Source organism: Nonomuraea sp. NPDC001699 (assembly GCF_053596455.1).
Window position 1 is genome coordinate 328,543 of record NZ_JBSFGF010000008.1, and the last position, 113,470, is coordinate 442,012.

Sequence of the window (113,470 nt, forward strand, 5' to 3'; positions counted from 1 at the left end):
GGAGCAGAAGGCTTGCGAAGGGCTCGGGGACCGGTGTCGGCGGGTCTCCGAGTCGAACGTGGAGCTCGCCGTCGAGCGAGATTAGGTCGTCGAGCGTGATGCGAACGATCCGTGTGATCGGCTGAGCGAAGAGGAGCATAAGGCAGGCCGAGACCCGGGTGGGGAGGGCCAGTCTCTCGTCGTTGAGCGCGCGTCGGAGAAGTTCCAGGCGGCGGCGCTGAGACAAGGGCGGAGCCTTAGTGGTGGCCGGAGTCGGGATCCGGAGCTTGGGCATGCGACCATCGCTGATGGCCCAGCGCAGAAAGACCCGCAAGGTGTTGTGGTGATGCTGGGGGTTTGTGGCGTGCCAGGCGTCGAGGAGGCCCTGCGTGCAGGATCCGAGATTGTGAGCGGAGTCATCGAGCCAGGTCAGAAAGCCGTGGGCGGCCTTGAACTGTTCGCCGGCGGAACTGCGGGAGCCTGAGGTCAGAGGACTGGCCGCAGCCCGGGCGCGCATGCGTGGCAGTTGATGCCGGGTGGCGAAGGCGCGCAGGACCCGCAGGTGGGGGTCGTCGGCGAGCTCGGCGTAGCGGTGGGCGAGCCAGGTCTCGTGGTGAAGGATCTGCTTATCGACCAAGGGCGGGGCCCCGCTGGCCATGAGCAGGTCGCGCAGGTGGGCGACGGTTCTCCAGTTCGGAAGCGGGTGGAGGGCTTCGTGAGTGAGGGGAAGGGTGCCGTCCGCGAGATCACTGACGAGGTCCCGGATGTAGGGGCGCCGCAACCACATCCAGGTGGACTTGGGGTTGGGTGAGGCGATCAGCCGATCGGCGAGTGGGCGCAAGGCTGGGCTGATGGAGCCCGTGCCGTCGTCGAAGACGGTGTGGATCAGGTCGGTCAGGGTGCATCTGGTGCAGAGACGACCTGTATAGAGCTGGCCTTCATGTCCGCAGCGGGAGCAGGAGAACGAGCGGGTGATACCAGCGCAATCCCGGCAGATCGCCTCGCCGTTATCGCTGCGGCCGGGCAGGAGACGGTCGGTCCCGCAGGCGGGGCAGGTGCCGTGGGTGTTCTCGGCCTTGTGCAGGCAGGTCCGGCAAATCGTCCCGTCGGACCAGTTCGCGGCCTTGGCGGCGCGGCGGCCGCAGCGGGCGCAGTCGCGCAGATGCCAGCGTTCGTAGTGCTCTGGGGAGAGGGGGCTCATTGGTCGGGGAGGATCCGGGCGCGCTTGGGCCTGATCGGCGCGATCTGGGCCGCCGGGCCGGTGTCGCCGGTGGCGCGGCGGGGTGCGGCATTTTCGGCTTTGGTGGCGATGAGGTCGGCGGGGGTGCAGTCGAAGATGTCGCAGAGCGCGGCGAGGACCGGCATGGAGAGCCGTTCGGGGATGTGGGTGACCAGCCGCCAGATCTGAACCGAGGACAGGGTGATGCCGCGGTCGGCGAGAGGCTGGGCGAGGGCGGTGGCGGTGAACATGCCATGCGCGGCCATGGTCTCGCGGAGCCGCCACTGGTAGCTGACCTGGCGTTTCATCGGTTCTTCCTTCCGGTGCCCAGAGCGGCGTTCAGGGTCGATTCCATCGCCTGGGGCAGGGTGCGGGTGCGGAAGTCGGAGGAGACACAGGTATAGATCGAGGTGGTGGAGGCGTGCTCGTGACCGACTTGCTCCTGGACGAACCGGGGATCCCAGCCGTCCTCGATGAGGTGGGTGACGTAGGAGCGGCGGAAGGAGTGGGAGTCCAGGCCTGGGTCGAGGCCGAGCGCGTCGCGGTAGGTGGCGAAGCGGGTGTTGATCTGGGAGAACCCGATCCGCGAGCTGCGCTCTGAAGGCCAGAACGCCGGCGAGACGGCCGCCTGGGCGAACCCAGGCCGGACTTCGGTGACCCACTGGTCGAGGATGTCGACGATCCAGTCCATCCCGCCGACACCGTCGCGTGGGCCAACTGTCAGGACACCGCGGCGCTTGGGCGGTGAACCCTTCATCGCCTTGCCCCAGCGGACGTAGCAGACGCCGAAGTCTCCGAAGATCGGCGCGTGCGGGTTGGGGCCGAAGTCGACCAGGTCCAGCATCCGATCCTCACGGCGGCGCAGCCCGTAGGCATAGGCGGTCTTGAACAACGTCGCGTCGCGGAATGCCGGCAGCCAGCCCTTGCGACCCGCGCCACTGACCCGGTGGACCTGGTCGTCGGCGTAGTCGAAGAACGCCTGGAGCTCATCGCGGGTGAACGCCTGCTTGGCGGGGTCGGCCTCGTTGTCCTGGAGGTGAACCGCGGTGTTCCACTCGTGGCAGACCTGGATCGGATGCGACCCGAAGCGCCGCTCGCACTCCGCCGCCCACCCATAGGCCGGATCGGTGAGGAACGCGCAGAACGACCGGACCGCCTCGGCGTAGTTCCGCAGCGTCGACTGCCTTAGATGCCGGATCGCCCGCAGGTCGCCCAGCCACTCGTCCACCATCTGTGGCATCCACTGCTACGGGAACGCATCAGCGTGGCGGGAGAACGCCTTCACCGCGTTCTCGCGGCCCTCGATCGCGGAAAACGCCAGATTCCGGGCCAGCTGCTGATTCCGCCACCCCGCCAGCATCGCCTCGGCCACCTGTTCCTCAGGCCGGAGCAACACCGTTCCACCGACCAGATGCAGGCCCGCAGCACCCGGCGCCATCCCGTCCCGGCTCACTCTCCGCCACCCTCCAACCGATTACATCAAACGAAGGGATCTTTCATCAGAAGTAATCGACTTGGCAAGCGTGCAGGTGAAAGCATGATCCGGTGACCAAGAGCCTGGCCGATATGAGTGAGCGTGAGTACTTCGCGAACGTCAGACGCCGGCTACCGATGTATGTGATCGGTGGCCGACTTGATCGACTGGAAGCGTTCCTCGACGGCTATGACCAGCACGCCCTGCGCCATGGCGGCCCAGGCCTGCGCGACTGGACGGACTGGCTCATCGCCAAGCGCGGCCAAACCTGCAATCACGGCTGGTCAGGACATGTTCGCCACATCGCCCTTCCTGACGGTTGGGATCACTGGGACCTACCCCAAGAACAAGAACGACTCGTCATCGACGTACTCTTCGACCTGCTCGACGAATACCTTGCCGAACGTGAGGCGGGCTTGGCTCGCTGACCGGCCTTGTGGCTCTGCCACGCGCCCGCGTGTCGAACGATCTGAGATCTCATCAGATGCAATAGCGATCAGTTGGAACCCAGGAACAGCCATTGGCGCTGAGAATGATCTTGCTCGAAGTGTGACGTCCGGCTTCGGTGTGTGATCGGGCCAGCTTCGAGATCCGGGCATCTGGCGCGATCGTCGCTTTGACGGTGATCAGTGACATGTCTACCGTTGTCGCCCATGCCGGTGGGGTTTTGTCTGATGACCAGGTCAGGGCGTATACGGCGCTCGATGAGCTGCCGTCACTGTCGGACCTGGAGAAGTTCTTCTTCCTGGACGCGTTCGATCGGGACGTGATCGCGAAGTCACGCCAGGACTCGCATCGCCTGGGCGTGGCCGTTCAGATCGGGACGGTCCGGTACAAGGGGCTGTTCCTAGAGGATCCGCTGGCGGTGCCGTGGCCGGTGGTGGACTATCTAGCCGCGCAGTTGGGAATCGGCGATCCGTCGCAGGTGAAGAGGTACGGGGAGCGGCTGAAGACGGCGTATGAGCACGCGTGGATGATCCGGGACGCTTACGGTTACCGCGACTTTGATGATCACGAGCCGTGGGAGGGGCGGGTGCTGGCGAGGCGGTTCCGGACGTTCCTGCATGGTCGGGTGTGGACGCATGCCGAGGGGCCGACGGCGTTGTTCGATCAGTCGGTGGCGTGGCTGCGCAGGCACCGGGTGTTGCTGCCGGGGGGTGACGGTGCTGGAACGCCTGGTAGCCAGCGTCCGTGAGCAGGCCGATGAGCGTTTGTATGCCACGGTGGCGCGTCAGGTAGACCGCGCTGATGCGGCGTTGCGGCGGGAGCTGTCAGGGCTGCTGGTGGTTCCTCCCGGGGCGCGGATGTCGGAGCTGGAGCGGCTGCGGCAGGCGCCCAAGAGGCAGTCGGGCACGGAGATGGCGCGGGCGCTGCAGCGGGTGGACGACATCGCCCGGTTCCGGCTGGGGCGGGTGCGCATCGACAAGGTGCCGGTCCGGCGACTGAAGACGCTCGCCAAGTACGGGGCAGGCAGCAAAGCGCCGCTGCTGGCCCGTCTGCATGAGCCGAGGAAGACCGCGACGATGCTGGCGGTGACCCGGTCACTGGAGGCCGAGGCGATCGACGACGCCCTCGATCTGTTCGCGCTGCTGATAGCCTCGCGGCTGATCTCGCCGGCGCGCCGCAAGTCCTCGGGCGACCGGCTGGCGATGCTGCCGAAGCTGGAGAAAGCCTCCAGGCTCCTGTCCCGGGCGGGCCGGGTGCTGGTTGAGCAGCTCGACCCGGTCGCCGAGGCGGGCGCCGACCTGGACCCAGCGGCGCTGTGGACGGCCGTCATCGCCGAAGCCGGGGCGAGCAAGGAGCAGGTCCTGGCCGCGCTGGAACAGGTCGACCAGCTCGTCCCCGACGACGACGGCGCGGTCGAGGCGGCCCTGCGCGCGGCGCTGGTCGACAAGTACAACACCGTCCGGCCGTTCTTGAAGCTGCTGGGCGAGTCCAAGGCCCTGGGCGCGGCGGCCGGAGGCCGGCAAGGTCCTGGCCGCGGTGCGCGCTCTGCCGGAGCTGACGCGCGGGCGCGTCTCCCGCAAGCCCCTCATCCCGAAGGAGATCGACGCGTCCCTGGTGACCGCGGCCTGGAAGCGGCCGGTGTTCGCCAACCCCGACCTGCCCGAAGGCGCGGTGGATCGCGACGCCTATGTGGTCTGTGTCCTCGAGGGGCTGTTTCGGGCACTCCAGGTGCGCGACGTGTTCGCCGCGCCGTCGCTGCGGTGGGCCGACCCGCGCGCCCACCTGCTGGACGGCAAGGCATGGGAGGCGATCAGCGAGGACGTGCTCGCCTCCCTGTCGCTCACCGACCCCGTCGAGACCCACCTCGATGCCAAGCTGCTGGCGCTGGACGCGGCGTGGCGGCAGATGGCCGGCCGACTCGAAGAAGCCGGCGACGACGCCCTGGTCCGTGTGGTCACCCCGTCTGACGGACACGCCCGCTTGTCGGTGGAGAAGCTCGGCGCGCTGGGCGAGAGCCCGTCGTTGAAGTGGCTACGTGCGGCCTGCCAGGCGATGCTGCCCCGCATCGACCTGCCCGAACTGCTGCTGGAGGTGCACTCCTGGACGCCTATGTGCACCTGGCCGACATCTCCACGCGCAGGCACGACCTGCCCCGATCCCTGGTCGCTCTGCTGATCAGCGAGGCCTGCAACGTCGGCCTCACCCCGGTGATCAAGGACGGGGACGAGGCGCTGACCCGCGGCCGGGCTCTCGCACGTCGACCAGAACTACGTGCGGGCCGAGACGCACGCCGCGGCGAACGCGATCCTGATCGAGGCCCAGCGCGGCGTGCCGATCGTGGCGCTGTGGGGCGGCGGGCTGCTGGCCTCGGTCGACGGGCTGCGGTTCGTCGTCCCGGTCCAGACGATCAACGCCGCCCCCTCGCCGAAGTACTTCGGCTACAAACGCGGCCTGATGCTCTTGAACGCAGTCAATGATCAAGTGATGGGGATCGGGCAGATGGTCGTGCCCGGGACGCCGCGCGATTCGCTGTACATCCTCGACACCCTGATCAACATCGACGCCGGTCCGCAGCCCGAGGTCGTCACGACCGACCAGGCGCCCGATTCGGACACAGTATTCGGCATCTTCTCCATGCTCGGCTACCGGTTCGCGCCCCGCTTCGCCGACCTGGGCGATCAGCGGTTCTGGCGCTCGGAGGTGCCCGGCAGCAACACCCCGGGCGACTACGGGCCGTTGGAGGCGATCGCCCGTAACAAGATCAACCGGCAGAAGATCTGCACCCAGTGGTCGGATATGACCCGGGTTGCCGGGTCGCTGGTGACCAACCAGGTCCGCGCCTACGACCTGCTGCGCATGTTCGCCCGCAGCGGGCGTCCGACGCCGCTGGGCAGGCGTTCGCCGAGTACGGCCGGATCGACAAGACGTTGCACCTGCTTTCCATCTTGGACCCGATCGACGACACCTACCGCCGCAAGCTGAACAAGCAGCTCACCGTCCAGGAGTCCCGGCACCGGCTCGCCCGTAAGATCTGCCACGGCAGCAACGGGCAGATCCGCAAGGCGTACCGTGAAGGACAAGAAGACCAACTAGCCGCGTTGGGGCTGGTCGTCAACGCGGTCGCGCTGTGGAACTCGAAGTATCTGTCGGCCGCGGTGGACCGGCTGCACGCCGAAGGCGTCCCGGTCAAGGATGAGGACGCTGCCCGGCTGTCCCCGCTGGGCCACGCCCACCTCAACGTCCTGGGCCGCTACTCCATCTCCTCCTCCGCCCTGGCCGAAGGACTGCGGCAGCTCGGCGAGATCCCGGACCTCCCCGATGGTGGCGGCGTGAACGAGGAGGGGGTGTAGATGCCCGGGCTCGCGGGCCACGACATGCGTCCTGGTCCCGATGCCTTCCTCGCATGCCCGGTGTGCGGGCCGGCGTGGTGGAGCGCTGACGCCGCCGGCGGTCACGGCGCGCGGTCGGCTAACGCGGCGTGACCAGGCGGGCCTCGTAGGCGGCGATGACGAGCTGGGCGCGGTCGCGGGCGTTGAGCTTGGCCAGCAGACGGCCGATATGCGTCTTGACGGTCCCGGGACTCATCTGGAGCTGCACGCTGAGCTCGGCATTGGACAGTCCGTGGGCCACGAGGGTGAGCACTTCGCGCTCCCGGTCCGTCAATGTGTCGAGCCCGTGAAAGGGCTGCTGGGGCGGCCGCTGTACGAACTCCGTGATCAGTCGGGTGGTGACGGTCGGCGCGAGCAGCGTCTCACCCGAGGCCACCACTCGGATCCCCTTCAGGAGGTCGTCCGGAGGCGCGTCCTTGAGCAGGAACCCGCTGGCGCCCGCGCGCAGCGCCGAATAGACGTATTCATCGAGGTCGAACGTGGTCAGGATGAGGACCCGAGTGTCCGCGGCGATCTGCCCGGTCGCGGTGATGCCGTCCATCTCGGGCATTCTGACGTCCATGAGCACCACGTCGGGTGACTCTGTACGCGCGAGCGCCACCGCCTCCCGCCCGTCGGCCGCCTCTCCGACCACGGTGAGATCGTCCTCCGAGTCGATCAGCAGGCGGAAACTGCCGCGCAGGAGCGCCTGATCGTCGGCGATGAGCACCCGAATCACGAGCCTCCCCCTGCCGCACCCACCCGGAGCAGGCCCGGCCCGGTCCGCGGACGTCCTGTCCGGACCCGCCGACTCCGCTTCCTCCGGCTCATGCTCGTGATCCTCGTCATCACGTCCATCATGACCGATCCGCGCCTACCGCTCGCACCACGTCGATGCTTTCTCGGAACGCCGGCCGTACGTACATCCATCATCCATGCGCCACTGCGGCGCTCTGTCGAATGGACCTGCCGTTCGCGCACGCACGCGCTCGCCGGAAGGTGTCCGGCGCCGCACCCCCTCCCTCCGTCGAGAGAGTGGAACTCCCAGGCGGGTCACGGGATCTCCCATGACGCGTGCACGCCGAACCCCCGTCCCGGGAGCGGGCAGGCCTCGAAGGTGCCGCCGTACAGCAGCGCCCGTTCGCGCATTCCGGCCAGCCCGTGCCCACCCGGCCGCCCCGGCAGCACCCTCTGCCCAGGCCCATCGTCGAGCACGGAGATCCGCAACCTCCCATCGGCGACCGACACGCTGGCCTGGCAGTGGGCGGGAGCGGCGTGCTTGACGACGTTGGTGATCGCCTCCTGGACGATGCGGTAAACGGCCAGCGCCATGCTGTCGGGCACGGCTCCGTCCACCGACAGATCGACTTGCACGCCGGCCTCCGCCGCCTGGCGCGCCAGGGACGGCAGGTCGGCGAGCCGGGGGAGCGGTGTGCTGTCGGGCGCGCTGCCGGGTGCGCGCAGCACGCCGAGAAAATGGCGCATCTCCGCGAGCGAGCTACGCCCGATCTCCTCGATGGCCCGCAACGCCTTGCGCCCTTCCTCTGGGTGCTTGTCCAGGACCTTGGCCGCCACCCCCGCCTTGACGGTGATCATGCTCATCGAATGGGCGACGACGTCGTGCAGCTCGCGCGCGATCCGCAGGCGTTCGTCGGCCGCCGCCTTCTCGGCCTGCATCCTGGCCTCGCGGGCGGCGAACTCGCGGCGGGTGCGCGCCGCCGTGCCAAGACTCCAGCTCGCTGCGAGGAGCAGCCAGGCCGTACCGAGGATGAAGACGGGGTCGGGCCAGCCGTTCGAATATCGTGCTGGGCCCGGCATCGAGACCAGCAGCGACCCTCCGTTGACGAGCAGGCCCGACACCAGGGCGATCGCCGATCGCCACACCGGCCGGCCGGCCGCCACCGGGTAGATGGCCAGGGCCACCACGGCCGTCGCCATCAGCCGGTTGCTCTGCAGCGCCAGCACGGCAAGGCCGATCAGGAGCGCACCGTAGTAGGCGGGCTCCGGCCATACCCGCCGCACCGCCACGGGCACCGCGAGCAGCCAGCAGAGCACGGTGGTCACGGCGTTCGTGGTCAGTTCCGGCGGACTCGCCGTGGACGCCAGCGCGAGCAGCACCGCGACCACGGTGTCGGCCAGGATGAGCAGCCAGGGCGGAGGCCGTCGGGCGAGCAGATTCACAGCCCGACGTTATCGAGGAACGGCCGGGGGCGAATCGGAGCACGGTCCGTCAGACCAGGGTCATACTCCGCCCACATACGCCCGCACCGTATGACCCTGGTCCAATCCCAAAGATCGGATCTGGCTCCGATGTGCGACCCACCGCCGTACAGCATCGTTGCTGCCATGAACCGACGCAGACTCATCGCCCTGTGCCTGGCGGCCTGTCTCGCCGTGCCGCTCGGTGGTATCGCGCTGGCCTCGGCGCAGGCCCACGGCCTCGTGTGGAAAGACTGTGGTGACGGCCTGCGATGCGCCGAATTGGTCGTTCCCGTGGACTGGGCCGATCCTGGCGGGCCCAGAACCTCGGTGCACGTGGCCAAACTGCCCGCGACGGGCAAGAGCATCGGGCCGCTGATCGTCAACTTCGGAGGGCCCGGCACCAGCACGTCGATGCTCAGGCGGAAAAGCCAGCCCGATGCTCCGGCGGAGCTGCCGAACCTGCTTGATGAGTTGCAGAGGAGCTTCGACGTCATCGCCATCGATCCGCGCGGGATGTCGGAGCCCGCGGGCGGCAAGAGAGTGAGCTGCGCGGAGCCCGGGGCCTCCATCTTCGGACTGCTCCTGGCCAGGACGAAGCAGGACTGGGACGCCCACGCCGCCAAGAACGCGGCCCACCAGGCAAGTTGCCGCAAAATGGCCAAATCGGCCTGGCGCGGGATAACGGCATGGAACGTGGCGCACGACATCGACGCCCTGCGCGCCGCACTCGGCCAGGACAAGGTCATCTACGCGGGCAACTCCTACGGGACCGTCTACGCCCAAGCCTACCTGGAGCTGTTCCCGCAGCGGGTCGGCCGGATGTACTTCGACGGCACCGCCGATCACACCCAGCAGGACTTCGAGCCCTGGATCCGCAACTACGCGCTCACGCAGGAGCGCCATCTCACTCGCTTCCGCGACTGGTGCGCCCTCCGCACCGACTGCGCCCTGCACGGCAGGGACGCGGGCAAGGCATGGGACGAGCTCGTCGCCAGGGTGCAGCGCGCGCCACTGCCGGCGTCGGCCGGACGGACGGTGACCGAGGGGCAGCTGTACGCCGGCGCGGTCAAAGGCATGAATCCGGCGCTCTGGCCCCAGCTCGCCACTGCCATCCGCAAGGCCCTCGACAGCGACGCCGGCGGCTTCCTGGAGGGGGAACTGCTCCCGGATGAGGGCGGCATGTCCGTGAGCCAAGACTCCTTGTGCAACGACTTCATGCCGAAGCCGCCGACGTACGAAGAGTTCCAGGGCATCGAGGCCAGACTCCATGAGATCGCGCCGAGGTTCGGCTGGCTCGAGGGACGCTTCGAGCTCGGGCGGTGCTGGGGCCGCAGCGGGGGCGCGTCCTGGGCGCCGCACCCGTTGCGTGTGAAGGACGCCCCGCCGATCCTCTTCGCGATCGGGGAGCTCGACAACAACACCAACTATCGCGGGCAGGCGCACGTGGCCGAGCAGATCCCGTCCGCGCGCGTCCTGTGGCACGGCGACGGCCACGCGTCGTGGGCAGCCAACATCTGCCTGCGGCGGCACGTCAATGCTTACCTGACCACGGGGGGGCTGCCCGCGCCGGGCACGCGTTGCCCGGCCGAGCGGATTCAGAAGGTGGGCAAATGATCGAGGTCACAGACCTGACGAAGCTGTACGGCTCCACCCGCGCGGTGTCCGGGCTCACGTTCGACGTCAAACCCGGACAGGTCACCGGCTTCCTCGGGCACAACGGCGCCGGCAAGTCCACCACCATGCGCATGATCCTCGGCCTCCACACGCCCACCTCGGGCAAGGCGTTGATCAACGGCGTCCGCAAACACGACCTGCGCGACCCCATGCGCGAGGTCGGCGCCATGCTCGACGCGGCCGAGGTGCAGGGCGGGCGCAGCGCGTTCGCTCACCTCCAGGCGCTGGCGCATGCCGGCGGGATCGGGCGCCGCAGGGTCGTGGAGGTGCTGGAGGAGGTCGGCCTGGCCGGGGCGGCGCGCAAGCGGATCGCCGGGTTCTCTCAGGGGATGCGCCAGCGCCTTGGTATTGCGGCGGCGCTGCTCGGTGACCCGGGCGTGCTCATTCTCGACGAGCCGGTCAACGGTCTCGACCCCGACGGCATTCGCTGGCTCAGGACACTGCTCAGATCCCTGGCCGCCGAGGGGCGCACCGTCCTGCTGTCGAGCCACCTCATGACCGAGATGTCCCTTACCGCCGACCGGCTCATCATCATCGGCCAGGGCCGGCTGATCGAGGACACCTCAACGGCGGACCTGCTGGCCCGTTTCCAGAGCGGCGTACTGGTCCGATCCCCCCACGCGGCCCGCCTGTCCAGGGCACTCGAAGCGGCCGGCGCAACCATACACCCCGCTCAGGACACCGACACCGATGAGGAGCCGGTGCCTGGCCGGCCCGCAGCGGCTGGAGTCGATACGCGCCCCGTGCGGGACGCCCGGGCCGGAGAGGAATTGCTGGTGACCGGCCTGACCGCAGCCGCCATCGGCGACATCGCCCTGGCGAACGGCTGCGCCGTTCACGAGTTGGTGTCGCGCCGGACATCACTAGAGGAAGCCTTCATGGAGATCACCCAATGATCAACGTCGTCGCATCGGAATGGCTCAAGCTACGCTCGCTCCGAGCCACCTACTACGTCCTGGCCTCCACGCTCTCGGCCCTTGCGCTCACCGGCTTCGCCGCCTACTCGATCTCGCGCAACTTCGACACCAACGGCCCCGGCGGCGATCCCGTCGGCACGGGTATCAGCCTCAGCGCCGACATTCCGCCTGTGCTGTTCGGCATGCTGGGCGTGTTCACCATCTCCGGCGAGTACGCCACCGGCATGATCAGACTCACGCTGACCACGATCCGGAGCCGGTGGACGCTCCTTGTGGCCAAGGCCGTTGTGGTGGCCGCCGTGGCCGCTGTCGCGGGCCAGGTGCTGGCGTTCGCCACCTACTTCACCGCACAGGCCGTGGTGGCCGGGCGTCCGATCGGTGCCTCGTTCGCCGAACATGCGGCCCTGGCCGAGGTTCTGACTACCGGCGCCGGCTCCGCCGTCGCCGGAGTGATGGGGCTGGGCCTGGCCACGGTCCTGCGGTCGACACCGGGAGCGCTCATCGTGCTGGTCGTCCTCCCGCTGTCCCCGACCGTGCTCGAGCGCTTCCTCCCGGCTCCGTGGAACGACTGGATCAGCTCCTTGACCATTCCGTCGCTGGCCAGGCAACTGGCCACCGTACCCGACGCAGGAGCCTTCGATCCCTCAACGGCCGCCGTCATCCTGGTGGGTTACGTCGTGGTGTCCCTCCTGCTGGCAACCCTGGCGATCAACCACCGCGACGCCTGACCGGACACTTATGGGCGGCCATGTACGTGGAAGGACAGCTATCACGTACATGGCCGCCCGCCGCTTCGCTACGGGTCGGGGCCGCGCCCGAGGTATGTGGGGTGAGTGCCACCACAGCCGCGCACAAGGGAGATCCAGAACGTGGCCGGGATGAATTGACGTTCCGTAAGGGGATCCTCAACCGGAACACCCACCAGCCGAGACAGACACCCAGGTCGAGGTGTTCCGTATAGGTGTTCCACACACTGCTCCGGTGAAGGCCCCCCATCCGGGACACTTGGGCACGTGAACGGAACCCGCGTCGGCTACGCCCGCTGCTCCACCGACGAACAAGACGTCATCATCCAGACCGAGCAGCTCCTGGCCCTCGGCGTCCCCGAGGATCGCATCTACATCGACCGCGGCTTCTCCGGAACCACCCGACGCAACCGCGCCGGCCTCGACCAGGCCCTCGCCGCCGTCTGGGACGGGACGGTCTTCACCGTCACCAAGTTCGACCGGTTCGCCCGCAACATGGCCGAGGCCAACGAGACCCTGACCGGCCTGTCCGGCCGTGGCGTCCTGTTCGGACTGGGCGCCTCCGTCTACGACTGGAACGACCCGTTCGGCCGGCTGTTCCTGCAAACCCTCGCCATGGTCGCCGAGTTCGAAGCCAACCTCGGGCACCTGCGTACCCGCGAGGGCATGGCCCTGGCCAAGAAGAACTGCAAGCTCAAGGGCAAGCAACCCAAACTGCCTCAACCAGCCCGGCGCTCCATCCGCCGGCGCTGCGCCGAGGGCGAGGTGTCCCTGGCCGTCCTTGCCACCGAGTACAGCGTCGGCCGCTCCACCATCCACCGCATCATCCACGGGCCAGAGACCTCCAGGTAGAGCGATCACGCACCGAAGCTGGACGTCACACTTCAGCCAAGATCATTCTCAGCGCCAACGGCTGCTCCTGGGTTCCCCGACCCCAGACGTCGCCGACGCCCAGCACGTCGTCGGTGATCGGCCCCTCTCTACCTGTCTGCGCCACTCCGCGCAGACCCGCCCGCCGCAGGGCGTCCACGACCAGTTCCGTGTACGGCTCGGCCCGCGTGCCCGCCAGGCCGCCGAAGCCGACGAACACCGGCGCGGGACCCGCGCCCAGGAAGTCCGTCAGCACGGGTTCCGGCTGCCAGCCCCTCGGACGGACCGGTCACCAGTAGCCGGTGACCTCCAGCCCGGGACGCCAGCCGGTCGGCCGGGGCACGACGAGCGGGCTGAAGCCGTGGAAGTCCGGCCGTCCGGGAGCCCCCGGTTACTCACAGCTACTTTGCGTCTGGTGGCACGGACCCGAGCGGAGGGCCATGTTGGCGAAGCGGGCGAGCGCCTCCGCCGTACGGCCGCCGCAGTGCAGCGCCTCGATCAGCGGCGCCAGCGCTGCCACGGCCGCGCCCGGATCGGTCACGGCGCGCGCCCAGCGCAGCGAGACCTCCTTGCGCTCCTCGCCCAGCGCCCTTCGGGCCCGTTCCACCCACTCGCCGGGCACCCCCGCCAGCGGTTCGCCGCGCCACAGCGTGAGCACCTCCTCCAGCAGTGGCCCCGGATCGGGTGCGGTGACCGCGCGCTCGGCCAGCGTGCGGAAGCGGGTGACGTCGACTGCTGACTCGTCCACGTCGAGCAGGTAGCCGCCCAGCCTGCCTAACACGTCGCCGTCGTCGCCGAGCACCTCGCGGTGGATCTGGGTAATGATCGTGTACAGGGTCTTCCTGGCGCCGTTCGGCACCTGCTCTCCCCAGATCCTGTTCTCCAGCGTCTCCTCCGATACGACGTGCCCGACCTTCCAGGCCGGCGCGGCCAGTGCGAGCGCCACCTGCGGAGGACGTATCGGGATGATCTTGCCCGCGCGTTCCAGTTCGACCGGCCCAAGCAACGGAATCAGCACGATCTCGAGCGTAGTCATTGAGATGGCGTTGAGAAATCGCTGAGAACGACGGGCCATACTGCGTGCAGTGTCGTCGTGGACGGAGACGGTGATCATGCTTTACGTCGCTGTTGGATGTCGTGTGCTGCTGGTCATCGTGTTCGCGGTGGCGCTGGCGAGCAAGGTCTCCGGGCGCGAGGCGTGGCGGCGTTTCGCCACGTCGGTGACGGACATGACGACCTGGCGCTCGCCGGCCGTCCCGTTCGCCGTGGCGGCGGGCGAGGCCGCGGTGATCGTGCTGACCGCGGTGCCGTTGGGGTGGGCGGGCGCGGCCGGGTTCACGCTGGCGGCCGTGCTGCTGGGCGGGTTCACCGTCGCTACCCTGCTGGTCATGCGGCGGGGCGCCGCGGTGCCCTGCCGGTGCTTCGGCGCTTCGGAGACACCGCTCGGGGTGCCGCACGTCGTCCGTAACCTGGTGCTCGTTTCGCTGGCCGTACTGGGACTGGTGGCTACGGCGGGATCGGGTGCCGCGGACGTGGGGATCGCGGTGCTGGCCGGTCTGCTCGGCGCGGCGCTCGGGGTGCTCTTCACCCGCTGGGACGACCTGGTGTCACTGGTCTAGGTTGGCCGGGTTCTCGCAGTCCGGAGCCTGCGTGGCCGGGATGATCGGGGCGAGGGCGGAGGCGGGGCTGCCCGCGAGCGCGGCGCTCCCACGCTGCGCAGGATCGTGCCCGCGCGGCGGACCGCCTCGGCCTGCGGGGCGGGCAGGTGGCGGCGCATGGTCCGCTCCTTGCGCCACCGCTCGCGTGCCCTGGCCCTGCGCTCGGCGCGCAGGTACCCGACCAGGCGGTCGCGGTCCTGGGTGGCGCGGCGCAGCAGCCGTTTCAGCTCGCGCTCCTGCTCCTCGACGTGCGAGCAGAAGCGTAAAGGCTGCGCGCGATGGTCGACGCTCTGCCGGACGGCACCCCCGCAGGACGGCGTGACCGCGCCGTCCTGGTGCTCGGCTTCGCGTTGATGGGCCCGCCGCTCGCAGATCGCCGACATCGACATCGGCGACCTCACCTTTACCGCCGACGGCCTGGAGCTGTACGTCCCCTTCAGCAAGACTGACCAGGACGCCCATGGCGAGATCGTCGCCATCCCCTACGGCCAGCATCCGCAGACCTGCCCCGTCCGGGTGACCCGCGCATGGCTCGCCGACCTGGCGGGCGCCGGCATGACGACCGGGCCGCTGTTTCGCCCGATCGACCGGCACGGCCGCATCGCCGCCCGCGGCCATCCGGCTGCCGGTCGCGGCCGCCGCGAACGGCTGACCCCGCAGACCGTCAACCTGATCGTCAAACGCGCCGCCGCAGCCGCCGGCCTCGACCACGCCGAGGCCTACACCGCCCACGGCCTGCGCGCCGGCGGCGCCACCTCCGCTGCCAAGGCCGGCGCGCCCATGTCCGCGATCACCCGCCATGGACGCTGGGCCGACAGAGTGGGCGACGGCGGTGACCAGGTCGCGTGGCCTGCGGCTGGTCCCAAAACGCGGCCGAGGCGATGGTGGCTCGCCGGGTAGGGTCTGGAGGAGCCGGTGGTAGGAGTCGGAGCCGAGCCGAAGAGGTACGGCTCGATCTTCCGGGCGTGGCATCTGCTCGTGTCCGTGCTGCTCAGATCTCGCCAAGCGCCGCTGCCGACGGAGAACCCGGTTCCACGGTGTAGAGGCCGAGCGTCTGGCCTGGGGCCCCGGCCGAGGTGAAGGCCTCGAAGCCGAGGGTGAGTTCGCCGGCGCGACAACCTGCAGGACGTCCGCTCATCCTGTCCCGATGCCGTGCGTCACGGTTCAGGATCCGAAGTCGTTCGAGGCGTCAGCCGATGGCCTGTCGCCACGCCGGGGCGAGCGCGATCCGCCGGAGTTGCTCAAGAGTCAGCGCCGGTACGCTGCGGTCGGCGGGAAGACGGTAGGCGCCCGCGTTGAGTGCCGAGATCACCACCCTCAGGCCGTCCGCGCCGAGGGTGTCGACGGTCCATTCGATCGCGCCCGCTCCCCCGCGCGGCGCCGGCCCCTGGCGCACCCCGACGCGAGTGCCGTCAGGCAGTGTGGCGGCGTTCCGGAACACCTGTGCCATGGCAGCGTCACCCGGCTTCCACTGCTGGACGTTCACGGCGACCAGGCTCTTGCCGTGGCCGTCGTCGGCCGTGACGTGCCCGAAGCCGTCGGCACCGCCCGGTCGCCCGGCGCGCACGCCTGCCGGAAGCAGTCGCTCGATGACGCGACTGATCTGCGGCGCGGTCAGCCGGGGTACCGATCCGGTACGGGGAGCGGCAGGCGGCGCGGGCATGGCCACGAGAACCGGGTGCCACACGGGAGAGGTCGCCACGGCGGCGAGTTGCTGATGAGTCAGAGGAAGAGTGGACCGACCGGCCGCCGACACGAAGACCTGCCTGCCGTCCCCGTAAGTGAGCAGAGCACTGAGGAGTTCGCCCCCTGATGGGTTGTTCTCATCGCTCGGGGAGCGGTCCAGCACGAGCCTGGCCCCGCTGGGCAGGACGGTCAGGATGCAGCGGCTGTAGGGGTGATAGGCGGAGTCCGGGCACTGGGCGTACTGGACCGGAACGGGGACGGGCCATCTGTTGAGCTTCACCACTACTTTCGCCGAGCTCCCGCCCGCCTCGAAGAGCACTTGAGCGGAGGGCGCCGGACCGGGCTCGGCGCTCAGTCCCCGTCCCTGCTGCCCTGAGAGTCTTCCCGGCGGAAGCTGGGTCTGGAGCAGATGAACCATCTGCTGGGCGGATACACCCGCTGCGGCGGATTCCGCGGGCCGAGCGGCAGCGCAGCCGGCGACGGCGACGGCGACGGCGACGGCGACGGCGACGGCGACGGCGAGGACGGACGTTGCGATCGAGGCGAGCAAGCGGACTGTTCTGCGCGGCCTGACTGGCATGGCGGGCCTCCGTTCATTCGATTCACCGGGCCTGCCCGGGGGGCGTCCGCCCCCCGGGCGGGGACAGGTCAGGCTCCGGGGTAGGAGATCGAGCTGATGGAGTTGTCGTAGGGGTAGTCCAGCGCGTTCCAGACGGAGTTCGGCGCGAAGTAGCCGTAGGTGCCCTGGAAGTTGACGTTCGTCCAGGCCTCGATGGCGACCGAGTTGGTCTTGATGGAGGAGATGGCGTCGTTGTAGGCCCAGGCGCGCAGGTCGGGCACCCTGGGCGGGTTGGTGTTGGTGCCGGTCAGGCAGGCGCGGGTGATCTCCCACATGTTCCAGTCGTCGCACAGCTTCCACGTGCCGGTGGCGGCGGCAGCGGGGCCGGCCGCGACGCCAATGATCCCGATGCCCAGGACCAGGCTCGTAGCGGTCGCGATCAGGGCCTTACGGAAACCTTGCATGAGAACTCCTCCTCGGTTCTTTCCTCCGCCCCTTGACGGAGGCTGTTCGGGCGTGGTCGAGGACGGGCTTGTCATCGAACCCTGAGTGGATCGGGCCTCTATGCACCATCCGCCGACACCTGCATCACTTCCAGTGAATGATTGGATACTCTGGGCAACCTCGAAAGGGAGGGCTTAGAGCCGATCCGGAGCGTTCCTTCGCGCCGGATCCGAGCGGAACAGTGCCGGAACGTCATGGGAGCGCCGCTTCGGGCGCCTACGCTGCAGAGCTGAAGTGGTCAGGTCTCCGGCGTGGACTCAGCGGGACTCGACGCCGTCGGTCGGCTGCGCTTCGAAGTGGTCACCGTCTGGTGGTAGTTGCCCTGCGCGCCGGTGCCGGTGGCGGTGCGGATGGGCCGGGAAGCGGTCGTGACAGTCGCGGCCTGCTTGTCCCCGGTGGAGGTGGCCTGGTCGGACATCTCTGCTCCTTTCCGTAGCCACCGGGCTCGCTCGTCCGGGTCGCTGGGGGCTGATGTCTTCACGATCGCGCGCGGTCGGCTCGCTTCGCGCCCGTGGTAGTCCCTGGCCCTACCCTGGCCGCCCCGAGGCCGGTCGGTCGGGCGACTGTCGTACCGTCGCGGGCCCGATGGCCCGCAGCGCTCGCGCCGGTTCCTTGCGCAAGGTGATGGCCAGCTTGATGAACACCACGCGCAGGTCCCATTCGACCGTGCGGCGGCCATCGCGGGTTCCTGCAGGCGTCCGATACGGCGGACTGCGTCACGAGGTCGTGCTGCGCGGCTCCCTGGACCCCGGTTCCCGGCTGAGTGCTGTCGGACGCCACCCTGTGACCACCGTTCGTCGGCAGCGGGCTCGTCGATCGGCCCGGATCAGGGCGTCGTCGACGGCCGCTGCGCGATGACGTTCGCGAAGTCCTGAGCCGCCGGCGATATCAGGCTCGCGCCCAGGCCGTGGCCTTCTCCACGGGTGAGACGCCGTACTCGGCCTCGACCGCTGCCGCGATCAGGTGGCAGAACAGGTAGCGCTGGAGTGGTGCGAGCCCGAGTCTGGCCAGGTGGCCGTAGAGCATGTTGATGGCCAGCCGGTGACCGAGGAACCAGTCGGAGCCGAGCACCTCGTTCTTGTACCGTCCGGTGGCCAGCAGGATCTCGTGGAAGTCGATGGTGTGGAGCTGGCGCATCTCGGGTTCGGGCGCGGCGGCGTCGAGGTCGATCTTCCTTTCGCGGATGAGGGGTGCGGCGATCGCCTTCCTGCGCTCGACGTAGTCGAGCCATTCACGGACGTGCGCAGGGGTGCGGCCCTCGTCCACCTCGGCCACCCGGCGGCGCACCAGGGCGCGGAGCTGCCGCTCCTGCTCGCGGTACTTGGCCTCGAAGCCGGCGCGCACGCCGTCGCGGTCCACGCAGTAGGAGGCGAAGGCGTCGGCGTGGGAGCGGAAGGACATGTACCCGCGCGAGATCGGCGGCACGCTGGTGTGCGCGAAGGCGATCATCAGGTCGAGGCTGAGCTGGAAGAGTGACAGCTCTCCCCGGCGGATGGCGGCCAGCGTCCCGAACGCCATCCGGCTGCTCTCGGCATGGTAGGAGTCGAGCAGGTCCCGCAGGGTACGGCTGCCGAGCACGTGCAGGCGGTCCTCGTACGGTTCGGTCTGGAGCGTGTTATCCGGATGCCACGGCCGCAGCGGTCCGTGGTCGCTCTCCCGGACGGCGAGCGCCCGGTGGGCCTGCTCCAGCGCGGCCTCGTCCAGAACCGCCCGAGAAGGGTGTTCGCGCAGGTAGCGGCCGAGCCGGTCGGTGGCCAGCGGCAGGATGTCCGAGTGCCAGGCGTCGGCGGGGGCCTGGAGGTTGAGTCGCAGGTGCGGCCCGCGCCGCCAATGACGTACGAAGTGCGGTCGCCGCACCCGCTCCCCCAGTTCCTCCAGCAGCGGTCGCACGGCGTCGAGGATCAGCCCGTCCTGGTCGGCCTGGTAGTAGCGGACCTGGATGCTGTGCCAGGGGGTCGTGAGGTCGTTCACCGGTGCTCCAGTTCGCGGTAGGTGGTGCCGACGAGGTGACGCAGGTGCGACTCGTGCCCGCCCGGCAGGCCGAGCCGGTTGCACAGCAGGTGGACGCAGCGCAGGAGGAGGACCAGCAGGTCGCCGCGCGGCCGGGTGACACCGGAGGGGACGAAGGTGGATTGTGCGGGTTCCGGATTGAATCGGCCGGTGGCCTGGAGGTCCAGGACGCGATGACGAAGGGTGTCGATCGAGCGCCACCAGGCGCCGAGCGGATCGCCGGCGCGGGGGTGTTCCTCGCCGCCGGCGATGCGGTGGCTGCGCAGGAGCTGCGCGGCGAGCGCGGCCCGCTGCCCATCGGAAGGCCCCGGCTGGTCGGACGGTTCTCCAGGGGCGCAGCGGCGGTCGCGGGTGGTGGAAAGCGTACGGGCGAGGCGGGCGGGGTCCGGTTCCCAGGCGGCCAGGGCGAGCATCAGGGCGAAGGCGGCGAACCCGGCCCGGCGTCCGGGCCCGATCTCGCCCTCCAGCAGGGCGAGCGCGATGCGGCTGGAATCGTGGAAGTGCCGCTCGGCGGCCTCGACCGCCTCCGGCCCGCCGTACGTGCCGTACTCGGGGCGGTACGCGATGGCCTCCACGCCGTCGCGGGCGCGTACCCGCCGGTCGTAGTGGAGGAGGTGCTCGGCTCTGGCGTACCGTTCGGCCGTGGCGGCGTACCGGCCGGGGTCCCAGGAGGCCGGCGAGGGGTGGGCGGCGAGGTGCCGTTCCAGCGCAGCCGTGGCACGCTCGGCCACCTCCTGCGGGCGGGCGGACGGCAGGAGCCGCAGCCGCAGATGCGGCCCGCCCTCCCAGTAGCGCAGGAAGAAGTAGCCCGTCAGCAGGCCGTCGGCGGCGAGCTCGCGAACCAGCCCGCCGACCGCCTGGACGATCAGCCGGTCGGTGCCGCCCTGATGGAAGGCGTGCAGTGAGATCCACGGCTCAGCCATCGCCCACCTCCACCACGTACTCCGTGACGTGGCCGTCGCCCGGCTCGGGCAGCACCTCCTGGAATGCCGTACAGGTGCCGCTGTCGCCGAGCTGCCGGTCGAAGGCGGCGACCAGGGAGGGGTCGGCCAAGTCCAGGAAGGTCGGTTTGGCCAGCCGTGCCGTACGCATGGGGTCCTGTCCCCACGTGCCCGGGTCCAGGGAGAAGACGAAGCAGCGGGGCGGGATGCCGGACGCGGCGAACCAGCGGGCCAGCGCCAGCAGGTGCTCGGTCTCGGGCTCGCCGGGCCGGCGTCGAGGGACGTCGGTCGTGGCCGCGTACCAGGTGGCGCGGGCCACGACGACCTGGCCCAGCCACACCCTGGACCTGCTCACGACCGCTTCAGGCGGCTGACGTGGCGGCTCGGCGAACAACGCCCAGGTCGGCACCGCGACGTTGGGCTGGTCGCCGAACAGGTGCAGCAGCAGCCGGGCCGTACGCGGCAGGAACGGCGTGGCGATCAGGCCCGTGTGGCGGGGCAGGACGCGGCGGCCGTCGGCGGCGCGTACCAGCTCCAGCTCCCCTGCGGCGGGATCGTGGCGGACGGCCAGCTCGCCCAGCGTGAGGCGCGCGCCGGGCGGCCGGTCGGAGACCGCGCCCGGATAGCTCAGCTCGTGGACGGTCGTGGCCGAGCGCAGGTTGACGTTGTGACCGAACAACCCGGTCATCTCGACCGGAAGCCCGCCGTTCTCGGGTTCGGCGGGATTCGGCTCGTCCGTGAGACCCGCGACCGTCAGGAGCCGGTGGACCCGGCTGCGCGCGGCGCCATGACCGGCTGCCACGCTGTTGAGCACCAGCCGCACGGGCCCGTCCCCCGGTAGAACCTGCACGTAGCACGCCAGCGAGCGCACCGGCCGGGCGCTGCCCGGCCGCCCGGACAGCCAGTCGGCCAGCATCTCCGGCTGCTCGTGCAACACGCTCAGCGTACGGTCGCGGAACCGCCGCAACTCGACCGCCGCGGGCAGTGTGCTCACACTCTCCGCCGCCGCGCCGCCGCGATGGAGCAGACTGTGCAGCGCCTGGCCCTCGGGGGTGGCGAGCTGCGCGGCCAGCGTCCGGTGGAACCGGACGAACGGGACCTGCGCCCCGGCGCCGGACGCCCGTACGAAGAGGTCGGCGGCCAGCAGCCGGATCTCGTTGTCGCGCTGGAAGACCCCCAGCAGCTCGCGGAGCAGGTGAAGGTCGTCCAGCACCGCCCGCCAGGCCCCCTCCCCCAGGCGCACGGCGGGTGCGACGAAGACGGCGTTGTCGCGGAAGAGGTTCTTGTCCGGGAGGCGCGTGCCGGGCGGGGCCAGGCGGCGCAGCGCGGTGCGGGCCTCGTCCTGGAGGGCCAGCTGCCCGGACAGCCCCGCCGCGCCGGGAGCGCGGGCCACCACCCGCGCGAACGCGGTGAGCGCGTCGGCGGCGGGACGCGGCGCCAGCCCGCGGGCCAGGTCGGCGAGATGGGCGGCGGACTGATCGGCGACCGGCGCGAACCTCTCCAGCACCTCCAGCTCGATCAGCCGGGCGAGCGTGTCGGGCGGGACGAGCCGCCGCGCCTCGCCGAGCGTGGTCCCGTCGGTCAGCGAGTTCAGGAGCCTGCGCAGCGGCGGCGTGGCCCGGACGCTCCGGTAGGCGTCCTCGGTACGGCTGAGGTACCACAGGCGGTCGTCTTCCCCGGTCAGGCTGGCGTTGGGCCTGACCAGGAAGCGGGCCACGAGGTCGTCGTCGGTCGCGGCAAGGTCGCCGAGCAGCCTGCGCAGCAGCCACAGGTCGGGCTCGGCCGCGACGCGCCAGTTCCCCTCGCCGGTCGCGGTGACCGGTTCCGGCCCGGGATCCCAGCGTCCGAGCCCCATCATGGTGAACGTCGAGTACGGGCTCGTCTTGGCCGCCACCCGCGAGAGGTACCGGCTCAGCCGCAGGTCCAGCCGCCGGGACGGCGTGGCGATGGGCGAGTCGAGCCAGCGCCGCAGCGCCTCGGCCAGCGACGGGCTGGCCTGGACCAGGCCGTGGGTGAAGACGTCGGCCGAGGCCCATTTACGAAGGTTGCGGTGCCTGTCCTGGCGTTCCTCCTTCAGGAGTGCGGGCAGCGCGGCCCGCAGCCGCTCGTTCTCTCGCGACGTCTCCAGCCACCGCCGGACCCGCCGGTCCAGCTCGGCCGGAAGCTCGGCCGAGCCGGCGAACGCCGCAGGACGGCGTCCGTTGTACAGCGCCCGGCGGAGGGCGACCAGGCGGGACCTCGCCCGCCCCGAAGGGACGTCCGCGATGCACGGCTCCAGGGCGAGCGCCAGCTCGCGCCCTTCCGCCGCCAGCCCGGCCTGCTCCTTGAGAATCTCCTGGACGGTCTGCCAGGTACGGCCGCACCGCAGATCGTCAAGAACGGCCGCGGGCAGGGCGGCGACCCTGACCACCACGATGTCCGGGCGCCGACGCCGGATCGCCATGCGGATTCCGCTGCTCTTCTAGATCAGCCAGCTCTTGCCCGAGGTGCATCCCGACGCACCGATCTCGGTGTTGCCCAGGCCCATGGCCACGGCCTCGACGAGCACCTCGGAGCCGGGAAGCTCCACAGTGGCGACGTCCAGCGCGTCCAGGTCAAGGGCTTCTTCGTGCAGATCCATGCTGCCTCCGTTTCCGAACGGGCGCCGTTCGCGCCCCGACACTCTGTCAAGAGATCACGGAAAACGGCACACGTCCACGTTTCGCCATATATCGGACGGCCTGGAAATTGCGGATAAATGTCGCTGTAGTCGCCTGCTCAACGATGAAATCGAACGACGCAGCCGTGGCGACGGCGGCCCACTCTGGAACGAGAAACACCGCAGTCCTGCCCGCTACCGAGCCGCAGCCGCTCGATACGACGTGCGGAACGGCTCGAACGCCAAGGGCGTGGGCCTTGTAGGTCACGCACTCCCCCAGGTAGCCCGGTCACCCGATGCACCGAGATCGAGTCCAGCACGGCCACCGGGCCGATGCGGCCCGGCCGACCCCGCCGACGGGACGCTGCCGTCAGACGTACCGGACGCCGGCACGTTCCGTGTCTGGGGCCGCGCCATTACTGCGACCACCTCCGACGGCTTGTTGGCATGCATTCCGGTACCGGACGTGGACCGGCTGGAACATCATCCCCCGCCGCAGCATGGCGCCGGGCGCGACTCCCGGTCACCTGCAACCTGGCGCCGGCCAGGCACGAGGCGAGAACACGCACAGGATTCGCCAACTACGACAACGTCACCGCGACCGGCACGACCGACGGCTCCGACCTAGGGATGTTGGGCCGCCCCGTGACCGCCAGGCCCGCCTGACCTCGCAGATGGCAGCGACACCACAGGCAGGCAAGAGCAAGGGCCCTGCCATCCGCCGCCCGGCTACTCTTCGCGAGCCTGCCGGCCGATCATGGACACCAGGGTGGAGATGAGCTCCTCGGCGGTGGTCTGCCACTTGTCAGCGGCCAGGTGCCCGCTGACTTCCAGGTCGGCGATCCCATGTGCGCTGGTCAGCAGCAGTGCGGCAAAGTGACGGGCGTGCTGTGCGCCGGTCAGGTCGCCGACGATGGCGAGGAACTCGTTCATGACTCGATCGGCCGCGCGGGTTGCCGCGTGGATTGCGGCCGGGTCGCCGGTCGGGGTGGCGAACATCAGCCGGTACAGGTGGGGGTGACGGCGGCCGATCGTCATCAGCGTGGACAGGGCGTGGTGAGCTTGCCGGCCGGGGGCAGGCTTGGATCGGCGCGCACGTCCTGCACCTGGTTCGCGAGGCGGTCCAGGGCCTCAGCCGCGATGGTGGTCAGCAGGCTGTCCTTGTCGGGGAAAATGCCGGTACGGCGCCCCGCGGCTGATCACGCCGATCACTCTACCGTTGACGCTGTCATCTGACCGATGGGACTGCGTCGTTGCGACCGAGGCCTCCGTCGGCCATCGAGCCGAGGACTGTCCGCCTCCGCCCGCCCCCCGAAGGCGCGCGGCACCGCCAGTCGGCTTGGCGGCAAGATGACCAGCCGCATCCGAAGGCTTGATCACGAGATCGTGCGCCCGGATCCGACCAGTTCGTAGCCTTGTGCCATGGCAAGGCTGACACGGCCTGAGCACCGCGCTCGTTCACAATGCCGCAGGGCAGTACCTCCCCCTGTCACCGGACAGCGCCGGCAAAGCCCTCCAAGGCGCCACGGTCGCGGGCCGCGAAGGCGATCTGGTACTGACATTCGACCACCTGCGACCGGTACCCGGCGCCTACCCGATCGTCCAAGTCACCTACGAGATCATCTGCGCGGGGAGCCGGGACTCGCTGATACGCACCTTCTCGACTACACCTCGAGCGACGCCGGCCAGTCCTACCTGGCCCTGTACGGCTACGCCCCCTTCCCCACGACCTGCTCGTCCAGGTCCGCCTGCGCCTGGGAGCGACGAGCTGAACCGCCCACCGCCAGCGGATGCACCACTAGAGACTGCGAACCTGGGACAGCGCGCGCCGGCTCGGGGAGCTGGAGTTGGGTGCGGCCGAGGCGAGCTCGACGAAGGTGGTCTCGCACAGGGATTCTGCGCACGGCGAGACAGGGCCGCCGCGGGAGCGCGCCGCCTCTCCGCCCTCCTGGCTCATCCGACTCAAGCGGGGTACACCTGCCGTGGAATCACGTTGCGCGATTCCGTCACACCCATATGCCGCGCGATCGCACCTTCGCGGAGATGGTCACCTACCAGAAAGAGATCGACCGATGGCCGTCAGCAACCTTGTTCTCATCGCCGGGGCCGGCGGCGTGGGCCGCACGGTCCTGGACCAGTTGCGCGCGCAGGACGTGCCGGTGCGCGTAATGGTTCGCCGGGACGGTGATCGTGCCGCGGACCTGCGTGCGCGGGGCGCGGAGGTGGTCGTGGGCGATCTGACCCGGCCGGAGACCGTCGCCGCCGCGCTGGAAGGAGCCGGGCGGATGTACTTCGCGATGCCCGTGTCGCCGGACCACCTGCTGGCGGCGACCGTGGTGGCCACCGTGGCGAAGGAGTACGGGGGGTTGGCGGGCTTGGTCGACATGTCGCAGATGACGGTGTCGCAGATGACCGCCACCAGCACTGCCGAGTCGCACCAGCAGCGGCTGCACTGGCTGGCGGAGCAGGTGTTCGACTGGTCCGGCCTGCCGGTGGTACACATCCGGCCGACGGCGTTCCTGGACAATCCGCTGTTCACCACCCTGGCGGCACGATCGATCCGGGCGAACGGCACGATCGAGCTGCCGTTCGGCACCGGGCGCACGTCACCGATCGCCGTGGACGACGTCGCCCGGGTGGTCGCCACCGTGCTTCGCGATCCGGTTCCGCACGTGGGGCAGGCCTACGAGCTGACCGGGCCGCGCACGGTCGACATGACGGAGATGGCCGAGGAGTTCTCGCGGGCCTTGGGCCGTACCGTGTCCTACCTGGACGTGCCCCTGGACCGATGGCGGGCCGGGGTGCTTGCCGAGGCGGGCCTGCCGCCGCACACCGAGGAGCACATCGCCACCATGGCCCGGCTGCACCGCGAGAACCGCTACGATCGCGCCTCCGACGACGTCGAACGGGTGACCAGCGTGCCGGCCGGGACGATCGAGGCCTTCGTGGCCGCTCACCGGGACTTCTACCTGGGCTGAACCGTCTCAGTCACATCCCGACCCGTGCTTGTCTGGGACGCCGTCGACTACTGGCATGTCCTCACGTTCAGGCTCCTGGAAATTCCACACGAGGCTTGTCACCCATCGCCAAGGGGGCGGGCGAAGGCAGATGCGGTCGAGCATGCGGTCCGGCAGCACCCGCGACAGGATGGTGAGCAGGGCAGCGTCGCGACCGATGGTGTAGCGCGTGCGAAGCTTCCCGGCGATGACGGCTTTGGCGATCACTCGGGCGGCATCGGCGGCGGACTTGCCGCTGGTGGTGAACGCGGCAGTCTGGGCGGTGACCGCCTGGACCAGCGAGCCGTAGCGATCCCGCTGGTCCGGCGACATGGCCTGGGCCAGCCGACGTGTGGTGGCGATGCCCCGGTCGGCCATCTCCGTACGGATCCCGCCGGGCTCGACGACCACCACCCGCACGCCCAGCGGCGCTAGCTCTCGGCGCAGAGCGTCGCTGACCGTCTCCAGGGCGAACTTCGTGCCCGCGTAGGGCCCGTAAGTGGCCATGGCGATCTTCCCGCCGACCGAGCTGACGTTGACCACCCGGCCGGAGTGACGCAGCAGAGCGGACAGCAGGGCCTGGGTGACGGCGACCTGCCCGAACAGGTTGACCTCGAACAGCCGGCGCCACTCCTCCAACGGCAGGGTCTCGACCGGGGCGTTGACCGAGATGCCGGCGTTGTTGACCAACGCCCGCAGCACGCCCGGCCGTGAATCGACACGCGAGGCCAAGTCGGCGATGTGCTCGGGCTGGGTGATGTCAAGGATGACCGGCTCGACGCCAGGGGCCGCGGAGCGTGTCGGCGTCCTGCTCTCGGCGGACGCCGGCCAGGACGTGGAATCCTCGGCGGGCCGGCTCGCGGGCGGACGCCGCGCCGATCCCTGTCGAGGCCCCGGTTGTCGGCCCCCACCCGCCCGGAAAAACCCGGGGCGTCCCGCGCGGTTGCAGGCCAGGGCCAGCAGGCCCGCCGTGAGCGCGGCGATCCCCGTGGCTGCCGCCGTCCAGTCGTGGCCGCCGTTCAGTCGTGGCTGCCGTTCAGCAGAGCCCGGGACGCGTCGGTCAGGGCGCTCGGCAGCCATGCCCTCAGCGGTCCGATCAGTGCCAGGACGGGCAGGTCGAGCAGCACAGCGAGTGAGAGACCCACCGTCGCCGGCACGCCGCGGACGTCCGCCATGACGGAGACGACGCCGCCCCCGACGCCCTGGTCAGCGGCATCAGCTGACCACCGTGACGTGACCATTTGTGAGAACAGAATCAGCCCAACGCATCGCCCGGCCCGCAACACGGCTCTCGTCCGCATTCCTCAGCCCCGTCGCGCCCCGCAGAGGCGAGGCGGTCGACCGAGTAGGCAGCACCAGTGGGTTACACGGGCGCGAGCCGGCGACCCGGCGCGTCAGGCTGAATGAATGATCAATGAACTGCCCGGCCCGGCTCTCACGCAGGTGCTTCGCCTGTACCTCGTGCTTGGCGCCGCACTCGATCTCGGCGATGCCGGACGCGGCAGGCGCTTGATCGTGCCGCTGACCGGCGGCCGGTTCACCGGTCCCGAGCTCAACGGCAACCTGTTGCCCGAGGCCGGCGTCGACCGGCAGATCATGCTCGCGGACGGCACGATCCTGGGCGAGCTGCGATGCACGCTGCGCACCGACCTCGGGCACCTGCTTCAGATGCGCTCGCGCACCGTCAGCTACGGCGACCCGGCCGGCGAATCCCTGATCCGCGCCACCACGCTGCTGGAAGCCGCCGCCCCGCATCTGCGCTGGGTCAACCGGAGCGTGTTCGTCACCGTCGCGGCCCGCCGCGGCGAACGTATGACCGCTGAGACTTATCTGGTGTCATAAGCCGCTCCACCGCGCTAGATCGCCGCCGCGGCCACAAGCTCATACTGCTGTCATGACCGACCGCGCTGTGACCGGACCGCAACTGCTCGGCCGCCAAGACGAGTGCGCCGCCATCGACGAGCTGCTCGATCGCGCTCGCGACGGACACGGATCGGTGCTGGTCGTGCGTGGCGCGACGGGCGTGGGCAAGACGGCATTGCTGGACTACGGAGCCGCCCGTGCCCCGGCCTTCCGCCTGGCCCGGGTGGCCGGAGTGGAGTCGGAATCGGAGCTGATGGGCGCCGGCCTGCAGCAGCTCCTCGGATCGTCGCTTATCGAGGGGGCCCGGCGCCTGCCGAGCCCGCAACGAGACGCGCTCCAGATAACGCTGGGACTGCGAGGCGGGCCCGCCGCCGACCGGTTCCTGGTCGGCCTGGCCGTCCTCGGCATACTGAGCGAGCTGGCCGACCAGCGTCCTTTGCTGGTCATGGTCGACGACGCTCAGTGGCTGGATTCGATCTCGACCCAGGTCCTCGCCTTCGTCGCCAGACGCCTGGCGGCCGAGCGCATGGCGATGTTGTTCTCCATACGTGAGCCGGGCGATGACACCGAGCTCGACGGGCTCCCCACCCTGCCCGTGAGCGGCCTTGGCGATGACGACGCCCGCCGGTTACTGAGCTCGGTCGTCCCGGGCGGGCTGGACGGGCAGGTGCGCGACCGGATCGTGGCCGAGACGCGCGGCAACCCCCTGGCCCTGCTGGAACTGCCTGCCGCGATGACACCGGCCGAACTGGCCGGCGGGTTCGGGCTGCCCGATGACCGCATGCTGTCCGGGCGCATCGAGCACGGCTTCGTACGGCGCATCGAGGCGCTGCCCGGCGACACCCGCCTGCTGCTGTTCACCGCCGCCGCCGAGCCGGTCGGCGACATGCTGCTGCTGATGCGTGCGCTGGAACACCTGGGCATCGCCCTCGACGCCGCCGAGCCCGCCGAGACGCGGGGCCTGATCCATGTCGGCCCACGGGTCGTCTTCCGCCACCCCCTGGTCAGGACCGCCGCCTACCGGGCCGCGCCGCCGGAGGTACGACGCCGCGGGCACGCGGCGCTGGCCAGGGCCACCGACCCCGAAGCCGACCCGGACCGCCGCGCCTGGCATCGCGCCCACGCCACAGCGGCACCGGACGAGGACGTCGCCGCCGAACTGGAGGAGCGCGCCACCCGCGCGCACGCCAGGGCGGGCGCCGAGGCGGCGGCAGCGTTCCTGCAGCGAGCGGCCGAGCTGACACCCGACCCGGCACGGCGCGGCACGCGGGCTCTGGCCGCGGCCCAGGCCCAACTCGACTCCGGCGCTCTCGGCGCGGCCGAAGCCCTGCTCGCCCTGGCCGCGCTGGCCCCGCTCGACGCCGCCGACCAGGCGCGGCTGGAGCGCGTGCGCGCCCACATCGCCTTCGCCCGCACCCGGGGCAGCGACACCCCTGCCCTGCTCAGCACGGCGGCCAGGCAGCTCGAAGGAGTCGATCCCGAGCTGGCCCGCGAGACGCATCTTGAGGCCATGTGGGCGCTGATGCGCAGCGGCAGGTTCGCCAAGCCTGAGGGCGTGCTGACGGCCGCGGCCGCCGCGCTGGCGCCGGTCGCTGATCATCCCGTACGGGCCGTCGACCAGTTCCTCGACGTGCTCGTCACCCGGGCCACCCGCGAGTACGTCCAGGTGCTGCCGTCGGTCAGGCGGGCGATCGCGACCTTCCAGCGCGAGGGCTTTCACCGCGACAACATCGCCTGGTGCTGGCTGGCCTGCCAGCTGGCCATGGACGTGTGGGACGACGACGCCTGCGCCGCGATGGCCGGCGGCCTGGCCGAGGCGGCCCGTGCGAGCGGCATGCTCACGGTCCTGCCGTTCGCGCTGAACTACTCCGCCGCCCACCAATTGTTCGCAGGCCGCTTCGACCTGGCCCAGCAACTGATCCAGGAAGCCGACTCGATCACCCAGGCGACGCGCAACGTCGCCGTCGCCGACTTCTCCATCCTGCTCGCCGCCTGGCGAGGGGACCGGGAACGAACCCTCGGCATGCGCGATCAGATCATCGCCGAGGCGACCGACCGCGGCGAGGGTTTCGTCGTGGAGGCGGTGGAGTGGGCCGCCGCGACTCTGCATCTGGGCCATGGCGAGTACGGCGCGGCCGCCGACGCCGCGCACCGGGCCGCCGAACCGGACGGGATCGGCTTCACCGTGTGGGTGCTCCCCGAACTGATCGAGGCCGCCGTCCGCTCCGGCGACGCGGCCACGGCACACGAGGCCTTCCAGCGCCTGGAGGAACGTTCGGCGACCAGCGACACGCCCTGGGCGCGCGGCATCGAAACCCGTTCCCGAGCACTGCTGAGCGAGGACGGCGAGGCTGAGGAGCTGTACCGGGAGGCCATCGAGCACCTGGCCCGATCCCGCGTCGCCGTCCACCACGCCAGAGCGCAGCTGATCTACGGGGAGTGGCTGCGCAGACAGAACCGCAGGGTCGACGCACGAGCCCAGCTCAAAGCCGCTTTCCACGCCTTCGACGCCATGGGCGCGCAGGCCTTCGCCAGCCGTGCTGAACGCGAACTGCTGGCGACCGGCGAAACGGTGCACAAGCGATCCACGGGCCCGAGCGTCCGGCTCACCCCTCAGGAGGCGCAGATCGCGCGGCTGGCCGGCGACGGGCACACCAACCCGGAGATCGCCGCCCGCCTGTTCGTCAGTCACCGCACCGTCGAATGGCACCTGCGCAAGGTTTTCACCAAGCTCGACATCACCTCACGCAAGGAACTCACGCGAGCGCTTCAGACCAACGGGAATCCCTCAGCGGTCTGACCACCCCGGGGGGACCAGGGTAAGGCCAGGGACTGTTACGGGCGCGAGGCGTCACGATCGCAGGCGATCGTGAACATGTCACCCCCGGGGTCGCCTGAACGAGCGGCCCCCACAGGCCACCGCGGGAGAAGACATGACCGCCAAGCGCAGAAGCATCACCATCCTGTTCGCCGCCCTGGCCACCGGCGCCGCGCTCGTCGCCACGTCGCCCAGCGCCCTGGCGCAGGGCAACTGCTACCACTACGGCTACGCCGGCTACGCGCAGCTCTTCACCGGGTACAACTTCGACGGCGACTGCTTCGAGGTCCAGGTGGGCACCGGATGGCAGCCCCTTCCGGCCTACGCCAGCAGGAAGATCTCCTCGGTCAGAAGCTGGGGCTGGTACGGAAGCGAGCATGTCCAACTGGCCGACTCGATCTACAACGGCGGCCTGAGCATCCCCGCCGGCAGCTGGGTCACCAACCTCGACTACATGGACGACAAGACCGACCACGTCAAATTCGACTGAACACGAAGACGCCGTGGAGTACGGCCCTGCTGTACTCCACGGCGACGTTGATGCCCTCGAGAGGGGGAACAAGCATGACGTATCGGACTCTGCACCTCACGCGGGCGGACGAGGGCGTACTGGGTGTGGTGATGGACGCGCCGCCGATGAACCTGATCGGACCTGAGCTGGTGCGCGACCTGGTGAACCTGGTTGGCCGGCTGGCAACGGCGCAGGATGTCCGGGTCGTGATCCTGGAGAGCGCCGACCCCGAGTACTTCGTCCCCCACGTCGACCTGACCAAGGTCGCCGACTACACCTCCGAGGCGGCCAAGGCGGGCGGCCCCGGCGACGCCTCCCTGGCGATGCTGTGGCATCGGCTCAGCGAGCTGCCGGTCGCGACCATCGCGAAGATCCGCGGCCGGGCCCGCGGGGCAGGCAGCGAACTGGCGCTGGCCTGCGACATGCGCTTCGCCGCCCTGGAGAACGCCGTCCTCGGGCAGATCGAGGTCGGCACCGGCGCCCCTCCCGGCGCAGGCGGCATGCAGCACCTCACCCGGCTGCTGGGAAGAGGGCGGGCCATGGAGGTGATCCTCGGATCCGAGGACTTCGACGCCCGTACGGCAGAGCGGTACGGCTGGATCAACCGGGCGGTTCCCGACGCCGAACTGGACGCCTTCGTGGCCCGCCTCGCCCGGCGGATCGCGTCGTTCCCCGCCGAGGGGGTCCGTACGGCCAAGCGGGTCCTCAACGAGCTGACCCTGCCCGCAGCCGACGCCTTCCGCGCGGACGCGATCCGCTTCCGAGACTTGGTCACGGCAGAAGCCACCCAAACCAGGGTGAAGACCCTCTTCGCCCAGGGACTGCAGACGCGGGGGCCACTCGAACTCAACCTGGGCGACCGCCTCGGCGACCTGTGAAGATCAACGCAACGTGAGCCCGCTTCCTCTGTGGACGACCCCGAGAGCACGCTCGACCGTCTCGTCGTTCTCTCCGACCGGCGCGACATAGTCGAGCACGGCACGGGCCGCCGACTCACCGAGTGTGCGGGTGATCACCCACGTGGCAAGGTACTGCGACGCAAGGCACCCACCAGCCGTCGCGATGTTTCCCTGGGCATGGAAGGGCACATCCAGGACCGTGACATTCTCCGCTTCGACGAACGGCCGACTCGTCCGGTCAGTGCAGACCGGCATACCGCCCAGCAACCCCAGGCGCGCCAGCACCAGCGCCCCGGAACACTGCGATCCGATGAGCTGCCTTCCGGGATCGAGCGGCAGCATGGACAGCAGCCGATCGTCGGCGACCACGTCGCGGGTCTTCACCCCGCTCCCGATGAGCACGACCTCGGCCTCGGTCACGAACTCGATCGGCCGCTGCCCGGTCACCGGAACGCCGTTCATCGACGTGACGACGGGCGTCGGCGTGGTGATGAACGCTTCCAGCCCGTCGGGCCGGCACCGGTTGATCAGCGCCGAGGCGATGAAACTGTCCAGCTCGTTGAACCCGTCGAAGGTGACCACCGCTACCCGCATGACGACTCCCCGAAATCAGACCCGACAGCTGCGGCCAGGTTGGCGCGCGCCATCCTGACATCATCACCCATCTATGGCCTTTGCTCTATCGGGGCAGATGTTGGATCGAGCTGGAGTCCTTGAGCCCCGCAGGTGACGACCGCGACTTCGCCGTCCGTGACCACACCGGCTTCGGAACCGCCCCGCTGGGCAGATGGTCCACCTCCAGAAGGATCACGGTGCCCTCGATCGTCGGCAGCTCAGCCGAATCGACCCAGGCCGCACGGCGGGTCAACCGCGGGTGCAGCCGATCCCAAGACCAGGCGGTGGCGCGCCCATACAGGCGGGTTTCAGCTTCGGTGGCCACGTCAGGCTCGTCCCAACTGCCCAGGTCACCGAAGACGAACTCGCCCCCATGACGCGGCAGCCGGCCGTTGGTCCCCGGCACCCGCGCTGGGGCCGACCAGCGCAGCACCCGATCCGAACGCATCCTGGCCGGGATCTGGATGGGCAGATCACGCAACAACCATGCCAAGCGCGGTCCGTCATGACCCGCATCGGCCACGATCAGGAGGTCGGGGTCACCGCACTGCCAATGCCCGGCAGCCATGAGCCGCTCGAGCACCTCGCGCAGCTGGGCGGCGATCACTGCGGCCAGATCATCTCCCGGCGCCAGCCGGAGCGCATCCAGCGGTGCCGTCCACGAGCCGTGGCCCGTCTCCAACGCCACCACGAACGAGTACGGCCAGCCAGGGATCATGATGTGCTGGTCCTTACCCCGCCCATGGGTGTGGCACAAGATCCGCTCCGGCGAGGTGTGCGCGTCCGGCCGCAGCCGGCATGCCAAGCCCACGGGTACGAGACCACCGCCTCTCACGTCCCCGATGATCAGTCAGTCATCCTTGGGCACCCGCATCATCCAGAACGCCGCCCGCTCTCTCAGCTGATCTCAGATCGCCACGTTCGGCGAGGGAGGCCGGATACGGGCAGGCATTCATGTTGCCTGCGAACGTCCGGCGGAGCTCCGGTCACTCGGCCGACCTGGAGATCCACCGTTCATCGAGCTCTCTCACAGCAGGGCGCGCAACACCGGCTGGAGGGCGCGGTGGAAGGTCGGGTACGCGAAGTGCATCTCCGCCAGCGTCGCGATCGGGACCTGCGCGTGGATCACGGCAACGAGGGCGGATAACACCTCGCCACCCATGCTGCCGACGACGGTCCCGCCGATCAGCACACCCCGCTCCACGTCGGCCACGAGTTTGACCGGGCCGCTCTCGCCGGCGATCCAGCCGCGCGTGCCCAGGTCGCCGGTCGCCGTCCTGACGTCGACGCCGCGTTCGCGGGCCGCCGCCTCGGTGAGGCCGACGGAGCCGACCTCGGGCGCGGTGAAGGTGACACGGCCGACGGCCCGGTAGTCCGCCCAAGGGCCGGCGGCACCGGTCAAGTCGCGGATGACGAGGTCGGCCTGGTACATCGACATGTGCGTGAAGGCGCCCTTGCCGGTGATGTCGCCGATGGCCCAGACGCCGTCGGCGACGCGCATCCGCTCGTCGGGGTCCAGGACGCGGGCCTGCGGGTCCAGCCCGACGTGCTCCAGGCCGAGATCGCTCAGATTGTTGCGTCGGCCGGCGGCGACCAGCAGGCGTTCCGCGATGACCACGTCATCGTCGAGGTGGATGCTGAAGCGGTCGCCGTCGTGCTCGACGCGTTCGGCTCGCGCCGACGTACGCACGGTGATGCGGTCGGCGGCGAAGGCCGCCGCGACCACGGCGGACGCCTCGGGCTCCTCCACGGCGAGCAGCCGATCGGAGGCCTCGATCACCGTCACCTCGACTCCGAAGGCGGCCAGGGCCTGGGCGAGTTCGCTGCCGATCGCGCCGCCGCCGAGAACGGCCAGGGAGGCGGGCAGTTCGGTGAGCCGGACGACGTCCCTGTTGGTCCAGTACGGGGTGCCGGCCAGGCCCGGGATCGGCGGCGCGGACGGCGAGGTGCCGGTGTTGAGCACGATGCCGCGCCGGGCCGTGTAGGACGTCGTCGACCCGTCGGCCGCGGTGACGGTGACCGTACGGGGCCCGGTGATACGGCCACGGCCGCGCGCGAAGACGGCCCCGGCGGCGACCAGCCGGTCGACGGCGACCTGGTCGTTCCAGTCGTCGGTGGCCTCGTCGCGGATGCGGTCGGCGACCGGTCTCCAGTCGGGGTGGACGCTCGCCGTCTTGGCGTGCCGGGCCGTGCGGAGCTTGTCGGCCGCGGCGATCATCATCTTGCTGGGAACGCACCCGAAGTACGGGCATTCGCCACCCACTAAGCGCTCGTCCACGCCGACGACCGACAGACCGGCCTTGGCCAGGCTCCCGGCCACGTGCTCGCCGCCGGGGCCCAAGCCGATCACTACGACATCGCACTCCATGACCTTGTCCCTTTCCTGTGGGTCCGTCTTGTCCTATGACCATGCAGTACCTCCCCGTCGCGTCGCACCCGTGTTCGCCCCTGGGCCGTAGGCCAGGGCTCGTCCCTGGTGCGACGGGAGCGCCGCCCGGACGAAGCTGAGGGCGTTCATGAAGGAGGAAGACATGATCACCACCAAGACCATCGCCGTGGACGGGCTCACCGTCCGCTACGCCGAGACTGAGCCGGGCGGTCCCCACGCGCTGCTCCTCAGCCCATGGCCTGAGAGCCTGTACGCCTTCGAGCCGATGTGGGAGGAACTGGCGGGCGGCGTCCACCTGGTCGCCGTCGACCTGCCCGGGTTCGGCCGTTCGCAGGGTCGCCCGGACGTCCTTACCCCACGCGCCACCGGCGCCTTCATGCTCCGGCTCATGGACGCCCTCGGGCTCGACCAGACTCACGTCGTCGGGCCGGACGTGGGCACCAGCGCCTCGCTGTTCGCGGCGGCCAGCCGGCCCGAGCGCTTCCACAGCCTCGTCATCGGCGGCGGAGCCGCCTCCGCAAGCCTGGAGATCGGCGAACCGCTCGCCGCCTGGGTCCGTGACCCCGACCTGACCTGGTACGAGCGCAACGCCCCCGAGATCATGCGAATGACCCTGGACAACATCTACCCGGCCACGCCGCTGCCCGAGCACGTGCGCGAGGACTACACCGCCTCCTACGCCGGGCTCCGCTTCGCCGAATCGATGCAGTACGTCCGCACCTACCCGACCGAGCTCGACGCCCTCGAACCGCTGCTCCCGGCCATCCGCACCCCGGTCCGGATCATCGCCCCCTCGAAGGACCCGGTCGTCCCGCGCGCCCACGGCGAGTTTCTCGCCACCCGGCTGCCCAACAGCACGCTCGACGTCGTCGACGCCGGGCACTTCGCCTGGGAGGAAGCCCCGAAGGCCTACGCCTCCCTCGTCCTGGACTGGTGGGACCGCCACCAGCCCACGGAAACCGGAAGGTGAACATCATGAAGCAGACGGACCTCAAGGTCGAAGCCGTCGTCATCCCCGTATCCGACGTCGACCGTTCCAAGAAGTTCTACCAGGACCTGGGCTGGCGGCTGGACGCCGACTTCGCCTTCGACAACGGCTTCCGCGTCGTCCAGGTCACCCCGCCGGGATCGCCCGCCTCCATCCAGTTCGGCACTCTGATCACCGGCCAGAAGCCCGGCACCGCCGAAGGCGTCTACCTGGTCGTCTCCGACATCGCCGCCGCCCGCGAACAGCTCGTGGCCCTCGGCGCCGACGTCAGCGAGGTCTTCCACCCGGACGCGCCCGGCGCCCAGTTCGGCCAGGTCCCCGGCGGCCAGGCCGACGGACCGGCGCCAGAGCAGGCCAGCTACGGCTCCTTCGCGACCTTCCACGATCTGGACGGCAACGCCTACCTGATCCAGGAAGTCACCACCCGCCTGCCCGGACGGATGGAGGGCGACGCCACCACCTACACGACGGAGCATGACCTGGCCGGCGCGCTCGGGAGGGCCGCGACCGCACACGGCGAGCATGAGGCGCGCAACGGCGGCGCCTTCGACGAGAACTGGCCGGACTGGTACGCGGCCTACCTCGTCGCCGAGCAGCACGGCGGCCCGCTGCCTCGATGAGGACAGGCCCATGCCAGCCGGGCGAAATGATCCCTAGACTCGGGGTGTGGCAGCAGCGCCGATCCTTCACGGACGCCGAACCGAACGCGAACAGCTGGATCAGGCGCTGCGCCGGGTCAGACAGGGCCAGAGCGCCGCGCTGGTCCTGCGCGGCGAGGCGGGCACGGGCAAGACCACGCTGCTGCACCACCTCGAAAGCCAGGCCGACCACTGCAGGATCGTCCGGCTCACCGGCGTCGAGTCCGAGCTTGAGCTGCCATTCGCCGCACTCCACCAGCTCTGCGCCCCGATGCTCGCCGCCTCCTCCACCCTTCCGGAGCCGCAGCGGCAGGCGCTGAAGGTGACCTTCGGATACGCGGCCGGAGCAGTCCCCGACCGGATGGTTCTCGGTCTCGCGGTGCTGGGGCTGCTCGCCGAGGCGGCCACCGAGCAGCCGCTCGTCTGCCTCGTCGACGACGCCCAGTGGCTCGACGCCGCCTCCAGGCAGGTGCTCGGCTTCGTCGCCAGGCGACTGCTCGGCGAGGCGGTGCTTCTGGTCTTCGCCGTCAGAGAGCCGAACCAGGACACGCTGCTGGCCGGGCTGCCTTCCCTGACCGTGGACGGCCTGGCTGAAGCCGACGCGCGTGAGCTACTGGCCGCGGCCACTCCTGGACGGCTGGACAGCCGCGTGCTCGACCGCATCGTGGCCGAGACCCGCGGCAACCCCCTGGCCCTGCTGGAACTGTCCCGCAGCGGCCGGGCAGAACTCCTCGGCGGCTTCGCCCTCCCGGCCACCGGCGCCGACGCCCTCCAGGACCGCTACGAGCGCCGCATCCATGCGCTGCCGGAACCGGCCCGCCTCCTGCTCCTGCTCGCCGCCGCCGACCCGACCGGCGACGCCACCCTGCTCTGGCGCGTCGCCCACGAACTCGGCCTCGGACCACACGCGGTGGCCCCGGCGCAGGAGGCTCAGCTCGTCGAGATCGGAAGCGGCGTCCTGTTCCGGCACCCGCTGATCCGCTCGGCCGCCTACGCCGCCGGCACCGCAGGGGAACGACGGGCCGCGCACCAGGCGCTCGCCGCCGCCCTGGACCGTGAGACCGACCGGCAGCGACGGCTGTGGCACTTGGCGGCGGCGGCTGAAGCCCCCGACGACCCGCTCGCCACCGACCTCGCCGAAGCCGCGCAGGACGCCCGCACTCGCGGCGGGATGGCCGCCGCAGCTGCCCTGCTGCGCTGCGCGGCAGAACTCACCACCGCCCCCTGGCTCCAGGTCGAGCGCACGCTGGCCGCCGCACAGGCCAGCCTTGACGCGGGAGCCTTCTCCGCCGCGCTCGGCCTGCTCGCCCGAGCCGAAGGCCTGCCCGCCGACGACCTGCAAAGCGCCAGGATCGACCTGATCCGCGGCCGCACCGACCGAGCCGCCCATTCCGGCAGGCAAGCGCCCGCCGTACTGCTTCGGGCCGCCAGGCGGCTCGAACCCCTGGACGCCCGGCTCGCCCGGCGCACCTACCTCGACGCGTGGAGCGCGGCCCTCGTCGCGGGTGGCCTCGCCCACCCCGGCAGCGACCTGGCCGCCGTCTGCGCCGCCGCCCGCCAGGCGCCGCCTGGAGCCGAGAGCGCGGCCGATCACTTGCTGGACGGCCTGGCGGCCCTCATCACCGACGGGCCTTCGGCGAGTCGTCCGCCGTTGCGCGAAGCGGTCATGGGCTTCCTCGACCACGACGTACCGGCCACCCTGTGGCTGGACTGCGGCGTGCTGGTCGCCAACGCGGCCCTGACGCTCTGGGACTACGAGCGCTGGGAGGCGGCCAACGCCCGGCACATCGAACTCGCCCGCGCCGACGGCGCGCTCGCGCCGCTCGCCAACGCGCTCAACGTACGGCGGGTCATCGCGCTGTGGCGCGGCGACCTGCGGCAGGCCCGGGAGCTGGGCTTGGAGGAGTCGACCGTCAAGCACGTCACCGGCACGCGCCGGGCTTCCTACGGTGAGTTGTTCCTGCTCGCCTACCAGGGGCACGCGGACCAGGCACTGCCGCTCATCGTGGAGGCGGCCAGAGAGGCCACCGAACGCGGTGAAGGGCTCGGTCTCTACTTCACCGACCGGGCCACCGCTCTGCTGCACCTGGGACTCGGGCACTACGCCGAGGCGATGGCCGCCGCCGTACGAGCCGCGAGCGGCAACCTCGGCCCCTTCACCGCCCAAGCCCTTCCCGACCTGGTCGAAGCCGCCGCGCGCAGCGGCGAGGCCGCGCTCGCGCACACCGCGCTCGCCCGCCTCACGGCCTTCACGGAGAACGCCGACCAGAACTGGGCGCGTGGCCTGGAGGTCCGTTCACGAGCCCTCGTCAGCCACGCGGACGAGGCCGACCGGTACTACGCCGAGGCCGTCGAACGGCTCAGCCGTACCCGGCTCTCCTTCGAGCTGGCCAGGACACAGCTGCTGTACGGCGAGTGGCTGCGCCGCGAGCGCCGCCGCATCGACGCCCGCCACCACCTGAAGCCGGCGTTCGAGGCGTTCGTCGACATGCGCGCCGACGGCTTCGCCGAACGCGCCCGCCACGAACTCCTGGCCACCGGCGAGAAGGTCCGCAAACGCACCGCCGACACCGTGGACGACCTGACACCGCAGGAGGAGCACATCGCCCGCCTCGCCCAGGACGGCCGTACGAACGCGGAGATCGGCGCCGAGCTCTATCTCAGCGCCCGCACCGTCGAGTGGCACCTGCGCAAGGTTTTCGCCAAACTGGGCGTCACCTCCCGCAAGGAGCTTCGCGACACCCCGATCCACCCGCCCAGACGCTGACACAGTGACCAGCCCAGAGCCGCACCCCAACCGCTCGGAGGAACTGGGTGTGGAGGCCGGCACAGACTCTATGTTCGGCGGTCTCGCACCCCTGGACGGCCCAGATCCGCGGCCAGTGTGCGGCGGACCCGGCGCAGTCCATCCGGCGAGCTGGAGGTCAGGCAACTGCGCCTGACCTCCGCATGCGCTTGCCAAGCAGGAGTCGGCGACCTGGACGACCTCGCGCCGACCCGGCCGGACCGGCACGCAGACCTTCCAGAAGATCGTCACATTGCGCTCCAGGACGGCCCGGACGCCGATGGGCGGCGGCCGCGGGCCCGCGTTCTTCGCTCATGGCAGGGGTCTTCCATCGAGCCTGGCCGAGGCCTCGCCGAACACCGCCTGGTCGGTCTGGGCGAGGAAGTCGCCGGGAAAGCCGAGGGTGAAGTCGGTGGCCGCCTCCAGGCGTCGTACGGCGTGGTCGGGCAGGGTGAGGTCCAGGGCGCCGAGGGTGTCTTGGAGTTGCGCTGCGCTTCTGGCGCCCAGGATCGGGTGCACGGCGGCTGATCGCGCCCGGGTCCAGGCGATGGCCACCTGCGCGGAGGTGGCGCCGATCTCGTCTGCGACCTCTCGCACCGCCTGGGCGACGGCGTGCTCGCGGGCTCCGAGGGAGCGCGGGCTGACCCGGGTGCCGGCTTGCGGCCCGCCGGCGGAGGTGAACTTGCCCGACAGGACGCCGTGGGCAAGCGGTCCCCAGGCGGCGACCGTCAGGTCGAGCGTCTGGGCCATGGGCAGCAGTTCGCGTTCGATGTCCCGGTTGAGCAGGCTGTAAGGAGCCTGCAGGGCCGCGAACGGGGTCCAGCCGCGCCACTCGGCCAGGGTGTTGGCCTGCGCGATAACCCAGGCAGGCGCGTCGGACATGCCGATATGGAGGATCTTCCCGGCGCGGACGGCGTCGTCCAGCGCCCGCATGGTCTCCTGGATCGGGGTGTGCCGGTCCCACAGATGGACCCAGTACAGGTCGAGATAGTCGTTACGCAGCCGCCGCAGGCTGGCTTCCAGGGACAGGGTGAGGTTCTTGCGGTGACTGCCCGCGGCGTTGGGATCACTGCCGTCGCGTGAGACGGTGTACTTGCTGGCCAGGACGAACCGGTCGCGGCGGCCGGTCAGCAGTTCGCCGAGGATGGTCTCGCTGCGCCCGCCCGAGTAGAAGTTCGCGGTGTCGATGAGGTTGCCGCCGGCCTCGCCGTACAGGTCCAGGATGCGGCGGGCCTCCTGGGGCGAGGCGCCGAGCTCTTCCTCGCCGAAGGTCATCGCGCCGAGGAAGACCTCCGAGACCCGCAGTCCGGTACGGCCAAGCAGCCGGTATCGCATGCTCATGCGCCCACCGCCTTTTCCTGGCGCAGCGGCTGCAGCGCTCGGGACCAGGCGATGACCTCGTCGAGCAACTCGTTCAGGGTCGGCTCCTGGTGCGGGCCGGGGGCGATGGTGCCGGGCTCGGCCGCATCGGTGATCTCGAAATCAGTGAAGGCCGACAGCGCGACCTGGGTGCGCACGTTGGCGACCTGGAGTTCGGTCATGATCTGCCGCAGATGTTCCACGGCGCGCACGCCGCCGTGGACGCCGTGGCTGACGAACCCGGCGGCCTTGTTGTTCCACTCGGCGAACAGGAAGTCGATGGCGTTCTTCAGCGCGGCCGGGGCCGAGTGGTTGTACTCGGGGGTGACGAACACGAACCCGTCGAAGGAGGCGATGGTCTCGGCCCACCGGTTGGTGTGCGGATGGTGGTAGTCGCCGAACAGGGCGGGCAGCGGCTCATCCAGTAGCGACAGGCCGTATTCGGCCAGGTCGACGACCTCGAAGGCGGCCTCTCCCGCGGTGACGGCGGGGCGATGGGCGGCGACATCGGCGACCCAGCGGGCCGCTACGGCGGTCCGGCGGCGCGGACGGGTGCTGCCGATGACAATGGCGATCTTGATCATGCGTGGGTCTCCTCACAAGGTGCCGCCTGGATGCGACGTCAGGTAAAGTACAACGTGCATGGCAAAAAGTAAAACGATCAATGCAAAATTGTTGGAGGGCCCCAGATGACCACGGACGACAGCACGACACCCCGCCCTCGCCGAGGGCCGACCGGCAAGCGGCAGGCGATCCTGGACGGAGCCCTGACGGTGTTCGCCCGCGACGGCTACACCCGTTCCAGCGTGGACGCGATCTCGTCCGAAGCGGGGGTGTCGACCCGGACCATTTACAACCACTTCACCGACAAAGCCGAGCTGTTCGGCGTCGTGATTCAGGAAAGCGCCAAACAGGCCGCCGACATCCAGATCGCGATCATCGACCGCCACCTGCGCAAGGTCACCGACGTGGAGAGCGACCTCATCGAGTTCGGGCGGGACTGGGTGACACCGAGGCCCGACAGCGCCGCCCATTTCTCCCTGGTCAGACAGATCAACGCCGAAGCGGACCACATCCCTCAGGAAGCCATCGACACCTGGCAGGAGACCGGACCACGGCGGGTCCGCCGCGAACTGGCCGCCCACCTGCGGCAGTTGGCAAACCAAGGGATGCTCCGCATCGACGACCCCGACCGCGCGGCGCTACACCTGCTCCTGCTGATCTCAGCCGGGTTGCCGGCGCCGCACACCACCCTGTCCGCCGAGAAGATCACCGAGACGGTCACCGCGGGCGTCCATGCCTTCCTGCACGGTCACCTGTAACACAGCAGCACGCCCGGACACGAGTGACACCTGACGCAGATGGCGCGAAGACAGTGTGCAGCCGCTGACGCGAGCTGAAGAGGGCCCCTTGAGCAGAACTCCGAGCCGGGATCGGGGTCCTCTGGCTGCCGACCTCAGACTCCACGTCCCAAGGCTTGGTCGTTGTCGGCCAGCATCTCGGCCAGGTCGTCGCGGGCCCGCATCCGGGCGGTGTGCGTCAGGCACGCCAGCAACGCCACCGGCCTTCGGGGAGGATCGGACCGAATTCTGGCGCCATGCCACAAGGGTGTCGCAGCATCTGAGCGAGTAGTCCGCGTTAGCGGCTATCGCGGAACCAAGATTCCGACGCCGTGGACACCACCACCGCAGGCGGTTGACCCCCGGCAAGACACGCGGAGAGCTCGGTGCCTGGAAACATACATGCCTGGTTAGGCGGGTGGGTCAGGGAAACGGACTGATCGCAAGACCAGCACCGCGCCCTGCCCCGACCCGACTGAGCTCCGAACAGCGTTGATCTAGCTGTGACTTGCCTGGTCGATGTCGGATCGGCCGGCCGGGCGATGCGGCTCTTCGGTCGGTCCCGGCCGCCGCCCGCCAGAAAGCGCACACGATCCTCCAGCAGCCGCCGGTCCTCGGCGGTCACCTCGGTGCCTCTGGAGTCCCTAGAAGCGGTAGTGCTGGATGGCGGTGCCCTTGCGCGAGATGGAGGTGCTCCAGGCGGTCAGGAAGCTGGCCAGGCGGGTCGTCCACGGGTAGTCGGCGACTTCGGGCTCGCGGCCCAGCAGGATCTCGCGCACCAGCTTCAGGCGGGATTCCAGGCGCTCGATGTCCTGCGGGGTGTCGAAGCCGGGAGATCTCAGGAAGGGGACGACGGACTGGGTGCCGGCGTACTTCTTGGCCGCCCAGACGTGGAACCTCGTGTAGCCGTTGAAGCAGATCTCGCCTGCGGGGAAGTGGCGGATGAGGCGGTCGAGGAGCGTGGCCAGTTCCTCCTTGGACAGGAACCCGATCAGGCCGTCGGCAACGATCACGGCGGGGCGGTCGGCGGGGATATCGCTGAGCCATCGGGGGTCGTTGAGGTCGGAGCCGATGGTGTGGAGGTGGGGGCGCTCGGGGAGTAGTAGTTGCCTGGTCTTGGCCACGCCGGGCAGGTCGACGTCGTACCACTCGACGGTGGCGGGCGGGTCGACGCGGTAGACGCGGGTGTCGAGTCCGGCGCCCAGGTCGAGCCCGACGGCGTCGGGATTTTTGGCGATGAACTGGCGCACGATGTTGTCCATGACCAGGGAGCGGTGCGCGATGCCCACGACGGGGCTGGCGGAGAGCTTGAACTGCCCGGCGTCGTAGTCGAGCTTCCTGACGATGTCGTATGCGGTCTTGTCGTGCAGGATCGAGTGTTTGGCCTGGTAGTCGAGCGCCTTGCCGGCCAGGGTCAGCCAGAGCGTGTTCTCCAGCGGCGTGAGGTCGGGGAGGGTGATGGCCATCGTGTCAGTCCCTTTTCTGTGGTGACTCGTCCAGCGCGGTCCGGGCTGCCTTCAGCGCGGTGTCGTTGGTGAACAGCCCGTGGGTGTAGAGCTCCAGCGTGGGCAGGGCGAGGCGGCGCAGCAGGTCGGGGCCGAACCGCTCGTAGCCCAGCGCCCGTGCCAGGGGTGGCGGCATGGTCAGCGTGGCCACGCTGTTGAGCACGGTCAGCACCGCCAGCGCCCGCACGTCCGAGGACGGTCGCATCGAGCCGTCGGCGATACCGGCCCGCAGGATCTCCTCGGACTCCGCCACCAGCGTGTCGACGAACGTGGCCGCGGCGGGGGTGTCCTCCTCGATCGCGCGCAGCATGTACTGCACCTGGAGGCGGTATTCCTCCGGGTTGGACAGGTATTCGCGAAAGAGGTCCTGCATGCCGCTCGGGCGGGCGTTGTCGGCCCGCTGGATCAAGATGCGCAGAACGTGGTCGTCACAGGCGCTCCGGAGCTTTTCCTTGCTGCCGAAGTGATGGATGACCAGGCCGGGGCTCACTCCCGCGGTCGCGGCGATGGCACGCACGTTGGCCTTCTGGAAGCCGTCCCGGGCGAAGTGTGCGATGGCCGCGTTGCGGATCTTGGCCTGGGCGGTCAGGTCCGACGATGCTGAACACATGTTTAGTAGCTTAAACGTATGTTTAACGGCTGGCAAGTGGAGAGCGGTACCCAACGAGCGCCGCGCGGATGCGGCTTGGCGTGATGTTCCGTTCCGAACCCACCTGGACGAGAACGACGCCGCGATCCTCCGCGCCAGGCTGATCTCGTTCTCAGAAATGAGGAGTTCTGACAAACCCCGCCCGCCTCCCCGACGATGTCCGGTTTGTCCCTGGCCGTCGTTCTCATAACCTCTCGCAAAACCGTGTTCTCACAACACGGCTCGCGGTGGGTTTTGCGACATGAGTGATCTTGCCGATCCGGCTGCCGCGGTCGAGGCCTTCGACTGTCCCATGTGCCAGGCGCCAGCGGGCAGCGCCTGCCGGACGCGGGGTGGGAAGGTCGCGCCGAAGTACCACACACCGCGGTTCATGCTGGTGCCGCAGCTGCGGGCCGAGTTGGAGGTGCGCACGCCCGCCGATCGTGGCCCGGGCCAGGCGTGGGTGGTGGGCCCGGCGCGCGAGGCGGCCGTCGCCGATGCCGGGGCCAGGCCGCCCCGGGTCGGCTATGCCCGGTGCTCCACTGAGCAGCAGGAGCTGCAGAGCCAGCTGGACGCCCTGGAAGCGGCGGGTTGCGAGCCGATCTTCTCGGAGAAGATCAGCACCCGGGTCAAGGTGCGGCCGGAATTCACCAAGGCGCTGGGCTTCGCCCGCACGATCAAGTCTGCGGTCCCGCATCAGCGGGTGATCTTCACGGTGCATGAGATGAAGCGCCTGGGGCGTGGCGCGGCCGAGCTGCTGACCATCGCCGAGGAACAGCGCCGGGCCGATATCCAGCTGGAGTTGCTGACCGGTCCGCTGCAGGGGGTCTATGACCCGTCCGGGCACGGGGCCGCGCTGTTCGCGTTCTTCGCCGGGATGGCAGAATCCGAGCGCGAGTACATCCGGGAAAAGTCGCTGGAGGGCCAGGCCTCCGCGCGTGAGCGCGGCCGCCACGGCGGACGTGCCAAGGTGTTCGACGACGACATGGCGGCCTACGCCCGAAGCCTGCGCGCCCGGGGCATGCCGGTTCCGGTGATGTCGGCGAGGGTGACCGCGGCGCCGGACTCGGCGAAGGCGCGGGCGGCTCGATCAAGGCCGTGTGAAGCTTGTCCATCGTGGGCGTAGGGTGGCCCGATGCCCGGATCCTTGCGTGCGGCCGTGCTGGCAGTAGTGTCGATCCTCCTCTGCGGCTGCTCGGCCACGCCGGCGGCGGTCCCACCGTCCCCGACCGCCCTGGCAAGGCCGACATCCACCCCCATCTGTGACGGCCAGCTGCCGCCCACGGGGCCGGAGAAGACCGCCTACACCGATCACATCGATGACTGGCAGCTCGCCAAGGCCGTCAAGGACGGGTTTCCCGACGACCTGGCGGTCAAGCGGGACGGGACGGTATGGGTGGTCGGCACGGCCGAGGTGCCGGTAAAGCCCCATCTGGACAAGGAGCAGGGGTGCCTGATCACGACCGACACCGAGCGCCGGGGGAAGGTGTGGCGGTACGACGCGGGTACGTGGCATGTGGTCGCTCCGCCGCGGAGGTGCTCGGACCACCTGTCCAAGGTCGACGTGACCGAGGACGGCAGCCTGTGGGTGTACGGCAAGCGACTGGAGAAGGATGACCAGGTGTCCTGCGTGGCTCGATGGAACGGCAGCGGATGGGAGGCGCGGACTGTCCGAACGGAGGACCCGGCGGAGGAGACCAGGGCGCTGACCGTCAGCGGCACCGATCCGTGGTTCATCGACTCCCGGGGGAGAACCGTTCGGCTGACCAAGGGGAAGCTCTCCGCTCACACACCGGTGGCGGAGGCTGACGTGCTCGCGCGAGGGCAGGGAGGCGCGCTCTGGGCGGCGGGAGTCCAGGGTGCACATCGCATCCAGCTCGCACGATGGGATCGCGGGCGGTGGCAGCGCGTTCCCGACCTGGCGCTGCCACATCCGAAGGGGGAGCCGAGGGCCTGGCTCGCCTGCGACAGCATGGTCGCGACCGGGCCTGATGACGTCTGGGTGGCCGCCTCCTGGACCTGGTACGCGAGCGACGAGTCGGAGCCCGGGCGGCAGGTCCTGGCCCATTGGAACGGCTCGGCCTGGTCATGGCACATGGGCAAGGTGGCACTGCCGGACAGAGAGGCCGACCTCGCCCCGGATGGGCAGGGTGGCGTCTGGCTCACCTCCCTCGACGACACCGCCCTCGAACACGTCACCGGCCGGCGTCACGAGCCGATCAAGCTACCCGATACGGAGGAGGATTTCGGGCTGGGCATGCGGCTGTCCCAGCGTCCCGGCACCCACGAGGTCTGGGTGCTGAGCCAGGGGAACCTCTGGGTCACTCGAAGGGACGCCGGCTAGCGAACGGCCTACTTGGCGGCCGAGGTTGCCCAGCGCCTGACCTTCGCCGTGCCGGTCGTCCAGCTCCGGGCGGCGTTCAGCGCGATGCCCGTGACAGTGAGCATGTCGCCGAGGTGTCGACGCCAGGCCCCATACACCTGGAAGCACTCCACCAGGGTGTGATGACGGCGCGGAGACGACCAGTCTGGTGGGCGTGTGGCGGCGACCAGGTCTGAGGCGTTCAGTGTCGAACCAAGCCGGCGCGGCAGCGCGGTCGACGAACACCTCGGGCGTCTCCTGGCCGGGAAGCGCCCGTAGCCAAGCGGGAGCCGCGTACGCCGCGGGTAGTACGCGAAAAGCCGGTCCAGCACCACCTCCCGCCCATCGTCAAGGGGTCCCGGTAGCAATGGAGCAGAATCCAACGGTGTTGCTGCTGACCTGCGGGAACTCCTTGAGAAACACCATCGCGGGACGGCTGCCCCGGAGCCCGTCGATGCAGGCCAGGCGCATATCTGTTGGATCTTCCGCTCAGCGGGGCACGTGCTGACCACGGGCTTGTCAGCAGCCCTCCAGGACTCTCCCCGCCGGAGTAGGTGCGTCCTGCACCCCGGCCCATGCCGTAGGCGTTCTGCGGCACGAACTTGACCGGGTCGGGCAGATGGAGGGCCCCGTGTTCGGGGTGAGACAGCAGGGGCCCAGTGGTGGTTGTCGGGCAGGTCGCCCTTGCCGTCATGCGGGGCGGTGGTCGCGATCGCGTACACCTCGCCGCCCAGGAGTCGGCCAGGACGGAATGCGGCCACCCTCGTCGCGGCGGCCGAGCCCAATGGGGGTGGCCGCCAGGTAAGACAGACGTGACATTTCATGCGGGCGGCGCTTCAATGGCTCGATTATGGACGATGCCGAAATGGCGGTGGAGCGGGTGGTCTCGCCCGTCCTCGTCGGCCGGGACGCGGAGCTGCGGCGGCTGCGGGCGGCGGTGCGGCGTCCCCCGGCCGTCGTCATGATCGAGGGCGAAGCCGGCATCGGCAAGACGCGGCTGGTCAGCGAACTGGCTGCCGAGCTGCGTGACCGGCCGCCGCCCGTCGCCGAGCCGCCTGATCGGCCGCCGCTCGTCGGTGGGTGCCCGCAGATTCGGGAGCCGTTCCCGCTCGGGCCCGTCATCGAGGCGTTGCGCGGCGCGGCCGGGAGGTTGCCCGAGGGCGGCCTGTCGCCGGTGACCGGCGCGCTGCGCCCGCTGCTGCCCGAGCTCGCCGCCGTCCTCCCGGCCGAGCCCGGCCCGCTGGACGACCCCGCCGGGCTGCGGCATCGCGTGTTCCGCGGGCTCGCGGAGCTGCTCGCCGCGCTCGGCCGGGCCGTCCTGGTGCTGGAGGATCTGCACTGGGCCGACGAGCAGACGGTCGAGTTCCTCGGCTACCTGCTCGCCGACCCGCCGCACGGGCTCGTCCTCGTGCTCACGTTCCGCGGTGAGGAGGCTGGTCCCGGGCTGCGGGCGCTCACCGCGCGGTTACGTCCTGAGCTCGCCCATGCCCACCTCGTGCTGGCCCCGCTGGACGCCGCCCGGACGAACGAGCTGACGGCCTCGATCCTGGGCACCGCGCAGGTGTCGGACGAGTTCGCCGCCTACCTGTGCGAGCGTACGTCGGGCCTGCCGTACGCCATCCAGGAGCTGGTCGCGCTGCTGCGGGCCCGCGGCGTCCTGGTCCAGCGCGGTACCAGGTGGGCGCGCAAGACGCTCGACGAGCTGGGCGTACCGGCCGGGGTGCGCGACTCCGTACTGGAACGGGTGCGCGGCCTGAGCGCGAACGCGCAGGCGGTGGCGGAGGCCGCGGCGGTGCTGCGGGTGGCCGTGCCGGTGCCCGATCTCGTGGCCACCTGCCGCGTACCGGAGCAGGACGCCCACGAGGGCCTGGACGAGCTCCTCGACCGCGGCCTGTTCGCCGAGCACGCCGGCACGGCGGGCTTCAGGCACGCGCTGGCCGTCCAGGCGGTGTACGGGAGCATCCCGTTGCCCAGACGCCAGGACCTGCACGTCCGCGCGGCCAAGGCGGTGGCGCGGCAGAATCCCACGCCGCTCGGCCAGATCGCCCACCACCACCGTCACGCCGGTCAGCACGACGCGTGGGTGGACGCCGCGGAGGAGGCCGCCGACCGGGCCGTGGCCCTCGCCAACGACGCGGAGGCCGAACGCCTGCTGGAGGCGGTCCTGCGGCACGCGCCCCTCGCCCCGGAACGCGAGGGCAGGCTGGCGGCGAAACTGGGCTGGGCAGGCGGTTACGCGCTGGGCGCCGACGAGCTCATCGGCCTGCTGCGCGCCGCCGCCGCCCGCCAACCGCCCGGACCGGTGCGCGGCGAGCTGAACTACCTCATCGGGCTGAAGCTGGAGGCCGGGGGCGCCGCGCCGGAGCTCATCCGCGGGGCCATGATCGAGGCGGTCGCCGATCTCGCCGACCGCCCGGTGCTGGCCGCGTACGCGATGGTGGGCCTGGGCCTGCCGAGAACGCCCGGTGTCCCGCTCGCCGAGCACCTGCGCTGGCTCGACCTGGCGCTCGAACGGCTGCCCGTGATCGCGGAGCCCGAGCGGCGCATCTCCGTGCTCGGCAAGGTCGCCATGGTGCTGACCCTCGTCGGCGACCCGCGCGGGGCGAGCCTGACCGGGCAGGTCGTGGCGCGGACCGGCGGCCGCCCGACGAACCGGTGGGAGGTGGTGGCCTACGACTCGATCGGCGAGGTCGCCTGCCTGGCCGGACATCACGACACCGCGTACCGCCTGCTGCACGCCGCGCTGGCCGAGGCGGCCGAGCACGACGTCACCGGCCTGATCGAGTCCAGGTGCCGGTTGAACCTGGCGACTCTGGCGTACTGCCGGGGTTCCTGGGACGGCGTGGCGGACGAGCTCGAAGCGTTGCGGGTGCGTTTCGCCGACCTGCCCAGTTTCCGCCTCACCGCGGACACCGTGTCCGGCTGCCTGGCCCTCGCGCGCGGGCGGGCCGACGCCGCGCGGCTCGACGACCTGGTGCGCGCGAACCTGGAGACGGGCGCGGCCGACGTGCTCGCGCTGCCGGTGAGCGCGCTGCTGCGGCTGGCCGTCGCACAGGACCGGGCCGGGGAGGCCGTGGCGCGTACCGGCGAGGCGTTCTCGTTGTGGGCGGCCAAGGGGTTGTGGCCGGTGGGTGTTCGGGCGGTTCCCGCGCTGGTCGAAGCCCTGGTGGGGCTCGGCAGGGTCGAGGAGGCCGGGGAGCTGGTGTCACGTCTCGAAGGCGAGCTCGCCGCGCTGGACGCGCCGCTCGCGCGGGCGGCGCTCGGCCATGCGCGGGGCTTCCTGTCCGCCGACGCCGTGCGCTTCATGGACGCGGCGGCGTCGTACGAACGGCTGGGGGCGCCGTACGAGGCGGCGCAGGCGCGCGAGCACGCGGCCGGGCTGCTGCTCACCGCCGGTGACGAGCGGGGGGCGTCGATGCTGGAGGCCGCCCTGCACGCGTACGGCGGGCTCGGCGCCGCCTGGGACCTCGACCGGGCGGGCCGGCTGAGCAGGCGCTGGGGCCTGCCCGTACCGGCCCGGCATCGCGGCGGCCCGCGCGGTTACGGGTCCGCGCTCTCCCCCAGGGAGGACGCGGTGGCCAGGCTGGCCGCCACCGGCCTGACCAACAAGGAGATCGCCAAGGAGCTGTTCCTGTCGGCCAAGACCGTGGACAAGCACCTGGGGTCGGCCATGCGCAAGCTGGGCCTGCGCTCCCGCGCGGGGCTGGCGCACCGCCTCGACGCCTGACTATTGGGGTGTTTGCCCCATAGGTAGCCATCTGTCGCTCCTGTGACGCTAGGCGCATGCCCGAAGAGCCCGATCCGAAGGACGAGCAGGACACACCCGAGCCCGAGGCCGAACCCGAGGCCGAACTCGAAGAGGGCTGGGTCGACGCATGAGGAGAGAGGCAGAACCCCCGATGCCAACCACCAGCAGGCGGCCGTGGCCGCGCGTGTTAGCGGGCGCGGCCGTCACGGCACTGGCCGCGGGCCTGCTCACCCCGGCGACGGCCCTCGCCGCGCCCGACGAGGGCGACACCGGCGTCGTCACGCTCCCCGGCGCCGCCGGCGGCGAATGGAACCTCACCCTGATCACCGGCGACACTGTCCGCCTCGCCAGGGACGGCGACGGACGCTACACCGCGACCCCCGAGGCCGTCCGCCGCCCCGACGGTCACACCCCGTTGTTCCGCAGCGAGGCCGGCCCGGAGGGGATCTTCGTGATCCCGGACGACGCCCAGCCCGCCCTCGACGCGGGCGTCCTGGACCTCAAGCTGTTCGACGTCCGCTATTTGGCCGAGAACGGCTACGCCGACGGCACGGCCGACCGCCTACCGCTGATCGTCCAGTACCAGGGCACCCAGAAGAGCACCGCCCGCGCCCTGCCCGACAGCACCACCACCCGGTCGCTGCCGAGCATCCACGGCGCCGCGCTCACGGTCGACAAGGCGAAGGCGGACGAGTTCTGGGCCACCCTGCGCGACTCGGCCAATGGCAGGACGAAGCTGGCCGGCGGCGTCGGCAAGGTCTGGCTGGACGCCAAGGTCAAGGCGGACCTGGCCGAGAGCGTGCCGCTGATCGGCGCCCCCGAGGCGTGGAAGGCCGGCTTCGACGGCTCCGGCACGACGGTCGCCGTGCTGGACACCGGCGTCGACGCCACCCACCCCGACCTGGCCGGCCGGATCGCCGACAGCCGCAGCTTCGTCGAGGGCCAGGAGGTGACCGACCACCACGGCCACGGCACCCACGTCGCCGCGACCGTGGGGGGCTCGGGCGCGGGCGCCGACGGCACGCGCAAGGGCGTCGCCCCCGGCGCCAGGCTCGTCATCGGCAAGGTGCTGGGCGACTCGGGCTCGGGCGACACCTCCGACATCATCGCCGGCATGGAGTGGGCCGTCACCGAGGAGAAGGCGAAGATCGTCTCGATGAGCCTCGGCGGCAACCCCACCGACGGCACCGACCCGCTGTCCCAGTCCGTCAACGACCTGAGCGCCTCGACGGGCGCGCTGTTCGTGGTCGCCGCGGGCAACGACGGCCCCGGCAAGGAGACGATCGGCGCGCCCGGCGCCGCCGCGTCCGCGCTGACGGTCGCCGCCACCGACAAGTCCGACCGGCTCGCGAGCTTCTCCAGCCGCGGGCCGAGGGCCGTGGACGGCGCGCTCAAGCCGGACATCGCCGCCCCGGGAGTGGGCATCGTCGCCGCCCGCGCCGCCGGAACCTCGCTGGGCAGCCCGGTCGACACCCTCTACACCAGCCTGAACGGCACCTCGATGGCGACCCCGCACGTCGCGGGCGCGGCCGCGCTGCTGGCCCAGGAACATCCGTCCTGGGACGGCCGGCGGCTCAAGGCGGCGCTGATGTCGACCGCCAAGGACGCCGGATACTCCGCCTACGAGCAGGGCGCCGGCCGCGTCGACGTGGCCAGGGCCGTCTCCCAGGCCGTCGTCTCCACCACGCCGAACCTGGACTACGGCGTCATCCCCGTAGACGTGAACGACACGGTGGACAAGACCGTCACCTACGCCAACGACGGCGCCGCCGAGGTGACGCTGACCCTCGCCGCCACCCTGGGCGAGGCCAAGGACGCGCTGACGTTCAGCGCCCCGTCGGTCACCGTCCCGGCGGGCGGCACCGCGTCCGTCACCGTCACCCTGCGCCCGGACGGCCTGCCCAAGGGCGGCTACACCGGCGCCGTGGTCGCCACAGGCCCGTCCGGTACGCACGTCACGACCCCGGTGGGGCTGCGCCGAGGGCCCAAGAAGGTGCCGCTGACCGTGCACCTCATCGACAGGTACGGCAACCCGCCCTCGCCGGTGGTGACCTGGGTGGACGCCAGCGCGGTCGACGTCCCCGACACCTACGGCGTCAGCTCGGGCGAGTTCGTCAGCGACGGCGTCTACCGCTACATGGTCGAGCCGGGCACCTACAGCGTCCAGGCCGGCGTCCAGCACAACACGACCGACAGCGGGCCCGGCCCGGTCGCCCAGCTGTACGACCCCGAGGTGGTCGTGCCGGAGGGCGGAGCCGAGATCACCCTCGACGCTCGCAAGGCCGTGCTGCTGCGCGTCCAGACGCCCAAGCCGATCGACTGGCGGCACGCCAGAGGCACCCTCTCCTTCGTGCGCACGGCCTGGGACGGCACCTCGCTGTCGTCCGGGAACATGGGCGCCCTCGGCATGAACGACTGGTACATCAGCCCCACCAAGAAGGTCACCAAGGGGAAGCTGCTGTTCTCGGTGCAGGCCACGGCCGCCAACCCGCAACTGGCCGTGCGCGCCGTGTCCCCGCGGAAGTACGCGATCGACGCCAGAACCTATGAGTACTTCGACCGTGGGCTGAGCTTCGACCTCGGCTGGGACATCCCGTTCCCGGCCGGTACCCGCCGCTACGACCTCGCGTACGTCGGCGGCGGCGCGAACCCGAAGGGCGGCCTGCGCGGCAAGCTCGCGCTGATGACGATCGACCCCGAGGACACCTGCGTCATCGAGCTCAAGCGCCTCCAGGCGCTGAAGGCCGCGGGCGCCGCCGGGGTCGTGCTCTTCGCCAACCGCGTGTACCCCGGCTGCTCGATCCCCGCCTGGCCCAGCGGGGACGAAAAGCCGGAACTGCCGGTGATTCAGATCTTCAAGGCCGTCGGCGACCAGCTTCGCGCCCAGCTCGCGAACGGCCCGGTCACGCTGGAGATCACCAGCCACCCGATCATCGACTACACCTACCAGCTCCTGAAGTACGGGGACGGCAGAGTCCCCGACCCCGTCTACCGCTTCACCGACAGCGGCCTGCGGGCCGTGGACACTGCCTACCACACGCCGTTGAGCCTCGACAACCAGATGGAGATCTGGCACAGCCGCAAGCCGCTGGAGCGGGTCACGTTCTCGACGGCCTTCCACTTCGCCGCCCCCTCCAGGCGGATCGAGTACGTCAGCCTGTCCGGCGCGGACACGCTGCGCGAGGGGACCGTCAGCGGCACCGACACGAAGACCTGGGGACTGGAGACGACGATCGAGAAGCCCGGCAGGGAGACCAGGCGCTGGGGCACCGGCCCGGCCACCCCGGGCGGCATGGTGATCCCGCAGGTCCCCGGCGTCGAGGAGAAGGTGTTGTGCGCGATGTGCCGGCGCGGCGACACGTTCCTGCCCGCCTACACCTTCGTGACCGGCGACGGGCGGCTGGCCATGACCGGCGGCAGCGTCAACACCAACGCGAAGCTGTTCAGGGACGGCAAGGAGATCCCGCGCGTCGCCGGCGCCGCGTTCCCGATGTTCACGCTGACCAAGGAGGAGGGCGTCTACCGGCTCGAACAGAGCGGCTCGGGCTCCGTCAACGCCTGGACCTTCCACTCCAGGGCCCGCGACGAGGACACCATCCCGCCCACGACCGCCTGCCACCCGACCATGGGCTCGTCCGGTTCGTGCAACCCGCAGCCGCTGGTGTTCGTCGGCTACGACCTGCGTGACACCCAGGCCCTGGACACCTCCGTACGGGCCGGTGGCCGGCACACGTTCCAGATCGACGTGACCCATTCCCCGTCGGCCGAGCGGATGCCGGCCGTCGCGGGGCTGAAGCTGGCCTACAGCACCGACGATGGCCAGACCTGGAAGGACGCCAAGGTCCGCCGGGTGGGTACCGGCATCTACACCACCACACTCACCTACCCCGCCCTCGCGGACACGAAGGGCGCCGTAACCCTCAAGGCCGAAGCCTGGGACACCGAAGGCAACAAGGTCGAACAGACCACCACCCGCGCCTTCCCCCTGCGCTGACCCCTGGACCCGAATCCGTGCCCGCCACCCACCCAGGGCGGCGGGCACCTGCCTGACCGCCGCCGACACGATCTGTAGTCATACGCCGCAGGACATCGCATCTCGTACCGGAGCGGCGAGTGACGCGGGTGGGGGGTTGGGATGCCGGCGTCGGCCGGTCCTGCGGATCAGCGACGCCACACCCTCTCCACCCTGGCGATATGCGCATATACCACGACAAGCTTCTCGGTAGTAGTCCGTTACAGTCTTTCCATGCTGCGGGGGCGGGATGACGATCAGCGTGCTGTCGACGAGGTACTTGAGGGCGCGCGGGCTGGGCGAAGCGGCGCTCTCGTCATCTATGGAGACCCGGGGATCGGTAAGACCGCGCTGCTCTCCTATGTGACGGGCCGGGCCGCCGACGCGCGGGTCCTGCGTTGCGCCGGGGTGGAGACCGAGGCCGAGTTGCCGTTCGCTGCACTGCATCAGCTCCTGCGTCCCGCTCTGGCGCGGGTGGACTCCCTGCCCGAGCCGCAGGCGGCGGCCCTGCGCGGGGCGCTGGGTCTTGGCGCGGGCGGGGGTGAGGACCGCTTCGTGATCGGCCTGGCGACGCTCTCCCTGCTGTCGGAGCTCGCCGAGGAGGGCCCGCTGGTCTGCCTGGTGGACGACGCCCACTGGCTGGATCGGGCGTCCGCCGACGCGTTGCTGTTCGCGGCCAGGCGGCTGGACGCCGAGGGCATCGCGTTCATCTTCGCTTCGCGCGACGGCTTCCGCGCGCCCGGCCTGCCGGAACGGCGCCTGCGGCCGTTGGCCCCTGAGGCTGCCGCCGCGCTTCTGCGCGACTGCGACCCTGACCTGGCCGACGCGGTGAGGGCCAGGGTTCTCGCGGAGAGCGGCGGCAACCCGCTCGCGTTGATCGAGCTGCCCCGCACCGGGGACCGGCTCGCGCCCGCGCCTCTGCCGCGCCGCATCCAGGAAACCTACGGGGCCCGTATCGACGCGCTGCCGCGCCAGACGCGGCTGATGATCCTGGTCGCCGCGGTCGAGGGCACAGGGGACCTGGGTGTCGTCCTGCGCGGAGCCGAGTCGCTGGGCATCGGCCCGGAGGCGTTCGGCGCCGCCGAAGGTCTGGTCGCGGTCGATGGCGGCACGGTGACCTTCGCGCACCCGCTGATGCGGGCCGCCGCCCTCCACGTGGGCCTCCTGGACGAGCGCCTCGCCGTGCATCGCGCGCTGGCCGAGGTGCTGCATGACCAGGAGGACCGGCGGGCCTGGCATCTGGCCGCGGCGGCGCTCGGCCCCGACGAGCACGCGGCGGCCGCGCTGGAACGTACCGCGGAACGGGCCAGGGAACGGCAGGGGCACGCGGCCGCCGCCGCCGCGCTCGAACGGGCCGCGGAGCTGACCGCCGACCGCGTTCAGCTCGCCAGGCGGCTCACCGAGGCCGCCGTGGCCGCGGCGGACGCCGGTTCGCCCGAGCGGGCCCAGGAGCTGGCCGAACGCGCCGCTCCCCTGATCGACGCCCCTCGTCCCGCCGCTCGGCTGGCCGGGCTGCGCGCCAGGATCGCCTTCGAGCGCGGAGCCGTCCACACCGCGCACGACCAGCTCCTGGCGGGGGCCGTGCGCATCGCCGAACTGGACCCGGGCGCGGCCGGGCTCATGCTGGTGGACGCGGCACGCAACGCCTCGCAGCTCGGCGACCCCGCGCTGCTCGTAGAGGCGTCGAACCGGTTGCACGAGCTCCGTCTGGGCCCGGAGCACGGGCTGGACTCCGCCGTGGCGGCCGTCGCCGCCCGCGCGGAGTCGCTCATCGCGGGCCCGGCCAGGGCCCTGCCCGCCATGCGGCCGCTGGTGACCGACGCGCGCCGCATCGAACGCGGCTCGTACGGCCTGCGTCTCAACGCCGCGTTCGTCGCGGGGCTCGTCGGCGACTTCCCCGCGCAGCAGGAGATCTGCGCCGCCCTCGTCGAGGAGTGCCGCTCGCTGGGGACGACCGGGTGGTTGCCGATCGCGTACGCGACGCTGGCCTCCGCCGAGCTGCACCTGAACAGGTTTCGCAGCGCCATGTCCGATGCTGAGGAGGGGTTGCGGATCGCGCTGGACAGCGGCCAGCCCCACCGGACCGGCTATCTGGAGGGTGTCCTGGCCTGGCTGGCCGCCGTGCAGGGCGACGACGCGCGGTGTGCGGAGTTGGCCGTCCGGTGCCGGAATCAGTTCGCGCTGACCGGGATCGTGCACGGAATGGCCTGGGGTGAGTGGGCGCTGGCCATGCTCGACCTGAGCCGCGGCCGGCACGCGCTGGTGCTCGACCGGCTGGAGGAGGCTCAGGCCGGGCCGGTACGCCACCAGAACCAGGCCGTCTACTTCGCCGCCGACCAGGTGGAGGCCGCTGTGCGGGCCGGTGAGCCCGGACGGGCGGCGGAACCGCTGGCCCGGTTCGCCGAGTGGGCGGCCGCCGCCAGGATGGATTGGGCCGATGCCGTGCTGGCGCGCTGCAGGGCCCTGATGTCGGGGCAGGAGCAGCATTTCGTGACGGCCCTACGGCTGCACGGGCCGCGCGAACGTCCTATGGAGCGGGCCAGGACGGAGCTGCTCTACGGCGAGTGGCTGCGCCGCGAGCGCCGCAACAGGGATGCCCGCACGCACCTGCGGGCCGCGGTGGAGATCTTCCAGCGGCTGGGCGCGCAGCCGTGGGCCGGGCGGGCGGCCGGGGAGCTGCGCGCGGCCGGCGACAGCGGCGCCGTGTCCGTTCCCGCCGACAGGCGCGGCGACCTGTCGCCCCAGGAGCTGCAGATCGTCCGGCTGGCCGTGACGGGGCTGACCAACAGGGAGATCGGTGCTCGCCTGTTCATCAGCCCCAAGACCGTCAGCTACCACCTCTATCGCGCCTTTCCCAAGCTGGGCGTCTCCTCCAGGGTGGAGCTGGCCCGACTCGACCTCGGTGAGAACTAGCGAGGGCGTCGCAGGGCGGGCACAATCGAGGCGAGTACGCCGAGGAACGCGCATCCTCCAGCCACAGCGGCGACCGAGGACCACGGCAGGCTGATCGAGATCGGCCCCGCGAGCTGCACCAGGGAAGCCCACAGTCCGGCGAGGCTGACCGCCGCCACACCCGCGGCCAGGACGACGCCGATGGCGACGACCAGCAGAGCCTCGCCCGCGGCGTAGCGCAGCACCTGGTCGTGGGTCGCGCCGAACAGGCGCAGCGTGCCACGCTCGGCCTTGCGGCCGGAGGCCGCCATCAGCAGCGTGTTGACCAGCGCGATCGCAGCATAGGCCAGGATGATGCCGAGGACGACGAGCAGCCCGAGCCTGCTGGCCGAGCCACGCCGATCCCTGGTCTCCGCCACCCAGCTCGCCTTGGTGACGGCTCGCGCGTTGTGTCCGGAGACGGCGCGCTCCAATGCCGCCCGAACGGCGGCCGGTGACGTTCCCGGACGGAGCTTGAGGTAGGCGGCGGCCGTCGGCGCGGAGCGGGCCTGCGCTCGGGTGATGTAGGAATCGGCCGGTGCGTCGGCGCCGAGCAGTCCGACGACCTTGAGTGAGGCTTTGCTGCCGTCCGCGCGCCACACCCTCGCGGTCGCACCGAGCCTCATCTGCCAGGTCTCGGAGACGATGATGCCGTCATCGTCCAGATCGGCGAACGACCCCGCCGTCAGCGCCACATCCAGTACGGCGGGCAGCCGGGCCGGGTCGACGGCCTCGGCCGGGCGTTGGATGAGCACGGCGTCGCCTTCGAGGGTGTAGAGGCTGGTCGGCGCCGTGACCGCGACCTCCACGCCGGGAAGTGCGCGCAGGCGTTCGACGAGCTTGCGGTCCAGTCCTGCGCCACCGGTGGGGAGAACCAGGTAGTCGGCGCGCACCGGAGCCGCCTGCGCCGCGGCCTTGGCGGTGTCGGTCATCGCGGCGCCGCCGAGCAGCGCGGCGGCCAGGCCGACGGCGATGAGCACGGGAGCGGCGACCGCGGCGGTCTGCCGGGCGGAGGCGACGGCGGCGGCGGGCACCAGGGTTCCGCCCGCGCCGCGCAGGTGGTCCATCGGGGCGGCCAGGAGCCGGGTGACCGGCCGCACCAGGGCGGGGGCGAGTATCCCCGCACCGGCGACCAGCAGCATCACGATCGGCATGAACGACTTGTTGTTCGTCGCTCCTGCCGGGTCGCCGATGGCGGTCACAGCCATGCTGACCAGCGCCGTCCCGACGACGGCCGCGCCTATCACCCAGCGGCCCCACGTCATCGCTCGCGGCTCGACGGCCACCTCGCGCATGGCCTCGGCCGGACGTACCCGCCCCGCCCGCCCGGCCGCGAGCGCCACCCCGGAAAGTGCGACCACCACGCCGGTCGTGAAGGCCACGACGGACGGCCAGGTGTCGGTGCTCGGCACCAGCCAGCTCGGTGCCATCCCCAGCCCGACCAGCCAGTCCAGGATCGGACCTGCCAGGAAGGGGCCGATGACGGCGCCGGTCGCCGCCGCGATCACAGCGACGATTCCGGCCTCGCCATACAGCATCCTGCGTACCTGACCCGCGGTGGCGCCGACGGTGCGCAGCAGCGCGAACTCGCGCCGGCGCTGCACGACCGCGAAGGCGAACGTCGAGGACACCACGAAGATCGCGATGAATACGGCGAACCCTGCGGCGATGCCGACAATCGTGCCGGCGTTGTTCCTCGCCTGCTCGTCGCTGTCCCGGGTGGGGTCGAGGAGAGCTCGATCCTGCCCGGTCAGCACCCTGGCGGTGCTCCCGACCGCGGCGCGCACCTCCTGCGGCGGGAGCCACAGCGCCAGCGCGTCGATCCGCGACGAGAGCCTGGCCGCCTCCGTGTCGCTGAAGAACACGGTGCCCGGCGCGGTCGTCACCCCCACGACTGTGTACGGTCTCGCGCCCTGGGCCGTCACCACCCGCACCAGGTCGCCGACCCGGGCTCCCCCACTCACGACGATTTCCCCTGGCCCCGCCGGCGCGCCGCCTTCGACAAGCCGCTGGGGCGCGGTGCGTGAGGCGGACCAGGGACGCCCGACGGCGGCGGGGCCACCGGCGAGCTGCGCGGCGAAAACCCGGTCGGCGACCGCGTCGGGGAAGCGTCCGGCCAGGCTCGCCGGCAGTCCGCGCGGCTCGGCCAGCGGGGCGCTGGTCTCGCCCAGGTGGCCCTCGACTCTCAGCCGGTCGTCGGGCACCACCACCACGGGGGCCGAGGCATAGCGCTGCGGCCCCCTTTCCGGCGAGCCGACCGTAGTGGCAAGGACCTGCCCCATCGCGGCCATCAGCGCCGCGCCGAGCGCCAAGGCCAGGAACGTGCCGGCGAAGGACACCATGCGGGTACGCAGGGTGCTGAAGGCGATGGTCAGCATGCTTCCTCCAGCAGGAGCATCCGGGCGGCCACGACCTCGGCAGTGGGGTCGGGGAGCTCTCCGCAGATCCTGCCGTCGGCCAGGAACAGCACTCGGTCGGCGTACGCGGCGGCCACGGGGTCGTGGGTCACCATCACGATCGTCTGCGCGTGCAGGTCGACCAGGCCGCGCAGCAGGCGCAGCACGTCCCTGCTGGTGTTGGTGTCCAGGGCGCCGGTCGGCTCGTCCGCGAACAGCACGGCCGGCCTGGTCACCAGCGCCCGCGCGACGGCCACCCGCTGTTGCTGCCCGCCGGACAGTTCGGCGGGGCGGTGTCCCGCGCGGTCGGCGAGCCCGACCGCGTCCAGGCTGTGCCTGACCAACTCAGGGTCGGGACGACGGCCGGTCAGCCGCAGCGGCAACGCCACGTTCTGGGCGGCGGTGAGCGACGGCAGCAGGTTGAACGACTGGAAGACGAACCCGATCCGGTCGCGGCGCAGCAGGGTCAGCTTCCGCTCGCTCATCTTCGTCAGGTCCCTGCCGTCCACCATGACCTGGCCCGAGGTGGGTCTGTCCAGCCCGGCCGCGCACTGCAGCAAGGTCGACTTCCCTGAGCCGGACGGGCCCATCACGGCGGTGAAAGTGGCCTGGCGGAAGCCGACGCTCACGTCGTTGAGTGCGACGACACCGTGTGCGTAGTGTCTGCTCACCGACGTCAGCTCGACGGAGGTCTCAAGGCGTTCCATCAGTTTCACAGCGGTCCTGTCCGTTCCCATCAGCAGCGATATCCGTCACGAACGATAGAGAGGCCGGTCATCCCTCCGGTATCGGACAAGTGACTAGGAACTGCTCCGCCACGGACTAGACGGTCACCCGATTCCGGCCGCGCGCCGGCGTTCGTAGTGTTCCCTCATGACTTCCCCCTACCGCTTCGCCTTCCTCGCAGCACCGCTGCTCACCTTCACCTACGGCGTGATCCGGATCCTCGACGGCCTGGACGGCACCAGAGGGCCCGGCCCGGCATGGACCACCGGCCACCTGGCCTTCATCGCCGCAATGGCGATGTTCGTCTCCGTCTTCGTCCAGCTACGAAGACTGGCGGGCGGAAACCTGCTGTCCACTGTGATCATGTGGGTGGCCATCACCGGCGCTCTGGCACTGACGGGGCAGTTCACCGTCGACATCGTGGCGGGATTCGCGGCCGACGATCACTATGCCATGAGCATGATCACCAAAGAGGTCCACAGCATTCCCGTGATCTCGCTGGCCATCTACGACGTCGGCCCCTACCTGTTCTACCTCGGCCAGCTCGCGCTCATCATCCAGCTCGCCGTCATGCGCCGCGTCAAGGTGTGGACGCCGGTCCTGGTGATGACGGACCTGATGATGCCGTTCATCGACAAGGATCTGATCCCCCTCGGCGCCATCGTGCTGTTCATCTCCTTCGCGCCCCTGGCCCGCCGTCCCCGAAACCGTGCCCTGCCGCCTTCGTCCCCGCTGCGTGATTCCCCCGGGTTCATCGCAGCTTGACCGTCCCCCCAGGCCGGTACGAACGCCGACCCGGCGACCAAGTACCCCGTCACCGTCGACTCCGCGCTCACCATGTCACTCGACGGCGACGTCGATGTGGCCAACGACGGCACTGTGGGCGACCCCAGCAGGGAACTCCTCACAGAGGGATCGATCTTCGGTGTCCTTGACAGGACATACCTAAATCCAACGTCAATGCCTTTATTAGGCAGAACGTCCCCGGCGTGGGTGCTTCTCTGGACGGCCGCCGCTGTTGGGCTCGGGAAGCAGAGGCGTGATGAGGTCCCCTTGGGCGTCGGTCAGGTCTGAGGGGTAGCGCTGCGCCCAAACACGCTCTGACTCTGTCGGGGCTCCCGTGAGGCCGACGGCTACGCCGAGCGCGTCCGCGAAGCCAAACGGCGGCGCCCTCACCGACGTGATCCTCGACGCCGTCGGCGGCCCTGTTTTCGAGGCGGCCCCGCACGCGCCGGCCCCCTTCGTCCGCCTGATCTCCTACGGCACCTCCGGCGGGATCGAGGCCGCCCCATCGACCCCAGGATCCTGGGCGAGCGCAACATCGCCGTCGGCGGCTACTGGCTGGGCGCCCACCTGGACGCGGCGGCGGCCGGACCGGCCGACAGCGGCATCCACCCGTGTGACGAGGTCGCGATGAGGCATCCCTCCTCGGCCACCGGCTCAGTTGCGGACGGCTCGTTGCAGGACGGCTTGGATGTGATCCGGGTCGGCGGGAACGTTGTCGAGGAGGATCGCGGTGCACAGCCCGTCGGAGGCCGCGACGAGGGCGGCGATGGCCGCGGGGTCGTCGGTCAGCGTGGTGGCGAGTTCGGCGATGTTCTGCCGCCAGCGTCGTGCCACGGGTCGCAGTGCGGGGCGGCGGGCGGCCAGGGTCGCCAGCTCGCGTTCGGCCAGGGCGCGTTCACGTCCGGAGCCGGCGGACTCGGCGATGAGGTGGGCCAGGCCGCTGAGCTTGTCGCCGGGCTTGTCGATGATGTCGCGGATGCGGGCGGTGTAGGCGTCGGCGACCGTCGTGAGGGCGGCGACGAGCAGGTCGTCGAGGGTCGCGAAGTAGTAGGTGCTCAGGGACGTCGTGGTGCCGGCCTGCTTGGCGACCGTGCGGTGGGTGACGCCGGCCGCGCCGTCGCGGGTGACCACGGCAAGGGTGGCCTCGATGATCTCCGCGCGCCGTTTCTCGCCGCGCGCGCGGCGTCCGTCGACGTGCTCGCTGTCGTCGGCGGTGTCGTCCTTGCTGCTCCTCGGCACGACGCCCAGGATAGTCGGACCGTCGTTCAACCGTCGGTGTCACGGTTCTGCGTCTCCCCGAGCGCGGGCACGTGACGCAGCATCCAGAAGCACAGCGCCGTGGCGGCGGCGATGGCGACCCCCGCGACCAGGGAAGCGACATTGAGCCCGCTGGTGAAGGCCCGCTGCGCCGCCTCGACGGTCCCAGGCGGAAGGCTGCCGGTGATCGCCATGGTCGCGTTCAGGCTGTCGGCGAGGGCGCCGGAGCTCTCCGGCGTCAGACCTTCGGGCACCGTCACCTGGGTGCGGTAGACGGCGGTGGTGAGGCTGCCGAGCAGGGCGACGCCGATGGCGATGCCGAGCTCCTGGACCGTCTCGGAGATCGACGCCGCCGACCCGGACCGTGCTGCCGGCACCGCGCCCACCACCATGTCGGTGCCCAGGGCGGCGAGGGCGCCCAGCCCGAGATAGACGAACGTGAAGCCGGTCGCCACGGACACCTCGTCGTCGAGTCCCGCGGTGGCGAGCAGCGCGTAGCCGGCGAGGGACGCCCCGAGGGCGGCGCCCATGACCGAGCCAGGGCGGAAGCGCCGGGCGACCAGAGGAGCGCCGATGGCGGCGGCGACCATCGCCAGCGCCGGCGGCCCCATCCAGAGCCCCGCCTCGAAGGGTGTGAGCCCCTCGACGAGCTGGAGGTACTGCGTGACCAGGTACATCGAGCCCCCGACTCCGACCAGGCCGATGAGCAGCACGCCCAGGGCCACGACGAAGGCCCGGTTGCCGAACAGTGCCACGTCCAGCAGCGGATCGGGGAGGCGGCGTTGGCGGCGTACGAACACGATCGCGGCCAGAACGCCCGCCACGGCACAGACGAGGGCCGGGCCGCCGGAACCGTCGGAGGCGATGTGCTTGACGGCGTAGATGACCGGCAGGATCGCCGCCAGCGACAGGCCCACGCTGACCGGGTCGAGCCTTCCGCTGGACGGGGCCGCGTACTCGGGGAGCAGGGCGCGTGCCCCGGCCAGGACGACGAGGGCGACGGGCACCGCCGCCAGGAACGGCGCCCCCCACCAGAAGGAGTCCACCAGAGCTCCGCCCACGATCGGCCCGGCGGCCATGCCGAGCGCGAACATCGTGGCCCACACCCCGATCGCGACCGCGCGCTGACGCGCGTCGGGGAACAGGTTCGAGATCAGCGACAGCGTGGAGGGCATGAGCGTCGCCCCGGCCACCCCCAGCAGGGCTCGCGCGAGGATCAGCAGCTCGGCCGTGGGGGCGAAGGCGGCGAACACCGAGACCGCGGCGAAGGCGATCATCCCGGCCTTCAGCAACCGGCGCCGCCCGATCCGGTCGCCCAGCGTGCCCATGGTGACGAGGAACCCGGCGACGAGGAACCCGTAGGCATCCATGATCCACAGCAGTTGGGTGGCCGACGGTGACAGGTCGGCCGCCATGCTCGGTGCCACCAGGTACAGGACGGTCACGTCCAGCCCCAGCAGCACCGTCGGCATGGCCAGCAGTCCGAGGCCGGCCCACTGGCGCGTCCCTGCCCGCGTGAACTGTTGCCGCGTCATCACGTCCCCTTCGCTCTCATCATGTTGAACGCTAGTACAACTTGTACGAACGTTCAACATGATGGGTGCGGCGGGCTCGCGAAACCCGAGTCAGTGATCGCCGTGCGCGCCGGTGATGGCGGCGCCGATCTCCGTCATCCGCTCGGCCGCATAGCCGGGGTCGATCAGCGCCTCGGGGGTGTGGAGGCCGGGCGGCACGGGGGCGCCGCGCAGGCCGAGCAGCCGCTCGACGCCCAGGGCGATGCCGAGCGCCGTCAAGGGGCGCTGGCCCTCCGGGTGGAGGAGGTAGCGGGTCGTCCTGTGCGGTGCGCCCGCGCGGTCCACGCCTTCGAGGTCGATCCTGACCTCCGTGGACGCGGGCCCGCCGCGCCGCCTGCCCGACGACTCGCCGACCGCGAACGCGAAGCGCACGTTGGGCGCGCCCGTCGCGAGGGCCAGGCTCGGCACGTCGAGGATGGGGACGATCTGGCCGGGCAGCACGGTGCCGTCGACGCCGGTGACCTCCACCTCCGCGTCGGGGCCGGTGACCCAGTGGAAGACGCCGTCGCGGCGGAGGTGTCCCGCCGAGGTGGCGGCCAGCAGGCGTGCCATGTCGGCCGTGGCCGCGGGGCCGCCGCTGTCCTGTTCGTCCAGCACGCCGCCGATCTCGATGGTGTCGAGCCGGTCGAACTCCCCGGCGAGGCCGAGCACCGCGAGGACGACGAGGCCCGCGTACCAGTGGCTGGCCAGCAGGATCGGTGACGCGCCGGCGCGCAGGCCGGCGGCGACGACCTCGGGTCCGATGTCGACCAGGCCGCTGGAGATGCTGACGTACGGCAGGCCGCGGTCCTGTGCGTAACGCAGCCCGTTCAGGTGGCTGTCCCACACGGTCGCCACGACCGCCGAGTAGCCGTCGCTCCCCTTCAGGCCGAGGTCGCCTCTGCGCAGGTCGATGGTCGCGGCCGTCGCGCCGCCGAGTTCGTCGGCGACCCGCCGGGCGCGGCCGAGGTCGCGGCCCGCGATGGTCAGCGGCAGCTCCGGGTGCCAGCGGCGCAGCAGGGCCGCGGTCCCCGCGCCCGCCTGGCCGGATCCGCCCATGATCAGTACGGAGTGCTCCACGGTGATGTCCTCTCCTTAACCTACATTCTGTAAGTTACATTTTGTAGCTTAAGATGGGAGGCGACGCAAGGGAGGACGATGACCACCGGATCGACCCGCCTGTCCAAGCCGGCCAGACGGGAGCAGCTGCTCGACACCGCCATGGCGATCGTGCGCGCCCACGGCACCGACGGCCTCACGCTGCTCAGCCTGGCCGAGGCCGCCGGGGTCAGCAGGCCGGTCGTCTACGACCACTTCGGCACCCGTCCCGGCCTGCTGATCGCGCTCTACCGGCGGCTCGACGAGCGGCACCGGGCCGCCGCGGAGCAGGCCCTGCGCGACGCCCCGGCGCTCCCCCGCGAGATCGCGCGCGTCCTGAGCGCCGCCTACTTCGCCTGCGCCACCGACATGCCCGAGTGGACCGCCATCTCGGCGGCGCTCAAGGGGAACCAGGAGATGGAGGCGATCGAGCGCGACCTGCTCGACGGCTACACGGACCTGATGGCCACCGCCCTGCGGCCGCACTCCGGGCTCACGCGGGAAGCCCTCCGGCTGCGCTGCGTCGGCGTGCTGGGCGCGGCCGAGGCCATCGCCGCGGAGCTGAACCGGGGACGTGCCACCGCCGCCGCGGCCATCGCGGCGCTGACGGACCTGACCGTCGGCAGCATCGACGCCGCAGCTCAGACCTGACGCTGTCGCGGGGTCAGCACGTGACCGTGAGCGTGGGACCGGTCAGCACGGTGGTGCCGCTGGTGACCACGCCGAAGGTGTTCTTCTTCATGCTCTTGCACGTCGCCCGGACATGGAAGGCCCCCATCTGGTCGCTGCCAGTGCGGGATGCCGAGGATCTTCGTCTTCTGCAGCGCCATCCACCACGAGCCGTTCCTGCTGCCCTCAGGTGCCGCTCTCCGTGCCGGAGCGCGCCGGGAGATGACGATCCCGGCGCGCTCCAGGGGCTGCGGGCGTCAGGTCACGGGTTGGCCTTCGGGGTGATCAGGTGCAGCAGGCCCGGCGTCATGGCGTTGCGCATGGCGTAGACCATCTGGTCGATCGTCATGTAGTGGTGCTTGGCCTCCTGCGGGTCCCACACCCGGAACCGGTACGTCTGGCCGCCGCCGCTCGTCGGCTGGGTGGAGAAGCCGTGGATGACCACGTAGTGCCGCAGCAGGCCGTTGTTGACATCGACCCAGGGCAGGTAGTCGGACTTGGCGAGCAGGATGGACGGCTGGCCCTTGGTCGTCAGCGACCACCACACCGCGCTGAAGGTGTTGGCGATGGCCACCGCGTTGTCCTCGTCGGTGTTGCGCAGGTAGTTCTGGTTGTAGGTGTAGCCGACGATCGTGTTGCCGTAGTGGGCCATGTTGGTGGGCAGGGTGCCGAGCTGGCTGGTACCGACCTCGTCGGCGATCTCCCGCTGGGAGGGCACGGGATCGGCGCCGGTGGTGGACAGCACCGCCTGCATCGCCGTCGGCCCGCAGAAGGTGTTGTTCTCCTGGGCCGTGCCGCGGAAGCGCAGGTCGCCGACGTTGCGGTTCTGGGTGTCGCCGTTGAAGGCGTAGGCGACGCTCAGCTCCACCGTTCCGATGAACTGGGGACGCCAGGCCGTGGCGCAGGACCGTACCGAGTCCAGCAGGGCCGATTCGCAGCGCACCTCCACGCTGGAGCCCGATCCCGGCAGGTCGGACAATCGCAGGTTCAGGTGCGCGCGGGTGACGGTCGGCCTGGCCGGGAAGACGTAGGCGACGCCGCGCACCTCCTCCCAGCCGCGCTCCTTGCGGAACTCCAGGCAGGTCATGTTCCAGCCGCCGCCGGGCACGGTGTCGAGCCTGGTGGTGCAGTTCTCCTTGTCCGGCTCGTCGTAGCCGGGGTCGCCGGACCGCTCCCAGACCGTGGAGGAGTCGGCCAGCGGCGAGACCACCGCGTAGATCGGCGAGCCGTGCCCGCCGGGGTGGGCGCCGTACGGGGAGAAGGAGGTGACCTTCGTGACCGCGTTGCCGTAGTTGCCCTCGATGGTGGTGATCAGTCCGTTGCCGTCCACCTCCACCACCACACCGACATGGGTGCTGTTGCCCGCGCTCGTGCCGTACAGCACCAGGTCGCCCGGTCGGATGTCGCTGAGCGAGCGCAACGTGCCGCGGCTCTTGCCCCACCAGTAGAAGTCGCCGCTGTAGGGCAGGAACACGTCGATGCCGGCGTGCCGCCACGTCCAGCTCGCGAACATGCTGCACCAGGCCCAGCCGCACTTGACCGAGCCGCCCGAGCCGTAGGGGTTGCAGTTGTCGCCCCACTCGGCGACGCCGAGCTGGCTGTAGGCGGCCCGCACGATCTGGTCGCGCACGTTGCCGCGGTCGACGGTGCCGCTGCCCGGGGGCATCGGCGTGCCGGGGTTTCCGGTGCCGCCACCGCCGCCCGCGGGCTTGGGGTCGTTGTCGCAGCGCGGCAGGATGATGTCGGACGAGCCGGTCTTGACGTAGTAGTCGGCCACCCAGAGCCCGTCGAGGGTTTTGTCCCAGACGGCCGAGCCGCCGTAGTTGAACTCACCATAGGCCTGGCAGACGATCGCGATGTAGCTGTTGCCGGCGTACCTGTCCTCCTCGCGGGCCGAGCTCAGGCTCTTGCCGTGGTAGCCGTTGAGCGTCGTGCGCACCAGGTAGCGGTTCCCGCCGCCGCCCGAGGGGCCGTCGTTGTCGCAGCGGTTCATGACGATGTCGGTGGAGCCGGTGCGCACGTAGTAGTCGGCCACCCACAGCCCGTCGACGGTCTTGTCCCAGACGGTTGAGCCGCCGTAGTTCGTCTCGCCGTAGGCCTGGCAGACGATGGTGATGTAGCTCTCCTCGGAGTACTTGTCCTCCTCGCGGGCCGAGCTCAGGCTCTTGCCGTGGTAGCCGTTGAGCGTCGTGCGGATCGGGAACTGGCGGCCGCCGCCCGGCTGCGTGCCGCCGCCGCCCGGGATGCCGAGCGAGGAGCAGGAGGGCATGCCCGGTATCCAGCCGGTGGTGCCGGTGCTGATGTGGACGTCGGGCACCCACAGCCCCTGGGAGGTGTAGTCCCACAGCGTGCTGCCGTTGACGGCGCCGCCGTAGTCCTGGCACTTGATGAGGATCTGGCTGTCACGCATGTAGGCGTCGATCCGTACCCGGTCGTCGGGGTTGGCGCTGCCCCTGCCGTCCAGGTCGACCTTGACCCGGTACGGTCCGTGCAGCGAGCCCTTGTTCGCGTAGCCGTCGATCCCGATCGACAGGCAGCGGGGGACGTCGGGCAGGAAGCCGTCGATCCCGGTGCGCACGTAGGTGTCGGGCACCCACACCTTCTTGGTGGTGTAGTCCCAGACGGCGCTCCCGCCGACCGCCGGACCGGTGTCCTGGCAGACGATGATGACGTCGGCGTCGGCGAGGTAGGCGTCGGTGCTGACGCGATCGTCCGGGTCCATGCTGCCCCGGCCGTCGATGTCGACCTTCGCCTTGTACGGCCCCGCGTCCGCCACCGCCGTGGTGACGCTGACCAGCGACAACGGCCAGATGACCGACAAGGCGAGCACAATCGTCACTAACTTGCGAAGAACGTGTCCCATACGCGCGGAACTCCCTGGGTGGCGAGGAACGATGCACGATCACGGGGCATGCTGATCATCGTCGCCGTGGCGGCCGACCTCGCTCATCGCCCACACCCCGACAGCTTGCTACGGCGGCGCGCCGCGGTCGTTAGCGTGGGACGCAGACTTTCTACGCACCAGGCGCACCCCGCGGTTCCCGCAGCGCCGTCACGCTGTGGCGGTAGTGCCTGGGCGACATCCCGTACGCCGCGCGGAAGGACCGGCTGAAGTCGGCGGCCCGCGGGAACCCCCAGCGGGCCGCGACGGCCTGGATCGACAACGTGTGCAGCCGCGGATCGGCCAGGTCGGCGCGGCAATGTTCGAGGCGCCGCCGCCTGATCCAGTCGGTCAGTGTGGTGCCCTGACGCTGGAAGAGCACCTGCAGGTGACGCACGGAGATGTGGTGACGGGCCGCGACGACCCCAGGCCCCAGTTGAGCGTCACCCAGATGGTGCTCGACGAACGCGCAGATCTGCGCCATGAGGCTCCGGTCCCGGGTCTCGGGCGCCAGCCGGTACTGGGCGTTCAGCCGGTGGGCCAGGAAGGCGTGGGCCAGGTCCAGGGTGGTCGCGCCCAGCCGGGTCGCGTCCTGAGGAGACATGGCGGGAACCTCGCGCACCAGGGTCCTGAGGTAGGTGGCGAGCACCGCGCTCAGCCCCCCGGTGGCGGGCATCCTGCGCGACAGCAGGCCGTCCACCTGCCGTTCGGGCAGCGGCAGCCCGGCGCGCGGCAGGTGCATGATGATGGCCTGCGCCTGGTGCGGCCCGTCGAAGGCACCGCCGCCGTAGGGACGCGAGGTCTGCCACATCACCAGGTCACCGGCGGTCATCCGGGTGTCGTCCCGGTTCTGGCAGATCCACATCTCGCCGCCGACGATCAGCGTCAGCTCGTACGCCTCGGGGTCGGAGCGGCGGATCAGCGCCGGGGTCCGCACCGACGTGAGCGCCGGGAAGGAGGTGGTGGTGAGCTGGACGACGCCCAGGTCGATGACTCCGGCGGTGGCACGGAAGTCGGCCATGTGGTCGCTCGTGATGCGGGTGGGTCCCACATCCCGGCTGATCATGTCGCACCACCAACCGAAGCGTTCCTCGGCCGGCAGGTCCGTGCTCTTCAGGACGACGAAGCTCATCTGCGCAACCTCCACTACTGGACGACCGCCGGCTCCCATGATCGACCAGCGGCGAAGAGCCGGCAGCCTCTGATCGGAGGGCGATGCCGACCGGGCCCTGGCACGTTTGGGCGAAGTCGCTCGCGCCGCAGCCTCCCAGGGCGCTGGACAGAAGGAACTGCGAGCTTCGGAGCGACGATGACGGCCCTGGCAGTCTCCCCCGGACCTTCGCCCCGGAGTCGTCCACCCCGGGACGGAACTCGCCGATCGGGCGCGCCGGAGCGGGCCGGACGGCGAGGGCTACGGGCGCTCGGGCGTACCCAGCAGGCCGCGGTTGTACGCCTCCGCCACCGCCGACGCGCGGTCGTTGACGTCGAGTTTCGCGTAGATGTTCAGCAGGTGCGTCTTGACCGTGGCCTCGGTGATGAACAGCCGGGCGGCCGCCTTGCGGTTGCTGTGGCTGGCCGCGACCAGCCGTAACACCTCCAGCTCGCGCTGGCTCAACGGCCCGGTCGAAGGCGCCGGGGTGCGGAGCCGGCTCATCAGGCGGGCGGCCACCGACGGCGAGAGCGCGGCCTCGCCGCGCGCGGCAGAGCGTACGGCACGGACGAGTTCCTCGCGCGGCGCGTCCTTGAGCAGGTAGCCGGTGGCGCCCGCCTCGATCGCGGGCAGCACGTGGCTGTCGGTGTCGTACGTCGTCAGCACCAGCACCCGGGCCGGCACGCCGCGCCTGGCCAGCTCGCCGATCGCGGTGACGCCGTCCATACCCGGCATCCGCAGGTCCATCAGGATCACATCCGGCGCGAGGGCCTCGGCCAGCCGGACCGCCTCGGCCCCGTCCGACGCCTCCCCCACCACGGTGAACTCCGGATCGCGGGCGAACATGCTGCTCAGCCCGTCACGCACGACCGGGTGGTCGTCGACGACGAGCAGCTTGATCGCGTCACTCATGTGCCTGCCTCCGGCGTGTGCGCGGGCAGGCAGGCCGAGATCCCGGTCCCGCCGCCCAGCTCCGATTCGATTCGCAAAGCGCCCGACAGCGCCTCGATCCGCTGCCGCATCGCCACCAGCCCGAAGCCCCCGTCGTGACCAGCGCGCGCGTCCAGGTCGAAGCCGGGGCCGTCGTCGCGGACGTCGAGCACCGCCTGCCGGTCGGTGTAGGAGAGGGTGAGGCCGACGCGGGTGGCGGTGGGCGCGTGCTTGGCGACGTTGGCCAGCGCCTCCTGGGCGACCCGTAACAGGGCGACCTCGGCCTGCGGGGGCATCGTCCGGGTCTCGCCGGTGACGGCCACCTGGACCGGAAGGCCGTGGCGCGCCGACCACTTGGCCGCCACCTCGGTGACGGCGTCGGCCAGCCGGCCGGACTCCAGGGGTTCGGGACGCAGCTCGTTCACCGAGCGCCGCGCCTCGGTGAGGCTCTCCCTGGCCAGCGCGGTCGCCGCCGCGTGGTGCCGCCGCCACGCGGCCGGGTCGTCGGCCGCCTGCTCGGCCGCCTGCAACTGCGTGACGATGCCGGTCAGGCCCTGGGCCAGGATGTCGTGGATCTCCCGCGCCATCCGGGCCCGCTCGTCCAGCACGCCGGTCTCATGAGCCTGCTCGACCAGCCGTTCCTGGAGTGCCGCGTTCTCGGCCAGGGCCGCGGCCAGCCGGGCGTTGGCCTCCCTGCTCTCGCGCAGCGCCGTCTCCCGTGCCGCGTAGTAGCGTGCGCCGACCTCGCTGAGCCAGGCCATCAGGCACATCGGCACGACGTTGACGGTCAGGACCCCCAGGTACTCCAGCAGGCCCGTCCAGGTGCCGAAGTCCAGGCCGGCCGACTGCGCCGTGCCCGCCACCACCGCGACGCCCGCGATGAAGTACAGCTCACGCGGCCAGCCGATGATCCGGAAGGCGTAGAAGTACAGCGCGGGCGTGTAGACGCCGAACCACGGATCGCGTACGACCATGACCAGCCCGAACAGGATCAGGCCCGCGATGAACACGCTCATCACGCCGACTCGCCCGCGCCACTGCGGGTGCAGCGTGAAGAGCACGAGCTTCCACACCGCGGCTGCCGCGCAGAGCGCGAGGTCGAGGGCGAGCGAGCCCGGCTGGTCGTGCTTGACGACGATCGTCAGGGCGGCCATGACGGCCAGCAGCACGTACGGGACCACGGTGATCATGGGAAGGAGCCGTCGCTCCCAGCCCGCCGGCGCGGCCATCCGCCAATTGTCCATCGCTCACCTGCTCCCAGAACAATCTAGCCGCTGCCGTCGATACTCCCGCGCCGCTGGAAGCACCGCGCTCCAGCGCCGCCTCATCGATCGACGAGCTCAGCGCCGGTCCGCCGGCCGCCGGTTGAGCTGGACGACCACGGGCAGCAGGAGCAGGCCGCAGACACCCTGCTCCAGCTTGAACCACAGCGGGAACAGACCGGGCAACGCGATGATCACCACGATCGCGACCAGCATGATCGAGGTGACGATCCGCAGCCGCAGCAGCATCTTCCGCTCACCCCTGGCCGCCCGTACCGCGAACAACCAGGTGACCAGCGAAGCGACGGCGACGAGCGTGCCGCGGACCCACACCGAGTCGGGGACCATCGCCGCGTCGTTCCGGAACACGACCATCGTCACCAGCGTCAGCACGCTGACCACGACGTACCCTCTGACCAGCCACACCATGTTGCGCATCTCGACCATCTCCGTCCTTGGTGCTCACCGACGGGATTCAGCGTCGCAACAGAGGCGCCCTGCGCGGATCGCCCGATCCGCCGATTGGGCGGTGGATTCGCGCGACCGTTCAGGTGGTGGAGCCGATCAACCGATCGGTGGAGCACGCCCTGGCTGAACGCCCCGGTCCGGGACGACCGTCCCGGACGCGAGGACGGTGAGCGCTCAGAGGAGACCGCACGCGCGGCAACCCACACCAGCGGTGCTTTCAGATGCGTGTACCCAGCGTGCGGAGACGGCGAGCAGACCGGCGGCCAGGGTCCGGCCGTGCGCGGCGGCGTGCTCGCCGTCGCCCAGCCGGATCCGCCGGTCTCCGTGGTGCAGCACCACGGCGCCGTCCGGCTGCCGGGCGACTGCGATGCCTGCGCCGGCCAACCTCACCCCGCGAGCCCCCTCACCGAGGTCGCCGCTGAGGTCGGCCAGTTCGGGCAGCACCAGCCCGGCAGCGGTCTGGGCGGCGGCCAGCCGCTCACATGGCTCCCGCACCTGTTCCTTGAGCTTGCTTTCGGCCCGGGCGGCGTGGGCCTGCTGCTCGGCGGCCACGGCGCGCTCGTGCTGGGCGTCGCGCTCCTGGCGGGCCTGGCGCAGCTCCTCTTCGGCGCGGGCCTGCAGCCGCGCGGCGGTGACGGCCTCGCCTGTCGAGGGCGCGGGCACGCTGGAGTTCCGCTCGCGTCGGCGCTGATCGGGGCGTCCGACAACCCGGCAGCCGCGCGGGCGAGCACGAACCCAGGCTCAACCCACGTCTCCTCGTCTTCGACGCCGATGTCAGACGATCGAGGAGGACGACGGACCTTCACAATCTCCTAGTAGCCCGCACGTCGATCGCGTGCCCGTCCTAGGTGGCCTTGTACCAGACCTCCCCGATCTGGGCGTCAACTCTTCCCGTGCTCAGCCGCGGGGAATCGACCTACAGTTTTGGCCTTGCACCCACAACGAGCCCTCTGCCCAGCCGGTGTGACAGGCGTAGTAGATCTGACCTGCCGCGCCGATGACGAAGTTGCTCAGGGGACCCCAGTGGCCCGTGTTGCAGCTGGTTCCCCGGACGGTGGATTCAGAGGCATCGACGGATTCGCATGTTATGACGGTGGCGGCGTGGGCTGCAGGGAGCGGTGCGGCGGCTATCGCAGCAGCAGCGACGAGAGGGGCCAGCAGGGGCAGAGCGAGTCGCATGATCGGATCCCTTCCGGAGGTGTGGGCGTGGCGGACGCCACCCCATCAAACATTAACTCTATGTAGTTATATAGCCACTATCTGTAGCGGAAGTTCGACATACTCGCCCGCGCTCTCGGCAAAATCAGAACAGCCCGGCGAACCCCATCGCCTCCTCATCAAACGCCACCACAGGAACGGGCACCCCATGAGCCGCTCTCCTGCTCGGTCTCGAAGAACATGCCGGCCTGCCGCTCCCCCAACCCCGGAACCGTCACGACGTCGTTGAAGACCACGGTCCGGACTCCCCCGAAGGTTCCGCCGTCGGCGCTGTACGCAGTGGTGAAGGCGCCCAGCCTGAGGAAGGTCTCACGTGGGAAGCAGCGAAGTCGGGCAGGTCCTCGCGGGTGCCACCGGCTTGCCTGCCAGGCTGGTCGGCGCGCTGCCGGCCGAGCAGACCGACGAACGGACCGACGAACGGACCGAAGCACGCCGCAACATGGGCTTGGACGTCCTGGCCGAAGCCCGCATCCAGCCGATCCCGACCAGCGCAGCGCAGACACTTACCGCTTGACCTGTAGAAACGGGCGGCCCCGCCCCTTCCGCCGCGGCGAGCGGAGAGGACGGGGACGGGTTCCCTCGGCGGCGAGCGGTCAGAAGGACGGATGCGTGTGCACCCGTCGTCCCTCCACGTAGGTGGCGAGGACGGTGATACCGCCCAGGTCACCGGGGGGGACGGCGAACGGGTCGGCGTCGGTGACGATGAAGTCGGCGAGCTTGCCGGGCTCGATGGTCCCCGTCCGGGTGTCGAGGTGGTTGATCCGGGCGGTGCCGATCGTGTACGCCGACAGGGCCGCCGCCACCGGGAGGCGCTGCGCGGGCAGGAACGGCCGCCCCGATCCTTCGGGGAGCATCCGGTTGACGGCGACGTGGATGCCGAGGAACGGATCCGGGCTGCTCACCGGCCAGTCGCTGCCCGCGGCGAGGGCGGCGCCCGAGCGCAGGAGGTCGCCGAAGGGGTACTGCCAGGTGGCGCGCCGGTCGCCGAGGAAGGGAATGGTCAGCTCGTCCATCTGCGGCTCGTGCGCCGCCCACAACGGCTGGATGTTGGCGGTGACCTCCAGGGCCGCGAACCGCGGCACGTCGTCGGGATGGACGACCTGGAGGTGGGCGATGTGATGCCGGTTGCCCTTGCGCCCGTTGACCTTGAGCGCCGCCTCGAACGCGTCCAGCGCCTCCCGGGCGGCTCGGTCGCCGACCGCGTGCACGTGGACCTGGACCCCGACGGCGTCCAGCCGGGTGATGTGGGCGCGCAGGTCCTCGGGTCCGATGAAGCTGATGCCGCTGTTGCCGGTCCGGCATCCGCAGCCGTCCAGGTAGGGGGAGGTCATGGCGGCGGTGTAGTTCTCCGCCACGCCGTCCTGCATGATTTTCACGCTGGTGGCTCTGAACCGTCCGGTGGTGGTACGGCGGGCGAGCAGTTCGGGGATCTGCTCCTCGCCCCGGTCCCGGTCCCACCACAGGGCGCCGACCACGCGCCCGGTGAGCATCGAGGCGTCGGCGGCGGCCTGGTAGGCGCGCTGGACCTCCGGGCTGACCATCGCGTCCTGCCATGCCGTCACTCCGGCCTGGTGCAGGCGTCGCTGGCCCGCCTGGAGGCCGCGGAGCAGGTCCTCTTCCGTGGGTTCGGGCACGCGCCTGCCCACGAGCGAGGCGGCGCCCTCGTGCAGGGTTCCTTGGGGGGTTCCGTCCGGTTCGCGTTCGATGCGGCCATCGGCCGGGTCGGGGGTGCCGTGGTCGACGCCGCACAGTCGCAGGGCCTCGGTGTTGACCCATGCGCCGTGCCCGTCCCGGTTGGTCAGGTAGACCGGCCGGTCGGGGACGACCTCGTCGAGCGCGATCCGGCTCGGTGTACCGCCGGGGAACCATTCCATGGACCATCCGCCGCCGGAGATCCAGCGCGTCTCGGGATTGGCCGCGGCGTACGCGCGGACCGCGGCGAGGGCGTCGGCGGCGTCCCGCGCCTCGTGCAGGTCACACCGGGTCATGGTGAGCCCGGCCAGGACCGGGTGCACGTGGGCGTCCTGGAATCCGGGAAGCAGGGTCCGGCCGGCCAGGTCGACGACCTCGGTCCGCGGGCCCGCAAGGTCGCGCATCTCCTCGTCGTCGCCGAGTGCCAGGATCCGCCCCTCGCGTACGGCCACCGCACGGCTCGGGGTGCCGGCCATGGGGCGTACTCGGCCGTTGACGAACAGGATGTCGGCATAAGTCACGAAACTCTCCTCAGAGCTGCGGGCGGGTGGACCACGGCAGGACGCGTTCGACGGCGGCGCCGATGTGGAAGACGGTCGCGTCGTCGTAGCTGCGGCCGACGATCTGCACCCCGGTCGGCACGCCGTAGGACGACAGGCCCGACGGGACGTTGAGCACGGGGCAGCGGCTGGCGATGTTGAACACGGGCGTCAGCGAATACTCCAGGTAGTGGTCGAGCTGGACGCCGTTGACCGTCAGCTTGGTGTCCACGTAGTCCTCGCCCGCGGGCAGCGCGGCGGCGCCGGCGGTGGGGCAGATCAGCGCGTCGTACCGGTCGAGCAGGTCACCGATCACGGCGTAGACGCGGCCTTCCAGCTCCAGCCCGGCCAGGAAGCCGTCGCGCGCCAGCGCGGCGCGAGAGTCCTCGGCGAAGGCGAGGGCGTAGGGCGTGAGCTCGTCGCGGTGCGCGTCGGCCACGCCGGCGACCATGGGCCCGAAGATGGCGCCGAAGTGGATGAAGGCCGCGCGCATGACGTCGGCGCGCCGCAACGGCACTTCCACCTGCTCCACGACGGCCCCGGCCGTGGCCAGCGCGTCGGCGACCGCGCGGGTGTTGGCCGCGACGTCCGGCTCGATCTCCCAGTTCCCCAGGTCCGGTGAGTACGCGATGCGCAGCCCTGCGACGTCGCCGAGGCGTTCGGGGACGTGTACGGCGGGGCGGATGGAGACGACGTCGGCCGGGTGCGGCCCGACGATGACGTTCTGCAGGAGCGCGCAGTCGGCGACGGTGCGGGCCATCGGGCCGTCATGGCAGTAGTGGTCCAGGTTGTACGGCGACATCGCGGGCACCCGCCCGTAAGGCGGCTTGTATCCGACCGTTCCGGTGGCCGCGGCGGGCAGGCGGATCGAGCCGCCGATGTCGGACCCCGTGGCCAGCGTCGCCGTCCCCGACGCCAGGGCCGCGCCCGCGCCGCCGGAGGAGCCGCCGGGCGAATAGTCCAGGTTCCAGGGGTTACGGGTGATGCCCCACAGCCGGGAGTGCGTGTAGGCGGCGCAGCAGAACTCCGGCGTGGTGGTGCGGGCGTGGACGATCCCGCCGGCGGCGATGACGCGCTCCACGACCGGGTGGGTGGCGTCGGCGACGTGGCCGGCGTAGGCCAGGGAGCCGTCGCTGGCCCGCCTTCCCGCGATCGGCTGCTCGTCCTTGGTGGCGACCGGGAGCCCTTCGAGCGGTCGCGGCGACCCGTGGACGTAGGCGTGCTCAGCCTTCCTGGCCTGGTCGAGCGCCTGCTCGAACATCGTCTCGCTGAGCGCGTTGACCCGGGGCTCGACGGCCTCGGCCCGCTCGATGACCGCGGTCATGAGCTCGACGGGCGACAGAGCCCGGGTCCTGAACAGCTCCAGGGCTTGCGTGGCGGGCAGGTGCGCGAGGTCACTCACATGATCTCCTGAAGGGCGCGCCGGTCGGCGGCGATCTGTACGGGGTCCCAGCCGGGCCGCGGCACGGAATGCAGCAGCAGGCGGGTGTAGGGGTGCTGGGGGGCGGCCAGGACCTGCTCGGTCGGCCCGGCCTCGACGACCTTGCCGCGGTACAGCACGACGATGTCGTCGGCCGCGTGCCGGACCAGGGCCAGGTCGTGGGTGATGAACAGGTAGGCGATGTCGAGAGTGCGGCGGATCCGCGCCAGCAGGTCGAGGATCTGCGCCTGGATGGACACGTCGAGCGCCGAGGTGGCCTCGTCCAGGATGAGCACCTTCGGTTCGGTGGCGAGCGCGCGGGCGATGGCGACCCGCTGGCGTTGCCCGCCGGACAGGCGTCTGGGCAGCGCGGCCGCCTCGCGTTCGCCGAGCCCGACGCGTTCCAGCAGCTCATCGCGCCGGGCCTGCCGGGCCTGCCGGTCCATGGCGAAATGCAGGCGCAGCGACTCCTCCACGCATTCGCTCACGCTGATGCGCGGATCGAGGGAGAGGTAGGGGTCCTGGAAGACCATCTGGATCTCCCGCGCCCGCGCGAGCCTGGCCCGGCGGCCGCGCGGGACGCGCGAGCGGTCGCGGCCCTCGACGCCGATCCGTCCCGCGTCCGGGATCTCCAGGCCGACGAGCATGCGCGCGGTCGTCGTCTTGCCCGATCCCGACTCGCCCACCACGGCGAGCGAGCCGCCCGCCCGCAGCGAGAAGGAGACGCCGTCCACGGCGGTCTTGCCGCCGAACGCCTTGCGCAGCCCCTCGACCTCCAGCACGTTCTCAGTCATGGACCGGCTCTCCCGCTCTCAGGCACGCCACCTGGGCGTGCTCCAGGGTCTCCAGCACGGGCCGCCGCTCCCGGCACCGCTCGACGGCCAGGTGGCAGCGGGCCGCGAACGCGCAGCCGTCCGGCGACTCCGCGAGCGACAGGGGCCTGCCCGGCACCCCGTGCGGGGGCTCGTCCGACTCCAACCGGGGCGTGGCCGCCAGCAGCCCGGCCGTGTACGGGTGGCGGGGCCGTGCGAAGAGCTCGCCGGTGGCCTGCTCCTCGACGATCCGGCCCGCGTACATCACGTAGATGCGATCGCAGATGGCCGCGGCCAGCTCCAGGTCGTGGGTGACGAACAACATGCCCATCCCGCGCTCGGTTCTCAGGTGCGACAGGATCGCGATGACTTCCGCCTGTGTGGTGACGTCCAGCGCGGTCGTCGGCTCGTCGGCGAGCAGCAGGTCGGGCTCGGCGGCGAGCGCCCCGGCGATCATCACCCGTTGCAGCATCCCGCCGGAGAACTCGTGCGGGTGGCGGCGCAGCGCGGCTCGCGGGTCCTCGATGCCCACCGCCTCCAGCAGCCCCTCCGCACGATCGAGGGCCTGCCGGTACGGCAGGCCGCCCGCCCGCAGCCCCTCGGTGACGAAGTCGCCGATCCGCCGGACGGGATTGATCGACGCCCGCGGATCCTGGAAGATCATCGCCACTCGGCGACGGCGCAGGTCACGCAGTCCCGCGGCGGTCTGCGACAGCACGTCCTGGCCGTCGACCAGGACGCGCCCGCTCACGGCGGTCCGCCGGGGCAGCAGGCCCAGCACGGCCCGGCAGGTGACGGACTTGCCCGACCCGGACTCGCCGACGAGCCCGACGGCCTCGCCCTGGGCGACATGCAGCGACACCGCGTCCAGGATGGGCCGTGCGGCCTGGCCGGGCGCCAGCCGTACGGTCAGGTCGTTGATCTGGAGCATCAGCGCTCCCTCCCGGAGACGCGGTCGGCGATGCCCTCGCCGACGATGCTGAAGGCCACCACCGTGACCACGACGGCGGCGCCGGGGACCAGCGCGGGCAGCATGGCGCCCTGCAGCAGCGCGGACGCGCCCTCGTTGATCATGGCGCCCCAGTCCGGGACGGGCGGCTGCGTGCCGAAGCCGAGGAAGGACAGCGCCGCGAGGTCCATGAGCGCGTAGCCGAAGTTGATCGCCGACTGCGCGAGGATCAGCGGCACGACGTTCGGGACCAGGTGTCTCAGGCAGATGACCCAGCCGGACCAGCCCTGCACCCGGTAGGCGTGGATGTAGGGACGGGACATCTCCCGCAGGGCGACGCCGCGCGCCAGCCGTCCGACGTAGGGGGTGTACGCGATGCTCATCGCCACGACGGGCGCGGTCAGACCGGGCCCGAACATGGCCACCAGGCTGATCGCCAGCAGCAGCGCGGGGAAGGCGAAGACGAAGTCCATCGCGCGCGACAGGACCGCGTCGGCGACCCCGCCGGTCCAGGCGGCGAGGACGCCGAGCAGGGTGCCCGCCACCGTCGACAGGGTCACCACCAGGAGAGGGCCGAGCAGTCCCGCCCGCGCGCCGAAGATCAGGCGGGACAGGACGTCGCGGCCGGACTGGTCGGCGCCGAGCAGGTGATCGGCGCTCGGGCCGCTCAGCGCGGCCGAGAAGTCGAGGGCGAGCGGGTCGTGCGGCGCCACGACCGGGGCGAGGATCGCCACCGCCACCAGGACGGCCAGGACGGCGACGCCGGCGACGGTCGTCCTGTCGGCCGGGAGCCGGTATCGGCGGTGGAGGGTCACGGCTGTCAAGGGGACTCCTTCGCTACGCCCTGCGCAGGCGCGGATCAATGACCGGTTGGACCAGGTCGACCAGCAGGTTGGCGCCCACGAAGACGACGACGATCAAAGTGGTGACGGCCTGCACGACCGGGAAGTCCTTGACGGTGACCGAGCTGACCAGCAGCTGCCCGATCCCGGACAGGCCGAAGGCGGTCTCCACGATCGAGGTGGCGACGAGCAGCCCGGCGATCACCGTGCCGGTGACCGTGCTGATCGGGCCGAGCGAGTTGCGCAGGACGTGGCGCCGGATCACCGCGTTCTCCTGAACGCCGCGCGAGCGCGCCACCTCGACGTGCTCGCGGGCCAGCTCCTCCAGCATGGACGCGCGGGTGACCCGGGCCAGCAGCCCGGCGAACGTCAGGGCGAGCGCGGCCGCGGGCAGGGTCAGATGCCAGAGCCGGTCGACCAGCCCCTCACCGTTGCCGAAGGCGGGGAACCAGCCGAGCTGGACGGAGAACAGCGAGATCAGGCCGATCGCCGCGACGAACGAGGGGGTCGCGGTGGCCACCCCGGTGCCGATGAGGACGACTCTGTCGAGCGGGCCCGGCCGCAGCGCGGCCAGGGCGCCGAGGATCAGCCCCGCGGCCACGATGAGCAGCCCGGCGTAACCGACCAGGAAGAGCGTCGTGGGCAGCCTGGCCAGGAGCAGGCCGGTCACGTCCTGGCGGAACTGCACCGAGCGGCCGAAGTCCCCGGTCACCGCGCCGCCGACCCATTTGAGGTACTGCGTGAGGAACGGATCGTCCAGGTGGTACTGGGCCCTGATCGCCGCGATCGCCTCCGGGGACGCCGAACGCCCTTGGGTGAGGAACGAGGCCGGGTCGCCGGGAGCCAGGTACACGGCGGAGAACACCGCGAACGAGGCCCCCAGCAGGGTCGCGACCAGCCCGGCGAGCCTGCGGGCCAGGAAGGCGCCCATCAGTCGGCCGACCCGAGCACCGCGGCCCAGGGATAGACGAGCTGGGTGATGCCGGTGGGCGCGCCGGTGAGCCGCTTGTTGAGGAACATGCTGTGCGGCACCTCGTACAGCGGGATCCACACCATGTCCCGGACGGCGATCTCCTGCAGCTCGGCGACGACGGCGGCGCGGGCCGCGGGGTCGGCCTCGGCGCTTGCCCGGTCGACGAGCTTGTCGTAGTCGGGGTTGGAGTAGCCGCCGTAGTTGGCGAAGTTGCCGGTCTGCAGGATCCCGTAGAACTCCAGCGGGTCGGGGGTCGAGTCGTACCAGATGGTCATGACCAGGTCGATGCCCTCGCGGGCCTTGGGGTCGGAGAACAGCGCGGAGTAGGCGTCGGGGGCCACCGCCTTCTGCTCGACCTGGAGTCCGATGGCCTGGCCCGCGGCCTGGACGGCGTTGGCGATGACGCCGATGTCGGGAGCCATCGTGCTCGTGGCGATCACGATCTTCCTGCCTGTGCCGCCCGCCTCCTTGACCAGCTTCTTGGCCGCTTCGAGGTCGGTGTTCAGCTCAGGGAGCTTGGCGTAGTACTGCTGGGCGGCCTCGGGGGCGATCCCCCACGCGCCGATCGCCGCCGGCGCCTTGGCCGGTGTGGCGACCCCGGCGACGCTGGCCTTGAGGATGTCCTTGCGGTCGAGCGCCATGGACAGCGCCTTGCGCAGCCTCAGGTCGCCGAGCGTGCCCTTGAGGTCGAGCGGGATGAGGCTGACGGCGGCGGTGTTGGGGCCGAAGTACAGCTTGCCGCTGGAGGCGGCGCCCAGGCGGGTGAAGCCGGTGGTGGGGACCAGGTAGCTGCCGTCCGCCTCGCCCGAGAGCAGGGCGTTGACGCGGGCCGCCGGGTCGGAGATGAAGACGTTCCGGACGGTCGCGGCCCTGGCCTTGAGCGCGGCGTCCCAGTAGCCGTCGAAGCGCTTGAGGTTGATCGCCTGGCCCTTGTCCCACCTGTCGAGCGAGTACGGCCCGGTGCAGTTCACGCCCTTGTCCGGGGTGCCGTACCCGGTGCCCTCGCGGGCCAGGAACGCGGCGCTCTCGATGGTCCCGGCCGACGTGCCCATCTGCTCGTTGAACAGCTGGTCGGGCTTCTTCATGTTGACGGTGACCTCCATGGGGCCCGTCTTCTCCACCGATTTGACGTTCTGGTAGGACGAGACCCAGTACGACCCCACCTTCGGATCCATGTGCCGGCGCATGCTGGCGACCACGTCGTCGGCGGTGAGCGGCGAGCCGTCGTGGAAGCGCACGCCCTCGCGGATCGTGTACACCCAGCGCCCGGGGTCGGGCGATTCGGCCTTGCTCGCGAGCCCCGGCTCGACCCGGAAGTCGGGCGTGATCCGCATGAGCTGCTCGCACACGTTGGCGAGCACGGTGTTGGGCGGGTAATCGAAGGCGTAGGCGTAGTCGAGCGACTGCGGCTCCGCGTAGAGCGCCCAGGTCACGGCGTCCACCGGGCCCTTGGCCGGCGGGAGGTCCGCCGTGACGGTGAAGGCGCCGGCTCCGGACGCCTTCGGAGCGGCCGTGCCGCCTCCGCAGGCAGCGGCCGCCAGTACGGTCAGCGCCGCGGCGGCGAGACGAGCGGTACGCATCGGACCACCTCTTCCTCGTGCGGGAAAGTGCCACGAGTATTGGTGAAGGAACGTTCCTGCACAAGACACTGAAGGAACGATTCAGCAACGGTCAGCGAGGTGGCGAATTGCCTGACATCCTGCAAAGATCGGACCCATGGAAGAGCCAGAGCGTAAGGTCGGCGCGCGCGTGCGCCTGGTCGACGTCGCCCGCGCGGCGGGGGTGTCCAAGACCACCGTCTCGGACGCGCTCAACGGCGCGGGCCGCCTCCCCGACGCCACCCGCGAGCACGTCCGGCAGGTGGCGCGCCGGCTCGGATACCGGCCGAACGCCACGGCGCGGCGGCTGCGCGCCGGGCGCTCACGCCTGCTCGGCCTCGCCGCCCGCGAGTTCGTCGAGCATCCGTGGTTCTACACCGAGCTCGCCTACTTCGCCCGGCTGACCGCCGCCACGACCCGCGCGGGCATGACCCACGGATACGGCGTGGTGCTGCTGCCCACCACCGGCCCCGACGACTACTGGACGGACCTGCCTCTCGACGGCGTGTTCGTGGTGGATCCGGTCGAGGGAGACCCCCTGGTCGGAGACTTTCTCGCCGCGGGAGTGGCCGTGGTCTCCGACCGCAGAGCCGTGGCGGGGACACCGTGGCCATGGGTCGACTTCGACTACGGCGCGGCCCTGCGCGGTGTGCTCGACCACCTGGCGGCGGCGGGCGCCCGGCGGATCGCCGCGGTCGGCGCCCCGACCACGGCCTGCTACCACCGGGATTCCGTCCAGGCCTACCTCGACTGGTCTGCGGAGAGGGGCCGCGTCCCGTTGCTGGCCCAGCTCGGCGGGCCCGGCTTCGAGCCGACGCTGGCCGCGGTGGAGAGGTTGCTGGGCGATCCCGAGCCGCCGGACGCGCTGGTCGTGCTCGTCGAGGTCAGCCCGTCCCTGCTCCTGGACAGGATCCGCAAGCTCGGCAGGTCGGTGCCCGGCGACCTGCTGCTGGTCTGCGCGACGGAGGACCCCACAGCGCCGTTCACGGATCCGCCCGTCAGCACGCTCAGCTTCCTGCCGGTCGAGACGGCCGACATCGCGGTCGGGATGCTCGTCGACCTCATCGAGGGCCGCGGTGTCGCGGGCGGCCGGCTGCTCCAGGCGAGGTTCGACATCCGCGCCTCCTCCGATCCCCGCTCTGCGCCGGGAGGCTGATCACTTTCGAGCCGGGCGCAGGGTCGTCCACGCCAGGGTGAGGGCGGCGCGGAAGGTGTCGGCCTGGTCGGGCGACAGGCCCGAGACCATGCGGTCCTCAAGTTCGGCGGCGGCCTCGGCGTGGGTGTCGAGGAGCGCCCGGCCCTCGTCGGTGAGGTAGAGCAGCAGTTCGCGCTTGTTGGCCGGGTTGGGCGAGCGGCGGATGAGGTGACGCCGATCGAGGGCGCCGATCAGGTCGGCCATGGCCTGCGGGGTGACGAAGGAGTCGCGGGCGAGCTGGGCGGCGGTCATCCCGTCCTTGTGCCGCAGCACGGTGAGCGCCGTGTACTGCGGCGTGGTCACGCCCGAGTCGCGCAGCATCTCGTCCAGGCGCGACTTGATCGCCAGTTCGAGCCGTTTGACGGCGTACAGCAGCGACGGGGCGGGGCGGGGCGGGGCGCTGGCCATGACGAACAGTATCCCAGCCAGTCATTGACAGGAAACCTGATGATACTTCAGCCTTCTTCATCAGGATTCCTGTCGATTGGAGAGCCTGTGATCCCTCCCTGCCCTGACCTGCCCCCGTCACTGGCCCCGTCACTGGCCCCGTCACTGGCCCCGTCACTGGCCCCGTCACTGGCCCCGTCACTGGCGCTGGAGCGCCACGGGGACGTCGCGGTGCTGTCGTTGAACCGGCCGGCCAAACGCAACGCGCTGGACGAGGCCACGATCGCCGGGCTCGGCGCCTTCTTCGCCGCCCCGCCCCCGTGGGCCATGGCCGCGGTGCTCGCCGCCGAGGGCGCACACTTCTCCGCCGGGCTCGACCTCGGCGAACTCACCGTACGAGACGCCGTCGGAGGCCTGCACCACTCGCGCGGGTGGCACGAGGCGATGGACCGGATCGGCCACGGCGTCCTGCCGGTGATCGCGGTCCTGAAGGGCGCCGTCATCGGCGGCGGCCTGGAACTGGCCGCCGCCGCGCACCTGCGCGTCGCCGAGGAGTCGGCCTTCTTCGCCTTCCCCGAGGGCAGCCGGGGGCTCTTCGTGGGCGGCGGCGCCTCGGTCCGGGTCTCCCGGCTGATCGGAGCTCAGCCGATGATCGACATGATGCTCACCGGAAGGGTCCTGACGGCCGCGGAAGGCGAGGCCCGCGGCCTGGTCGACTACCGGGTGGCCGAAGGCGACGGGATCACCAAGGCCCTGGCCCTGGCCCGGCAGGTCATCGGGAACTCGCCGATCGCGAACTACGCCGTCCTGCACGCCCTGCCGCGCATCGCCGACGCCGACGCCGAGACGGGGCTGCTCCTGGAATCCCTCATGTCGGCCGTGGCACAGAGCAGCACGGAGGCCAAGGCCCGGATACAGGACTTCCTCGACGGCAGGGCCGCCAAAGTCGGCCCTCCGGGAGCCGCCCGATGAGCACCCGCCTCCCCCCGGCAGAGCCGCTGTACGTCCCCGGCCCCGAGCAGATCGCCAGGGCGCACGCCACCGGCTTCATCGGCTGGCTCGCCCGCGAGCGCGGCGTGACCGTACCGACCTGGAACGAGCTGCGGCACTGGTCGGTCACCAGCGTCGAGGACTTCTGGGCAGCGGTGTGGGACTACTTCGAGATCAAGGCCCACGCGCCCTACGACAGCGTCCTGGCCGAACCGGGCATGCCCGGCGCCCGCTGGTTCCCGGGAGCGACCCTCAACTACGCCGAGCACTGCCTCGGTACGCCCGAGGACGCCGGCCAGGTCGCGGTCGTCGGCCATTCCCAGACCCGGCCGCGCGTCGAACTCACCTTCGCCGAGCTCGCCGAGCAGGTCCGGCGTGTCCGGGCCGGCCTGCGGCGGCTCGGGGTGCGGCGCGGCACCCGGGTGGTCGCCTACCTGCCCAACTGCCCGGAGACACTGATCGCGTTCCTGGCCACGGCGAGCCTCGGCGGCATCTGGGCGAGCTGCGCCCCGGAGTTCGCCGCCCCCGCCGTGGTGGACCGGTTCGGCCAGATCGGGCCGGCCGTCCTGCTCGCGGTGGCGGGCTGCACCTACGGGGACAAGAGGATCGACCGGCGCGAGCAGGTCCAGGCGATCCGGGACGGCATCCCTTCGCTGGAGCACGTCGTGCACGTCCCGTACGGCGGGCTCGACCTCCCCGGCGCCTTGTCCTGGACGGAGCTCGCCGCGCCCACGGACCAGGCGCTGAGGTTCGAGCCGGTGCCCTTCGACCATCCCCTGTACGTGCTGTTCTCCTCCGGTACCACCGGGAAGCCGAAGGCCATCGTGCACGGCCACGGCGGCATCCTGCTGGAGCACCTGAAGAACCACGCCTTCCACTGGGACCTGGGCGCCGGCGACCGGCTGCTGTGGTTCACCACGACGGCGTGGATGATGTGGAACACGCTGGTCTCCGCGCTGCTCGTGCGCTCCTCGATCGTGATGATCGACGGCAACCCGCTCCACCCCGACCTGCGCGCGCAGTGGCGGCTCGCGCAGGAGACCGGCGCCACCCTCATGGGCGCCAGCCCCGGCTACCTGATGGCCTGCCGCAAGGAAGGGGTGCGGCCGGGTGAGGAGTTCGACCTGTCCCGGCTGCGGCAGATCGGCGTGGCCGGCAGCCCGTTCCCCGTCGAGGGTTTCCGGTGGGTGGCCGAACAGTTCGGCCCCGCTGTCCTGCTGAACGTCGGCAGCGGCGGCACCGACGTGTGCACAGGCCTCGTCCAGGGATCGCCGTTGCAGCCCGTGTGGGAGGGGGAGATGTCCGGGCCGAGCCTCGGCGTGGACGCCAAGGCGTTCGACGAGCACGGCAACGTGGTGGTCGGCGGCGTCGGCGAGCTCGTCATCACCACGCCGATGCCCTCGATGCCGGTACGCCTGTGGGGCGACGAGGACGGCCGCCGGATGCGCGAGACCTACTTCAGCCGTTATCCCGGCGTCTTCCGCTTCGGCGACTGGTGCCAGTTCTCCTCCCACGGCTCCTGCGTCATCACCGGCCGATCGGATGCCACGCTCAACCGCGGCGGCGTCCGGCTGGGCACCGCCGAGTTCTACCGGGCCTTGCAGGACGTCGAAGAGGTCACCGACAGCCTCGTCGTCCACCTGGAGAGCAAGGAGGGCGACGTGGGAGAGCTGATCCTGTTCGTCACCCTCGCCGACGGGCTCGTCCTGGACGAGCCGTTACGCGCCCGCCTGATCGCGCGTATCCGCGCCACACTGTCCCCGCGGCACGTGCCCGACGCCGTCCTGGCCGTCCCCGCGATGCCCTACGGACGAACCGGCAAGAAGCTCGAAGTCCCCGTCAAGAAGATCCTGCTGGGCGCCGCCCCTGACGAGGTCGCCTCGGCCGGCTCCCTCCTGGACCCGGCGGCGCTCGACGCGTTCACCGCCATCGCCCGCGACCGCGCGAGGCAGGCGTGAAGAGCCCGGCGGACCAGCCGGTCGCCGTCATCGGCACGGGCGTCATCGGCGCCGGATGGGCAGCTCTGTTCCTCGCCCGCGGCCTCGACGTCACCGCCTTCGACCCCGTCCCGGACGCCGAGGAACGGTTGAGGGCCGCGCTCGACCTGGCCTGGCCCGCGCTCACCCGGCTCGGCCTCGCCGACGGCGCCTCCCGCGACCGGCTCACTTTCACCGCGACCGCGGGTGACGCCGTCGCCGGAGCGCGGTTCGTCCAGGAGAGCGGGCCGGAGCGCGTCGACCTCAAGCGCACACTGCTGGCCACGCTGGACGAGGCGACTCCGCCGAGCGCCCCGATCGCCAGCAGTTCGTCGGGCCTGATGCCCAGCCACCTACAGGAGATGTGTCCGGCTCATCCCGAAAGGGTGCTCGTCGGACACCCGTTCAACCCCGCCCACCTGATCCCGCTGGTGGAAGTCGTGGCCGGCGAGCGCACCGGCCACGACATCACCCGGCAGACGATGGACTTCTACCGCTCCGCCGGCAAGCGGCCGGTGCTCGTGCGGCGTGAGGTTCCCGGGCACCTCGCCAACCGGCTCCAGGCCGCCCTGTGGCGGGAGGCGTACTCGCTGGTGGAGCGGGGAGTCGCGAGCGTCGCCGACATCGACGCCGCCATCGCGCACGGCCCCGGCCTGCGGTGGGCCCTGCTCGGCCCGCTGGTCAACCAGCACCTCTCGGGCGGACCCGGCGGGATGGCGCACACCCTGCGCCACCTCGGCCCGCCGGCCCAGGCCTGGATGGACGACCTCGGCACGCCGCGGCTCACCCCCGAACTCGCCGGCCTGCTCGTCGACGGCGTGCGCGACGAGCTCGACGGCATCGACCAGGAAGCCATGACGGCCGACCGCGACGCGCTGCTCGTCGGCCTGCTGCAGGCCAAGCGCCGGCACCACGCCCTTCCCTGACACACCGAGAAGGAACGATGATCTACACCCCGCGCATCGACCCGGACGCCATCGTGGCCCTGGACGTCCACGCCCACATCGAGGCCGACCACCACGGCCGCCTCTCCCTCGACGCCGAGCTGATGGCGGCCTCGGCGAAGTACTTCAAAGCCGGTCAGGACCGCACCCCGACGATCGACCGCGTCGCCGCCTACTACCGGCAGCGGAACATGGCCGCGGTGGTCTTCACCGTCGACGCCTCCACCGAACTCGGCCACCCGGCCCTGTCCAGCGAGGAGATCGCCCGTCAGGCGGCCGAGCACGCCGACGTCCTCATCCCCTTCGGCTCCGTGGATCCGCGCCGCGGCCCGGCCGCCGTCGTCCAGGCGCGGCGGCTCGTGCAGGAGTTCGGCGTGCTCGGCTTCAAGTTCCACCCGAGCCTGCAGGGCTTCACCTCCAACGACCCCGCTCACTATCCGCTTTGGCGGGCGCTGGAGGACCTGGGCAGCGTCGCGCTGTTCCATACCGGGCAGACCGGCATCGGCGCCGGCCTGCCCGGCGGGCGCGGCATCAAGCTGCGCCACTCCGACCCGATGCTGCTCGACGACGTCGCCGCCGATTTCCCCGGGCTCACCATGATCCTGGCGCACCCGTCCGTTCCCTGGGTCGACGCCTCCCTGTCCATCGCCGGCCACAAGTCCAACGTCTACCTCGACCTGTCCGGCTGGTCACCGAAGTACTTCCCGCCGCAGCTCGTCCGCCAGGCCGCCGGGCCCCTGCGGCACAAGGTCCTGTTCGGCTCCGACTACCCCGTCCTCACCCCCGACCGCTGGATGGCCGACTTCGCCGCCCTGGACGTCAAGGACGAGGCCAAGCCCCTCATCTACAAGGAGAACGCCCTACGCGTTCTCGGCCTGCGCAGGGCGAGTCGATGAACGCGGCCCGGGTACGGTCAGCCGACTGCGTAGGCGCGGGTCACCGTCTGGGTGACGCCGTCACCGGCGGTGTCCTTGACCGTCGCGCGCAGGGAGACGAACCCCGACGAGCCTGGGTTGGCGACGGTCGCCGTCCAGCCGGAGGCGGCTGCCCGGGTCCTGACGGGCTGCCATGTGGCGCCGCCGTCGGTGGAGAACTCCAGCTTGACCGTGCGCACCGCGGCGCCGGCCTGCGATGTCTGCTGGTGAGCGGGTGCCGAGGCCGGGCGCCGTACCAGGAGGAGGGTGATCGCGCCTGCGGCGAGGCCGATCGCGCCGGCGGTCAGGAAGGTGGCGTTCAGGCCGGAGGCGTACGCGGCGGCCTCGGAGACGGTGTGGTCCAGGGCGTCTGGCAGCTTCGAGCGGAAGACGGTGCCGAGGACGGCGACGCTGACCGCGAACCCGAGCTGGCGGAAGGTGCTGACCGCCCCGGCCGCCATGCCGGCGCGTTCCGGCGGCACCGAGGCCATCGTCGCGGCCGTCACGTTCGGCACGGCCACCCCGACCCCGACCCCGACGACGACGGCTCCGGGGACGAGGGCGGCCCAGCCCGAGTCCCCGGTCAGCACCGCCTGGCCTGCCACGCCGGCGCCGACGAGCAGCATCCCGAGGCCGATCGTCCAGCGCGGCGAGACGGCGTGCAGGAAGCGGCCGGACAGCAGAGAGACCACCAACGACACCGCGGGGATCGGCAGGATCACCAGCCCGGCCTGGAGCGCGCCGAGCCCCTGAACGGACTGCAGCCACATTGAGGTGTACATCAGGTACGCGAACGCCGCCCCCGACATCGCCAGGGAGGCGATCATGATTCCGGTGAAGGACGGGCTGCGGAACAGGCGAAGGTCCAGGATGGGGGACGGGCTACGGGCCTCGACCGCGACGAAGGCGGCCAGCGCGATCGCCGCGGCGGCGAACGTCCCGACAATGACGGGCGATCCCCAGCCGTCCTCGCCGGCCCGGGTCAGCGCGTAGACCGACGCGCCCGCCGCGGTGGCGAACAGCGCGATGCCCGGCAGGTCGATCCGCCGCGCGTCCGGGTTGCGGGACTCGTCCACCACGCGCAGGGTCAGCGCCACGGCGGCCACGCTGACGGGCAGGTTGACCAGGAACGTCGACCTCCAGCCGAGTTGCTGGGTCAGCAGCCCGCCCAGGATCGGCCCGATCCCGGACGCGGCGCCGTTGACCGCGCCCCAAACGCCGAACGCCACGCCCCGGTCGCGTCCCTCGTAGGAGGCAGCCACGAGCGCCACCGTCGTGGCGAACATCATCGCGGCGCCCGTGCCCTGGATGGCCCGTGCAGCGATGAGGGAGCCCACGTTCGGGGCCAGTCCGCTCGCCAGCGACGCCACGGCGAAGGTGACCAGGCCCACCACGTACACACGGCGGCGACCGAGCAGGTCGGCCAGCCCACCCGCGCCCAGCAGCAGAGCCGCGAGCGCCAGCGCATAGATGTCCATCACCCATTGGAGAGACGAGAACGACGCCTTCAGCGACGCCGCCATGTCCGGCATCGCCACCGTCACGATGTTGACGTCCACCAGCAGCATGAACGTTCCCAGGCTGACGGCGGTCAACGGCCCCCACTTGCCCATGATGATCCTTCCGATCGTTATGCGAAGACGCCTCAACGATCAGCGCAAATATGCAGGAAAGCCACTTGGAAGCCGTCACTTTCCTGCATTTCGACATCAAATAGGATCACATGGTGAAATCCGACGTCGCGGACGAACTTGATCGCCGCCTGATCCAGGCACTCCAAATGGACGGCCGCGCCCCGTTCAGTCGCATCGCTGAGGTCCTCGGCGTCTCCGACCAGACGATCGCCCGCCGGTACCGTCGGCTGCGCTCACGCGACATCCTGCGCGTCGTGGGCGTCCCGCCTGTCAGCTACGTCGCGGAGGGTCGGTGGATCCTGCGCCTGCGGTGCGTCCCAGGCGCCGCCCGGAGCGTCGCCGCCGCGCTGGCGCGCCGTCCCGACACCACCTGGGTGCAGCTCGTCTCGGGCGGCACGGAGATCCTCTGCGTCGTCCGCGCCCGGAGCGAGGTCGACAGCGAGCAGCTCCTGCTGGACCGGTTTCCGCGCGGCGCCCGGGTCGTCTCGATCGCCGCGCATGCGGTCCTGCACACCTACTACGGCTCACCGCACATGATCCGCGGCCTCGACGCGCTGTCCCCGGACGAGGTCGAACGGCTGCGCCCCGCGCCTGCGCCGGACACCGGCGAGATCGACTCCCTCGACCCCGGCGACCAGCGTCTGATGGACGTCCTGGCGCGCGACGGGAGAGCGGGCCTGGCCGAGCTCGCGGCCGCCACCCGCTGGTCGCAGTCCACCGTCGCCCGGCGTCTGGAGCACCTGCGCGCGACCGGCGTCCTGCACTACTACGCCGAGTTCGACATCGCCTACGTCGGCCTGCGCAGCGTCGCCCGGCTGTGGATCACCGTGCCGCCGGCCGAGCTGGTGGCCACCGGGCAGGCCCTGGCCGAGCACCGCGAGGTGGTGTTCGCCGCCGCGACCACCGGCCCGACCAACCTGGCGGTCCAAGTCGCCTGTCGCAGCTCCCGCGATCTCTACCGCTACCTCACCGAACGCGTCGCCGCCCTGCCCGCGATCACCCATGTCGAGACCGCTCCGATCGTCCAGAACGTCAAGCGCGTCGGCACTCACCTCGACATCGGCCTTGGGATCGGCACGGTCGTCGGCGCCGACAACGATCATGGTCGTTCAGGCCCTTCATTCGGGAAGCCGCGATGAGACCTGAGCAGCCCCGCGTAGTAGTGATGCCGTTCGGTGCGGAATGTGGCGTGGTATTCCACGGTCAGGTGCCGGTGTAAATCACTCGTTTGCCTCGTGCGTGTCCGATCCCGGTCAGCTTGTGGCCTGGCCGAGGTCCTCCAGCGGGTAGATCTCCAACGGCCGCTGTCCGGCCGGCGTCGCAGCGCAGTCCGGGGGTACGCCGCCTCCCGCCGCCGGCCGGACCTACGTCCGCCGGGTCGACGACCTCACGGGCCCCGCGCAGGTGGGCGCCGAGCTCGCGGCTGACCGCCGGCCTGTGATCCGATGAACGCTCCCCTGCCTGTCGGCGGGCGCCCGGCGCCACTGTGGAGGCAGGAGCGATGACATGTGGCGACTGCGCGACGACTCCCCCGACCCGGCCGCACCTCGCGTGCTGATCCGGGTGCAGGGGACGGCGGCCGACGCGCGGTTCACCTTCGCGGCGGTGGGGCTGGAGTCGGCCATGGTGGGGGCGTTCCTGACCATCGCTGGTGGCGAGGCGGTGATGCGCCCGTTCCGGGACACCCTGGGCACCCTGCTGGTGCTCGACGTGCGGCCGTACCACGAGCGGCTCGTGGCTGAGGGCGCGGAAATCGCAGGGCGTGCCGACCGGAGCCGGTTTCAACGCCCGGCACCCCGACGGGACGCGGTGGAGTACGTCCGTCACCGTCCCACCCAGAACTGACGAGCAGCACGCTTTGGCTCGCGGCCCTGGACGAGGTGACCTTTGCTGCGGAGGGCGCGGAGCCGGCTGAGCGCCCCCAGACGCGATCACGACCGCACCCGCGCGGTTCATGTCGTACCTCGCGGACGGCTTGGCCGCCATCAGGCGGTCATCAACAAGCGGCTCAACCGAGTACCGCAAGTCGGCCTACGGTGTCAGCGAGCTGCCGCCTCGGTCGAGGAGATCGCCGACCGGCTGCACGAGTACCTCGACGACGACGTCACCTACGCTCCCTACGTCACCCTCCCGGGCACCCCCTTCTGGCGTGGTGCCGGCCGGAGAGCGAAGAGCGCCTGCCTGGGCTGGTCGGTTCGGTACGCCGTTCATTCCGTCGGACTACAGGGTCGCGATGACCAGCCCGAGCAGGAAGAGGCTCGCCAGCGCGAGAACCACGGAGAGTCGCATGAGTCAACCTTAGGTTGACGCTGCATCAACGTCAACCTAAGGTTGACGAACGTGGAGAGCCATGCCTGTTCGGCGCCTTCGTGGTGGTCACGGTCGGGCAGCAGCAGGACCACGCTCTGGCCGTAGATGTGGGTCGCCTGCTCAAACGGCGTCCTGCCGCAGAAGTGGTCGGGATTGCCGGCCTGATCGCGGCTGTCGGGTCAGTTCTCGGCGAGACGTGCCTTCTTGACCTTGTTGCCGCAGGTGTTCATGGAGCACCAACGGCGGTTGGCTCCGCGGCTGGTGTCGAGGAAGAGTCCCGCACATCCGGGGCCTTCGCAGTTCTTGATGCGGCTGCGGTCGGGGCCCCCGAGGACGTGGATGGCATCTGTGGCCAGGACCCCGAGGGCGTCACCGACAGGCGTCGCCGCGGTCAGGCGCCATCCTGCGCGATCGCGTTCGAGCGCGGCCTTCGCGTGCCCGGCGGCCGCGACCGTGTTGAGAGTGCGGACATCCTCCGAATCGGGCCGTTCACCTGCGGCGATCGCCGACCCGATCCGGTAGATCACCTCGCGCAGCTCGACGGCGTCCTTCAGATCGGCCGGCGACACGTCCGTGGCGTCGAGCCCTGTCGCCTGCAGCCACATCTTCAGTCGGGCAGGGTCGGTCAGCCGCTCGCGCGGCGCCATGCCGGCTCGATCGCTGACGGTGGCGGTGAACCGGAACGCCAGGACCTCGTTGTCCATGCGGAACACACGACGTGCGTCCTCGGTCATGCCAACCTCCGCAGTGAGCGACGACACCTTCGAACCGTCTTAGCCGGTTCGACACGATGGTACCCCTATGACATCGTGGAACCACCTTAGACGGTTCACAGAGAGGGTTCTCCTCATGAGCGACATCGCGGTCATCGGTCTGGGCGCAATGGGACGGCCCATCGCACGCAACCTCTTGAGAGCCGGGTACGACGTCATGGTGTGGAACCGCTCCGACAGGCCCGCGGACGAGCTCGTCGCGGCGGGTGCCCGGCGAGCCGCCTCGGTCGCCGAGGCCATGCACTCGCCGGTGGTCTTCTCGGTCCTGGCCGATGACCGGGCCGTCGCCGAGACGTTCATCGACTCCGGCGTTCTCGCCCGGGCCCCGGGCGGGACCGTTCACGTCAACCTCGCGACGGTGAGCGCCGGCCTGGCCCGCCGGGCCGGCGCGGCGCACGCCGAGCACGGTGTCGGGTACGTCGCGGCACCGGTCTTCGGCCGTGTTCCGGTCGCCGAAGCCGGAGCGCTCAACATCCTCGCGGCGGGCGAGCAGGGGCTGATCGACCGCGTGCAGCCGCTCTTCGACGTGATCGGCTCGCGGACCTGGCGACTCGGCGACCGTCCGGAGCAGGCCAACGTCGTGAAGATCCTCGGGAACTACCTGATCGCCTGCGCGATCCAGTCCCTGGGCGAGGCCGTCAGTCTCGCGGAAGGCGCCGGTGTCGACTCGGGGCGGTTCGTCGAACTGCTGACCTCGACCCTCTTCCCGGGAGCCGTCTACACGGGCTACGGGTCGATGATCGCCGAACGGCGCTACCAGCCACCCGGATTCACTGCGGTCCTGGGCCGCAAGGACCTGCACCTCGCGCTCGATGCCGCGAACGACCACGACGTTCCGCTCCCGATCGGTGAACTCCTGCGGACTGTCTTCGACCAGGCCATCGCCGACGGTCACGGGGCGGACGACTGGGCGGTCATCGCGGAACGGCAGCCGCGGTGACCGCCGTGGAGGCGGCCGGGCGATCACGCCACGAGGCAGCTCTTGGCGTTCCGCGAAGTCTTCCGAAGCCGACCACCAGGCCTTCTGACGCGGGCCCGGTGAACCGCGCGGCTCACCGGGAACGGGTCATGGGCTGGTGATGACGCCGCGGGGGCCAGGTCGAACCTTCCCTCGACGATGACGTTGTCGCCCACGTTGAGCCCGTCCCCGACGCAGCGGGGGTTGACGGTCGCGATTGCAGGTGGTCGCGGTCCTCCAGGAGGATCGCGCCGCTGGTGTTGTCGTAGGTGGCGTCGGCCTGCCCGGTGGCGGTCAGGACGTCGGCCGTGACGTCCAGGGTGGCGCCCAGCGGGCCCGCGCAGGTGGCGCCCACGGGGGCGAAGGAGATGCCGGTGATGGAGATGACCCCCGCACCGGGCAGGCCCGTGCCACCCTCCTTTTCAGCCTCGACCGCCCTCCTCCGACGTGGTCGATGCCGAGGCGGGGCCGTTCGGGCGGTTCCCCCCGTTCGGCCTCGCCAGGAAGGCGCGGGGCTCAAGGCGCGGGGCTCAAGGCGAGAGGTTGTCGAGAGCGACCGAGTAGACGACCCGCTGATCTTCGCCTTCGGTCAGCCCCCACAGCTCGCCCCCGGTGCCCGAGTACCACAGCGACAGGTCCTCCGGCCGGTAGCCCCAGTTCGTACGGGCCGTCATCGTCATGGAGGCCAGGTCCACCGACGCGAAACGCCTGGAGTACGGGACGTTGACGAACTTGCCGGCGCTCATGTTGACGTAGAGCCGGCCGTCGTGGAGCTGGACGCCCTGGACGTCGCTGATGGCGTGGGTCTCCGCCGTCGTGGGCGTGGTGGACTCCCAGGCCGCCGTCGGGGTCAGGCCGAGCCGGTAGTCGCCGGTCTCGGCCGAGCGGAAGGCGTAGCGCGCGATCCGGGTGCCGTTCAGCGGCTGGGGCTGGCCGTTCAGCCATGTGGCCCGGTAGTCGCCCACCACGAGGGCCTGCCGGCCGGTGCTCGTCCGGTCCAGCGAGATGTAGTCGAAGTCCAGGTCGGGGCTGACGAAGTTGGCCACCTCCGGCATGACGTACTGGTAGTCGTCGAGCTTGGTCTGATGGCGGTAGATCCGGCGGGTGTCGAACACGCGGATGGCGCTGCGCTTGGCGCTCGGGGCGCCGGTGCCGTCGGGCCAGCCGGGGGTGGTGGCCATGAACAGGTAGGGGCCGCTCCAGGCCAGGCCGCCGCCGTGCCCGTAGATCCGGCTCAGGGTCCCGTCCGGACGGACCCAGACCGGCAGGACGGTCCGGTAACGCATGTCGTTCAGGTTCACCACCGACAGCCGCACCGAGTTGGCCAGCGAGTGGGTGGGCGGGTTCTGCCAGGACCAGCTCGTGATCAGCGCGTCCTTCGAGGTGGGCACCGGAGCGGCGTCGTTCCTCGCCTCACCGGAGGTGGCCAGGCCCTGCGGCACCCAGGCCGTCTCGCCCGTCAGGCCCTGCAGCTTGGCGTCCCAGCAGAACGCCCTGCCGACGCCGCCCGTCGTCGGCCCGAAGGACTGCATGCGCGAGGCGCAGGCCGGGTCGTCGGCGGGCGTCGGGAGCTGGGTCCGATCGTCGCCGCTGAGCACCTGGTCCAGGGTGGTCAGTGCGAACGCGTCCTCCATGGGCTGGGTGTACGGCTCGGCCCCGACCGTGAGCGACAGCCCGGTGAGCGCGTCGCCGGTCAGGCGCTTGAGCGGCGCCACCACCTGGGCCGCCGCGGCGGCTTCTGTGGCCGCGGACGCAGGGGCCGCGGTGGTGGGGGTCGCCGGCGCGGTGCTCATGACGGTGGCCGTCATCGCCAGCGCGATCAACATCTTTCCCAACGGAATCCTCTTCTCGCTGTGATCGTCAGGCGTCGCAGGACGCCTTCTGGGTGGGCCAGGCCCGCCGGCACCACCGGGTGTTCACGCCGGGCCGGGCGTCACGGGCGACGCGGACGCGCAGGGTGCCCGCCTCGTCGTAGAGGGCGGCCTTGCCGTACCGGTAGGCCAGGATCCTGGCGCCGTCGAACGTCCACCATTGCCCGCTGTCGCCCGGCGCGCAGGGGGTCAGGAGCGCGTCCTGGTTCTTGGGCCCCCGGGCGGTCAGGCATCGGCGGTCGTACCTCTCGTGGTCATTCCGGATCATGAATGTCCCGGGCACCCCTGTGGCCCGGGAGATGTCCTCGACGTGCCAGAGCTGCCACCCGTCCTCGGGCTTGCCGGCCTCCCGGTTGCAGGCCAGGGAGCGGACGTCGTCGCCGTTGTTGGCGTCCAGGCAGTCGCCGGTGCCCGCGTTGACGAACCTGACGACGCCGGTGCCGCCCGCCGCCGGAGAGGCGGTTCCGGCGGGCACCGGCGTGAGCAGCGACAGGGTCAGGGCGACGAGCAGGCGCATGGATCTCCTCGGCTTCTCGGCGGCGTGGCAGGTCCCCAGTCTCGGCGTGGCGATCATTGTCCGGAAGCCCGTTTCGGGCCCTGGACAAACTTGATCAAATCGGGGTGAAGACGTATTTTGCGCTGGTTTGTGGTTCTCATGGGACCTAGGGGGAGCGCATGGGACGTCGTGAACAGGTCGTGGATCCGATGGACGGCCCGGTCGCCGCTTTCGCGGTCGAGCTGCGCAAGTTACGGGAGCAGGCGGGGTCCCCGTCCTACCGGGTGATGGCCGCGCGGGCCCGCTTCGCCGCCTCCACACTGGCGCAGGCCGCCGCCGGGGAGAGGCTGCCGACTCTGCCGGTCACGTTGGCCTACGTCCGCGCCTGTGGCGGCGACGAGCGGGAATGGCGGGTCCGCTGGGAGGAGACCCTGGCCGCCGATCGGGAGTGGGCATCCGTGGCCGCCGCGTGCGAGCGGGCGCCGTACCGGGGGCTGGCCGGCTTCGAGGAGGCCGACCGGGCCTACTTCTTCGGCCGGTCCTCGCTGGTGGAGCGGCTGGCCGGCATGGTCAAGGCGCACCGGATGGTGATGGTGGTCGGCCCGTCGGGCTCCGGCAAGTCCTCGCTGCTGCGCGCCGGGCTGGTGCCGGCGCTGCGGCCGCGCGCGGCGCGCGTCGTCACGCCGGGCGTCCATCCGGCCCTGCCCGCCGCCGCCGCGGGGGAGCTGGTCGTGGTCGACCAGTTCGAGGAGGTGTTCACGCTGTGCGAGGACCCCGGCGAGCGTGGGGCGTTCATCGACGCGCTGGTGGCCGCCGAGGGCGGGGTCGTGCTCTCCGTACGCGCGGACTTCTTCGGACGGTGCGCCGACCATCCCCGGCTGATCGAGGCCGTCGAGGACGCCACCGTCCTGGTGGGCCCGATGAGCCCGGCCGAGCTGCGCCAGTCGATCGTCAAGCCCGCGGCCACCGCCGGCCTGATCGTGCAGCGCGAACTGACGGCCCGGATCCTGGAGGAGGTCACCGGGCAGCCCGGCGGCCTGCCGCTGATGTCGCACGCCCTGCTGGAGACCTGGAAACGCCACCACGGCAAGGCGCTGACGCTGGCCGCGTACGAAGCCGCGGGCGGCATCGCGGGCGCGGTCGCCCGCACCTCCGAGGAGCTTTACGCCGGCCTGACCCCGGCCCAGCAGGACAGGCTGCGCCACCTGCTGCTGCGGCTGGTCATGCCCGGCGAGGCGGGCGCGCAGCCCACCCGCCGCCCGGTACGGCGCTCGGAGCTGCTGACCGGCGACCCCGACGACCCGGGCCCCGTCCTGCTCGAGCGCCTGACCGCCGCCCGCCTCGTCACCCAGGACGGCGACACGGTCAACCTGGCCCACGAGGCCCTGCTGACCGCCTGGCCCCGGCTGCGCGCCTGGGCCGAGGAGGACCGCGAACGCCTGAGAGTGCACCGGCGGCTCACCGAGGCGGCCGACACGTGGGAGGAGCACGGCCGCGACCCCGGCGCCCTCTACCGGGGGCTGCGCCTTGAGCTGGCCCGCGAACACCTCACGGCCCGGACCCTCACCCCGGCCGAACGCGCCTTCCTGTCCGCCAGCGACGGCGAGCGCAGGAAGGGCAGGCGGCGCACCGCGGTCCTGGCCGTCCTGGCAGTGTTCCTGCTGGTCACGACGTCCCTCATCTGGCAGCGGAGCCTGGTGAACGGCCAGCAGAAGCGGGAGCTGCACGCCCGCGGCATCGCCGGGACGGCCGAGACCCTGCCCCTGTCGGAACCGTCCCTGGCCATGCGGCTCAGCCTGGCCGCCTGGAAGCTGGCCGACCTCCCCGAGACCCGCGCGGCCCTCCGCGCGGCGAGCCTCCAGCCGCAGCAGGACGTCTTCGCCGACCAGGACACCTCCCCGGACACCCGGCGGAGCCTGAGCGCCGACGGCCGCTGGCTGATCAGCGCCACCGCCACCCGGGTCACCCGCTGGGACCTGCGCACCCACCAGCCCCAGGTCACCGTCGCGCCGGTCCACTCCGGCGCGGCGGCGCCGCCGCTCGTGTGCAGACCCGGCGAACCGCTGCGCGTGCCCGACCCCGCGACCGGCCGCCTCGCCGCCCCCGCCTGGGCTCCCACCCCGACCGCCGAGCAGTGCCGCGAGGGACGCCTGCGCCTCTCCCCGGACGGACGGACGCTGCTCATGGCCACCCCCGCCCTGGTCAGGGTGTGGGACGTGGCCTCGGGAACGGAGGCCGCCGCACTCAGCGCGCCGGGCGTGCGCGAGATCGGCTTCAGCGCCGACGGCGCCTTCGTCGCGACCGCCGGCGAGGACGAGCTCCAGGTGCGCGCCACGAACCACCTCCAAGGAGTGCTCCTGCGGCACCCGCTCCACGGCGACGTGGTCGACGACCTCTGGATCGGCCCCGACGCCGGGGAGATCCGCTACCTGACCGGCCCGACCGTGCAGACCCTGCGCGTCGGCTCGGCCTTCACCCGCGACTGGCGCGAGGAGAGGGCGACCTCCGCCGCCTTCAGCCCGGACGGCAGGAGCCTGCTCCTCACGTACCGGGACCGTGTCGAGCTGCGCGACGCGAGGACCGGACAAGAGCTGCCCGGTCCGCCCCGGCCCTCCTGCCCGACGCCGTGCTGGATGCAGGCCGCCTTCAGCCCCGACGGCCGGATCCTCGCCTACGGCGACGCCTACGCCGCCTCCTTCACCGCGACGCTGTGGGACCTGGCCGGCCGGCGGATCACCGGCCAGTCGCCGCCCTTCCGCCACGGCGGGCCGCTCGCCTTCGCCCAGAACGGCGAGCTGCTGCTCATCAGCGGCGCCTCGGTCGGGCAGGAGGCGCTCACGAGCTGGAACACGCGCACCGGCGCCGTCACCACGACCCCCGGCGTCACCGGCAGCCGGATCGCCGTCGCCCCGCGGGGCGAACGCCTGCTGACCGACCAGGGCGACGTCGCCTCGCTCCCGCCGCTGCGGCGGGCCGGCGGCGGCCCCGGCCCTGGCCCCGCGGAGGCGCTGGCCTTCAGCCCCGACGGCCGGTTCCTCGCCACCGGCGACACCAGAGGACGAACCGCCCTCTGGGACGGCGACCTCCGCCGCAACCTGGGCACGCTGCCCCCCACCGCCCCCGGAGCCGTGACCGCGCTGGCCTTCTCTTCGGACGCCGGCTTGCTCGCCGTCGGCACGGAGGGAGGCGTCGTCCAACTGTGGGACACCGCCGGCCGCCGGCCTGTCGGCCCGCCCCTCGCCACGCCGGGCGGCGCGGTCCTCGCGCTGTCCCTCAGCGGCGACGCGCTGTCGGTGGCCGGCAAACACCTGCCCGTCCAGCGCTACGACCTCAGCGCCGCCGGGGCTGCGAGCACCGTATGCCGGCGGGTCGGCCGCGGGCTCGATCGGGAGGAATGGGCGAGGTACTTCCCGGACTTCCCCTACCAGCCGACCTGCGGACCGCAGGATCGCTGACAGGCTTGGGAACGGCCCAGCCTCGGGTGCCGTTGAGGCCTGGTGCTAGCGCCAGGATCTCCGCGGCTCTGGCCGCCGTCTCGTAGAGCATCCGCCACAGCGCAGCTCCCTCGCCATAGTCGAAGACCTCACTCATCGTCGGTGTTCCCCAGTCCCGCGTCGTTCCGGTTCGGCCCTCCGCTCCCGAAGCTGACCCCAGCTCCGAATTAGCTGTGTGGGTGATCACGATTGCGGTTCGTGGTCGTCGCGGGCGAGTGAACGAGGCCGGTTGGCCGGAGCCTGTGCTTGATCGTGTTCGTGTCGGAGACGGTCAGGTGGAGGGCGGCTTCGGGTACGTCGGGAGTGGGAGCCGGAGGAGCTGATCGCGGCGTGGACGCTGCTCGACGGCGACTGGGAGCTGGTGGGCACCTGGAAGATCGCCCATGACGGAGTCGAGTTCACCGGCGCTGCCAGCGTGAAGGTGATCCGACACCGCTACCGGGGGCACGGAATCCCCACCCCCTGGACCCGGCACCGGCAGCCGCTTGAGGCGGCTGGCCAACGGCATCGACCCGTGGAGCGCCGGGTGCGTGGAGACGCGCACGCCGGGCGCGGCGGGCGTGCCGGGGAAACCCACCGTGAGCAATCACGGCGGGGCGCCCCGGTCCGACCCGGCAACGGCGTTGATCGTGTTGTGACTTGCCTGGTCGATGCTGGGCGGACATGACACACTCCCCGATGCACATCGACGAACTGGTCGACGGGTACAGCTACCTCGTCATACAGCGGGTTGCCGTACCTGGACAGGACGACGGTGGCGCGGCAGGCGTGCAGGCCATTACCGGCTCACGTGTGACAGACGACCTTGGTGAGCAGCGTGCCAGGAGGCAGGCCGCCGATCAGGTCGTCGACGAAGCGCCGCCACTCCAGCGCCCGTGCTTCCTCCACGTCGGCCCGCAGTCCGCGATCGCCGCGTTCGTGCCAGCGCCCGCCTTCGACGAGACAGGCCGGATGCCAGCCCGTCCGCAGCAGGTACTCCTCGCGGGTGAATCCGCCGATCTGGATCTCGTCGAGCGAGTCGCGGTGCTCGGCGGCCTGGTAGGCGTCCCAGGCGCGCCCCGCTGCTTCGGCCGACTCCCGCTCCATGGCGGCGAAGTCGATCTCCTCGACCACCGACTGCGCGCCGTACAGCACCTCACCGGGCCTGCCTCGACGCCAGAGCCGCGCGTGGTCGCGGATGTCGGGCCAGCCGGCGTAGGCGGCCTCGTCGAGGACGACCGCGCCACCCGGCCTGGTCCGTAGCGGCCACCACTCGCTGTTGACAAACCAGTAGTCCCAGCGCGCCAACGGGTTCTCGTGGGAGTAGAAGTACCAGCCGCGCTCGTCCTTGTCGATCTCGTCGCGCTCGCCGAGGAACTCGTCGAAGGTGCTGCGCACGTACGCGGCGATCGCGGCCTCGTCCGCGTCGGGCCCCAGGCGCCCGGCCCACATGCCCTGCACGAATCCGTCCTGGAGGTCGTCCTCGGTGATGTAGCGGCGGAAGGCGCCCACCCGGGTGCGTTTCGCATACGGCGCGAGCTGCCGCCCGACCTCGGGCCCGATGACGAGCACTTCGAACTTCACGTGATCATTATGGCGTCGAGAATTCGGGGCCGGAATTGCGATTCGGGCCCTTTGATGCAGGCCGTCCTGCGCGATCGCCTTCGACGAAGCTCTGCCGCGACCCAGCGGCCCCAAAGCGGATCCATAGCGAGGCCGCGCATACTCGTGGTCGCGCACAGCCGAACAGGGGGCCGTCGACGCTCACCCCGACTCAGCCAAGGTGCCGACGGGCGGGCTGCCGATTGTCCGAACGGCGAAAGGGGCTACCAGACAATCGGCGGGATGCTGAGACTGAGGGCCTGCCGGCGACCTGACGACGTGGGGGATGTCGATATGGGCGCCGACAGGCGAAGGCTGTGAACTGCCTGTTCCTGCTCAGGCTGGAACAGCAGGACAGGCGGCGGCCCAGCGTCATGCACTGGATCGCGTGCCCATCCCGGGCACGGGCGGAGATCACACATCGAGAGTGACGAAAGGTGACGGCATGACCAAGACGACGCTCAAACTGGCCGCGATCGGGCTGCTGACCGCGGCGGGGCTCGGCCTGGCCGCCGGCCCGGCAGCCGCCAAGGAGGAACCCTGGCCCAGCAGCGGCGGGATCGCCCCCATGGGCGAGGAAGCCTGGCCCGGCAAGGGCGGGATCGCCCCGAAGGGGGACTACTACCCCGGCGGCGGCACGGTCGCCCCGATGAAGGAGGACTTCTACCCCGGCACCGGCGGCTGAGGCCCGTGCTGGATTTCCGGCCCGGAGCGTGAGCAAGGCCAGGCTTCCACCTCTGCCAAGGTGTGAGCCTGGCCTGCATGGGCCTGAGCGGCCCCCTGTCTGAGACTTGTCCCGGGCAAGGTACACCCGCGGCGACCGGATGTACCTTGACATCGGCGTGGCGGGCGCCTGCCACGCTCGCGAGTTCGGCGGCTGGGTGATGTGTTCGTGGGGAACCACCAGGATGGCGGGCGCGGGCCCGCCTGGACGTACCGTCAGTTTGCAGGCCAATGCGGCCGCAGAGCTGCCGGGCCTTGTCGCTGGCGTTCATCAACAGCCTGGTCGCGGCGTAGCGTCAGCAGCCTTGGTCATGTGGTGATTCGTCCCAAGGTGTTCGTTCCTCGCCGGCACCGCCAACGACTCCTGCGAGTCCCTACGCGTCCGCGCGCGGACGCGTAGGCGCCAGATCGACGTCATGAGGGATCCCGGCCCGGCACATCGGGCACCAGGGCCGCCCCGATCGGGGGTTCAGGTCGGAGCCGCCGGCTCCGATGAAGGGGGCCGTTCGCCGAGCTGTGAACGGCCCCCTCCGTCACCTCGAACGTCGCTCGCTTACCCCGAGTGACCAGGCCCCAGGCCCACCCCGGTCAGAGCGCGAAGTCCACGGCGAACCTCTGGTACACCTGCTCCTTGGCCGTCTTCGCCTTGGGCGAGTAGGCGGCGTAGAAGGACTTGCCGCATTCCAGGTCCTTCAGCGCCGTCTTGATCTCCTTCTCCAGGTACGGCTTGGCCTGCTCCGGCTTCAGCGGCGGAATCAGGGCCAGGGTGCGGCCCTCGGGCGCCTTCGGCAGCGAGCCCTTGTACAGTTTCCTGGCGACCTGCGTGGCCTGCTTCACGAACGCCGACCGACCGCGTTCGGCCAGGACCGAAGGCCTGGTGTCGCTGATGCCCAGGCACGCGCCGAACCGCTTGCCGAGCCGCGCGAGCCGCTCGTCCTTGTCGAGAGCGGCCACGGACTTGTCCAGTGCCGCGTTGAGCTGGGTGAGGTAGTCGCCCCGCTGCGAGGTGACGGTGAGGCCCAGGTGCTTCTCGGCCGCCTCGGCGAAGCAGGCGTCGTCGGCCGCGCGCCACTTCTTGAGCTCGTCCGCCGGCATCGCCATCAGGTTCTTGTTGTTCACGCTTTCCCCGGACACCGGGTTGACCGCCGGGTCACCCGGATAGACCAGCCTGGACCAGACGCCGAACCCGTACTTGGCCCGGTACGCGCGCAGCGCCTCATGGTCGCCGGCCAGCCGCTCTAGCTCTCCCGGCTGCCACTTGCGCTTGACGATCGGCTCGGCCAGGTAGGTGAGCCCCTTCTCCTGCATGCAGGCCACCCTGGTCTGCTCCATGGCGGCCTTCTTCTCGTAGGCGGCCTGCGTCTCCGGTGAGGGGAGAGCGCTGAACGTACCGATGAGCAGGGTGGCTGCGACAGCCTTCGCTGCGATCAACATGGTTTGCTCCTTTATTTGGGCATGCGAAACAGAACTTCCGGCCGAAAGGCCGGATCGGGGGAAAGTCTCAGCAGGGGATCTGCACGCGGGACGCGTTCGGCGACACCTCGGGCAGACCGGGGACGACATCGACGGCGAGCACCGCGGTGCCGTTCACCTTGCCCTTCCGCTCGATGACCTCGCCGAAGGGCATTTTCGCCTTTCTGTCCGCGGTGTTCACCGTGCGCTCGCCCAGGTAGCGATAGGTGCGCTTGTCGAAGATCAGGTCCGAGCGCCTGCCGTCGCCCTGGTCCATCCCGACGGCCAGGCCGGGCCGACCGGCGACGTCCACGGCGTCGGGGATGAGCACGATGCCGTCCAGCCCCGCGGCCACCTGGTAGAGCGCGGCGCTCAGACTGGGGCGAACCACCGACTCGGTGACCAGGCCCTGGAGGGAGGACCACATGCGCAGCGGATCCGGGCCCATGTCGGCCACGATCTTCGCGCGCACCTGCGCGGGGTCCGTGGGCCAGCTGCGCAGCCGGGCGTAGGCCGGTTGGCCGGGGCAGGCCGCGGGTTCGTACACGGTGTCCTCGACGCCGTGGTCCCAGCGGTTGCGGGGCGCCGGTCCCGTGGCCGACACGGACTGCTCGCGGCTCAGCCAGGGCTTGCCGACGTCAGCGGCCTCCCAGCGTTCCTCGTTGACCATCACCTTCGTGTACTGCCGCGTGCCGGCCTCGTCCGGCGCGAACAGGCTGCGCTGGGCCAGCATTCTGGTGTGCACGTACTGGCCGGAGGCCGGCACCGTGTCCGGCTGCTCGGCGGCGGCCCGCGCGGCCAGCTTGAGCAGCGTCTGAGCGTCGGCGGGCGGCGCGGCGAGCGGGTTGCCCGGGTCGGTGCCGCCCAGGCCCACCTGGGCGGCGAGGATGCCAACGGTGAGCGCCGCTGCCATGGCGCCGGCCAGGGCGACTCGCCTGGTACGCAGGAAGGCGCCGGGACGGGCGAGCACCCCACGGCCACGCGGTCGGGCGAGCACTCCCCGTCCGCCGGGACGGGCGATCGTGGACATCAGGGCAGCCCGGGCCGCCGCCAGGTCGTGCGCGCTCGGCTCGGGCTCATCGGCCCACAGGCGGCCGAGGTCCTCCATCTCATTCATGGTCCGTCCCTTCCAGAGCCTGCCGGATCTTCCTGCGCGCCCGGTTGAGCCGGGAGCGGACAGTCCCGACCGGGACGTCCAGCGCCTCGGCCACCGCCTCGTACGTCAGCCCCGCCCACGCCACCAGCAGCAGCGTGTCCCGGTCGCCGGCGCCTAACCCGGCCAGGGCCGCCACCAGCGGCTTGTTCACCGCGAGCGTGTTCACGCTGTCCTCCACCAGCCCGCCGCCGATCTCCGCCGGATGTACGCCACCACGCACGTACGCCCGGTAACGGGCCTCCTCACGCCTGCGCCTCTTGCCGATCACGTTCGAGGCGATGCCGTACAACCAGGGCCGGGCGTCGTCCTGGCAGGACCGGTAGCGGTGCCGGTGCTCGAACGCCGCCAGGAACGTCTCGGACACCACGTCCTCGGCCGCTCCCGGACCGAGCCTGCGCGCCGCGTAACGGTGCAGGGCGGGAGCATGCCGGTCGAACAGCGCGGCGAATGCCTGCGGCTCCCGCAGGGAGCGGTGGATCAGGTCGCTGTCGGCGGCCTCGGCTGTCGCCGGTTCGGCCATGAACGGGTCAGCTCCTTATCGCGGGTGCGGGCAGATTCACCTGTTCTTACCGCTGCCCCGCCGAAAGGTTCACACCGGCGCCCTGCGATTTCTGCCGCGGCAGCGGCTCTGCGTCTGCCCTCTACAACAAATTCCTCGCGGTAGTCGGGGGCCTGTGGGAAGGTCCCGACAGGCAGGCAGGCCTCGCGCTCATGCGGCGTCTGAAGTCCCCTTGTGTCCTGTGATTGGACTCGTGTCGCTCTCTGTTGAGGAGCACGAACCAAGCACCGCAGCTGGACCGGGTCGCCGATCAGCACCACCTTGGTGACGGTGCGTCTGGCCTCGCTCAGCAGGGCGGCCAGTTGCCGGTCATCGACGATCGCGCCTTCGTCGACCACTCGGACGTTCACGCCGTCCGGGCCGGGGCCGCCGGCGACCACCAGGCCGCGGCTCTCCCACGCCGAACGCTCGACGGCGAGAGGCGCACAGCCTGGGGCCGTCGACAAACGGTGACATTCGGCGGACGACGCGCTCATATTTGGCGCCAATGGTGGTTCGTCATGGACGAACCACGCACCATCCCTCCCCGGCCCCGAGACAGGCTGTACGCCGCGGCCACGCTGGTGCTCGCCGTGCTGCTGCTGCCGCCAGCCTTCGTTCGCCATCCAGGCCGCGCCCGCGAACTGGCCTGCCGCTGGGCGTTGCGGATGCGATTCCCCGCCGAGAACCTCGCCGGGCTCACCGACGGCGCGATGGCCGCGTTCACCGCGGCACGCACCGAGGCGCTGTGGCGTCACGGCCAGCTCATCGGCGTCACCTCCGGATACCGCGACCCCGTCGTCCAGCAGCGGATGTTCGACGACGAGGTGCGCCGCTCCGGCTCTCCGTTCCTGGCCCGCATGCTCGTGCTGCCACCGGCCGAGTCCAGCCACGTCAAGGGCATCGCCCTGGACGTGCGCCCGCACGAAGGCGCTCGCTGGCTGGAGGAACACGGCGCCCGCTACGACCTCTACCGCCTGTACGACAACGAGTGGTGGCATTTCGAGCACCGCCCGGACAGGCGGGGCATACCGCCGCGACGGCTCCCCCACCCCGGCGTGCACCACCTCTTTGAGAAGGGGTAGCGATCCATGTCCGGTTCTCTGGGGCGGCGGCTGCGCGCGGCGCGCGAGATGGCGTTCGTGGGGCGGGAGGAGGAGCTCGCGGTTTTCGCCACGGCGCTGTACAGCGGCGCCCGCAGCGTCCTGTACGTGCACGGTCCGGGCGGCATCGGGAAGTCGGCCCTGCTGCGGCGCTTCGCCGACGAGGCCGAGACGGCGGGGCGGCCCGTGTCCATGCTGGACGAGCGCCTGATGGACCCGGCGGCCTGCCAGGACGACGCGGTGCTGCTGTTCGACGGTTTCGACCGCGTGCAGAGCCTGGAGGGGTGGCTGCGTGAACGGTTCCTGCCGCGGGTGCCCGCGGGGGCGCTGGTGGTGATCGCGGGACGGAACCCGCCGGATGTGCGCTGGCAGGCGGACCCGGCATGGGCGGGGTCGCTGGAGGTGCTGCCGCTGCGCGATCTGCGGGCCGCGGACGCGCACACCCTGCTGGACGCCGCCGGCGTGCCGGCCGAGGTGCGCGAGCCGCTGCTCGCCTTCGCCGGCGGTCACCCGCTGGCGCTGCTCCTGGGGGCGGCCGTGGCGGCGAAGGACGGCGGGCGATGGAGGCCTGATCAGGACCTGGTGGCCGAGTTGCTGGATCAGCTGGTGGGCGAGCTGCCCTCGGCCGCGCACCGGCGTGCCCTGGAGATCTGCGCGCACGCGTACACGACGACGGAGGACCTGCTGCGGGTGGCCTTCCCCGAGGACGCGGGGACGCTGTTCCGCTGGCTGCGGCGGTTGCCGTTCGTCGAATCGAGCGGTCTCGGGCTGTTCCCGCACGGCGTGGTCCGGCGGCTGCTGGAGGCGGACCTGCGCTGGCGGGACCCCGAGGCGTACACGGTGATGCACGAGCGCGTGCACGCGCGCGTGGCGGACAGGGTGCGTACGGCGAGCGACGCGGACGTGCCCGGCGCGGTGGCGGCACTGCTCCATCTCCACCACGGGCCGCCTACCGGCGACGGCGAGTTCCAGGAAGGGGCCTTGCCACAGGCGGAGGCCGGCATCCTGGTACAGGCAGCGGCATTCTGGGTGGAGCGTCAGCCGGAAGCGTTCCGCCTCTATCGAAGCGCCGAGACGGGCGAGCCGGTGGCTCTCTCCGCGTGGCTGCGGTTGACGGAGCTCGATGAGGAGGAGCTGGCGGCCGATCCCGTCGTGGCCGCGGCGTGGGCGCACGCGCGCGCCACCACCCCGCTGCGCGCCGGTGAGCACCTGGCGGTCAGCAGGCAGTGGGTGCTTCCGCCGTACCGCGGTAACTCGGTGTTGCTGGACCTGATCCAGTGGCGAGCGCTCGGCAACTGTCTGCGGGCCGAACGGCTGGCCTGGTCGTACATCGAAGCACGGACGGAGCGGTATCACGGGATGCGTGACATCTCCGGCGGCCTGTTCGTTCACGACTGGCGGGCGGTGCCCGCGCAGGCGTGGCTGGAGCAGATGGTCAGGAGGCCCGCGAGCGGCCCTGGCGCGGCGACGGCGAGACTGGCGGTGCTGTCCAGGGAGGAGTTCGCCGACGCGGTCCGCGGAGCGTTGCGCAGGTTGCCGCGGCCGGACGAGCTGGCCACCTCCCCCCTGACGCGCACCAGGCTGGTCGCCGATGAGCAGAATCCCGCCACGGCACTGGGTGACCTGCTGCGCCAGGCGATCGGCGACCTGAGCGAGGACCCGCGCTCGGTCAAGTTCCACCGGGCGCTGTCCGTCACGTTCCTCTGCGGTACGCCCACGCAGGAGCTGGCCGCGGAACGGCTCGGCATCCCCTTCACCACCTACCGCCGCCACCTGGCGGCCGGCATCGAACGGGTCTGCGCCGACCTGTGGCACCGCGAGCTGTACGGCACCAGCCGTACGTGAATCACTCGGCGAGGGCGAAACCGACCGCCGCCTCGGCGTGCAGCCGGGCGCTCGGCAGCACAGGGATCGGGCTGTGCTTCTCACTGATCAGCAGCTCGATCTCCGTGCAGCCCAGGACGACGCCCTCCGCGCCGTCGTCGGCGAGGTCCTGGATGATCCGCGCGTAGGCGTCCCTGGACGTTTCCCTGATCACCCCGCGCACCAGCTCGTCGAAGATCACGTCGTGGACCAGCTTCCGCTGTTCGCGACGTGGGACGACCACCTCGACGCCGTGGGCGGCCAGCCGATCCAGGTAGAAGGGCTCCTCCATGGTGAACCTGGTGCCGAGCAGGCCGACCTTGCGCATGCCCCTGGCGCGGATCTCGGCGCCCACGGTGTCGGCGATGTGCAGCACCGGCACGCCCACGGCCCGCTCCACGTCGTCGCTCACCCGGCTGAAGGTGTTGCTGCAGACGAGCAGGACGTCGGCGCCGGAATCCTCCAGTCGCCTGCCCGCACCGGTCAGCAACGTGCTCACCTCGTCCCAGCGGTCGGCGAAGATGAGGTCCTCGACCGTCGTGTAGTCGACCGACCAGATGAGGCTGTTGGCGGAATGGCTGCCGCCGAGGTGCTCGCGGGTGCGCTGGTTGATGATCTGGTAGTAGATCACCGTCGATTCCCAGCTCAACCCGCCGATAAGACCGATGGTGCGCATGGAACTCCGTTTCGCCGGCTCGTCGCCGGAAGGCTTGACAGGGGGGCTGGTCATTCGGCAGAACAGAAGCTGTTCAGGCGTCGGCCAGCGCGCGGGCGCAGGCGCCGAGCCCGATCTCGCTTGAGGCCTTGACGAACACCACGTCGCCCGGTTCGAGCAGCGAGCCGGCCAGCTCGGTGGCGCCGGACACGTCCTCGACCGTGTGGACGGCCACGCCCCGGTTCGCGGACTCCGCCGCCCACGCCATCGCGAGCGGATCCCCCTCCCCTACCGCGATCAGCACGTCGAAGCGGAGGTCGGCGACGAGCCGGCCAATCTCGGCGTGCCGGGCGCGCGAGGTGTCCGCCTGCTGCCCCATCGCACCGAGCACGGCGACGGTACGGCGGGCGCCCGCCACCGCCCGCACCGCCCGCAGCCCGGCCTTCATGGACTCGGGGCTGGCGTTGTAGGCGTCGTTGACGATGGTGATGCCGTCACGTCGTTCGACGATCTCCAACCGGCCCGCGGAGCGCCGCCGGGCGGCGTTCAGTCCCTCGGCGATCTCGGCGGCGCCCAGGCCGAGCGCGGTGGCCACGGCGGCGGCGGCCAGCGCGTTGCCCACCTGATGCTCGCCTATGAGGTCGAGCGTGACCGGGGCGCTGCCGTCCGGCGTCACCAGCTCGAACGCGGGCCGCGCGCGGTCGTCCATCCGCACGCCTTCCGCCCGCACCTGTGCTCCCGCCGCCGCGCCGTACAGCAGGACCTTGGCCCTGGTACGGCCGGCCATCCCGACGACGTACGGGTCGTCGGCGTTGAGCAGCGCGAACCCGTCCGCCGGGAGCGCCTCGACCAGCTCGCCTTTGGCCTCGGCTATGTCGGCCGGCCCGGATCCCATGCGCTCCATGTGCGCGCTGCCGACATTGAGCACCAGCCCAAGCCGCGGTGGCGCGAGTCCGGTCAGGTACGTCAGGTCGCCCTTCCTGCTCGCCCCCATCTCCAGCACCAGGTACCGGGTGGCGGCATCGGCGCGCAGCACGGTGAGCGGCAGGCCGAGCTCGTTGTTGAACGACCTGTCCGTGGCGACCGTCTCGGCGTGCCGTTCGAGCACCTGCGCCAGCAGGTCCTTGGTGGTGGTCTTGCCCACGGAGCCGGTCAGACCGATCACGGTCGGACTGATGCGTCCGAGCAGGTGCTTGGCCAGCACGCCGAGCGCGAGCTGTACGTCGTCGACCACGAGGGCGGGCACGCCGACGGGCCGCGAGGCCAGCACGGCGACGGCGCCGCCCGCGACGGCACGGGCCGCGTAGTCGTGGCCGTCGACGCGGGCGCCGACCGTCGCGGCGAACAGGCCGCCGGGCACCACCTCGCGCGAATCGACTGCCGCGGGCGCCGTCACCAGCGCCCGCGGCTCGCGCACGTCGTGCAGGCTCGCGCCGACGACCTGCGCGATCCTCTCCAGCGTCGTGGCGATCACTTGCCGCTCCGGGCGAACGCGAGGTCGATGAGGCGGCGCAGCAGATCCGGGTACGGGACACCGCTCTCGGCCCAGGCCCTGGCGTAGATGGAACGGGCCGTGAAGCCGGGCATGGTGTTGATCTCCAGCACGTACAGGCGTCCCGACTCCTCCTCGTAGAGGAAGTCGACCCTGGCCAGGCCGTAACCGCCGATCGCCTGGAAGGCGCGCAGCGACATCTCGCGCACGTCCTCGGCCACGCGTTCAGGCAGGACGGCGGGGATCGTGGCGATCTCGGCATTGCTGAGGTACTTGGCCTCGTAGTCGAGCCAGTCGCCTGGCACGAGGAGCTCGCCGGGCAGCGACGCCTCCGGGAAGTCATGACCGCCGAGCACGCTGCAGATGAGCTCGCGCGCGGCCACCTCCTGCTCGACGATGACCAACCGGTCGTGGGTCAGCGCCAGCTCCACACCCGCGCGCAGCTCCTCCATCGTGGTGACACGCGAGATGCCGATGGAGGAGCCCAGACCGGACGGTTTCACGTACATCGGCCAGTCGAGCGACTTCACCAGCCCCCAGGAGTCGAGGGTGGCGCGCCATTCGTGCTCGGTGAACCACACACCCGGGGTGACAGGGATGCCCTCCGCCAGGAACGCGCGCCGCATCGCGACCTTGTCCATCGCCACGGCGGAGGCCAGGACGCCGCAACCCACGTACGGGATGCCCAGCGTCTCCAGGTGCCCCTGGACGACGCCGTCCTCGCCGAACGGTCCGTGCAGCACCGGGAAGACCACGTCCACCTGATCGCGTCGCAGCTCCACCGGCCACCTGCCCTGGCGGTCGATGATGACGGGCACGGGCTCGTACAGCTCTTTCGGCAGGGCGTCGAGCACGGCGTGTGCCGACAGCAGCGACACCTCGTGCTCGGCGGACGGCCCGCCGGCCAGCACCGCCACGCGTACGCGTTCTGTCACTATCGATCAGCCTTCCTAGGTGGGACGGTCGCAGGACCTGCCCGCCGAGTGTCGGCATTTCACCTGACCAGTTCCCAGGCCATTCACTGTCCAATTTCCGGCTATGGGCGCATGAGTGGGCCGAAGATGTCCACGCCCATCTCCCAGGCTTGGCGCTGGGAGAGCAGCCGTCCTGCCGCCTGCGGGTGCGCCTGGCTCCACGGTCAGGACGGTGGCTAGTTCGTCGGCGGCCAGGGTGCGGTAGTGGTGGACGAAGCCGATGCGGCTGTAGAGCTGGGGGTAGCGGGCCAGGCGTTTTTCGATGCCGGGCATGCCGATGAGGATCAGCCCGAGGCTGCTGCGGTCGTAGAAGTCGCGGACCTGCTCGATGGCGCGAGTGGTGAGCCGTTCGGACTCATCGATGATGACGAGTTCGGTGTAGAGGCTGGCGCCGTGGAGGTAGGTCTCGCGCTTGGGGTCGTCGATGTCGCGGGCGCGGACCATGGCGTGGCGGTTGGTCAGGTCGGTCAGGTCGGTGAGGGCCCGTCGGGGCGGGGTGTTGATCAGAGGCGTGTAGAGCACGGTGTGCCAGTCGGACCGGTTTGCGCCGGCGTGGAACCAGTCGGCCAGGGCGTGGGGCATCTCTAGCAGCGGGCGTTGTTCTGGCCAGCGCGCGTAGGAGTGGGCCGACAAGGTTTTGCCGACGCCGGCGGGGCCGTAGCACAGGCCGATGTAGCGGGAGGTGCGCACGGTGTCGGCGAACTCGCAGAACCGGCGGTGCTCTTTGGTGGAGATCAGGTTCGGCATTGGCGGGGTGGGGCGTGGTCCGCGCCGCACGGCTTTCCGGTTGGGGTTGGAGCGCGTGGTGGGCACGGGTCATGCTCCTCTACTCCTCGGTGTAGATCTTCAACCGGCGTTGCGCGGGTGCCGGTGGGGCGAGCTCGCGGGCGGTCGCGGGAAGGCCGGTGCGGTGGGCGAGCAGCTGGTCGACCAGGGTGGCGCGTTGGGCCAGGTCCTGGGTGAGCTGACGGCGGCGGGCGCGGCGGGCCGCGATGATTTCCCGCATGCTGATGGTGGTGCCGGCCAGTTCGGCGCAGATCGCCCGGCAGATGAAGACGCCGCGGTGAAAGACCCGTAGTTCGGCCAGGTCGCGGGGGTCGTACCGGATGACGACGCTTTCTCCGACGAACGCGGCCAGCGTGGGGTCCAGGTAGCGCAGGCCGAAGGCGTGGATGCCGTCGGGGTGGATCTTGCGGGGCTTGGCCACGGTGAGCAGCAGCAGGTCCAGCTGTTCCAGGGAGTCGGGCATCTGCGGCAGGAACCCGCCCTGTGCCCAGCGAGCGGCCGGTGGCTGGCGGGTTTCGGGGTGGATGCGCAGGTGGTAGTCGCCGATGATCCAAGCGTTCAGGGCCTCGTCGAGCTGGGTCAGGCTCAGCCGGGCCTGGCCGGCGCGGTTGGGCAGGCCGGCGGGCGCGTAGCCGGGCAGCGCCGACAGGCACATCTGGTGCACGGTGGCGAACAGTCGCTCGATCTTTCCACGGCCGCGCGGCTGG

General features: G+C 70.9%; 100 protein-coding genes and 2 pseudogenes (2 of these 102 running past the window's edge). 39 read left to right on the forward strand and 63 right to left on the reverse strand.

The annotated features are described in order from the left end of the window. The 4 genes in view from ACWCSU_RS25895 to ACWCSU_RS25910 are tightly spaced (at most 6 nt apart) and all read right to left on the reverse strand, a layout consistent with a single transcriptional unit that may run on beyond the window. Nucleotides 1–1,180, reverse strand: the 5' portion of a protein-coding gene (locus tag ACWCSU_RS25895; RefSeq protein WP_449938164.1) for a hypothetical protein. Its footprint begins 296 nt before the window's first position; 1,180 of the gene's 1,476 nt are visible here — the first part of the coding sequence; its start codon is at nt 1,178–1,180; its stop codon lies off the left edge, out of view. Continuing rightward, the gene (locus ACWCSU_RS25900) at nt 1,177–1,506 is read right to left on the reverse strand and encodes a helix-turn-helix domain-containing protein (protein WP_449938166.1); all 330 of its coding nucleotides are present in this window, start codon (nt 1,504–1,506) and stop codon (nt 1,177–1,179) included. Before ACWCSU_RS25900 ends, ACWCSU_RS25895 begins: the two co-directional genes overlap by 4 nt. Continuing rightward, nucleotides 1,503–2,438, reverse strand: a complete 936-nt coding sequence (locus ACWCSU_RS25905) for a tyrosine-type recombinase/integrase (RefSeq protein WP_449938168.1) — start codon at nt 2,436–2,438, stop codon at nt 1,503–1,505. Before ACWCSU_RS25905 ends, ACWCSU_RS25900 begins: the two co-directional genes overlap by 4 nt. A 6-nt stretch (nt 2,439–2,444) precedes the next feature. Beyond that, entirely contained in the window at nt 2,445–2,651 is a 207-nt protein-coding gene (locus ACWCSU_RS25910) for a hypothetical protein (protein ID WP_449938171.1), read from the reverse strand. A 92-nt stretch (nt 2,652–2,743) separates the two neighbouring features. Between ACWCSU_RS25910 and ACWCSU_RS25915 the strand changes: the two genes are divergently transcribed. Further along, nucleotides 2,744–3,100 carry a hypothetical protein gene (locus ACWCSU_RS25915; RefSeq protein WP_449938173.1) on the forward strand — a complete coding sequence of 119 codons (357 nt, stop codon included), beginning with the start codon at nt 2,744–2,746 and terminating at the stop codon, nt 3,098–3,100. A 194-nt stretch (nt 3,101–3,294) separates the two neighbouring features. Continuing rightward, nucleotides 3,295–3,867, forward strand: coding sequence for a DUF4158 domain-containing protein (locus ACWCSU_RS25920; RefSeq protein ID WP_449938388.1), 573 nt, complete (start codon nt 3,295–3,297; stop codon nt 3,865–3,867). Between the two features lie 346 nt (nt 3,868–4,213). On the opposite strand, the gene ACWCSU_RS25925 is transcribed toward ACWCSU_RS25920, so the two are convergent. Next, complete coding sequence (locus ACWCSU_RS25925; protein ID WP_449938175.1) at nt 4,214–4,642, reverse strand: hypothetical protein; 429 nt, start codon at nt 4,640–4,642, stop codon at nt 4,214–4,216. A gap of 13 nt (nt 4,643–4,655) precedes the next feature. Between ACWCSU_RS25925 and ACWCSU_RS25930 the strand changes: the two genes are divergently transcribed. Both ACWCSU_RS25930 and ACWCSU_RS25935 read left to right on the forward strand, forming a co-directional pair. Beyond that, nucleotides 4,656–5,294 (forward strand): hypothetical protein, encoded by a 639-nt coding sequence (locus ACWCSU_RS25930; protein WP_449938178.1) that lies wholly within the window; start codon nt 4,656–4,658, stop codon nt 5,292–5,294. A 96-nt stretch (nt 5,295–5,390) separates the two neighbouring features. Next, a pseudogene (locus tag ACWCSU_RS25935) lies at nt 5,391–6,469 on the forward strand (transposase). Between the two features lie 118 nt (nt 6,470–6,587). Here the strand turns inward: ACWCSU_RS25935 and ACWCSU_RS25940 are convergent. Both ACWCSU_RS25940 and ACWCSU_RS25945 read right to left on the reverse strand, forming a co-directional pair. Beyond that, complete coding sequence (locus tag ACWCSU_RS25940; RefSeq protein ID WP_449938180.1) at nt 6,588–7,226, reverse strand: response regulator; 639 nt, start codon at nt 7,224–7,226, stop codon at nt 6,588–6,590. 314 nt (nt 7,227–7,540) lie between these two features. Further along, on the reverse strand, nt 7,541–8,668 hold the full coding sequence (locus ACWCSU_RS25945) for a sensor histidine kinase (RefSeq protein ID WP_449938182.1): 1,128 nt from the start codon (nt 8,666–8,668) through the stop codon (nt 7,541–7,543). A 165-nt stretch (nt 8,669–8,833) separates the two neighbouring features. Here ACWCSU_RS25945 and ACWCSU_RS25950 point away from each other — a divergent pair, with 165 nt between their 5' ends. From ACWCSU_RS25950 to ACWCSU_RS25965, 4 genes are all read left to right on the forward strand, one after another. After that, nucleotides 8,834–10,303, forward strand: a complete 1,470-nt coding sequence (locus ACWCSU_RS25950; RefSeq protein WP_449938184.1) for an alpha/beta fold hydrolase — start codon at nt 8,834–8,836, stop codon at nt 10,301–10,303. Then, nucleotides 10,300–11,259, forward strand: coding sequence for an ATP-binding cassette domain-containing protein (locus ACWCSU_RS25955; protein WP_449938187.1), 960 nt, complete (start codon nt 10,300–10,302; stop codon nt 11,257–11,259). The genes ACWCSU_RS25950 and ACWCSU_RS25955 overlap by 4 nt, the downstream gene beginning before the upstream one ends. Next, nucleotides 11,256–12,008 (forward strand): ABC transporter permease subunit, encoded by a 753-nt coding sequence (locus tag ACWCSU_RS25960; protein WP_357705952.1) that lies wholly within the window; start codon nt 11,256–11,258, stop codon nt 12,006–12,008. The genes ACWCSU_RS25955 and ACWCSU_RS25960 overlap by 4 nt, the downstream gene beginning before the upstream one ends. A 285-nt stretch (nt 12,009–12,293) precedes the next feature. After that, a complete protein-coding gene (locus ACWCSU_RS25965; protein ID WP_449938190.1) occupies nt 12,294–12,878 on the forward strand; it encodes a recombinase family protein in 585 nt (194 codons plus the stop codon). Between the two features lie 25 nt (nt 12,879–12,903). Here ACWCSU_RS25965 and ACWCSU_RS25970 read toward each other — a convergent pair whose 3' ends face one another. Beyond that, the gene (locus ACWCSU_RS25970; protein WP_449938192.1) at nt 12,904–13,152 is read right to left on the reverse strand and encodes a hypothetical protein; all 249 of its coding nucleotides are present in this window, start codon (nt 13,150–13,152) and stop codon (nt 12,904–12,906) included. A gap of 135 nt (nt 13,153–13,287) precedes the next feature. After that, nucleotides 13,288–13,914 carry an AfsR/SARP family transcriptional regulator gene (locus ACWCSU_RS25975; RefSeq protein ID WP_449938194.1) on the reverse strand — a complete coding sequence of 209 codons (627 nt, stop codon included), beginning with the start codon at nt 13,912–13,914 and terminating at the stop codon, nt 13,288–13,290. A 94-nt stretch (nt 13,915–14,008) separates the two neighbouring features. On the opposite strand from ACWCSU_RS25975, the gene ACWCSU_RS25980 reads away from it, so the two are divergent. After that, complete coding sequence (locus ACWCSU_RS25980) at nt 14,009–14,515, forward strand: MauE/DoxX family redox-associated membrane protein (protein ID WP_357706043.1); 507 nt, start codon at nt 14,009–14,011, stop codon at nt 14,513–14,515. Here ACWCSU_RS25980 and ACWCSU_RS25985 read toward each other — a convergent pair. Then, on the reverse strand, nt 14,512–14,943 hold the full coding sequence (locus tag ACWCSU_RS25985; RefSeq protein WP_449938195.1) for a hypothetical protein: 432 nt from the start codon (nt 14,941–14,943) through the stop codon (nt 14,512–14,514). The two genes, ACWCSU_RS25980 and ACWCSU_RS25985, sit on opposite strands and share 4 nt — an antisense overlap. Nucleotides 14,944–15,070: 127 nt before the next feature. Between ACWCSU_RS25985 and ACWCSU_RS25990 the strand changes: the two genes are divergently transcribed. Beyond that, nucleotides 15,071–15,454 carry a hypothetical protein gene (locus ACWCSU_RS25990; protein ID WP_449938197.1) on the forward strand — a complete coding sequence of 128 codons (384 nt, stop codon included), beginning with the start codon at nt 15,071–15,073 and terminating at the stop codon, nt 15,452–15,454. A 91-nt stretch (nt 15,455–15,545) separates the two neighbouring features. Here the strand turns inward: ACWCSU_RS25990 and ACWCSU_RS25995 are convergent, their stop codons facing one another. The 10 genes from ACWCSU_RS25995 to ACWCSU_RS26040 form a co-directional block, all read right to left on the reverse strand. Beyond that, entirely contained in the window at nt 15,546–15,692 is a 147-nt protein-coding gene (locus ACWCSU_RS25995) for an MmyB family transcriptional regulator (RefSeq protein WP_357705946.1), read from the reverse strand. Nucleotides 15,693–15,743: 51 nt separating this feature from the next. Then, entirely contained in the window at nt 15,744–16,790 is a 1,047-nt protein-coding gene (locus tag ACWCSU_RS26000) for a hypothetical protein (RefSeq protein WP_449938200.1), read from the reverse strand. Nucleotides 16,791–16,888: 98 nt separating this feature from the next. After that, a complete protein-coding gene (locus ACWCSU_RS26005; protein WP_364103988.1) occupies nt 16,889–17,263 on the reverse strand; it encodes a hypothetical protein in 375 nt (124 codons plus the stop codon). A gap of 278 nt (nt 17,264–17,541) precedes the next feature. After that, on the reverse strand, nt 17,542–17,721 hold the full coding sequence (locus ACWCSU_RS26010) for a hypothetical protein (protein WP_364103991.1): 180 nt from the start codon (nt 17,719–17,721) through the stop codon (nt 17,542–17,544). A gap of 470 nt (nt 17,722–18,191) precedes the next feature. After that, nucleotides 18,192–19,274, reverse strand: coding sequence for a thiopeptide maturation pyridine synthase (locus ACWCSU_RS26015; RefSeq protein WP_449938202.1), 1,083 nt, complete (start codon nt 19,272–19,274; stop codon nt 18,192–18,194). Next, entirely contained in the window at nt 19,271–20,236 is a 966-nt protein-coding gene (locus tag ACWCSU_RS26020; RefSeq protein ID WP_449938204.1) for a lantibiotic dehydratase C-terminal domain-containing protein, read from the reverse strand. The genes ACWCSU_RS26015 and ACWCSU_RS26020 overlap by 4 nt, the downstream gene beginning before the upstream one ends. Continuing rightward, nucleotides 20,229–22,697, reverse strand: a complete 2,469-nt coding sequence (locus ACWCSU_RS26025; RefSeq protein ID WP_449938205.1) for a hypothetical protein — start codon at nt 22,695–22,697, stop codon at nt 20,229–20,231. The genes ACWCSU_RS26020 and ACWCSU_RS26025 overlap by 8 nt, the downstream gene beginning before the upstream one ends. A gap of 18 nt (nt 22,698–22,715) precedes the next feature. Beyond that, entirely contained in the window at nt 22,716–22,874 is a 159-nt protein-coding gene (locus tag ACWCSU_RS26030; protein WP_185845188.1) for a hypothetical protein, read from the reverse strand. A 46-nt stretch (nt 22,875–22,920) separates the two neighbouring features. Continuing rightward, on the reverse strand, nt 22,921–23,160 hold the full coding sequence (locus tag ACWCSU_RS26035; protein WP_449938208.1) for a hypothetical protein: 240 nt from the start codon (nt 23,158–23,160) through the stop codon (nt 22,921–22,923). Between the two features lie 461 nt (nt 23,161–23,621). Next, nucleotides 23,622–23,930, reverse strand: a complete 309-nt coding sequence (locus ACWCSU_RS26040; RefSeq protein WP_449938211.1) for a TetR-like C-terminal domain-containing protein — start codon at nt 23,928–23,930, stop codon at nt 23,622–23,624. Nucleotides 23,931–24,964: 1,034 nt separating this feature from the next. On the opposite strand from ACWCSU_RS26040, the gene ACWCSU_RS26045 reads away from it, so the two are divergent. Then, nucleotides 24,965–25,870: an NmrA family NAD(P)-binding protein gene (locus tag ACWCSU_RS26045; RefSeq protein ID WP_449938214.1), complete on the forward strand. Its 906-nt coding sequence runs from the start codon at nt 24,965–24,967 to the stop codon at nt 25,868–25,870. A gap of 6 nt (nt 25,871–25,876) precedes the next feature. Here ACWCSU_RS26045 and ACWCSU_RS26050 read toward each other — a convergent pair whose 3' ends face one another. Next, nucleotides 25,877–26,968: an SDR family NAD(P)-dependent oxidoreductase gene (locus tag ACWCSU_RS26050; protein ID WP_449938216.1), complete on the reverse strand. Its 1,092-nt coding sequence runs from the start codon at nt 26,966–26,968 to the stop codon at nt 25,877–25,879. Next, on the reverse strand, nt 26,908–27,063 hold the full coding sequence (locus tag ACWCSU_RS26055; RefSeq protein ID WP_449938219.1) for a hypothetical protein: 156 nt from the start codon (nt 27,061–27,063) through the stop codon (nt 26,908–26,910). Before ACWCSU_RS26055 ends, ACWCSU_RS26050 begins: the two co-directional genes overlap by 61 nt. Before the next feature lie 232 nt (nt 27,064–27,295). On the opposite strand from ACWCSU_RS26055, the gene ACWCSU_RS26060 reads away from it, so the two are divergent. The 4 genes from ACWCSU_RS26060 (at nt 27,296) to ACWCSU_RS26075 (ending at nt 31,958) form a co-directional block, all read left to right on the forward strand. Then, on the forward strand, nt 27,296–27,730 hold the full coding sequence (locus tag ACWCSU_RS26060) for a DUF3237 domain-containing protein (RefSeq protein ID WP_449938221.1): 435 nt from the start codon (nt 27,296–27,298) through the stop codon (nt 27,728–27,730). 52 nt (nt 27,731–27,782) lie between these two features. Continuing rightward, entirely contained in the window at nt 27,783–30,551 is a 2,769-nt protein-coding gene (locus ACWCSU_RS26065) for an AAA family ATPase (RefSeq protein WP_449938223.1), read from the forward strand. A gap of 133 nt (nt 30,552–30,684) precedes the next feature. Then, nucleotides 30,685–31,059, forward strand: a complete 375-nt coding sequence (locus tag ACWCSU_RS26070) for a hypothetical protein (RefSeq protein ID WP_449938225.1) — start codon at nt 30,685–30,687, stop codon at nt 31,057–31,059. A gap of 74 nt (nt 31,060–31,133) precedes the next feature. Next, nucleotides 31,134–31,958 carry an enoyl-CoA hydratase/isomerase family protein gene (locus ACWCSU_RS26075; protein ID WP_449938228.1) on the forward strand — a complete coding sequence of 275 codons (825 nt, stop codon included), beginning with the start codon at nt 31,134–31,136 and terminating at the stop codon, nt 31,956–31,958. 3 nt (nt 31,959–31,961) lie between these two features. Here ACWCSU_RS26075 and ACWCSU_RS26080 read toward each other — a convergent pair whose 3' ends face one another. From ACWCSU_RS26080 to ACWCSU_RS26090, 3 genes are all read right to left on the reverse strand, one after another. Beyond that, on the reverse strand, nt 31,962–32,573 hold the full coding sequence (locus ACWCSU_RS26080; protein WP_357705939.1) for a type 1 glutamine amidotransferase family protein: 612 nt from the start codon (nt 32,571–32,573) through the stop codon (nt 31,962–31,964). A gap of 85 nt (nt 32,574–32,658) precedes the next feature. Next, nucleotides 32,659–33,429 (reverse strand): transposase, encoded by a 771-nt coding sequence (locus ACWCSU_RS26085; RefSeq protein WP_449938232.1) that lies wholly within the window; start codon nt 33,427–33,429, stop codon nt 32,659–32,661. A 192-nt stretch (nt 33,430–33,621) separates the two neighbouring features. Further along, entirely contained in the window at nt 33,622–34,944 is a 1,323-nt protein-coding gene (locus tag ACWCSU_RS26090) for a dihydrolipoyl dehydrogenase family protein (protein WP_449938235.1), read from the reverse strand. A gap of 181 nt (nt 34,945–35,125) precedes the next feature. Between ACWCSU_RS26090 and ACWCSU_RS26095 the strand changes: the two genes are divergently transcribed. Genes ACWCSU_RS26095 through ACWCSU_RS26105 form a run of 3 tightly spaced genes read left to right on the forward strand, consistent with a single transcriptional unit; the run spans nt 35,126 to nt 39,376 of the window. Beyond that, the gene (locus ACWCSU_RS26095) at nt 35,126–35,953 is read left to right on the forward strand and encodes an alpha/beta fold hydrolase (protein ID WP_449938237.1); all 828 of its coding nucleotides are present in this window, start codon (nt 35,126–35,128) and stop codon (nt 35,951–35,953) included. 5 nt (nt 35,954–35,958) lie between these two features. Continuing rightward, a complete protein-coding gene (locus ACWCSU_RS26100; protein WP_357705935.1) occupies nt 35,959–36,591 on the forward strand; it encodes a VOC family protein in 633 nt (210 codons plus the stop codon). A 46-nt stretch (nt 36,592–36,637) separates the two neighbouring features. After that, entirely contained in the window at nt 36,638–39,376 is a 2,739-nt protein-coding gene (locus tag ACWCSU_RS26105; RefSeq protein WP_449938239.1) for a BREX system ATP-binding domain-containing protein, read from the forward strand. A gap of 330 nt (nt 39,377–39,706) precedes the next feature. On the opposite strand, the gene ACWCSU_RS26110 is transcribed toward ACWCSU_RS26105, so the two are convergent. Beyond that, nucleotides 39,707–40,729: an aldo/keto reductase gene (locus ACWCSU_RS26110; protein ID WP_449938391.1), complete on the reverse strand. Its 1,023-nt coding sequence runs from the start codon at nt 40,727–40,729 to the stop codon at nt 39,707–39,709. Nucleotides 40,730–40,731: 2 nt separating this feature from the next. Further along, nucleotides 40,732–41,337, reverse strand: coding sequence for an NADPH-dependent FMN reductase (locus ACWCSU_RS26115; RefSeq protein ID WP_449938241.1), 606 nt, complete (start codon nt 41,335–41,337; stop codon nt 40,732–40,734). A gap of 105 nt (nt 41,338–41,442) precedes the next feature. Between ACWCSU_RS26115 and ACWCSU_RS26120 the strand changes: the two genes are divergently transcribed. Continuing rightward, on the forward strand, nt 41,443–42,075 hold the full coding sequence (locus ACWCSU_RS26120; protein WP_357705932.1) for a TetR/AcrR family transcriptional regulator: 633 nt from the start codon (nt 41,443–41,445) through the stop codon (nt 42,073–42,075). Nucleotides 42,076–42,737: 662 nt separating this feature from the next. Here the strand turns inward: ACWCSU_RS26120 and ACWCSU_RS26125 are convergent. Both ACWCSU_RS26125 and ACWCSU_RS26130 read right to left on the reverse strand, forming a co-directional pair. Beyond that, entirely contained in the window at nt 42,738–43,559 is an 822-nt protein-coding gene (locus ACWCSU_RS26125) for a class I SAM-dependent methyltransferase (protein WP_449938244.1), read from the reverse strand. A 4-nt stretch (nt 43,560–43,563) separates the two neighbouring features. Next, nucleotides 43,564–44,208, reverse strand: a complete 645-nt coding sequence (locus ACWCSU_RS26130) for a TetR family transcriptional regulator (protein ID WP_449938246.1) — start codon at nt 44,206–44,208, stop codon at nt 43,564–43,566. 280 nt (nt 44,209–44,488) lie between these two features. Between ACWCSU_RS26130 and ACWCSU_RS26135 the strand changes: the two genes are divergently transcribed. The 5 genes from ACWCSU_RS26135 (at nt 44,489) to ACWCSU_RS26155 (ending at nt 57,261) form a co-directional block, all read left to right on the forward strand. After that, nucleotides 44,489–45,352, forward strand: a complete 864-nt coding sequence (locus ACWCSU_RS26135) for a recombinase family protein (RefSeq protein WP_449938249.1) — start codon at nt 44,489–44,491, stop codon at nt 45,350–45,352. 9 nt (nt 45,353–45,361) lie between these two features. Then, on the forward strand, nt 45,362–46,570 hold the full coding sequence (locus ACWCSU_RS26140; protein ID WP_449938252.1) for a hypothetical protein: 1,209 nt from the start codon (nt 45,362–45,364) through the stop codon (nt 46,568–46,570). Nucleotides 46,571–47,438: 868 nt separating this feature from the next. Next, a complete protein-coding gene (locus ACWCSU_RS26145) occupies nt 47,439–50,315 on the forward strand; it encodes an ATP-binding protein (protein WP_449938255.1) in 2,877 nt (958 codons plus the stop codon). A 172-nt stretch (nt 50,316–50,487) separates the two neighbouring features. Further along, entirely contained in the window at nt 50,488–54,330 is a 3,843-nt protein-coding gene (locus ACWCSU_RS26150; protein ID WP_449938258.1) for a S8 family peptidase, read from the forward strand. 252 nt (nt 54,331–54,582) lie between these two features. Continuing rightward, nucleotides 54,583–57,261, forward strand: coding sequence for an ATP-binding protein (locus ACWCSU_RS26155; protein ID WP_449938259.1), 2,679 nt, complete (start codon nt 54,583–54,585; stop codon nt 57,259–57,261). On the opposite strand, the gene ACWCSU_RS26160 is transcribed toward ACWCSU_RS26155, so the two are convergent. Beyond that, entirely contained in the window at nt 57,258–59,657 is a 2,400-nt protein-coding gene (locus tag ACWCSU_RS26160; protein WP_449938261.1) for an FtsX-like permease family protein, read from the reverse strand. The genes ACWCSU_RS26155 and ACWCSU_RS26160 overlap by 4 nt on opposite strands. Further along, nucleotides 59,651–60,382: an ABC transporter ATP-binding protein gene (locus tag ACWCSU_RS26165; protein WP_352364994.1), complete on the reverse strand. Its 732-nt coding sequence runs from the start codon at nt 60,380–60,382 to the stop codon at nt 59,651–59,653. The genes ACWCSU_RS26160 and ACWCSU_RS26165 overlap by 7 nt, the downstream gene beginning before the upstream one ends. Nucleotides 60,383–60,548: 166 nt before the next feature. Between ACWCSU_RS26165 and ACWCSU_RS26170 the strand changes: the two genes are divergently transcribed. Next, nucleotides 60,549–61,166 carry a hypothetical protein gene (locus tag ACWCSU_RS26170; RefSeq protein WP_364100472.1) on the forward strand — a complete coding sequence of 206 codons (618 nt, stop codon included), beginning with the start codon at nt 60,549–60,551 and terminating at the stop codon, nt 61,164–61,166. 219 nt (nt 61,167–61,385) lie between these two features. On the opposite strand, the pseudogene ACWCSU_RS26175 reads toward ACWCSU_RS26170, so the two are convergent. The 4 genes and pseudogenes from ACWCSU_RS26175 to ACWCSU_RS26190 form a co-directional block, all read right to left on the reverse strand. Then, nucleotides 61,386–61,469: pseudogene (locus ACWCSU_RS26175) on the reverse strand (transposase); the annotation flags it as partial. A 372-nt stretch (nt 61,470–61,841) separates the two neighbouring features. Next, nucleotides 61,842–62,426, reverse strand: coding sequence for a TetR/AcrR family transcriptional regulator (locus ACWCSU_RS26180; protein WP_357703749.1), 585 nt, complete (start codon nt 62,424–62,426; stop codon nt 61,842–61,844). Nucleotides 62,427–62,452: 26 nt separating this feature from the next. Beyond that, nucleotides 62,453–63,979: an MFS transporter gene (locus ACWCSU_RS26185; protein ID WP_449938265.1), complete on the reverse strand. Its 1,527-nt coding sequence runs from the start codon at nt 63,977–63,979 to the stop codon at nt 62,453–62,455. A gap of 90 nt (nt 63,980–64,069) precedes the next feature. Then, the gene (locus ACWCSU_RS26190) at nt 64,070–65,077 is read right to left on the reverse strand and encodes a hypothetical protein (protein WP_449938267.1); all 1,008 of its coding nucleotides are present in this window, start codon (nt 65,075–65,077) and stop codon (nt 64,070–64,072) included. 78 nt (nt 65,078–65,155) lie between these two features. On the opposite strand from ACWCSU_RS26190, the gene ACWCSU_RS26195 reads away from it, so the two are divergent. Beyond that, the gene (locus ACWCSU_RS26195; RefSeq protein WP_449938270.1) at nt 65,156–65,746 is read left to right on the forward strand and encodes a TetR/AcrR family transcriptional regulator; all 591 of its coding nucleotides are present in this window, start codon (nt 65,156–65,158) and stop codon (nt 65,744–65,746) included. Nucleotides 65,747–66,026: 280 nt separating this feature from the next. Here ACWCSU_RS26195 and ACWCSU_RS26200 read toward each other — a convergent pair whose 3' ends face one another. From ACWCSU_RS26200 to ACWCSU_RS26225, 6 genes are all read right to left on the reverse strand, one after another. Then, a complete protein-coding gene (locus tag ACWCSU_RS26200; protein ID WP_449938272.1) occupies nt 66,027–68,585 on the reverse strand; it encodes a C39 family peptidase in 2,559 nt (852 codons plus the stop codon). Nucleotides 68,586–68,778: 193 nt separating this feature from the next. After that, nucleotides 68,779–69,777, reverse strand: a complete 999-nt coding sequence (locus ACWCSU_RS26205; RefSeq protein WP_449938274.1) for an AraC-like ligand-binding domain-containing protein — start codon at nt 69,775–69,777, stop codon at nt 68,779–68,781. A 279-nt stretch (nt 69,778–70,056) separates the two neighbouring features. Beyond that, nucleotides 70,057–70,707, reverse strand: a complete 651-nt coding sequence (locus ACWCSU_RS26210) for a response regulator transcription factor (RefSeq protein WP_364100445.1) — start codon at nt 70,705–70,707, stop codon at nt 70,057–70,059. Then, nucleotides 70,704–71,969 carry a sensor histidine kinase gene (locus ACWCSU_RS26215; RefSeq protein ID WP_449938277.1) on the reverse strand — a complete coding sequence of 422 codons (1,266 nt, stop codon included), beginning with the start codon at nt 71,967–71,969 and terminating at the stop codon, nt 70,704–70,706. Before ACWCSU_RS26215 ends, ACWCSU_RS26210 begins: the two co-directional genes overlap by 4 nt. Nucleotides 71,970–72,065: 96 nt before the next feature. Then, nucleotides 72,066–72,434, reverse strand: coding sequence for a hypothetical protein (locus ACWCSU_RS26220; RefSeq protein WP_449938279.1), 369 nt, complete (start codon nt 72,432–72,434; stop codon nt 72,066–72,068). A 195-nt stretch (nt 72,435–72,629) separates the two neighbouring features. After that, entirely contained in the window at nt 72,630–73,118 is a 489-nt protein-coding gene (locus tag ACWCSU_RS26225; protein ID WP_449938282.1) for a hypothetical protein, read from the reverse strand. A gap of 868 nt (nt 73,119–73,986) precedes the next feature. Here ACWCSU_RS26225 and ACWCSU_RS26230 point away from each other — a divergent pair. Next, the gene (locus ACWCSU_RS26230; protein WP_449938402.1) at nt 73,987–74,187 is read left to right on the forward strand and encodes a hypothetical protein; all 201 of its coding nucleotides are present in this window, start codon (nt 73,987–73,989) and stop codon (nt 74,185–74,187) included. Nucleotides 74,188–74,266: 79 nt separating this feature from the next. Here the strand turns inward: ACWCSU_RS26230 and ACWCSU_RS26235 are convergent, their stop codons facing one another. Genes ACWCSU_RS26235 through ACWCSU_RS26265 form a run of 7 tightly spaced genes read right to left on the reverse strand, consistent with a single transcriptional unit; the run spans nt 74,267 to nt 82,480 of the window. Beyond that, on the reverse strand, nt 74,267–75,886 hold the full coding sequence (locus ACWCSU_RS26235; RefSeq protein ID WP_449938284.1) for an amidohydrolase: 1,620 nt from the start codon (nt 75,884–75,886) through the stop codon (nt 74,267–74,269). A 10-nt stretch (nt 75,887–75,896) separates the two neighbouring features. Next, nucleotides 75,897–77,306: an amidase gene (locus tag ACWCSU_RS26240; RefSeq protein ID WP_364100431.1), complete on the reverse strand. Its 1,410-nt coding sequence runs from the start codon at nt 77,304–77,306 to the stop codon at nt 75,897–75,899. After that, nucleotides 77,303–78,118, reverse strand: a complete 816-nt coding sequence (locus ACWCSU_RS26245; RefSeq protein ID WP_357703775.1) for an ABC transporter ATP-binding protein — start codon at nt 78,116–78,118, stop codon at nt 77,303–77,305. The genes ACWCSU_RS26240 and ACWCSU_RS26245 overlap by 4 nt, the downstream gene beginning before the upstream one ends. Then, entirely contained in the window at nt 78,111–79,067 is a 957-nt protein-coding gene (locus ACWCSU_RS26250; RefSeq protein ID WP_449938288.1) for an ABC transporter ATP-binding protein, read from the reverse strand. The genes ACWCSU_RS26245 and ACWCSU_RS26250 overlap by 8 nt, the downstream gene beginning before the upstream one ends. Then, entirely contained in the window at nt 79,067–79,900 is an 834-nt protein-coding gene (locus ACWCSU_RS26255) for an ABC transporter permease (protein ID WP_449938393.1), read from the reverse strand. The genes ACWCSU_RS26250 and ACWCSU_RS26255 overlap by 1 nt, the downstream gene beginning before the upstream one ends. 22 nt (nt 79,901–79,922) lie before the next feature. Then, on the reverse strand, nt 79,923–80,858 hold the full coding sequence (locus ACWCSU_RS26260; RefSeq protein ID WP_449938290.1) for an ABC transporter permease: 936 nt from the start codon (nt 80,856–80,858) through the stop codon (nt 79,923–79,925). Then, on the reverse strand, nt 80,858–82,480 hold the full coding sequence (locus ACWCSU_RS26265; RefSeq protein ID WP_449938293.1) for an ABC transporter substrate-binding protein: 1,623 nt from the start codon (nt 82,478–82,480) through the stop codon (nt 80,858–80,860). The genes ACWCSU_RS26260 and ACWCSU_RS26265 overlap by 1 nt, the downstream gene beginning before the upstream one ends. A gap of 136 nt (nt 82,481–82,616) precedes the next feature. Between ACWCSU_RS26265 and ACWCSU_RS26270 the strand changes: the two genes are divergently transcribed. Further along, entirely contained in the window at nt 82,617–83,654 is a 1,038-nt protein-coding gene (locus tag ACWCSU_RS26270) for a LacI family DNA-binding transcriptional regulator (protein ID WP_364100420.1), read from the forward strand. Here the strand turns inward: ACWCSU_RS26270 and ACWCSU_RS26275 are convergent, their stop codons facing one another. Next, complete coding sequence (locus ACWCSU_RS26275) at nt 83,655–84,101, reverse strand: MarR family winged helix-turn-helix transcriptional regulator (RefSeq protein WP_449938296.1); 447 nt, start codon at nt 84,099–84,101, stop codon at nt 83,655–83,657. A gap of 87 nt (nt 84,102–84,188) precedes the next feature. Here ACWCSU_RS26275 and ACWCSU_RS26280 point away from each other — a divergent pair, with 87 nt between their 5' ends. The 4 genes from ACWCSU_RS26280 to ACWCSU_RS26295 are packed head-to-tail and all read left to right on the forward strand — an operon-like array spanning nt 84,189 to nt 88,886. Continuing rightward, nucleotides 84,189–85,052, forward strand: coding sequence for a crotonase/enoyl-CoA hydratase family protein (locus ACWCSU_RS26280; protein ID WP_449938298.1), 864 nt, complete (start codon nt 84,189–84,191; stop codon nt 85,050–85,052). Next, nucleotides 85,049–87,028, forward strand: coding sequence for an acetoacetate--CoA ligase (locus ACWCSU_RS26285; protein ID WP_449938300.1), 1,980 nt, complete (start codon nt 85,049–85,051; stop codon nt 87,026–87,028). The genes ACWCSU_RS26280 and ACWCSU_RS26285 overlap by 4 nt, the downstream gene beginning before the upstream one ends. Then, nucleotides 87,025–87,972: a 3-hydroxyacyl-CoA dehydrogenase NAD-binding domain-containing protein gene (locus tag ACWCSU_RS26290; RefSeq protein ID WP_449938306.1), complete on the forward strand. Its 948-nt coding sequence runs from the start codon at nt 87,025–87,027 to the stop codon at nt 87,970–87,972. The genes ACWCSU_RS26285 and ACWCSU_RS26290 overlap by 4 nt, the downstream gene beginning before the upstream one ends. Nucleotides 87,973–87,989: 17 nt before the next feature. Further along, entirely contained in the window at nt 87,990–88,886 is an 897-nt protein-coding gene (locus ACWCSU_RS26295; protein ID WP_449938310.1) for an amidohydrolase family protein, read from the forward strand. Between the two features lie 17 nt (nt 88,887–88,903). Here the strand turns inward: ACWCSU_RS26295 and ACWCSU_RS26300 are convergent, their stop codons facing one another. Beyond that, nucleotides 88,904–90,517, reverse strand: coding sequence for an MFS transporter (locus tag ACWCSU_RS26300; RefSeq protein WP_449938312.1), 1,614 nt, complete (start codon nt 90,515–90,517; stop codon nt 88,904–88,906). Nucleotides 90,518–90,627: 110 nt separating this feature from the next. Here ACWCSU_RS26300 and ACWCSU_RS26305 point away from each other — a divergent pair, with 110 nt between their 5' ends. Further along, a complete protein-coding gene (locus tag ACWCSU_RS26305; RefSeq protein ID WP_449938315.1) occupies nt 90,628–91,677 on the forward strand; it encodes an Lrp/AsnC family transcriptional regulator in 1,050 nt (349 codons plus the stop codon). 367 nt (nt 91,678–92,044) lie between these two features. Continuing rightward, nucleotides 92,045–92,383 carry a hypothetical protein gene (locus tag ACWCSU_RS26310; RefSeq protein ID WP_449938317.1) on the forward strand — a complete coding sequence of 113 codons (339 nt, stop codon included), beginning with the start codon at nt 92,045–92,047 and terminating at the stop codon, nt 92,381–92,383. Between the two features lie 644 nt (nt 92,384–93,027). On the opposite strand, the gene ACWCSU_RS26315 is transcribed toward ACWCSU_RS26310, so the two are convergent. Next, on the reverse strand, nt 93,028–93,582 hold the full coding sequence (locus tag ACWCSU_RS26315; protein ID WP_449938320.1) for a CGNR zinc finger domain-containing protein: 555 nt from the start codon (nt 93,580–93,582) through the stop codon (nt 93,028–93,030). 67 nt (nt 93,583–93,649) lie between these two features. Here ACWCSU_RS26315 and ACWCSU_RS26320 point away from each other — a divergent pair, with 67 nt between their 5' ends. Further along, a complete protein-coding gene (locus ACWCSU_RS26320; RefSeq protein WP_449938321.1) occupies nt 93,650–94,561 on the forward strand; it encodes an NAD(P)-dependent oxidoreductase in 912 nt (303 codons plus the stop codon). A 548-nt stretch (nt 94,562–95,109) separates the two neighbouring features. Here ACWCSU_RS26320 and ACWCSU_RS26325 read toward each other — a convergent pair. Together ACWCSU_RS26325 and ACWCSU_RS26330 are read right to left on the reverse strand one after the other, a co-directional pair. After that, nucleotides 95,110–96,414, reverse strand: a complete 1,305-nt coding sequence (locus ACWCSU_RS26325; RefSeq protein WP_449938323.1) for a hypothetical protein — start codon at nt 96,412–96,414, stop codon at nt 95,110–95,112. Between the two features lie 25 nt (nt 96,415–96,439). Continuing rightward, a complete protein-coding gene (locus tag ACWCSU_RS26330; RefSeq protein ID WP_449938324.1) occupies nt 96,440–96,967 on the reverse strand; it encodes a ricin-type beta-trefoil lectin domain protein in 528 nt (175 codons plus the stop codon). A gap of 158 nt (nt 96,968–97,125) precedes the next feature. Between ACWCSU_RS26330 and ACWCSU_RS26335 the strand changes: the two genes are divergently transcribed. After that, the gene (locus ACWCSU_RS26335; RefSeq protein ID WP_449938325.1) at nt 97,126–100,401 is read left to right on the forward strand and encodes an NACHT and WD repeat domain-containing protein; all 3,276 of its coding nucleotides are present in this window, start codon (nt 97,126–97,128) and stop codon (nt 100,399–100,401) included. A gap of 825 nt (nt 100,402–101,226) precedes the next feature. Here ACWCSU_RS26335 and ACWCSU_RS26340 read toward each other — a convergent pair. Further along, nucleotides 101,227–102,003: a hypothetical protein gene (locus tag ACWCSU_RS26340; RefSeq protein WP_449938327.1), complete on the reverse strand. Its 777-nt coding sequence runs from the start codon at nt 102,001–102,003 to the stop codon at nt 101,227–101,229. Between the two features lie 463 nt (nt 102,004–102,466). Between ACWCSU_RS26340 and ACWCSU_RS26345 the strand changes: the two genes are divergently transcribed. Beyond that, a complete protein-coding gene (locus ACWCSU_RS26345; protein ID WP_449938329.1) occupies nt 102,467–102,706 on the forward strand; it encodes a hypothetical protein in 240 nt (79 codons plus the stop codon). A gap of 626 nt (nt 102,707–103,332) precedes the next feature. Here the strand turns inward: ACWCSU_RS26345 and ACWCSU_RS26350 are convergent. From ACWCSU_RS26350 to ACWCSU_RS26365, 4 genes are all read right to left on the reverse strand, one after another. Next, nucleotides 103,333–104,178 (reverse strand): hypothetical protein, encoded by an 846-nt coding sequence (locus ACWCSU_RS26350; RefSeq protein WP_449938330.1) that lies wholly within the window; start codon nt 104,176–104,178, stop codon nt 103,333–103,335. A gap of 67 nt (nt 104,179–104,245) precedes the next feature. Then, a complete protein-coding gene (locus ACWCSU_RS26355) occupies nt 104,246–105,313 on the reverse strand; it encodes a CU044_5270 family protein (protein ID WP_449938332.1) in 1,068 nt (355 codons plus the stop codon). Continuing rightward, nucleotides 105,306–105,872 carry an RNA polymerase sigma factor gene (locus ACWCSU_RS26360; protein WP_357703826.1) on the reverse strand — a complete coding sequence of 189 codons (567 nt, stop codon included), beginning with the start codon at nt 105,870–105,872 and terminating at the stop codon, nt 105,306–105,308. The genes ACWCSU_RS26355 and ACWCSU_RS26360 overlap by 8 nt, the downstream gene beginning before the upstream one ends. Beyond that, nucleotides 105,830–106,516: an AAA family ATPase gene (locus tag ACWCSU_RS26365; protein WP_449938335.1), complete on the reverse strand. Its 687-nt coding sequence runs from the start codon at nt 106,514–106,516 to the stop codon at nt 105,830–105,832. The genes ACWCSU_RS26360 and ACWCSU_RS26365 overlap by 43 nt, the downstream gene beginning before the upstream one ends. On the opposite strand from ACWCSU_RS26365, the gene vanY-N reads away from it, so the two are divergent. Further along, a complete protein-coding gene (gene vanY-N, locus ACWCSU_RS26370) occupies nt 106,412–106,975 on the forward strand; it encodes a D,D-peptidase/D,D-carboxypeptidase VanY-N (RefSeq protein ID WP_357703830.1) in 564 nt (187 codons plus the stop codon). The two genes, ACWCSU_RS26365 and vanY-N, sit on opposite strands and share 105 nt — an antisense overlap. Before the next feature lie 6 nt (nt 106,976–106,981). Beyond that, nucleotides 106,982–108,838 carry a hypothetical protein gene (locus tag ACWCSU_RS26375; protein WP_449938337.1) on the forward strand — a complete coding sequence of 619 codons (1,857 nt, stop codon included), beginning with the start codon at nt 106,982–106,984 and terminating at the stop codon, nt 108,836–108,838. Nucleotide 108,839: 1 nt separating this feature from the next. On the opposite strand, the gene ACWCSU_RS26380 is transcribed toward ACWCSU_RS26375, so the two are convergent. The 5 genes from ACWCSU_RS26380 to ACWCSU_RS26400 form a co-directional block, all read right to left on the reverse strand. Next, nucleotides 108,840–109,532 (reverse strand): aspartate/glutamate racemase family protein, encoded by a 693-nt coding sequence (locus ACWCSU_RS26380; RefSeq protein WP_357703834.1) that lies wholly within the window; start codon nt 109,530–109,532, stop codon nt 108,840–108,842. 73 nt (nt 109,533–109,605) lie between these two features. Further along, nucleotides 109,606–110,985, reverse strand: a complete 1,380-nt coding sequence (locus ACWCSU_RS26385; protein WP_449938338.1) for a UDP-N-acetylmuramoyl-tripeptide--D-alanyl-D-alanine ligase — start codon at nt 110,983–110,985, stop codon at nt 109,606–109,608. Then, a complete protein-coding gene (locus tag ACWCSU_RS26390; protein WP_449938340.1) occupies nt 110,982–111,938 on the reverse strand; it encodes a D-alanine--D-alanine ligase family protein in 957 nt (318 codons plus the stop codon). Before ACWCSU_RS26390 ends, ACWCSU_RS26385 begins: the two co-directional genes overlap by 4 nt. Nucleotides 111,939–111,953: 15 nt before the next feature. Further along, entirely contained in the window at nt 111,954–112,790 is an 837-nt protein-coding gene (locus ACWCSU_RS26395; RefSeq protein ID WP_449938343.1) for an AAA family ATPase, read from the reverse strand. Between the two features lie 13 nt (nt 112,791–112,803). Next, nucleotides 112,804–113,470, reverse strand: the final stretch of a protein-coding gene (locus ACWCSU_RS26400; RefSeq protein ID WP_449938345.1) for a Mu transposase C-terminal domain-containing protein. The gene runs 818 nt beyond the window's last position; the window shows 667 of its 1,485 coding nt (coding positions 819–1,485); the start codon falls outside the window, past its right edge; its stop codon occupies nt 112,804–112,806.

What these genes read in the sequence shown, in the direction of transcription:
- ACWCSU_RS25900 (WP_449938166.1), bottom strand. Translation starts at nt 1,506, where the DNA reads ATGAAACGCCAGGTCAGCTACCAGTGGCGGCTCCGCGAGACCATGGCC.
- ACWCSU_RS25905 (WP_449938168.1), bottom strand. Translation starts at nt 2,438, where the DNA reads ATGCCACAGATGGTGGACGAGTGGCTGGGCGACCTGCGGGCGATCCGG.
- ACWCSU_RS25950 (WP_449938184.1), top strand. Translation starts at nt 8,834, where the DNA reads ATGAACCGACGCAGACTCATCGCCCTGTGCCTGGCGGCCTGTCTCGCC.
- ACWCSU_RS25955 (WP_449938187.1), top strand. Translation starts at nt 10,300, where the DNA reads ATGATCGAGGTCACAGACCTGACGAAGCTGTACGGCTCCACCCGCGCG.
- ACWCSU_RS25960 (WP_357705952.1), top strand. Translation starts at nt 11,256, where the DNA reads ATGATCAACGTCGTCGCATCGGAATGGCTCAAGCTACGCTCGCTCCGA.
- ACWCSU_RS25980 (WP_357706043.1), top strand. Translation starts at nt 14,009, where the DNA reads ATGCTTTACGTCGCTGTTGGATGTCGTGTGCTGCTGGTCATCGTGTTC.
- ACWCSU_RS25985 (WP_449938195.1), bottom strand. Translation starts at nt 14,943, where the DNA reads ATGTCGATGTCGGCGATCTGCGAGCGGCGGGCCCATCAACGCGAAGCC.
- ACWCSU_RS25995 (WP_357705946.1), bottom strand. Translation starts at nt 15,692, where the DNA reads ATGAGCGGACGTCCTGCAGGTTGTCGCGCCGGCGAACTCACCCTCGGC.
- ACWCSU_RS26005 (WP_364103988.1), bottom strand. Translation starts at nt 17,263, where the DNA reads ATGCAAGGTTTCCGTAAGGCCCTGATCGCGACCGCTACGAGCCTGGTC.
- ACWCSU_RS26010 (WP_364103991.1), bottom strand. Translation starts at nt 17,721, where the DNA reads ATGTCCGACCAGGCCACCTCCACCGGGGACAAGCAGGCCGCGACTGTC.
- ACWCSU_RS26020 (WP_449938204.1), bottom strand. Translation starts at nt 20,236, where the DNA reads ATGGCTGAGCCGTGGATCTCACTGCACGCCTTCCATCAGGGCGGCACC.
- ACWCSU_RS26025 (WP_449938205.1), bottom strand. Translation starts at nt 22,697, where the DNA reads ATGGCGATCCGGCGTCGGCGCCCGGACATCGTGGTGGTCAGGGTCGCC.
- ACWCSU_RS26030 (WP_185845188.1), bottom strand. Translation starts at nt 22,874, where the DNA reads ATGGATCTGCACGAAGAAGCCCTTGACCTGGACGCGCTGGACGTCGCC.
- ACWCSU_RS26040 (WP_449938211.1), bottom strand. Translation starts at nt 23,930, where the DNA reads ATGACGATCGGCCGCCGTCACCCCCACCTGTACCGGCTGATGTTCGCC.
- ACWCSU_RS26045 (WP_449938214.1), top strand. Translation starts at nt 24,965, where the DNA reads ATGGCCGTCAGCAACCTTGTTCTCATCGCCGGGGCCGGCGGCGTGGGC.
- ACWCSU_RS26050 (WP_449938216.1), bottom strand. Translation starts at nt 26,968, where the DNA reads ATGGCTGCCGAGCGCCCTGACCGACGCGTCCCGGGCTCTGCTGAACGG.
- ACWCSU_RS26055 (WP_449938219.1), bottom strand. Translation starts at nt 27,063, where the DNA reads ATGGCGGACGTCCGCGGCGTGCCGGCGACGGTGGGTCTCTCACTCGCT.
- ACWCSU_RS26060 (WP_449938221.1), top strand. Translation starts at nt 27,296, where the DNA reads ATGATCAATGAACTGCCCGGCCCGGCTCTCACGCAGGTGCTTCGCCTG.
- ACWCSU_RS26065 (WP_449938223.1), top strand. Translation starts at nt 27,783, where the DNA reads ATGACCGACCGCGCTGTGACCGGACCGCAACTGCTCGGCCGCCAAGAC.
- ACWCSU_RS26070 (WP_449938225.1), top strand. Translation starts at nt 30,685, where the DNA reads ATGACCGCCAAGCGCAGAAGCATCACCATCCTGTTCGCCGCCCTGGCC.
- ACWCSU_RS26075 (WP_449938228.1), top strand. Translation starts at nt 31,134, where the DNA reads ATGACGTATCGGACTCTGCACCTCACGCGGGCGGACGAGGGCGTACTG.
- ACWCSU_RS26080 (WP_357705939.1), bottom strand. Translation starts at nt 32,573, where the DNA reads ATGCGGGTAGCGGTGGTCACCTTCGACGGGTTCAACGAGCTGGACAGT.
- ACWCSU_RS26095 (WP_449938237.1), top strand. Translation starts at nt 35,126, where the DNA reads ATGATCACCACCAAGACCATCGCCGTGGACGGGCTCACCGTCCGCTAC.
- ACWCSU_RS26100 (WP_357705935.1), top strand. Translation starts at nt 35,959, where the DNA reads ATGAAGCAGACGGACCTCAAGGTCGAAGCCGTCGTCATCCCCGTATCC.
- ACWCSU_RS26110 (WP_449938391.1), bottom strand. Translation starts at nt 40,729, where the DNA reads ATGCGATACCGGCTGCTTGGCCGTACCGGACTGCGGGTCTCGGAGGTC.
- ACWCSU_RS26115 (WP_449938241.1), bottom strand. Translation starts at nt 41,337, where the DNA reads ATGATCAAGATCGCCATTGTCATCGGCAGCACCCGTCCGCGCCGCCGG.
- ACWCSU_RS26120 (WP_357705932.1), top strand. Translation starts at nt 41,443, where the DNA reads ATGACCACGGACGACAGCACGACACCCCGCCCTCGCCGAGGGCCGACC.
- ACWCSU_RS26125 (WP_449938244.1), bottom strand. Translation starts at nt 43,559, where the DNA reads ATGGCCATCACCCTCCCCGACCTCACGCCGCTGGAGAACACGCTCTGG.
- ACWCSU_RS26130 (WP_449938246.1), bottom strand. Translation starts at nt 44,208, where the DNA reads ATGTGTTCAGCATCGTCGGACCTGACCGCCCAGGCCAAGATCCGCAAC.
- ACWCSU_RS26135 (WP_449938249.1), top strand. Translation starts at nt 44,489, where the DNA reads ATGAGTGATCTTGCCGATCCGGCTGCCGCGGTCGAGGCCTTCGACTGT.
- ACWCSU_RS26140 (WP_449938252.1), top strand. Translation starts at nt 45,362, where the DNA reads ATGCCCGGATCCTTGCGTGCGGCCGTGCTGGCAGTAGTGTCGATCCTC.
- ACWCSU_RS26145 (WP_449938255.1), top strand. Translation starts at nt 47,439, where the DNA reads ATGGACGATGCCGAAATGGCGGTGGAGCGGGTGGTCTCGCCCGTCCTC.
- ACWCSU_RS26150 (WP_449938258.1), top strand. Translation starts at nt 50,488, where the DNA reads ATGCCAACCACCAGCAGGCGGCCGTGGCCGCGCGTGTTAGCGGGCGCG.
- ACWCSU_RS26155 (WP_449938259.1), top strand. Translation starts at nt 54,583, where the DNA reads ATGCTGCGGGGGCGGGATGACGATCAGCGTGCTGTCGACGAGGTACTT.
- ACWCSU_RS26160 (WP_449938261.1), bottom strand. Translation starts at nt 59,657, where the DNA reads ATGCTGACCATCGCCTTCAGCACCCTGCGTACCCGCATGGTGTCCTTC.
- ACWCSU_RS26165 (WP_352364994.1), bottom strand. Translation starts at nt 60,382, where the DNA reads ATGGAACGCCTTGAGACCTCCGTCGAGCTGACGTCGGTGAGCAGACAC.
- ACWCSU_RS26170 (WP_364100472.1), top strand. Translation starts at nt 60,549, where the DNA reads ATGACTTCCCCCTACCGCTTCGCCTTCCTCGCAGCACCGCTGCTCACC.
- ACWCSU_RS26185 (WP_449938265.1), bottom strand. Translation starts at nt 63,979, where the DNA reads ATGACGCGGCAACAGTTCACGCGGGCAGGGACGCGCCAGTGGGCCGGC.
- ACWCSU_RS26195 (WP_449938270.1), top strand. Translation starts at nt 65,156, where the DNA reads ATGACCACCGGATCGACCCGCCTGTCCAAGCCGGCCAGACGGGAGCAG.
- ACWCSU_RS26205 (WP_449938274.1), bottom strand. Translation starts at nt 69,777, where the DNA reads ATGAGCTTCGTCGTCCTGAAGAGCACGGACCTGCCGGCCGAGGAACGC.
- ACWCSU_RS26210 (WP_364100445.1), bottom strand. Translation starts at nt 70,707, where the DNA reads ATGAGTGACGCGATCAAGCTGCTCGTCGTCGACGACCACCCGGTCGTG.
- ACWCSU_RS26215 (WP_449938277.1), bottom strand. Translation starts at nt 71,969, where the DNA reads ATGGACAATTGGCGGATGGCCGCGCCGGCGGGCTGGGAGCGACGGCTC.
- ACWCSU_RS26220 (WP_449938279.1), bottom strand. Translation starts at nt 72,434, where the DNA reads ATGGTCGAGATGCGCAACATGGTGTGGCTGGTCAGAGGGTACGTCGTG.
- ACWCSU_RS26245 (WP_357703775.1), bottom strand. Translation starts at nt 78,118, where the DNA reads ATGACTGAGAACGTGCTGGAGGTCGAGGGGCTGCGCAAGGCGTTCGGC.
- ACWCSU_RS26250 (WP_449938288.1), bottom strand. Translation starts at nt 79,067, where the DNA reads ATGCTCCAGATCAACGACCTGACCGTACGGCTGGCGCCCGGCCAGGCC.
- ACWCSU_RS26260 (WP_449938290.1), bottom strand. Translation starts at nt 80,858, where the DNA reads ATGGGCGCCTTCCTGGCCCGCAGGCTCGCCGGGCTGGTCGCGACCCTG.
- ACWCSU_RS26265 (WP_449938293.1), bottom strand. Translation starts at nt 82,480, where the DNA reads ATGCGTACCGCTCGTCTCGCCGCCGCGGCGCTGACCGTACTGGCGGCC.
- ACWCSU_RS26270 (WP_364100420.1), top strand. Translation starts at nt 82,617, where the DNA reads ATGGAAGAGCCAGAGCGTAAGGTCGGCGCGCGCGTGCGCCTGGTCGAC.
- ACWCSU_RS26275 (WP_449938296.1), bottom strand. Translation starts at nt 84,101, where the DNA reads ATGGCCAGCGCCCCGCCCCGCCCCGCCCCGTCGCTGCTGTACGCCGTC.
- ACWCSU_RS26285 (WP_449938300.1), top strand. Translation starts at nt 85,049, where the DNA reads ATGAGCACCCGCCTCCCCCCGGCAGAGCCGCTGTACGTCCCCGGCCCC.
- ACWCSU_RS26295 (WP_449938310.1), top strand. Translation starts at nt 87,990, where the DNA reads ATGATCTACACCCCGCGCATCGACCCGGACGCCATCGTGGCCCTGGAC.
- ACWCSU_RS26300 (WP_449938312.1), bottom strand. Translation starts at nt 90,517, where the DNA reads ATGGGCAAGTGGGGGCCGTTGACCGCCGTCAGCCTGGGAACGTTCATG.
- ACWCSU_RS26305 (WP_449938315.1), top strand. Translation starts at nt 90,628, where the DNA reads ATGGTGAAATCCGACGTCGCGGACGAACTTGATCGCCGCCTGATCCAG.
- ACWCSU_RS26310 (WP_449938317.1), top strand. Translation starts at nt 92,045, where the DNA reads ATGTGGCGACTGCGCGACGACTCCCCCGACCCGGCCGCACCTCGCGTG.
- ACWCSU_RS26315 (WP_449938320.1), bottom strand. Translation starts at nt 93,582, where the DNA reads ATGACCGAGGACGCACGTCGTGTGTTCCGCATGGACAACGAGGTCCTG.
- ACWCSU_RS26320 (WP_449938321.1), top strand. Translation starts at nt 93,650, where the DNA reads ATGACATCGTGGAACCACCTTAGACGGTTCACAGAGAGGGTTCTCCTC.
- ACWCSU_RS26330 (WP_449938324.1), bottom strand. Translation starts at nt 96,967, where the DNA reads ATGCGCCTGCTCGTCGCCCTGACCCTGTCGCTGCTCACGCCGGTGCCC.
- ACWCSU_RS26335 (WP_449938325.1), top strand. Translation starts at nt 97,126, where the DNA reads ATGGGACGTCGTGAACAGGTCGTGGATCCGATGGACGGCCCGGTCGCC.
- ACWCSU_RS26345 (WP_449938329.1), top strand. Translation starts at nt 102,467, where the DNA reads ATGACCAAGACGACGCTCAAACTGGCCGCGATCGGGCTGCTGACCGCG.
- ACWCSU_RS26350 (WP_449938330.1), bottom strand. Translation starts at nt 104,178, where the DNA reads ATGTTGATCGCAGCGAAGGCTGTCGCAGCCACCCTGCTCATCGGTACG.
- ACWCSU_RS26355 (WP_449938332.1), bottom strand. Translation starts at nt 105,313, where the DNA reads ATGAATGAGATGGAGGACCTCGGCCGCCTGTGGGCCGATGAGCCCGAG.
- ACWCSU_RS26360 (WP_357703826.1), bottom strand. Translation starts at nt 105,872, where the DNA reads ATGGCCGAACCGGCGACAGCCGAGGCCGCCGACAGCGACCTGATCCAC.
- vanY-N (WP_357703830.1), top strand. Translation starts at nt 106,412, where the DNA reads ATGGACGAACCACGCACCATCCCTCCCCGGCCCCGAGACAGGCTGTAC.
- ACWCSU_RS26365 (WP_449938335.1), bottom strand. Translation starts at nt 106,516, where the DNA reads ATGGCGAACGAAGGCTGGCGGCAGCAGCAGCACGGCGAGCACCAGCGT.
- ACWCSU_RS26375 (WP_449938337.1), top strand. Translation starts at nt 106,982, where the DNA reads ATGTCCGGTTCTCTGGGGCGGCGGCTGCGCGCGGCGCGCGAGATGGCG.
- ACWCSU_RS26380 (WP_357703834.1), bottom strand. Translation starts at nt 109,532, where the DNA reads ATGCGCACCATCGGTCTTATCGGCGGGTTGAGCTGGGAATCGACGGTG.